The following is a 115,343-nucleotide window of genomic DNA, read 5'->3' on the forward strand; positions in this document are numbered from 1 at the left end:
CGCGCCGAGCGGTTCGGGATGACCTGCCGTAAGCTGCGTCATTCACCCTCCCGCATCAGCCAGATGGTGCCAAGCGGCGGCAGCGTCAGGCTCAGGGAGTTTGGCCGCCCGTGGCTTTCGATGGCATCGCTCTGCACCAGCCCGCCGTTACCGGCGTTGCTGCCGTGGTAGTGCATGGAATCGGTATTCAGAATTTCGCGCCATTTCCCCGGCTGGTTAATGCCAAAGCGGTAGTGTTCGCGCGGTACCGGCGTAAAGTTACTGGCGACGATGATTTCGTTGCCAGCTTTATCACGACGCACAAAGACAAATACCGAACGCTCATGGTCGTCCACTACCAGCCACTCGAAGCCGTAGGGGTCGAAATCCAGCTCGTGGAGGGCTTTGTGATGGCGATAGGTCAGATTCAGGTCACGCACCAGACGCTGCACGCCGTGGTGCCAGTTGTCGCCGCCTTCCAGCAAATGCCAGTCGAGACTGGAGTCGTGGTTCCACTCGCGCCCCTGGGCAAATTCATTGCCCATAAACAGCAGTTTTTTACCCGGGAAGGCAAACATCCAGCCGTAGTAGGCGCGCAGGTTGGCAAATTTCTGCCACGCATCGCCCGGCATACGGTCGAGAATGGATTTTTTGCCGTGCACCACTTCATCGTGCGACAGCGGCAGCATGAAGTTTTCGGTGTAGTTATAGAGCAGGCCGAAGGTGAGCTTATCGTGATGGTACTGACGGTACACCGGGTCGAGCTTCATGTAGTCGAGCGTGTCGTGCATCCAGCCCAGGTTCCACTTATACCAGAACCCCAGACCGCCTGATGACGGCGGTCGGGAGACGCCTGCAAAGTCCGTCGACTCCTCCGCCATGGTAACCGCACCCTCGACCTGCTCACCGATAATACGGTTAGTGCTGCGCAGGAATTCAATCGCTTCCAGGTTTTCGCGGCCGCCATACTCGTTCGGGATCCACTCGCCCTCTTTGCGGCTGTAGTCGCGGTAGATCATTGACGCCACCGCATCCACGCGCAGGGCATCAATGCCGAAGCGCTCAATCCAGTACAGGGCATTGCCGACCAGATAGTTCGCGACTTCACGGCGACCATAGTTGTAGATCAGCGTGTTCCAGTCCTGGTGATAGCCTTCACGCGGGTCGCTGTGCTCGTACAGTTTTGTGCCGTCAAACTCTGCCAGCGCAAAGTCATCAGAAGGGAAATGACCAGGCACCCAGTCGAGGATCACGTTCAGCCCGGCGGCGTGCGCGGCATTAATGAAATAGCGGAAGTCATCGCGCGTGCCGAAGCGGCGTGTTGGGGCATACAGCCCGGTTGGCTGGTAGCCCCAGCTGCCGTCGAACGGGTGCTCGTTAACCGGCAGCAGTTCGAGGTGGGTAAAGCCCATCCATTTAGCGTACGGCACCAGCTGGTCGGCGAGTTCCCGGTAGCTCAGCCAGAAGTTGTTATCGGTGTGGCGGCGCCAGGAGCCGAGATGCACTTCATAGACGGAGATCGGCGCATCAAAGCGGTTGGCCTGTTTACGCTCTTCCGTCTGGACCACCTTCTCCGGCAGGCCGCAAATCAGCGACGCCGTGTCCGGACGCATCTGCGCCTCGAAGGCATACGGGTCGGCTTTAATGCGCAACTTGCCGTGAGCATCGATCATTTCGAATTTGTAGAGCTGGCCGTTATGCGCCCCCGGGATAAACAGCTCCCAGATGCCCGTCTCCCGGCGCAGGCGCATCGGATGGCGACGACCGTCCCAGTAGTTGAACTGCCCGACAACGGAGACGCGCTGGGCGTTAGGCGCCCACACCGCAAAACGCGTGCCGGTGATGCCGTCCATGGTATCCGCATGAGCACCCAGCGTTTCATAAGGGCGCAGATGCGTACCTTCAGACAGCAGCCAGGCGTCCATCTCTTTTAAGAGCGGACCGAAGCTGTAAGGATCATCAATCAGGTTTTGCTGGCCGTGCCAGATAACGGCGAGTTGATAACGAAAGGGGTTTTTACGGCGGGGCATGATACCCGAGAAGAAGCCACGCGAGTCGAGGCATTCAAGATTGGCCACCTTGCGGCCGGTTTTGGGCTCGATGACCCACACTTCGGTCGCATCCGGTAACAACGCCCGAACTTCCAGCCCGGCCTCTGTACGGTGCATCCCCAGCACGGAAAAGGGGTCGGCAAAATGACCCGCAATAAGCGCATTAATCACGTCTCTATCCACACGATCGGACATGGTATTCATCCTGTTTTTTATGTCGTCCTTTTTTAGCGCCTGGGACGACTTTAATGTGACCTGACGGGCATCCACTCAGTCCCGTCCTAACCTCAGGTAAGAAATGACTCTTCCTTAAAGCATAGCCAACGCTCTACATGACTCCTGATAAAAAATAAGACATACGCGTGTTACTCCATGTAGTACGCAAAAAAAGGGGGTGAAAATCACCCCCGGTCATTAACAAATTATTACGCCAGCTGGCGTAGCATGCGGCGCAGCGGTTCGGCGGCGCCCCACAGGAGCTGGTCACCGACGGTGAACGCGGAGAGGTACTCCGGCCCCATGTTCAGCTTACGCAGACGGCCAACCGGCGTGGTCAGCGTGCCGGTGACGGCAGCCGGGGTCAGCTCACGCATGGTGATATCGCGATCGTTTGGTACCACTTTCGCCCACGGGTTGTGCGCGGCCAGCAGCTCTTCCACGGTCGGAATAGACACATCTTTTTTCAGTTTAATGGTGAAGGCCTGGCTGTGGCAGCGCAGTGCGCCGATACGCACGCACAGACCGTCAACCGGAATGGTGTTCGCGGTATTGAGGATTTTGTTGGTCTCAGCCTGACCTTTCCACTCTTCGCGGGTCTGGCCGTTATCCAGCTGTTTGTCGATCCACGGGATCAGGCCACCGGCCAGCGGTACGCCAAAGTTATCCACCGGCAGCGCGCCGCTGCGGGTCAGATCGGTGACTTTACGCTCGATATCGAGGATCGCGGATGCCGGGTTTGCCAGCTCGGTTGCGACACTGTGGTGCAGCTGGCCCATCTGGGTCAGCAGCTCGCGCATATGACGCGCGCCGCCGCCGGACGCGGCCTGGTAGGTCGCCACGGAAACCCATTCAACCAGATCCTGCGCAAACAGGCCGCCAAGGGACATCAGCATCAGGCTGACGGTGCAGTTACCACCGACAAAGGTTTTCACACCGTTGTTCAGGCCATCGGTGATCACGCCCTGGTTAACCGGGTCGAGAATAATGATGGCATCGTCTTTCATGCGCAGCGAAGAGGCCGCGTCAATCCAGTAGCCCTGCCAGCCGCTTTCACGCAGCTTTGGATAGATTTCGTTGGTATAATCGCCGCCCTGGCAGGTCACAATAATATCAAGTGCCTTCAGCGCTTCCAGATCGTAAGCATCCTGCAACGTGCCTGTGGTACCACCAAAGGACGGTGCAGCCTGGCCGAGCTGGGAAGTGGAGAAGAAGACCGGGCGGATAGCGTCGAAATCGCGCTCTTCAACCATGCGTTGCATGAGTACAGAGCCGACCATACCGCGCCAGCCGATGAAACCAACGTTTTTCATAGCATTTTTTTCCTGCTGAGGGTGTGTGCTGATTGTGCAAGCCAGTATTGAACTGGGATATGCTTCACATTACAAAATGCTGCCAAAGTCGCAAGCGAAATTAATCGATGATTGCCCGGCAATCAGAAATACAGCTAATTATCATAATAACCATAGAGATGTTCAGGGATAATTTACATGAGTGAAATCATTTCCGCAGCGGTTTTATTGATCCTGATAATGGATCCACTGGGCAACCTGCCTATCTTCATGTCGGTGCTGAAGCACACTGAGCCGAAGCGCCGCCGGGCGATCATGATCCGCGAGCTGCTCATCGCCCTGCTGGTGATGTTTATCTTCCTGTTTGCGGGAGAAAAGATCCTCGCCTTCCTGAACCTGCGCGCAGAAACGGTCTCCATTTCCGGCGGGATTATTCTGTTCCTGATTGCCATTAAGATGATTTTCCCGAGCGCCGAAGGGAGCAGCAGCGGCCTGCCCGCGGGGGAAGAGCCGTTTATCGTACCGCTGGCGATTCCCCTGGTCGCCGGGCCGACCATTCTGGCCACCCTGATGCTGCTGTCGCATCAGTATCCGAATCAAATGAGCCACCTGGTGATTGCCCTGCTTATCGCCTGGGGCGGGACATTTATCATCCTGCTGCAATCGTCGCTGTTCCTGCGCCTGCTGGGGGAGAAAGGGGTTAACGCGCTGGAGCGCCTGATGGGGCTGATTCTGGTGATGATGGCGACGCAGATGTTCCTGGACGGGATCCGCGCGTGGATGAAAGGCTAGGTAAAAGCAAAATGGCCACGCAGTGGCCATTTTTAGTGTTTGCCCCCTCTCCCCGTGGGAGAGGGCCGGGGTGAGGGCATCAGACCGCAGCGGCGGACCACCTACCCCTTACGAATCAAATACCGGTACGGCAGCGCTTCTGTCTGCTGCGCCACAAGCTCATGCTCCATAAAGGTACAAAACCCGGGAATATCGCGGGTCGTGGCCGGGTCGTCGGCAATAATCAGCAGCGTTTCACCGGGCTGCATGTTACGCACGGTCTTACGAACCATCATTACCGGCTCCGGGCAGCGAAGGCCCTGAGCATCAAGGGTATGGTCTGGGCTGGAAAACAGGTCGGTCATGGTCTTCTCGGTCTGGTAAAAACGGCTGTAGTTTACGCCCGGTGGCGGACAATGCAAACCAGGTTAACGATTGCGCAAAAATCAACCATTGCAATGTCCAGCCAAAGCAGTATCATGCTGCGGTTTTTATTGGGTTCCCTCACCCCAACGTATAAAAAGGTCACAATATGACGCAGTTCTCTGAATCACAGCGCGTTAAAGCGTTGTTCTGGCTTTCGCTTTTTCATTTACTGGTGATCACGTCCAGTAACTATCTGGTGCAGCTCCCCATCTCTATCTTTGGTTTTCATACCACCTGGGGCGCGTTCAGTTTTCCGTTTATTTTCCTCGCCACGGATTTGACCGTGCGTATTTTTGGCGCACCGCTGGCCCGCCGCATTATTTTTGCGGTCATGCTTCCGGCGCTGTTCATCTCATACGTGGTGTCGTCCCTGTTTTATATGGGAAGCTGGCAGGGCGTTGAGGCGCTGACGCACTTCAACCTGTTTGTCGCCCGTATCGCCGCGGCAAGCTTTATGGCCTACGCGCTGGGGCAGATCCTTGACGTGCACGTGTTTAACCGTCTGCGCCAGAACCATCGCTGGTGGATGGCGCCTACCGCCTCCACGCTATTCGGTAACGTGAGCGATACGCTGGCCTTCTTCTTCATCGCTTTCTGGCGCAGCCCGGATGCCTTTATGGCCGAGCACTGGATGGAAATTGCGCTGGTGGACTACTGCTTCAAGGTCCTCATCAGCATTGTCTTCTTCCTGCCAATGTACGGCGTGCTGCTGAATATGCTGCTGAAAAGGCTGGCAGATAAATCTGAAATTACGGCATTGCAGGCTGGTTAAGGGTTCGCTTTATCAGTTGTGATAAGATGGACGAATGAGCCGTTATGGCCGTTTATCGAAAGGAAGAAGTCAATGCGCAATCTGGTTAAATATGTCGGGATTGGCCTGCTGGTTGTGGGTCTTGCAGCCTGTGATAACAGCGACACGAAAACGCCTGCTCAGGGCGCATCCGCAGAGAGCAACGCGACCGGCCAGCCGGTGAATCTGATGGATGGCAAACTCAGTTTCTCTCTGCCAGCCGATATGACTGACCAGAGCGGCAAGCTGGGTACCCAGGCGAACAACATGCACGTTTACTCCGACGCAACCGGTCAGAAAGCGGTCATTGTGATTGTGGGCGACGACACCAGCGAAGACCTGGCCGTCCTGTCTAAACGTCTGGAAGATCAGCAGCGCGGCCGCGATCCGCAGCTGCAGGTGGTGACCAATAAATCCATCGAGCTGAAAGGCCACACGCTGCAACAGCTGGACAGCATCATCTCTGCCAAAGGCCAGACCGCTTACTCTTCTGTGGTGCTGGGCAAGGTGGATAACAAACTGCTGACCCTGCAGATCACCCTGCCAGCGGAAGATCAGCAGAAAGCGCAGACGGCGGCTGAAAACATCATTAACACCATCGTGATCCAGTAACCTTCACGATGATGACGTGGCCTCCGGTGCTTGCACCGGGGGCCATTTTTTTAGCCGCCACGTCAGTAACAAGGCAATTATCACCAGACCCGCTGCGGCAAGATAAATCACCGGTACCCCTGCCCAGGCCATCACCAGCCCCGCCAGCGGCCCGGTAATGCCTAACGACATATCCATAAATACCGTATAGGTCGCCAGCGCCGCTCCCTGGTTCTGCTGCGGCACCGCTTTCACCGCCACCACGCCCAGCGCCGGGAAGACCAGCGAGAAACCGGCTCCCGCAAGGAAGACGCCCATTTTCGCCATCCAGGGTGCACTGGCGATACCGGTCAACAGCAGCCCGACTATCTCGACCGCAAAGCAGATCATCGCCACATTCAGCCCACCCAGACGGTTGATGCCGTTCGGGAAAAGCAGGCGCGCGCCAACAAACGCCACGCTAAAGAGGGTTAACGCAAAGGCCGCGCCCTCCCAGCCTTTGGCGTCATAGAACAGGGTAATGAAGGTCGCAATGACGCCGAAGCCGGTCGTCGCCAGGGCCAGTGCCATACCGTACGGCCATACGCGGCCCAGCACAGCCCGAAACGGCAGTGGCTTGCCCTTGCTGGCCTTTACTTTCGGGCGCGGCAGGGCAAACAGAATCGCCAGAAGCGCGACCACCATAATGGTGATGGCGAGCCCATAGAGCCCGCCAAAGGCATAACAGGCCACGCCGAGCGGTGCACCGAGCGCCATCGCGCCGTAGGTAACAATTCCGTTCCAGGAGATCACCCGGCCAATGTGTGATGCGCCGACAACGCCCACGCCCCACAGCGTGGAGCCGGTTCCCGCCAGACTTTGCCCAATACCGAGGATGACGCGGCCCAGGCAGAGGAGCGTCAGACTGACCAGCGGCCAGGCGCTGGTTGTGGCCGCCAGCAGGTAGCTCAGGCCACTGAGGAAACAGCCGCACAACCCCACCACGACGATGCTTTTTGGTCCGAACATGTCCGCGTAGCGCCCGGCATGCGGCCGGCTTAACAGCGTGGCGAAATACTGCAGGCTAATCACCAGCCCCGCCCAGAATGCGCTAAACCCCATTACGTCATGGACATAGCCCGGCAAGACCGCCAGCGGCAGACCAATGGTCAGATAACTGGCAAAGTTGAAAATGACGACGGAAACAATACGCAGATTGAGGCGCAATCCGCTCAGCGCCGGTTCAGCGGCAGGTTCGGGCATGGAGTTAGACCTGAATTTTTTGCAACAGTGTTTCACTATTACCACGACGCCATCAGAAAATCAGCCCCGACTTTCAGATTATCGGTGCCAGACGAAGCGGAAGCCAGGCACTACACTTAATGCGTCATCTTACTAAGGAACGCGCATGATCTCCCCCCAGCCCGATAAAGCAGGACTCCACATCTTATTAAAACTCGCCTGTCTGGTGGTTATCCTCGCGGGTATTCATGCTGCCGCTGACATTATCGTCCAGCTTCTGCTGGCACTCTTTTTTGCCATTGTTCTCAATCCGCTGGTGACCTGGTTTTTACGCCGGGGCGTTAGCCGCCCGGTGGCCATCACTATTGTGGTGATTGTAATGCTGATTGGCCTGACGGCACTCTTCGGCGTACTGGCCGCATCGCTGAGCGAATTCTCCACCATGCTGCCGCAGTACAATAAAGAGCTGACGCGCAAAATCATCGCCCTGCAGGAGATGATGCCCTTTCTTAACCTGCATATCTCGCCAGAACGGATGCTGCGCAGGATGGATTCAGAGAAAGTCATGACCTACGCCACCACGCTGATGACCGGTCTTTCCGGCGCGATGGCCAGCATTTTGCTGCTGGTCATGACGGTGGTGTTCATGCTGTTCGAAGTCCGTCATGTGCCCTACAAGCTGCGTTTTGCATTAAATAACCCGCAAATCCATATTGCCGGTTTACACCGCGCGCTGAAGGGCGTGTCCAAATATCTGGCGCTGAAAACGCTGTTGAGCGTATGGACCGGGATCATTGTCTGGCTGGGACTGATGCTGATGGGCGTCCAGTTCGCCCTGATGTGGGGGGTGCTGGCATTTCTGCTGAACTACGTTCCCAACATTGGCGCCGTACTCTCCGCCGTGCCGCCGATGATTCAGGCGTTTCTGTTTAATGGATTTTATGAATGTATGCTGGTCGGCGCGCTGTTCCTCGTTGTGCATATGGTGCTGGGGAATATTCTCGAGCCGCGCATGATGGGGCACCGGCTGGGCATGTCGACGCTGGTGGTATTTTTATCCTTACTGATTTGGGGATGGCTGCTGGGCCCGGTTGGGATGCTGCTGTCGGTTCCGCTGACCAGCGTATGTAAAATCTGGATGGAGACCACCAAAGGGGGCAGCAAGCTGGCGATCCTGCTGGGGCCGGGACGACCCAAAAGCCGGTTGCCGGGCTAAGCCGCTGGTCGGGTTAGCCATTATCGGGGACAATAGATTATAGTAATGGTTTCGCCGCGCAACTTTGCGACTCTCTGTTTGACTGAAGGCCAGACGTTATATGTACCAGGTTTTTCTGGGAAAAATCTCCTCGCTGAGCACCAACCGCTGGGCTCAAGCGCTCTCCCGACACGCACCCGAAGGCGCCCATCGCGCGCGCTGGCTCGCTGGACGCGGGTTGCTTTCGCGTCTGTTGGCGCCGACGCCACTACCGGAGATTATCCACAACGAACAGGGGAAACCCCTTTTTGCCGGCGACTATCCGCTGTGGTTCAGCCTTAGCCACTCGGGAGATGAGATTGCGTTAATTATCAGTGACGAAGGTAACGTGGGCTGTTCCCTGGAACGTATTCGCCCGCAGGATAACTGGCGCACGCTCGCTAATGCCGTCTTCAGCGGCGCCGAGCATGAAGAGCTGGAAAAGGAAACGCCAGAGCGCCAGCTTACGGCATTCTGGCGTATCTGGACGCGAAAGGAAGCGATCGTTAAACAGTGCGGCGGTCACGCCTGGCAAATGGTTAGCATTGACAGTACCGCCAGCGCGTTTCATTCAGTCAGCCACTGCCGCATAGACTCGCTGAGTCTTGCGGTCTGTACCGCAACGCCCTTCGAACTCAACGCCGGCCTGATTCATTCTGCTGACGACGTGCTGGCCTAAAAATCGTTAGTACACCCAGCATAATAAACCCGACGCCCACCAGCCCGTGCCAGGAGAAGTGTTCCCCCCAGCCGGGCAGGACGATTGCCGCGGCCCACACCAGAATATAACTGAGGCTCAGCAAGGCATATGCTTTGCTGAGCGCCATTCGATGCAGCGCCAGATACCAGCAGCCCATAGAGGCCACATACCCCATCACCCCCAGCAGCAGCGCGCCCGTGCCGGATGAGAAGTGCCACAGCGCGGAAATAAGCGCCAGAACATCGCTGACCGGCGGCAGTGCCTGCATGGCATCGCGCAGCAACAGCTGTGCGGCGCTGACTAACAGCACGCTGCATAACGCCCAGAACGCGCCTTTCACAGGCTTCCTCCCAGCACGATAATCCCAATGATGATAAACCCGACCCCCAGCCAGTGGTGCGCAGCAACGTGTTCGCGCCAGAATACTTTTGCCGCCAGCGTTACCCAGACAAAGTTGAGGCTCAGCATAGGATAGGCGACGCCAACAGGCAGGCGTTGCAGCACCACCAGCCAGACCAGCATTCCGCTACCCAGCGCCAGCCCTGCCAGACCAAGCCACAACATAATGTGCGCGCCGCGCCGCCCGGCTTTCGCCGGACGGGTGGCCTGTTTCTGGCATAACTGCCCCGCGCAGCTGAGCAAGCTTGCCAGTACCAGCCAGGTCCAGGTCATCACTTCGGCAGATACTCCAGCAAGGCAAACCGTCCCTGGATATAGAGATTGTCCGGCTGCGGTAAATTCGCCCGTGAGATATCGTCACGTTTTGACAGCAGAACCACCAGCGACACACGCCCCTGCTGACGATGCGTCGCCAGCCACTGCGCGAAGTCATCTTTGTCGACGTAACGATCTTTCACATCGGGATAATCCAGCCCGTAACGCAGTTCGCCGCTCTGACCAAACAGCGTAATGTCATTACGCTTCAGCTCCCACGCCAGACCCGCGGCCACGCCAACGTTATTGGCCAGCACAAATCGGCTTTCCTGAAGCGGCTCGCGCACGGTATCGACCAGCGACTGCGGCTGTTTGGAATCCACCACCAGGTTAGGAATGGCAAAACCAATCAGCAACGCCAGGCCTGCAGGACACAAGGCTGCCAGCCACCAGCGCTGCTGACTCTGTCTGAACGTAAACCAGCCCACCGCGGCCCAGAGGAGGAACGCCACCACTGCACAGAACACTTTGTACAGTTCGACCGGCGTCCAGACCGGATGCTTAGCCAGCCCCCATGGCGAGACCACCAGCGCCGCAATCACGCCGATCACCCCAAACGCCAGGTTAATCCCACCGTTAATGCGCAACGCTCTCGCACCTTTTTCCGCCGCGAGGCAGGCATAGCGCGCCATCAGGATAGCCAGCGGGGCAAAACAGGGCAGGATGTAGGTCGGCAGTTTGCCTTTGGCGATGCTGAAGAACAGCAGCGGCATCACCACCCAGCCCAGCAGATAGAATCCTCCCCCCGCGCTTTGTCTGTCATTCCAGCCGAGACGAAACGCGCCCGGCAGCAGTGCCAGCCACGGCAGGCTGCCCGCGAGCAGGAACGGCAGGTAATACCAGAACGGGGCTTTATGCTGGGCGTCGCTCTGGGCAAAACGCTGAATATGTTCAACCCAGAAGAAGTAACGCCAGAAATCAGGCTCCCGATGTGCAATCGCCAGCGCCCACGGCAGGACAATCAGCACGCAGCTCAGGATCGCGAGCCAGCCAAAAATCAGCACCTCTTTCCAGCGCTTCTGGACGATCACCCACGGCAGCACGCCAATCACCGGAACGGCCAGCGCCAGGAAGCCTTTGGTCATCACCCCCATCCCGCAGGCCAGCCCAAGCAGCACATAGCCACCCGCTTTTCCGGCCACGGTTTGGGCCTGCGAGGCCAGCCAGAAGCTGCACATCGCCGCCACCAGCCACAGGGTGATGATAGGATCCAGCACCGCATACGTGCCGATACCGTACACCAGGAACAGGGTCAGGAAGATAAGGCCGGAGAAAATGGCTACTCGCTTATCCCGCCAGAGACGCCAGGCCATCCAGATCACCAGCAGCGCCGTTAACCCGGTGGAGAATATCGCCCCGGCGCGTACGGCAAAGTTGGTGTGCCCGAACAGCAACTGCCCGAGACTGTTGATCCAGTAGCCAGCAATCGGTTTTTCAAAGTAACGCAGCCCCAGAAAATGCGGGACGACCCAGTCACCCGATGCCAGCATTTCGCGGCTGATTTCCGCATAGCGCGTTTCGTCAGGCTGCCACAGCAGGCGGACATCGACAGGAATGAGGTAGTAAACGATAAACAGTGCGAGAAGCGCTAAGCCATAACGGGCTGTTTTCATGGGACCGGACTCACGGTGTGTTGATGGCCAAGCCAGCCTTCCCGGCCAGCCAGTTCATTACGGACAATTTTTCCCACAGGCAGGGTGCTGAAGTCGTCGGGCAGCAGCTCGCTCAACGGGCAGAATTCAATGCCCTCCTGAGCGGCCAGGGTCAGCAACGCATCGAAATCATGCTGATACGCAATCCCCTCTACTTCTGCATGGATGGTATACACCGGCGTCCCCGTATCGCGATGCATACGGTCCAGAATATAACGATTAAATTCTTCCGCCTTCACCTCGCGTCCGACCACTTCATCCCAGGTGGGAAGCGTGACCGGAATTTGCACCGTACCGTAGTGATTTTCGCCTAACAGCGGCAAAAACGGACCGGTTCCGCGGCAATCGCTGTTGTAGCGAAACGCAAAGGCTTCTTTGGCCTTTACGACCCGTTGATCCGCACGCCATCCTGCCACGGCGGAACAGCGCACGGGCTGACCGGTGATGGCCTCAAGCTCCAGCATTCCACGCTCAATTTCACGGGAGAGACGTGGGATATCCCAGACGCCTGCCCACGCCTGCCAGGCGTGGTGATCCCAGGCATGCAGGCCGACCTCATGCTGCTGCGCCGCCTCACGGATAACCGCTTCGTTACCCGCGCCGATGCGTCTACCGGGCCAGGCGGTGCCGGCCAGCAGAATATCCCAGCCGTAGAGAGATGCTGCGCGTGAGCGCAGCATTTTGAACAGAAATGCCGGTTTAATCAGACGCCATAAATGGCGTCCCATGTTGTCAGGCCCCACGCTGAAGAAGATGCTGGCACGCACACCGTGCTTGCTCAGCAGTTCCAGCAGCCTGGGGACGCCGTCACGCGTTCCCCTGAAGGTGTCGACATCAATGCGTAAACCGACTTTTTTCATGAGACCTGTTCCGACAGCTCCACGGTGCGCAGGAAGAAATCGAGCGTCTCGTCAATGGTTTGCTCCATCTTCACCGTCGGTGTCCAGTTCAGGCAGCGCTTCGCATTGCGAATGCTCGGCTTACGGTGCTCAACGTCCTGGTAGCCTTTACCGTAGTAGCTGCTGCTTTCCACTTCGCGGAAACCGGCAAACGGTGGGAATTTATCGCGCAGCGGATGGCGCTCAAAGCTGGCCAGCAGCATCTCAGCCAGTTCGCGAATGCTCGCTTCGTTGTCAGGGTTTCCGATGTTGATGATTTGACCGTTGCAGCGGTTATCTTTGTTTTCGATGATGCGGAACAGCGCTTCGATACCGTCGCTGATATCCGTGAAGCAGCGTTTCTGTTTGCCACCTTCGATAAGCTTAATCGGTGAGCCTTCTACCAGGTTCAGGATCAGCTGGGTGATCGCACGGGAGCTACCGATACGCGCCGCGTTCAGGTTATCCAGACGCGGGCCCATCCAGTTGAACGGACGGAACAGGGTAAAGCGCAGCCCCTCTTTCTCACCGTAGGCCCAAATCACGCGGTCCAGCAGCTGTTTGGAGACAGAGTAGATCCAGCGCTGTTTGTTGATCGGCCCGACCACCAGGTTAGAGGTGTCTTCGTCGAAGTTTTTGTCGGTACACATGCCGTACACTTCAGAGGTGGACGGGAAGATGATGCGCTTGTCGTATTTCACGCAGTCGCGAATGATCTTCAGGTTCTCCTCGAAGTCCAGCTCGAACACGCGCAGCGGGTTACGGGTGTACTCGATAGGCGTGGCGATGGCGACCAGCGGCAGTACCACGTCACATTTTTTAATGTGGTATTCAATCCACTCGGAATGGATGCTGATATCCCCTTCCACGAAGTGGAAGCGTGGGTTGTCGAGGAAACGACTGATCGCATCCGCGCCAATATCCAGGCCATAGATTTCGTAGTTATCGTCTTTGAGCAGGCGTTCAGTCAGATGGTTACCGATAAAGCCGTTTACGCCGAGGATCAGCACGCGGGTACGGCGTTTAACGGCAACCACCGGGGCGCTTGTGATCAGCGCCCCGGCGACCAGCCCCAGAGACTGGGCCAGCTGCGTGCCCTGCACGTAAAGACCGCTGTCGGTTTGCCCGGTAATAATCTCCAGCGCCTGCTCGCCGCAGCTCACAATCAGCGGGGAGACGGAGACAACGGTGCCCGGTTTTGCCGCCGGGATGTCGTCACGCACGCGGGATTTCCAGACGATAAATTTGCTCACGCCCGCAAAGCTGTATGCCCCCGGCCACGGGTCGGTCACGGCGCGCACCAGGTTGTGCAGCTGGCGGGCGGGTTGGTTCCAGTCCAGGCGGCCATCCTCCGGCGTGCGGCGACCAAAGGTACTTGCTTTGCTCTCATCCTGCGCGGTCTCGCTGAAGGTGCCGTTCAGGATAGCTGGCAGCGCGTCGCGCAGCAGGCTTTGTGCCACGGTGCAAAGTTTCTGGTGCAGCTTCAGCGCCGTTTCATCCGCATCGATTGCCACGCGGTGCTGGGCAATGATGGCCCCCGCATCCGCACGGTGGACCATCCGGTGCAGGGTCACGCCCGTTTCCGTTTCGCCGTTCACCAGCACCCAGTTCAGCGGCGCGCGCCCACGGTAGGCTGGCAGCAGTGAGCCGTGAAGGTTAAATGCTCCTTTTGCGGCCAGGCCGAGGATCTCGTCGCAGATCAGGTTGCGATAGTAAAACGAGAAGAGGACATCAGGGGCAAGCGCGCGGATGCGCTCCACCCACAGCGGATGGTTCACGTCGTCCGGGGCATAAACCGGAATCCCCCGCTCGGCGGCGATGCGCGCCACTGAGCTGAAAAAGTGATTTTCGCCCGCCGTGTCCGGATGGGTAAAGATTGCCGCTATGTCATAGCCCGCTTCCAGCAGGGCCAGCGTGCCCGTGCACCCCATATCGTGATAGGCAAATACAACAGCTTTCATGGGTGGATTTCCTCTTGAGATGCTTTGTGTTCCTGACGGACAACACGTTGAATAAAGTAGCGCGGACGTGCGCGGACATCGTTATAAATTCGGCCAATGTATTCACCGAGCAGGCCCATGCCGACAAACTGGGCACCGATGAACATAAACAGCACGGCAAAGAGCATGAAGACCCCTTCCGCCGCCCACTGCGGGCCAAAGACCAGCCGCAGCACCACCAGCAGGACGGAGAGCGCGAACCCCGCCAGCGCGATGATGCTGCCGAAAACGCTCAGCAGACGCAGCGGCGTGGTGGTCAGGCAGGTAATAAGGTCGTACATCAGGTTGATGAGACGCATAAAGCTGTACTTCGATTCCCCGTGCTCACGCTCGGCATGCAGGACCGGGATTTCCGTTGCCTTACGGGCGAACGTGTTAGCGAGGATCGGAATAAACGTGCTGCGCTCGTGGCAATGCAGCATGGCGTCGACAATATGACGGCGGTAGGCGCGCAGCATGCAGCCGTAATCGCCCATCGCTTTACCGGTCGTACGCTGGATAAGACGGTTGATAGTGCGTGAGGCCAGCTTGCGGAACAGGCTGTCCTGACGGTTCTGACGCACCGTGCCGACCACGTCATAGCCTTCATCGGCTTTCGCCACCAGGCGTGGGATCTCCTCCGGCGGGTTTTGCAGATCCGCGTCCAGGGTGATGATCAGATCGCCCGTAACGTGGCTAAATCCGGCCATGATCGCCGAGTGCTGGCCGTAGTTACGGTTCAGCAGCACGGCAACAATATGGCTGCCTTCAGCCTGGGCAGCATCGGTCAGCATCATTGCGGAGTCATCGCTACTGCCATCGTCCACCAGAAGAATTTCATACGCTTTGCCCAGCGTCTCGCAGGCGGCCGTCGTGCGGCGAATCAGTTCAGGCAGGCTCTCCTGTTCGTTATAAACAGGAATGACGACGGAAACTTTTTGTACGGGTGGTGCACTGAACATATCAATGTCCTGCAAGCTGATGGAGCGCGGTAATGACGCGGGTTGTGTCGTCATGAGTCATGTCCGGGAAAAGAGGGAGAGAACAAATACGCGCGCTATTCCATTCCGAATTCGGGAGCGATACATCAGGAAAACGCTCGCGGTAGTATTTTTGAGTGTGCGCCGCACGGAAGTGCAGGCCGGTACCGATGCCCTTCTCCTTCAGCGCCGCCATCAGGTTGTCGCGTGAAATACCGCAGCGGGCTTCATCAACGCGAATAATAAACAGGTGCCAGGCGTGAACGTGCGGCCATGCTGGAATGGTCAGCGGCTGGAACGGCGTATCGGCCAGCTCCCGCAGGTAGCGTTGCGCGATTTCCTCACGGCGTTTGTTGGCCTCTTTTAATTTGCCCAACTGCACCAGCGCCAGCGCGGCGTTAATATCCGCCAGGTTGTATTTATAGCCCGGCGAGATCACTTCAGCCTGCGGTGCACGACCGTGCGTCTGGCGGTCATAGGCATCCACCCCCAGGCCGTGGAATTTCAGACTGCGGATCCGCGCAGCAAGCTGAGCGTTATCCGTGACAACTAAACCGCCTTCTGCACAGGTCATATTTTTAATGGCGTGGAAGGAAAAAATCGCCGTCCCTTTCCAGCCCACATGGCGGTTCTTGTAATAGGTTCCGGCGGCATGGGCAGCATCTTCAATAACGGGAATACCGTGACGTTCGCCAATGGCATGAATCGCGTCGATGTCACACGGTGCGCCAGCATAATGGACGGGGATAATGGCTTTAGTACGCGAGGTTATCGCCGCTTCAACGGCGTCAGGCGTCACCATCAACGTGTCGTTGTCCACATCAATCATCACCGGTGTGGCACCCAGCAACACGATCATATTTAGCGTGGAAACCCAGGTCTGGGAGGGGGTGATCACTTCATCGCCGGGGCCAATATTCAGCGCCATCAGCGTGACATGCATGCCCGCGGTGGCAGAACAGACGGCAATCGCATGCTGATTGCCCGTCAGGTGACAAAATGCCTCTTCAAGCTCCTGATTTTTAGGCCCCGTGGTGATCCAGCCCGACATCAAAACGTCCTGAACCGCCGCCATTTCTTCGGCACCCATTGAGGGTCGCGAAAAGGGCAGAAAATCACTCATTATTAATTTCCTTGCAATAAAAATGGCACGTTTTTGATATTAACCAAATGCCGGTCCGTTTATTTCAACGAACCATAAACTCATATCAAAATAGCTTTCATTTCTTAGGGAAAAATTAAGACAACGTTTATAACGTTATAGAACTACTAGCAGACACTTTAAAAACAACAAGTTAAATTAATATTAAATATTTTTTATTGTGACCTTCACAACGTTTTGCCAGGAAATGATTTAAACCAAACATCAACAAACAAAAAAAATCCCGGCCATTTCAAAATAATATGAAATAGCCGGGAACTTTTCTTTTTAGTTAATTGTCGCGCTTATTTTAAGTTTTCTGGAAAGTTTTCAGGTAACTCGCTGGCCGCACAGGCAATCACGCTGTCATCATTTGGACCACAGTCGCGCACAAAGGTGATTGTCGCGAATTCATCAATCACTTCTGTGGGATATGCCGGACCGGCATCGCGATAGCTATTCATCAGCGGAATATGATCGTTCTGGAAACAGACGGTTTTTTCCGGATTGTTCATTACCCAGCGCGGGAAGAAGATGGTGCCGTGGAACAGGTTGTCGCCCAGGTTAACAATCAGGCTCACGTCAGTACCGGTTGGCTCTGTCCAGGAGATTTTATAGATGCTCTCCCCGACGCGAACGATATACGCCTGCTGATCTTTTACCCAACGGTTTCCGACCAGGCCGCTGTGAATACGGTAGTCGAGGGTGTTTTCATTTTTGACGTAAATCTCGTAGTTCCAGCCGTTATCGTAGGTATAAACCAGATGTTTGCCAACGAAGCCGCTTAAGTCATGTTTGTCGAAGTTGCTCATGATGTGTCTCCTTTGTTTTGATGAACGTATCGTACCCCTTCAAAAAATGAATGAATAACGCTATGTTTGAATCAAATTAATTCAAAAATTAGATATGTCATGCATAAAACAACTCTTGAACAGTGGTCACTCCTGGAAAAAGTGGTCGAGGCCGGGAGTTTTGCCAAAGCGGCAGAACAGACACACCGCAGCCAGTCTTCCGTCAGTTACAACCTCTCTTTACTCCAGGAGCGCCTGGGCATTGCGCTGCTGGTGGTGGAAGGGAGACGGGCAGTCCTCACGCCCGCAGGAGAATTATTGCTGAATCAGGTAAAACCGCTGCTGAAAGCGTTCTCTTATGTTGAGACGCGCGCCGCGACGCTGCATAGCGGCATGCGCACCCGAGTCGATCTGATCGTAGACAGTATTTTTCCCCGCCGCAGGCTGTTCGCGATTTTAAGACAATTCCAGCAACGGTATCCGCAAACCCAGGTGCGCCTTACCGAGGTGCTGGAAAATAGCCGCGCGGACACGATAAACGACGAAGCGGACGTAATGGTCCTGACCCGCCGCCAGGACATTACCGGGCTTGGCGAGTGGCTGATGAATATCGACTTTGTCGCCGTGGCGCATTACCAGCATCCGCTCTTTTGTCTTGATGCACCGCTTAATGATGAGATGCTGCGCCCGTGGCCGCTTATCCAGATTGCGGACAGCCAGAACGCCGCGCGGGCTGCCGGCGAGTCGTGGACGTTCTCCACCATTGATGCTGCCATAGAGGCAGTTGTCTCTCAGGTCGGCTACGGCTGGCTGCCAGAGGAACGCATCCAGCCCCTGCTGGAGCGAGGCTTACTGAAAATCCTTCCGCTGAACCACGGTGTCCGCCGGGCCACGCCGCTGCATTTGATCGTGAAACGTACCCTCGCCCCGCTGGATGAGCAGGTTGAAACCCTGCTGCGCCTTTTTAGCCAGGAGCCGTCATCACCACCTGCTACGCTTTAAGGTCCGAACGCTAAAACGATAAGGAGCAGAAGATGAAAATCGACTTTGCGGGGAAAGTGGCGCTGGTGACTGCCTCAACCGGCGGTATCGGGTTCGCCATTGCCAGAGGCCTGGCGGAAAGCGGCGCGGAAGTGATCGTGAATGGCCGCAGCATCGACTCGGTGAACAAGGGTATTCAGCAGTTACAGCAGGTTGTACCCGGCGTACAGGTGCGTGCCGCCATTGCCGATCTCAGTACGGCAGAAGGGGTGGAGTCGCTGCTGAAGGTCGCAAGTGATGTCGATATTCTGGTGAACAACGCCGGAATTTACGGCCCGCAGGACTTCTATAGCACCGACGATGAAACCTGGGAGCGTTACTGGCAGACCAACGTGATGTCCGGCGTGCGTCTTTCCCGCGCTCTGCTGCCAGGCATGGTGAAAAAAGGCTGGGGACGGGTGGTGTTTATCTCTTCCGAATCGGCATGCAATATTCCGGCGGATATGATCCACTACGGGGTGACCAAAACGGCACAGCTCTCGCTCGCGCGCGGGCTGGCGAAGTTCGTGGCGGGAAGCGGCGTGACGGTGAACAGCGTACTGCCGGGGCCCACCCTGTCGGACGGTTTCGCTGAAATGATGAAAGATGAAATCGAGAAAACCGGGAAATCGCTGGAGCAGCTGGCGAAAGAATTTGTCATGGCCAACCGCCCCAGCTCGGTTATCCAGCGTGCGGCCACGGTAGAAGAGGTGGCCAATATGGTGATTTATGTCTGTTCGCCTCAGGCCTCCGCCACCTCGGGCGCAGCGTTGCGCGTTGACGGTGGCGTGGTGGATGACATCATCTGATCCCGTTACGCCGCACTGCCCGTCACGCGGCGGGCCGTGATGTAATGTGCTTGCCAGTAGTCATCGGTCAGGGTTGACACCGTCACCCCCTGGCTGCTGGAGGCGTGAATAAACCGGTTGTCACCGATGTAGACACCGACATGCTTTCGGTTTGGCCCCGTCTGGAAGAAGACCAGGTCGCCGGCCTTAAGACGGTACTGCGCCACCTGCACGCCGCGATGGATTTGCTCGCTGGTCGTGCGCGGCAAATTAAGATTCGCCGCATCGCTGAACAGGTGCTGCATCAGTGCAGAGCAATCCACGCCGCGGTGGCTCGTGCCGCCCCACTGATACTGGGTTCCCTTCCACTTCTGGTATTGATCGAGAATGCGCGAGCGCAGCGGGCCCGTTTCCTGATGAAACAGCGCCGATTTCGCGGGTGATTCCGCAAACGCAGAATTCATCGAGATCATCGATGCAGGCAGTTGAAAACTCATTGCAGAAAACGAAGCAAAACTGAGTGTGAGGATTGAAATAAGCGATCTTAACGTCATATCAAAAATTGTGGCTTAGAGTGAATTTTTCCTTACGCGTGGGGGCCAAAGTTCCCCCGAAATATCTTTCGATGTGGCGATAATATAGACAGTTCATTTTTTCACCAACGACTATCGAGGCCAAAAATGGACTCACTTTTAGACCGCAAGATCGTGAAAAAAAGAGTGGTGATGTAAGGACTGTTCAGATAAAGCAGGTAAACTGATCCGCAGAATGTGTATTTCAGCTAAGACGTATTTATGACCAATATGATTGCCGACGAGACGGTGGCTAAATCCAGCGTGCTCTCTGTCTTTGATTTTGATGGGACACTAACGCACCACGATAGCTTTATCCCTTTCCTGCGTTTTGCCTTTGGGAAACGCTACTTCGCAGGCCGCCTGGTGCGCATGGCGTTACCTACGCTGCACTGCGTTCGCCGCAAGCTGACCCGGGATGAGCTCAAGGAAGTGCTGATCAAAACATTCCTGACGGGAGTGGATGAGCACTGGCTGCGCCAGCAGGCGGAAGCATTTTGCGAAAAATACTGGAACAAGCTGATGCGCCCCGAAGGGGTTCTGGCCGTGGCGGCGGAGGTGAATTCCGGTGCGGAGGTGACGATCTGTTCTGCCTCTCCGGCGCTGGTGCTTCAGCCCTGGGCGGATAAGCTCGGTATTAAGCTGATTGGCACCCAGCTGGAAGTGAAAGACGGCAAGCTGACAGGACGCATCACCGGCAATAACTGCCGCTGTGCCCAGAAAGTCGCAAGACTGGAAAAAGTGTATGGCGATCTGAAGGCCTATCACCTGCGCGCCTGGGGAGATACCCGCGGCGACCACGAGCTGCTGGCCGCGGCGCAGGATCCTCACTGGCGGCATTTCCACCACCCGCGCAAGCGCCGGAATTCGCCGATTAAGGGTTAGGTGCGGTCTGGTGCCCTCACCCCAGCCCTCTCCCACGGGGAGAGGGAGAAAGGCAAAGCATCAGGCCTCACGTTTCCCAGGGAACATCACGCTCGCAATAATCCCCAGCGCCAGCACGCCTAAGACCACAAACAGGCTCGCCGTCGCGCCAATGCTGTACCCGTGATGCCAGAAGTGATCGGTGGCATTTAACCCCAGCTTGAACGCCACGAAGAACAGCAGCAACACCACGGCTTTCTCAAGGTGGACCAGATACTGCTTCAACGCTTCCAGCACAAAGTAGAGGGTACGCAGGCCGAGAATGGCGAACATCATGGCGCTATAGATAATCAGCGGCTCGCGGCTCACGGCAATAATGGCCGGTACGGAGTCAAATGCGAACATCACGTCAGAAAGTTCCACCACTGCCACGCAAAGCAGCAGCGGCGTCGCGTAGCGTTTCGCCTTCTTCACGCGCCCGACCATGACGTCCTGGTTTTCCGGCTTTTCAAGCTCCGCATCCACCTCTTTCTGGGTCAGGATAAAGGCATTGCTGCTGATTTTCGGCCAGACCGGATAGAAGCGCTTCACCAGGCGGTACGCGAGATGGCCGGAGTAATCTTCCACTTCGTCACTCTCTTCATTGCGTTTGAGCATCATCACCGCCGTCCAGCCGACAACCAGCGCAAAAATGACCTCCACGTACGGCCCCAGGCTCAGCAGGCTGGTTCCGATCGCCACGAAAATACCGCGGAAAACAATCGCCCCCAGCACACCCCAGTAGAGCACGCGGTGACGGTACTTATCCGGCACGCCGAACCAGGCGAAAATCGCCATCATCACAAACAGGTTATCGACGGAAAGCACCTCTTCCAGCGCATAGCCGGTGAGGAACAGGCTCGCCATCTCTGCACCGTGGTGGACATACAGGAACCCGGCGAACGCCATCGCCATCATGACCCAGAAGATGGACCACATCGCCGCGCTTTTCAGCGAGACAGGTTTATCGTGACGGTGCATAAAGAGGTCGATAAACATCGCCCCAACGGCCATCACCACAAAGACAACAACGGTTTCCGTCGGGAAACCGAGATGAGCAGCTGACATACACAACCCTTTTTTGGATACAAAACACCATGCAGACAATAAAAAGCGCGAGCCCGTTAAGGGCACAGCACGCAAAAAAAATAAATATTAACTGTTCTTTTCGGCCAGCGCCTGCGCACACGCCCAGGCACTTGCCCACGCCCACTGGAAGTTATACCCGCCGAGCCAGCCGGTGACGTCCATCACTTCGCCGATAAAGTAGAGCCCCGGCACGTTGCGGGCTTCCATGGTGCGCGAGGAGAGTTCATTTGTATCAACGCCGCCCAGCGTCACTTCCGCCGTGCGGTACCCCTCGGTGCCGTTTGGCTGAACGCGCCAGTTTGTCAGCGTCTCCACCAGCGTCTCTTGCTCGCGGCTGTTCAATTGCTTAAGCGATACGTCCGGGATCTGCCCCAGCACCTGAAGGCACTCCACCAGACGTTTTGGCAGCTGCATCGCCAGCGTGTTTTTCAGGCTCTGATTCGGGTGCGCCTCGCGCTGCTCGTTGAGGAACGCGTCCAGGTCGCAGTCCGGCACCAGATTCACCGTGACAAATTCACCCGGCTGCCAGTAGCTGGAGATTTGCAGTACCGCCGGGCCAGAGAGCCCCCGATGGGTAAAGAGCAGGTTTTCACGGAATACCGTCCCGTCTTCGGCAGTCATGACGGAAGGAACGGAGACGCCAGAAAGCGTCTGAAGCTGTTCAAGAAGGGGTTTGTGCAGCGTGAACGGCACCAGACCCGCGCGCGTGGGCAGTACCTTAAGACCAAACTGCTCGGCAATCTTATAGCCGAACGGGGACGCGCCCAGACCCGGCATAGAGAGGCCACCGCTGGCGATGACCAGATTATCAGCACTGACGGTTTCACCGTTCAGCTGCAGCGTGTACCCCTGTTCGTCGCGGGCGACCTCCAGCACTTCCGTGCGCAGACGCATCACCACGCCGCCCTTCTCGCACTCGGCGACCAGCATATCGACAATCTGCTGCGCGGAGTCGTCGCAGAACAGCTGTCCCAGCGTCTTTTCATGCCACGCGATGCCGTGCTTGCCCACCAGGTCGATAAAGTCCCACTGGGTGTAACGCGCCAGTGCAGATTTGCAAAAATGACGGTTTTGGCTCAAATACGCCGCGGGTTCGACATAAAGATTGGTGAAGTTACAACGCCCGCCGCCCGACATCAGGATCTTGCGGCCAGGCTTTTTTCCGTTGTCCAGTAACAGCACACGACGACCCGCCTGTCCGGCCATCGCCGCACAAAACATACCCGCCGCACCGGCGCCAATTACCACGGCATCAAACCTTTCCACGTCAAAATCCTCTTCGTTAACTGCCGCGGATTGTAAAGTTTCCTCTGTGGTCACACCAGCGTAAAAAGTTCTTACAAAGCCATTCCATTGAAATTTAACGATTATCCCTTCAAGCACTTTTCTCAAATCAGGTGGTATGTCAAAAAAAGTCTATATTTCACTTTGCCCGTTGCGCATTTGTCCTGGATAATGCGCCGCGTTCATGTCCTCAAAATGGCGTAACGTCCTATGCTACATTTGTTTGCCGGCCTGGATTTACATACCGGGCTTTTATTATTGCTTGCTCTGGTTTTTGTACTGTTTTACGAAGCGATCAACGGCTTCCACGACACTGCAAACGCAGTAGCAACGGTTATCTACACTCGCGCAATGCGATCGCAACTTGCGGTTGTTATGGCGGCGGTATTTAACTTTTTTGGTGTCCTTCTGGGCGGACTGAGCGTGGCGTATGCGATCGTGCATATGTTGCCAACGGATCTGCTGCTTAACGTGAGTTCCGGTCATGGCCTTGCCATGGTGTTCTCAATGCTGCTTGCTGCCATTATCTGGAACCTCGGTACCTGGTATTTTGGCCTGCCTGCATCCAGCTCTCACACTCTCATCGGCGCGATTATCGGTATCGGGTTAACGAACGCCCTGATGACCGGGACATCCGTCGTTGATGCGCTGAACCTGCCTAAAGTACTGGGCATTTTCGGTTCTCTGATCATCTCTCCAATTGTGGGTCTGGTGGTTGCGGGTGGATTGATTTTCATCCTGCGTCGCTACTGGAGCAACACCAAGAAACGTGCGCGCATCCACCTGACGCCAGCAGAGCGTGAGAAGAAAGACGGTAAGAAAAAACCGCCATTCTGGACGCGTATCGCGCTGATCATTTCCGCTATCGGCGTGGCCTTCTCTCATGGCGCGAACGATGGGCAGAAAGGCATTGGTCTGGTGATGCTGGTACTGATCGGTGTCGCACCGGCAGGTTTCGTGGTTAACATGAACGCCTCTGGTTACGAAATCACCCGTACCCGTGATGCCGTCAACAACGTTGAGACCTATTTCCAGCAGCATCCCGATCTGCTGAAAAAAGCGACCGGCGTTGATCAGCTGATCCCATCTCCGGAAGCCGGTGCAACTACCGCGCCGGGCGAATTCCACTGCCATCCGGCAAACGCGATTAACGCGCTGGAACGCGCCAAAGGCATGCTGGGCGATATCGAAAGCTACGACAAACTGGCCGTTGAACAGCGTGGTCAGCTGCGTCGTATCATGCTCTGCATCTCTGACGTGACCGATAAAGTCGCGAAACTGCCAGAGGTGAATGCCGACGACAAACGTCTTCTGAAGAAACTGAAAAGCGATATGCTCAACACCATTGAGTACGCGCCAATCTGGATCATCATGGCCGTCGCGCTGGCACTGGGTATCGGTACAATGATTGGCTGGCGTCGTGTGGCAACCACCATCGGCGAGAAGATCGGTAAGAAAGGCATGACCTATGCGCAGGGGATGTCCGCGCAGATGACGGCGGCGGTTTCTATCGGCCTGGCGAGCTACACCGGGATGCCGGTATCCACCACCCACGTACTCTCCTCGTCCGTGGCAGGTACCATGATTGTTGACGGTGGCGGTCTGCAGCGCAAAACCGTGACCAACATCCTGATGGCCTGGGTGTTCACCCTTCCGGCGTCCATCCTGCTGTCTGGTGGTCTGTACTGGATTTCGCTGAAGCTGATCTAATCAGCTGAAGGCGACAAAAAGCGGGTCAGGAAACTGACCCGCTTTTTTTATGGCTATCGGTTTACTGAAAACCTTACAACCCTAAGAAAAACCTGAACATTTTTTGTACATCACCGCCCGTGGCGAGTCACTATCATTCCGGTCAGGATAAATTCTGCATATCGGAGAGTGTATGGCTTCTGTTCCAATTCCTGGCCCTGGATCAATCGTTATCGCAAACAACATGCGTGAAGCGCGTGAACATGGAATGTCCCGTAATATGGCCACACCATCAACCTATTACTGGTTTTATCAAAAAGTCCGAAACGGTGGTCCTTGGGATTACAAAAAATTCGATCCCTATTTCGCTGCGTTTGGTAATTTCAACTTTGGAGCCGCCGGGACTGCCGCGGGTATCCCTGCAAATATCCTATTGATGGGCGCAGGATGGGCTCAGGGAAGAGCAGGAACCTCAAAACCCGAATGGGGAAAATGGTATGAAAAACCACCTTACGGTGACGATCCGACAGACCAGCGCAATATCAGAGAAGGGATAAATTATGCCATTCAGAACGGTTATTAAATGGCTTCATCGGCTCACCACACTGGCGCTGCTCATTATGGTCATCGGCTTCGCGTGGCTAAACCATCAGCCCAACCCACGTGAAAGCGATAAACTTCTCCGGACTTACAAGATTTCGAATTCCGTCTGGCTCTATATGACCGCGAACGACCAGGGTGGCGCGACCGTACCTACGATTTACCGATATTATTTGTCGCATGCGTTAAAAGGTAAGGACGCTGACATTGTCCAGCAGCTTTCGACAAAATCGCCGGTTCTGGAGGGGACAGGCAGCATTTCTGAAGCACGGATAAACGAAAAGGGCGAAGTGGCCATTACCTACAGCGGTAAAGTATTCTCTCTGCATGAGAACGTTTCTGACCTTCGATTCACGATAAAACCGTAACCCCAGAAAAGGCGAGGGCAACCTCGCCTTTTCTGTGCTCAGTGCCAAATCATCAATGCAATCATACTGACCACAACCAGCCCGCACAGGGCGCTGGTCAGAATGAACTGCCGACGCAGACGCTCGCAGCGACGGATAAACTCTTCATCGTGATGATCGCGGTAACGCTGGTAGTAGATGTATCCCACCAGTCGCATCTGTTTGCTGGGCTGTCCATGCGAGGTGAAGAACCCTCCACCGTCCACATACTGATAAAGCAACGGATCGCAACCACGAAGTACCACTAACAGCGCACGTAACGATGAGAAGTAGCGCGCCATATTCACTATGCAAACTACGCATAACGCCCAAAACAATGCGACGGTGCTAATCATACATCCTCCCCGGCGTCCGCCCACGGAGCAAGGCTCCTGAGCTCCCGCACCCCAATGCCCTGACAGACAGTTCAGTGAAAGAATGACCAAAAGTCGATCCGGTTCGCGTTTTAATATCCGAACGGCTCATTAAATAGTGTAGGAGATCCGTTAATTTTTTTGCCACAAGGTTAATCGTTATCAACACCAAAGCTTGAAAAATATGTTTAACTGGGCCGTAATGAAAGTATCAGACGACGGCATTCTCATTTAGTCATCGATAACTTAAGGAAGGAGTAACACTATGGCTTACAAACACATTCTCATCGCGGTAGACCTCTCTCCGGAGAGCAAAGTGCTGGTTGATAAAGCGGTATCCATGGCACGCCCCTACAACGCGAAAGTTTCCCTGATTCACGTTGATGTGAATTACTCCGACCTCTATACCGGTCTGATCGACGTGAATCTCGGCGATATGCAGAAGCGCATCTCCGAAGAGACGCATCACGCCCTGAGCGAACTGTCCACCAACGCGGGCTACCCGATTACCGAGACCCTGAGCGGCAGCGGCGACCTGGGTCAGGTATTGGTTGATGCGATTAAGAAATATGACATGGACCTGGTCGTATGCGGTCACCACCAGGACTTCTGGAGCAAGCTGATGTCGTCCGCGCGCCAGCTGATCAACACCGTTCACGTGGATATGCTGATTGTTCCACTGCGTGACGAAGAAGACGAGTAAGTGCGTTAAATTCCCCTCACCCTAACCCTCTCCCAAAGGGAGAAGGAATAGATCGAGGATGTAGGCCGGGTAAGGCGAAGCCGCCACCCGGCTTTTTTTATTCCGGTGTACCTGAATAGATATCAAACCGGTGCCCTTTCGTGGTCACCGCGTTAGTCGTGGCCACGTCCGCCAGCGGCGGCGCGTAGTCAGGGCGCTTCACCACCACCCGCTTCGTCGCGAGCTGTCTGGCAGGCTCCAGCAGACCATCTGCATCTAAATCCGGCCCCACCAGCGACTGAAACACCCGCATCTCTTTCTTCACCAGCGCACTTTTCTGCTTATGCGGGAACATCGGGTCGAGATAGACCACCTGCGGGCGCGGGGTGATATCAGTGAGCGCCGTCAGGCTGGAGGCGTGGATCAACTGCAACCGCTCCTGCAGCCACGGGCCGATTTCCGGGTCCGCGTAGCCACGCGTCAGCCCGTCGTCGAGCAATGCGGCGACCACCGGGTTACGCTCCAGCATTCGCACACGACAGCCAACAGACGCCAGCACAAACGCATCGCGACCCAGCCCCGCCGTGGCATCGACCACGTCCGGAAGATAGTTCCCTTTAATGCCCACCGCTTTGGCCACCGCCTCGCCGCGACCGCCGCCGAACTTGCGCCGGTGCGCCATCGCACCGCCGACAAAATCGACAAAAATCCCGCCGAGTTTCGCTTCGTCGCGCTTACGTAATTCAAGATGCTTCGGTGTCATCACCAGCGCCATCAGGTTATCTTCATCGTGCTCCAGCCCCCAGCGGGCCGCCAGAACAGATAAGGCGCCGTCTCCGGCGCCTGTTTCATCCACTAAGCAGATTTTCACGAACTATCAGCCTTTGATCCCGTAATGCTCAAGCATCGCATCCAGCTGCGGCTCGCGGCCACGGAAGCGTTTGAACAGTACCATTGGCTCCTCAGAACCGCCGCGGGTCAGGATGTTATCGAGGAACGACTGGCCGGTTTCACGGTTGAAGATCCCCTCTTCTTCGAAGCGGGAGAAAGCATCCGCTGCCAGCACGTCGGCCCACAGGTAGCTGTAGTAACCTGCCGCATAGCCGCCTGCGAAGATGTGACTGAACGCATGCGGGAAGCGGCCCCAGGTTGGCCCAGGGATCACAGCAACCTGCTTTTTAATCTCGGCCAGCGTTTCGAGGATTTTCGCCCCTTGTTCCGGGCTAAACTCGGCGTGCAGACGGAAATCAAACAGGCCGAACTCCAGTTGACGCAGGATGAACATCGCTGCCTGGTAGTTCTTGGCCGCCAGCATTTTATCCAGCAGCTCTTTCGGCAGCGGTTCGCCGGTCTCATAGTGACCAGAGATAAACGCCAGCGCGTCCGGCTCCCAGCACCAGTTTTCCATAAACTGGCTTGGCAGCTCGACCGCATCCCACGGTACCCCGCTGATGCCAGCCACACCTGCGGTTTCGATGCGGGTCAGCATGTGATGCAGACCGTGACCGAACTCGTGGAACAGGGTGATCACTTCGTCGTGAGTGAACAGCGCAGGTTTGCCATTCACCGGGCGGTTAAAGTTACAGGTCAGGTAAGCGACAGGCTTTTGCAGGGAACCGTCGGCTTTACGCATCTGGCCGACGCAGTCATCCATCCACGCTCCGCCACGCTTATTCTCACGCGCGTAGAGATCAAGGTAGAAGCTGCCGCGCAGCTCATTCTTGTCGTCATACAATTCGAAGAAGCGCACGTCCGGATGCCAGACGTCGATATCGGTTCGCTCTTTGGCTGTGATGCCGTAGATGCGCTTCACCACTTCGAACAGGCCGTTAACGGCTTTGTTTTCAGGGAAGTACGGGCGCAGCTGCTCGTCGCTGATGCTGTAAAGATGCTGCTTCTGTTTTTCGCTGTAGTACGCAATATCCCACGGCTGCAGCTCGTCCACGCCGAACTCCGCTTTCGCAAAAGCACGCAGCTGAGCCAGCTCTTTCTCACCCTGAGGACGGGCGCGTTTTGCCAGATCGGTCAGGAAGTCGAGCACCTGCTGTGGGTTCTCCGCCATTTTGGTGGCGAGGGATTTGTCGGCGTAGTTTTCGAAGCCCAGCAGCTGTGCCAGCTCGTGACGCAGGGCGAGGATTTCCGCCATCACCGGGCTGTTGTCCCACTTACCGGCATTCGGCCCCTGATCGGAGGCGCGCGTGCTGTAGGCGCGGTACATCTCTTCACGCAGGGCCTGGTTGTCGCAGTAGGTCATTACCGGCAGGTAGCTTGGGATATCCAGCGTTAACAGATAGCCTTCCTGCTCTTTCGCTTCGGCCTGCGCTTTCGCTGCTGCCAGCGCGCTTTCCGGCATCCCGGCCAGCTCGGATTCATCGGTAATCAGCTTCGTCCAGCCCATGGTGGCGTCGAGGACGTTGTTGCTGTACTGGTTGCCCAGCTCGGACAGGCGCGCGGCGATTTCACCGTAGCGAACCTGCTTCTCTTTTGGCAGACCAATCCCGGACAGCTCGAAATCACGCAGGGCGTTATCGACCGTTTTTTTCTGCGCCGTGTTCAGCTCGGCGTAATGGTCGCCGTCACGCAGATCGCGATACGCTTTGTATAGTCCTTCGTGTTGGCCGACCCAGGTGCTGTACTCCGAGAGCAGCGGCAGGGTCTGTTCATAAGCCTCGCGCAGTTCCGGGCTGTTTTTCACCGAGTTCAGGTGGCTTACCGGGGAGAAGATACGCCCCAGCACGTCGTCCACTTCGGCCAGCGGCTGACACAGATTTTCCCAGGTGTACGGTGCGCCCTGCGCCACCACGCTTTCTACCGCCGCGCGGCAGTTGTCCAGCGATTGCGTAACGGCTGGAACCACATGCTCAGGGAGGATTTTAGAAAACGGCGGCAACGAAAAAGGCGTCAGTAATGGATTGGTCATAAGCGCTGTCCTGTTGAAATAGGTGAATGAAGCGCGCATCCGGCGCTGTGCATATCATTAATTAATGGGGTTAAGTGTAGAGGATTTCAATGCCGGACGTCGTGGAAAAGCGCCCGGTGGCGCTGCGCTTACCGGGCCTGCGGGTAATCTGTGCCGTTCTGCTGTAAACTGTGGCAAATCGTCAATTCAGCGGAAAATCATTACCCATGCTCAGTTATCGCCACAGCTTCCACGCTGGCAACCATGCCGACGTCCTCAAACACACCGTTCAGAGCCTGATCATTGAATCGCTCAAAGAGAAAGAGAAGCCGTTTCTCTATCTGGACACCCACGCGGGCGCGGGCCGTTATCAGCTGAGCGGCGAGCATGCCGAGCGTACCGGTGAATATCTGGAAGGGATCGCCCGCATCTGGCAGCAGGACGACCTGCCAGCCGAACTGGAACCGTACATCGGCGTGGTGAACCACTTCAACCGCAACGGCCAGCTGCGCTACTACCCAGGCTCACCGCTGATTGCCCGCCAGCTGCTGCGCGAGCAGGACAGCATTCAGCTGACCGAACTGCATCCGAGCGATTTCCCGCTGTTGCGCTCTGAATTTCAGAAAGATAATCGCGCCCGCGTGGAGAAAGCCGACGGCTACCAGCAGCTGAAAGCCAAACTGCCGCCCGTTTCCCGCCGCGGCCTGGTGCTGATCGATCCGCCGTACGAAATCAAAACCGACTATCAGGCGGTGGTGACCGGCATCCACGAAGGCTACAAACGTTTTGCCACCGGCACTTACGCCCTGTGGTACCCGGTGGTGCTGCGCGCGCAAATCAAATGCATGATCAAAGATCTGGAAGCGACCGGGATCCGCAAAATCCTCCAGATTGAGCTGGCCGTGCGCCCGGACAGCGACCAGCGCGGCATGACCGCCTCCGGCATGATTGTGATTAACCCGCCGTGGAAGCTCGAAGCGCAGATGAACAACGTACTGCCGTGGCTGCACAAAACGCTGGTGCCAGCGGGTACAGGCCACGCCACCGTCAGCTGGATCGTGCCGGAGTAATCGCAGCCATCGGTGGAAACTATTGATTTCAGGTATACAATCGCGGCAATTCACGATTAAGGATAAAAGCTATGACTAAGCATTATGACTACATCGCAATCGGCGGCGGCAGCGGTGGCATCGCCTCCATCAACCGCGCGGCCATGTATGGCCAGAAATGTGCGCTGATCGAAGCTAAAGCGCTGGGCGGCACCTGCGTGAACGTGGGTTGTGTACCGAAGAAGGTGATGTGGCACGCGGCGCAAATCCGCGAAGCTATCCATATGTACGGCCCGGATTACGGCTTTGAAACCACCCTCAATCACTTTGACTGGGACAAGCTGATCGCCAGCCGTACCGCCTACATCGACCGTATTCACACCTCCTACGACAACGTGCTGGGTAAGAACAACGTCGATGTGATCCACGGCTTTGCCCGCTTTGTGGATGCGAAAACGATCGAAGTGAACGGTGAGACGATCACCGCCGATCATATCCTGATCGCCACCGGCGGTCGTCCGAGCCACCCGGACATTCCGGGCGTGGAATACGGCATCGACTCAGACGGTTTCTTTGAACTGCCTGCGCTGCCTAAGCGCGTTGCCGTGGTTGGCGCGGGTTACATTGCGGTAGAGCTGGCGGGCGTGATCAACGGCCTTGGCGCGGAAGCGCACCTGTTTGTGCGTAAACACGCGCCGCTGCGCAGCTTTGACCCGCTGATTGTCGAGACGCTGGTTGAAGTCATGAACGCTGAAGGCCCAACACTCCACACCCACGCGGTGCCGAAAGCGGTAGTGAAAAATGCGGACGGCAGCCTGACGCTGGAGCTGGAAGATGGCCGCAGCCAGACCGTCGACTGCCTGATCTGGGCGATTGGTCGTGAACCAGCGAATGACAACTTTAACCTGGCCGTGACCGGCGTGAAAACCGACGAAAAAGGTTATATCGTCGTCGATAAGTTCCAGAACACCAGCGTACCGGGCATTTACGCAGTTGGCGATAACACCGGTGCCGTAGAGCTGACCCCGGTGGCCGTTGCGGCGGGACGTCGTCTCTCCGAACGTCTGTTTAACAACAAGCCTGACGAGCATCTCGATTACACCAACATCCCGACCGTGGTCTTCAGCCATCCGCCCATCGGCACCGTTGGCTTAACCGAGCCGCAGGCGCGCGAGCAGTATGGCGACGACCAGGTGAAAGTGTATAAATCCGCGTTCACCGCGATGTATACCGCCGTCACCTCTCACCGTCAGCCATGCCGCATGAAGCTGGTCTGCGTGGGCCCGGACGAGAAGATTGTGGGTATCCACGGCATTGGCTTCGGCATGGATGAGATCCTGCAGGGCTTCGCCGTGGCGCTGAAAATGGGCGCGACCAAGAAAGACTTCGACAACACCGTGGCAATCCATCCGACCGCCGCGGAAGAATTTGTTACCATGCGTTAAGGCAGAAGCCCCTCCCCGGAGGGGCTTTTTTTATTCACATTCATAAATCGTTGCAAAACGAATGCTCCGAAAATAGTGATCTACCGCACATTTCCCTCCCCATCTACCGAAGCGAATGTCTACGCTTATAAGACGCCCGGAAAAAAACTGTCTTTAAGTACACACAACCGGAGGTCCCTATCACCATGTTCAACCAGAAACTACAGGCTACCGAGAATATCGAATTCGAGATCGCAGAAGAGCTGCGCTACGAGACCGATCCCTGCGAGTTGAAACTGGATGAAATGATTGAGGCGGAGCCGGAACCCGAAATGATCGAGGGGCTACCCGCCTCCGATGCCCTGACGCCCGCCGATCGCTATCTGGAACTGTTCGAGCATGTTCAGTCCACACGCCTGTTCGCGGACAGCAAAACCTTCCCTGACTGCGCGCCGAAGATGGACCCGCTGGATATCCTGATCCGCTATCGTAAAGTGAAACGTCACCGGGATTTCGACCTGCGCCAGTTTGTAGAGAACCACTTCTGGCTACCGGCCACCTACGGCACGGAATATGTTTCTGACCCCGGTCTGTCGCTAAAAGAGCACATTGACAGTCTGTGGCCGGTGCTGACGCGCGAACCGCAGGACCATATCCCCTGGTCCTCTCTGCTGGTGTTACCGCAGGCCTATATTGTGCCCGGCGGGCGATTCAGTGAGACCTATTACTGGGACTCCTATTTCTCCATGCTGGGGCTGGCGGAGAGCGGACGTAACGACCTGCTGAAGTGTATGGCGGATAACTTCGCGTGGCTGATCGAACGCTACGGGCATATCCCAAACGGTAACCGTACCTATTACCTCAGCCGCTCTCAGCCGCCGGTCTTTGCCCTGATGGTCGAGTTGTTTGAAGAGGACGGGGTACGCGGCGCGAAGCGTTACCTTGAGCACCTCAAGATGGAGCACGCCTTCTGGATGGACGGTGCCGAGTCGCTGCTGCTTAATCAGGCCTATCGCAGCGCGGTACGTATGCCGGATGGATCATTGCTCAACCGCTACTGGGACGACCGCGACACGCCCCGGGACGAATCGTGGATTGAGGACGTAGAAACGGCCCGTCACTCCGGACGTCCGCCAAACGAAGTGTATCGTGACTTGCGCGCGGGTGCAGCCTCAGGCTGGGATTACTCCTCCCGCTGGCTGCGTGAGCCTGGCCGACTGGCCAGCATTCGCACCACGCAGTTTATCCCGATCGATTTGAATGCCTTCCTGTTCAAGCTGGAGAGTACTATCGCCAATATCTCGGCGTCGAAAGGGGATAAAGAGACCGCTGAACTGTTCCATCAGAAGGCCAGCGATCGCCGCGCCGCGATTAACCGCTACCTCTGGGATGAAGAAAGCGGCTGCTATCGCGACTATGACTGGCGCCGCGAAGTGATGGCGCTGTTCTCTGCCGCGAGCATTGTGCCGCTGTACGTCGGTATGGCCACGCATGAACAGGCCGATCGACTGTCGGATGCGGTGAAAACGCGACTGCTGACGCCGGGTGGGATTCTGGCAACCGAGTATGAAACCGGCGAGCAGTGGGATAAACCCAACGGCTGGGCCCCGCTGCAGTGGATGGCCATTCAGGGGTTCAAGCAGTATGGCAATGACTCACTGGGCGATGAGATCGCCTGGAGCTGGCTGCAGACGGTGAATCATTTTTATAAGACCCACCACAAGCTGATTGAGAAGTATCATATCGCCAGCAGTACGCCACGCGAGGGGGGCGGGGGTGAGTATCCCCTTCAGGACGGCTTCGGCTGGACCAACGGCGTAGTGCGACGGCTGATAGGGTTGTATGGGGAGCCTTGAGTGGGGTGCGGTCTGGTGCCCTCACCCCGGCCCTCTCCCACAATAGGGAGAGGATAAAGGAATCAGCGGATAACCTCATAAATGGCAGTCTGAATAGACTGCCATTTTTTCGTGGTGGCATCCGGTTGCGACTGCGCACGCCGCGTAGCCATATCCAGATCGTGCTGCTGGCGCTTCACCACGGCGGGCACGGTGCAGAACGCTTTGAGATACGCTTTACGCACTGAGGTCAGGGATTCACCGTTCGACATCGCGTGGCTGAGCGTGTTGATAAAGCGACGGCATGGCTTCTCTTCCGTCATGTTCCGTCGGTAGCGCAGCATGAGTTCCAGCACGTCGTCATGGCCTGCCGACATCGCCTCTTCGGTCCATGACAGCTTCCAGTCCATCCCGCCCTGCAAAAAGAGCTGCGCGACACGGGTATCGTTGCGATTAATCGCTGAACGGAAATTATTGTCGTCCCAGGTCACCCCCATGCGGGTCAGCGTCTCGCGCGCAGAAGGGGTTTCGCGCATATCTTTCGGCGGAGCCGCTTGCGCAGTGTGTTCGGCCGACGACTGCGGTTTGCTGCTGGTCACCAGCCAGAAGCCGCCCACCAGGATGGCGATTACCATCACGCCAACCGCGCCCCATAACGCACCGGAGATAAGCTGCTCACGCTGTTCGGGCGTGCGCGGCGCGCGCTGGGTCGGCTTTTCAATCGTGTCACGAACCTCAAACAGATCGCCCCCGGTAACCCGATCCATTTTCTGCGCCTTTTCCCAGAAAGTGTGCAGTTCACTGGCGTCCACCGCCATCAATCCGGCCGGGTTGACGCGCGTTCTCCCCTCTTCGAATGCACGTTGAACCGGTCGGGATATCTGCATGTAGTAGTTATCCAGCAGCTGAATTTGCGCCGAACTTAACGTTTTCTGAACCGTGATGTTGTTGCGAATTTGCCGAATATCATCAAGGAAGGTTTGCAGCGTTTTACGCGGTTCTACCAGGAGCGTCAGCATGGCAGGATCGTTAAACAGCGAGGCGTAATACCGGCTGAACTCTTTTTTATCCACCAGCATCTGCGCCAGTTCACTGAACATCATCCCACTCAGGATATCGTTGATCTCCCCGAGCTTCAGCCAGCGTCTTACCCGGTCGGCATTAAATAAGGTCTTGAGATGATTATTGAGCCGCACCTGATCGGGCCAGGCCTGCTGAATAAGTCCTTTAATCATCAGCTCAATGGCGCGAACCTGCTTGTGCGCCTGCTGTTGCTGCAGTTCGCTACCCGTTGCCAGCTCCGTGCTGTAAGTCAGCAACGGCTGCTGCAAACGAAGATGTTCCAGCGTGGTCACAAAGCGCATCGCCGCAATCAGCTGGTTTTCGCTGACATCCTGCCCGCTTTCATACTGTGGAACGCGCTGCTGCAGCAGGCGCAGCTGCAGCGTAAATTCCGACATCTCGGCATCATTCAGATTGAGCGTCTTCGCAACGGCTGCCCATCCCCCGAGCGCTAAACGTGCGCTATCCAGTTGTTCCAGGAGCCAGCGTGGATCTTTTCCCTCAGAAACATGTACATTCAGGAGAAGCAAAATTTCAACCGACGCCTGGCGAATGACCGCCAGACAGTGTTCAAACTGTTCGCGAATATGATGTGATGTGCTGAGAGTCATTGTTTTCCTTAAGCGACAACGAAGACATCAGGAATGGGCACTTATGGCCATTTTTCTTTTATTTATACATGCTTAACCATACCTGACTTTCTGTTGAAATAAAGTGACAACCCTAAAATCATTAAAAATGTTTCAGGAGAATCTTAATGCCGGTTTTAATGACTTCACGCCTGAACTGCTCGCCTCTGCAGGAGCATGACTGGCCCTTTTTTCTGGCGTTGCAGCAACATCCTGACGTGATGCGCTTTGTGGCGGAAGACCGTCCCGTTGCCGCGATTCGTGAGGCGTTTGATTCTCGTCTGCCCCTCTGGACGCCGGGCAGCACGCACTGGCTGTGTCTCGTCGTCCGTGATGCCACCTCTCAGGCACCGCTGGGCGTGACCGGGTATATTCATCGTGAGGACGATTGCGCTGAAGTGGGCTTTCTTTTTGCACCCGAGGCGCAGGGGAAAGGTTACGGTTTCGAATCCCTGAGGGCGCTTTGCGATTACGCCTTTCGTGAGGGCGGACTACGTCGGCTCACCGCCACCGTCACGGCGGGAAATATCGCCTCCAGACGTCTGCTGGAAAAAGCCCACTTTCGTCTGGAGGGGGAGCTTCGCGAGAGCTATTACCTTTCCGGACGCTGGCAAAATGACTGGTTATTGGGTCTTTTACGGCATGAATATCTGAACCATAACGCCTGATCAACAGCCATTTGGCGGATATTTTTCATTGTTCAATTCCTCTACAGTATCGCCATTACGAGGAAATGAATATGAAAGGTCATGCGCTGAATATCTCTTATGCCGCCATTGATTTAATAAAGAAGCATCAGGGGCTTTCACTGGAGAAATATCGTGATGAAAATGGTTTGTGGGTGATCGGCTATGGACATGCGATCCATGAGGAGGACAATTTTCACGGAGGCATTACTCCGCTCCAGGCAGAATGTTTGCTTCAGGAAGATATTCAGTTATGTGAGAGGCTGCTGCGGGAAAATATAACACGCCCATTAACCCAACAGCAGCATGATGCATTGGTAGTATTGATATTCAGTTTCGCCGAGACGCCTTTACGTCTGAACGCGCTGTATCAGGCTATCGCCCGGGTATAGTACATGGCCGCCTGGGTCCGGTTTTTCACCTCCAGCCGCCGAAAAAGTGCTTCCAGATGCGCTTTTACCGTGGCCGCGCTGATGTTGAGATTGCGGCCAATCTCTTTATTTGACTCCCCCGCTGCCAGCAGTTTGAGTACCTCGCGCTGACGCTCGCTTAAACAGAGTAACGGCTGTGCTGATGATTGCTGGCTAACCCACTCCCCGGGAAAGCAGACCATCCCTCTGGACACGGAATCCAGCACGGCGGCAAACCGTTCGGGGTTAGCGTTACGGGGGATAATGGCCATCACGTTTCGCTGCATGAGCTGCTCAACCCATCTGGCCTCTTTTCTTGCCAGAACCATAATCACCCGTATCGCCGGGAAGGAATCCATAAGCTCTTCCAGGAAAGCACTCTCCTCTTCCTGGATCAAATTGCCGTCAATCATCACGATAGCAGACGGTGAAGCAGATATTTGCCCCCATAAATCGTCCGCCTGACAAGCGCCCGTTATATTTATTTCAGGAATTAACTCCTGCAGACCGTGTATCGCTCCATGAATAAATATCGACTGCCTGTCAAACATGATTACTCGCATCGTTTTTCTCCCTCTGAGAATAGCGAAGGGGGATTCTACAGAGGCAGTATTTAAGAAAAAACTCAATGAATGGAGAGGTTACAAATCCGCGAGTGGTTTTTATATTTGCCCGTACTTTGACACATCAGTTTTAAGGATTTCCTTAAGGGGTTCCCTCCCCTTAACAGCAGGCCTCACAGGAACATACCGCCTGACACCTCAATACGTTGCGCATTCATCCAGCCCAGCTTATCGCTGAGCAGTGCCGCGATGGCATCGCCGATATCGTCCGGCAACCCCACCCGCCCCAGCGCCGTCTGTGATGCCAGCATCTGATTAAGCTGCGCGTTGTCGCGAACGCGTCCACCGCCAAAGTCGGTTTCTATCGCGCCCGGCGCGATAATATTGACGGAGATACCACGCGCACCCAGCTCCTTCGCCTGATAGCGGGTCAACACTTCCATCGCCCCTTTCATCGCTGCATAGGTACCGGAGCCTGGCTGGGTAAATCGGGCCAGCCCGCTGGAGACGTTGAGGATCCGGCCTCCGTCATTCAGCAGAGGCAGCAGGCGCTGTGTCAGGAAGAAAGGCCCTTTGAAATGAATATTCATCGCCTCATCAAACTGGGCTTCCGTTGTGTCGGTATAGGGTGCATATAAACCCGTCCCGGCATTGTTCAATAAATAATCAAAGGTGTCGCGTTGCCAGACGGTCTTAAGGATTTCCTGAAGCCGCTGAGCAAACTTATCGAAGCTGGCAATATCACCGACGTTGAGCTGTAATGCTGCAGCATTCACGCCTTTTTCCTGAATTTCGCGAACAACCTCCAGTGCGTCCTGCTGATTGCTGTGGTACGTCAGAACAATTCCCGTTCCGTCTGCCGCCAGCTTCAACGCCGCGTTTTTACCCAAACCACGGCTACCACCCGTCACTAATGCGATACGTTCAGTCATCATAAACCTCGTTTTGGCTGTTATGGAGATTGAGAAAGAGCTTATTAGGTGATAGAAGATCAATAAAGAGGGTTTAAAACGCTTCACTGTTTCAACAGCAACAACAATGAGCTTCATCTATGGATAAAATTCACGCAATGCAGCTGTTTGTGCGCGTCGCGGAACTGGAAAGTTTTTCCCGTGCTGCAGAAACCTTAACGCTGCCGAAAGGCAGCGTTTCGCGGCAAATTCAGGCCCTTGAAAACCGCCTTGGCACCCAGCTGTTGCACCGGACCACGCGTCGCGTCAGCCTGACGCAGGACGGCATGGTCTATTACGAACGGGCAAAAGATCTGCTGGCAAACCTTGATGAACTGGACGGACTGTTTCAGCACGATCCCTCCACCATAAGCGGAAGGCTGCGCGTGGATATGCCCGTCGGCGTTGCTCGAAATTTAGTCATCCCCAGACTGCCGACTTTTTTGCAGCAGTACCCGGGTATTGAACTGGAACTCAGCAGCAGCGATCGTCTGGTGGATGTGATTCGCGAAGGGTTTGATTGCGTGGTCCGCGTGGGCTCCCTGAAAGATTCAGGGTTAATTGCCCGGCCGCTGGGGAAACTGTCGGTAATTAACTGTGCCAGTCCGGATTATCTGGCGCGTTTTGGCTACCCTGAAACGCTGGATGATTTGGGCTCACACGCTGTGATTCACTACGCCGCCATGCTGGGTACCCGTCCGCAGGGCTTTGAATTTTATAACGGCAGTGCAACGCAGTGGATAAAGACGGGCGGCGTATTAACCGTCAACAGCACGGAGACCTACCAGGCGGCCTGCCTTGCCGGGCTGGGCATCATTCAGGTTCCACGTGTTGGGGTACGTGATTTACTGCGGGCGAAAAAACTGATTGAGATCCTCCCGCAATATCGCGCGGAACCGATGCCCGTGTCCCTGATTTATCCCCATCGCCGCAACCTCTCCCGTCGGGTACATCTGTTCATGGAGTGGCTGACCGAACTCACAAAAGCTTACGTGGATTAGTCGCAAGCTATAATTCAGTAACATCCAGCCTAACGAAAAGGAAAAGACGCGTGACGCCGGAAAATAACCCGCAACGACCCACCCAACATTTAGATTATGATCCCATCAAGAAGATGGAAACCGGGCCAGAAAAGGCTAAAACCCCAGGGGCGGCCAGCAAGACGCTGGGCACCGTCACCAGCCTGGCAGAAAGAATTCAGCAGTTTCCCATGGTTGCGCATTTGATACGTGCGACCGAGCGCTTTAATGACCGCATGGGGAACCAGTTTGGTGCTGCCATCACCTATTTCTCCTTCCTGTCGATGATCCCCATTCTGATGGTGTCGTTTGCAGCGGCCGGTTTTGTGCTCGCGTCGCACCCGACGCTGCTGCAGGATATTTTCAATAAAATCCTGAATAACGTCAGTGACCCGACCCTCGCCACCACGCTAAAAAGCACGATTAATACCGCTGTTCAGCAACGTACGACCGTTGGGATCGTTGGTTTGCTTATCGCCCTTTACTCCGGGGTAAACTGGATGGGCAACCTCCGCGAGGCCATTCGCGCCCAGTCGCGTGAGGTGTGGGAGCGTAAGCCGCAGGATCAGGAGAAAATATGGGTTAAGTATCTCCGCGACTTTGTTTCGCTGATTGGCCTGCTCATTGCGCTCATCGTTACGCTTTCAATTACCTCCGTGGCGGGCTCCGCACAGCAGATGATTATCTCTGCACTCTATCTGGATTACATCGAATGGCTGAAACCGGCCTGGCGCGGCATTGGGCTGGCGATTTCCATTTTCGCCAACTACCTGCTGTTCTTCTGGATTTTCTGGCGTTTGCCCCGTCATCGTCCGCGCAAGAAGGCCCTGCTCCGCGGAACGCTGATTGCGGCGATAGGCTTTGAAGTGATTAAAATCGTGATGACCTACACCCTGCCGTCGCTGGTGAAATCCCCGTCGGGCGCGGCGTTCGGCTCCGTGCTGGGGTTGATGGCCTTCTTCTACTTCTTCGCCCGCCTGACCCTGTTCTGCGCCGCGTGGATTGCCACCGCCGAGTACAAAGGCGACACACGCATGCCGGGAAAAACACACCGCTAACCCCTCTCTCGGGCTGAAATTTCAGCCCGACTCATCATTTCAGCATATAAATCCAGTCCGTAACTTTTATTTAACCAAAAACCAGTTTTATCCACCAATATTTAAAAACTGTGGAGCATTTCATGGAAGCATTTTCGCTGGCCTGAAAATTATCCGCTTTTTGTTGCTTTTATCACCAGAACGCGACTTTGTTACAGATTGAAATGTCGCTTTTGCTGTGCGTAATATGGCCTTTCGTTCGATAAAAAATAAGAAAATATTATGCAAGCAACAGCCACAACACTCGACTCTGGCGCGGAAAACGTCCCGGTCAACTCGCGCAATAAAGTTGTCGTCGCATCGCTGATTGGCACCGCCATTGAGTTCTTCGACTTTTACATTTATGCCACCGCTGCGGTCATCGTCTTCCCGCATATTTTCTTCCCGCAGGGAGACCCGACGGCGGCGACGCTGCAGTCTCTGGCAACCTTTGCTATCGCGTTTGTTGCACGTCCGATTGGCTCTGCGCTGTTTGGACACTTTGGCGACCGTATTGGTCGTAAGGTCACCCTGGTGGCCTCGCTGCTGACGATGGGGATCTCCACCGTGGCGATCGGCCTGCTGCCGACCTACGAAACCATTGGCATTCTGGCGCCGGTCCTGCTGGCGCTGGCGCGTTTTGGTCAGGGTCTGGGGTTGGGCGGTGAATGGGGTGGCGCGGCGCTGCTGGCGACAGAAAATGCCCCGCCGCGTAAACGCGCGCTGTACGGTTCATTCCCGCAGCTTGGCGCGCCGATTGGCTTCTTCTTTGCCAACGGGACCTTCCTGCTGCTTTCCTGGCTGCTGACAGATGAACAGTTCATGAGCTGGGGCTGGCGTATTCCGTTTGTCTTCTCTGCCGTGCTGGTATTGATTGGCCTGTATGTCCGCGTGTCCCTGCATGAGACGCCGGTGTTCGCGAAAGTGGCCGCGGCGAAAAAACAGGTGAAAGTCCCGCTGGGCACGCTGCTGACCAAACACGTCCGCGTCACCGTGTTGGGCACGTTCATCATGTTGGCAACCTATACGCTGTTCTACATCATGACGGTTTACTCCATGACCTACAGTACCGCCGCCGCGCCGGTTGGGCTGGGTCTGCCGCGTAACGAAGTACTGTGGATGTTGATGATGGCGGTCATCGGGTTTGGTGTGATGGTGCCGATTGCCGGCCTGCTGGCGGATAAATTCGGTCGTCGTGCGAGCATGATTACGATCACCACGCTGATCATTCTGTTTGCCCTGTTCGTCTTCCCGCCGCTGCTGGGTTCAGGTAGCCCGGCACTGGTGATGGCCTACCTGCTGATTGGCCTTAGCCTGATGGGGCTGACCTTCGGCCCAATGGGCGCGCTGCTGCCAGAGCTGTTCCCGACGGAAGTGCGTTATACCGGTGCGTCGTTCTCCTACAACGTCTCTTCCATTCTGGGGGCGTCCGTTGCGCCATACATCGCCACCTGGCTGCAGGCAAATTATGGTCTGTTCTACGTGGGCGTTTACCTGGCGGCCATGGCGGCGCTGACGCTGATTGCGCTGCTGCTGACGCATGAGACTAAGCATCAGGCACTGTAAGCTCATGCCGGGTGGCGGCTACGCCTTACCCGGCCTACGATTCAAAATGTTGGCCGGGTAAGCGCAGCGCCACCCGGCAAAAACATCCCGCACCTTACTTCTTCATCTGCGATAAAATTGTCCGACACTGATTCGCCTCACCTTCTGACGGCGAAATCAATGCCAGCAGCGCGGCGGCTGGGGTGACCAGCGTCGCGAGGGCTGCGGCCACCGCACCACGCGCGATCAGCGGCCCGGGCTTCACGCCTGCCTGCGGATTTTTAAAGGTGCCGCGGACATAAAGCGGCGAGCGCAGGGTAATAATACGGATCCCTTTACTTTCCGGGTCGATCGTCAAATCCAGCTGCTCTGAGGCCATGCTGGCGGTACCGGTCACGTTAATCACCGCGTTTTCCGTGTCGAAGGCAAAAATCTGCGGACGCGCCACGCCGTTTACCAGATCCAGATTGGCCGCGGCGCAGTTCACCCGCACCTCGTCATCCCCGAAAATTTGCCCGATGATAAAGTTGCCCACGTTCAGCCCCAGGATCTCCATCAGGTTGCGGCTGACCAGGCCGTCGTTCATCAGCAGTTTCAGGTTACCATTGCCGCTGCCCAGCAGCGCCGCCACGGAATTCCCTACCCCGCGAATGTCCGCGTCACCGTTCATTTCACCGAGGGTTTTCTGCATCAACTCCACGTTTGGCATCAACGCTTTCAGCTTCAGCCTGCGGGCCTGAATTTCGGCGCGCCCCTGCATCGGCTTTTTATCGCCCTCGAGGTGAATGTTCGAGGAAATCGTTCCGCCCGCCATACCAAACTTCAGCGGCTGCAGGCGCAGATCGGCGTTTTTAAGAATGACATGCGTCGAGAGATCGCTCAGCGGTAACGTGCTGCCGTGCTCAATTTTACGCCCTTTGAAGCGTACATCGGCATCCATCACGTCCCATTTGTCAGTTTCGAAGCGATCGTAAGGCAGCACTTTCCCCGCAGGCTGAACGTCCTTTTTGACCTCTTTCGACTTCGTGCCTTTGCCCGAATCCACGCCAATCAACGGGCCCAGATCGGCCAGACGTAGCTGGCGGGACTCCACATCCCCTTCCAGTTTCGGGCGCGGTTTTCCGGTGGTGTAGGTTAGCGAGCCGTGGATATCACTGTCACCGATGCGGCCGTTAAAATCCCGGTAGTCAAAGACAGACGATTTTTCGGTGTCGATTTTGGCAACCAGATGCCCGTCCGTTTCGAACGGCGGCGTATCGGGCAGCAACACACCGGTCAGCTCATACAGTTCCCCCAGCGAATCACCGGCAAATTTCAGCCGCAGATCCACGCCCCCCATGTTCATCGGGTCGTTGACCGTGCCCACGAATGCCACGCGCGTATTCCCTGAACGGAAATCCGCCTGCACCGGGAACGGCGTACCTTCGCTCCTGAGCGCCAGCATGCCGCCCATTTTTCCTTTCCCGCTCAGCGGCTGACCGTTGTAGCGCCCTTTGGCCGTCAGGCCGAACACATAATCTCCCGCTTTGGCGTTATCGCCTTTCGCCTGGTTGCCCGTCACTTCGCTAAACGGTAGCGGTTTACCCAACGGATCGACCAGGATCTCCACATCCGCCTTGCTGACCTTATCGTCGATGGCGATCCGCCCGCGATCGAAAAGAATATTGTCCAGACGGAATGACCATGAAGAGGGCCGGGCATTGGGATCTTTTTCGCCGTCGCTGGCAAGGTTAAACGTCCAGTTGTTGTTCTTTTCAGAAAGGCGGATCAGACGCGCATCGGGCTGCTGGAGTTTAATCCACGGCAGATAGACGGTTTTGGTCAGGAGCGCTAACGGCGCCAGCGTGGCTTCAACGCGTGGCAGATGGACCATGGTGACGTCCGGAATATCCGGCGGGTTGCCGAGAATAATGTCGTCGGCGTGGACGTGCGGCCAGGGGATCCAGCTTCGCCAGCCGGTCTCCTGTTTCTGACGTTCCCATACCACGCCCAAATCGCCGCGGATGGCGAAGGGACGGTTCAGCTCAGCTGAGACTTTCTGGTTGATGGTCGGCTTAAGGCGATTCCAGTCAAACGTCGCAATAATGACGACGATAACCACGATCAACAACAAGAAAATCCCTGTAGTCCAGGAGATAACCCTGGTTGTCTTTGTCATTTTTGTCCCCTTTCCTGATGGCCTGTCCTGTAAAACTATAGTCCAGACAAGGGGAAACGGGCGGATCAGAGGTTAGTTATGACGGTATCGAGGGTATCCATAGGAACCGGACGAGAGAGGAAATAACCCTGTGCGGCAGCAGCGGGTGAGTGTTGCACATCGCGCCACTCTTCCAGCGTTTCCACACCTTCGACAATCACCCCTTTGCAATAGCGGTTCATCAGCTGCAATAACAGCGTAAACAGGTTTCGCCCTTCTGGGGTCTGACGCAGCATAATAAACAGATCGCGGGCCACTTTGATGTAGTCATAACGCACTTCGCTCAGCGCAGAGAAGTTCGCCATGCCCGTACCAAAGTCATCCAGCCACAGCGGGCCAAATTCACACATCGAGGCAAACGAGGAGTCCTGCGGCAGCCGGACGTGCTCCACCAGTTCAAAACGCATCCACGGCAGAGTGGCGATCAGTTCCTGCAACTTTGCATTCTGACGCAGCGCCAGCAGTGTCGGGCCATCCACGTTAACCGAGGCGAGGATATTGTGCCGCTCGAAAAAGGCCTGTTTGGTCGCCAGCATACGAAGCTGCTCTTCCAGCACGTCAAGGCGCTGGCGAACGGCAACTTCGGCAAAATAGCGATCTGGCGCGATACGCTGTAAAGGGTTTGACGGGTGCGTAACAACGGTCAAAATTTCAATGGCCATCAGTCGACCGTCCGTTCGGTAGATCGGCTGATAGGTATACGCACGCTCACATTGCAGCCAGTAGCGATGCTCCTGCAAGTTCTCAATACTTGCCTCAGGCGTAGTGCTCAGCCGCTGGATAACCTGCTCTGACTTCATTTCAGATGTCCTGTTGTTGGATGGCCTTTCTGGACTCGTCACTGGGTTATCGGCGCGACAATTGAGAACTTTATGTTCAATTCACCGGGAAAATGAAATTAAGATGACAGAAATTTGCCGGAACACGTGCTGGCTCAAATTAAATAATGGAACGTCGTTTTAATATAGTTGACCATCTAATTCACTCAGCGCACACTGCTGATAAATTCTTCTGTTCAGGTTCACGACTATGTCCAAAAAAATTGCCGTGATTGGCGAATGCATGATTGAGCTGTCCCAAAAAGGCGCGGAAGTCAGCCGCGGATTTGGTGGCGACACGTTAAACACTTCCGTCTATATCGCCCGTCAGGTTGCGCCAGAAGCACTCTCCGTGGACTATGTTACCGCCCTCGGCACGGACAGCTTCAGCCAGCAGATGCTGGAAGCCTGGCAGAATGAACATGTGGGCACCGCGCTGATCCAGCGTATGGAAAACCGCCTTCCCGGGCTTTACTACATCGAAACCGACAGCACCGGCGAACGCACGTTTTATTACTGGCGTAACGAAGCCGCGGCGAAGTTCTGGCTGGAGAGCGATGCAGCCCCGGCCATTTGTGAAGCACTGGCAAGCTTTGACTATCTCTATCTGAGTGGGATCAGCCTGGCGATCCTCAGTCCAGTCAGCCGCGAAAAGCTGCTGTCGCTGCTGCATAAATGCCGCGCCAACGGCGGTAAGGTGATTTTTGATAACAATTACCGTCCACGCCTGTGGGCCAGCCGTGAAGAGACGCAGCAGGTTTATCAGCAGATGCTGCAGTGCACGGACATTGCGTTCCTGACGCTCGACGATGAAGACGCCCTGTGGGGTGAGAAGCCCGTAGATGACGTGATTGCACGCACGCAGGCGGCGGGCGTAAGCGAAGTCGTCATTAAGCGCGGGGCGGAATCATGTCTGGTCGCGATGGCGGGTGAAGCGGTGGTTGAAGTCCCGGCGGTGAAGCTGGCCAAAGAGAACGTGATTGATACGACAGCGGCAGGGGACTCCTTCAGCGCGGGTTACCTGGCGGTACGTCTGACCGGGGGAACGCCGGAAGCCGCGGCACAGCGCGGACACCTGACGGCCAGCACCGTGATTCAGTATCGCGGGGCGATTATTCCGCGTGAGGCGATGCCTGTTTAACCAAAGTACGGGCTGATGCCCTCACCCTGGCCCTCTCCCACAGGGAGAGGGCATGTCTACGCATTACTGTCCTTGCGGAATATCCGTCGCGTCCGGGTGTAAATCATCCGCTGCGGTCGCCGGCTGCGGCGCGGTAACCATAATAGAATCCCAGGTCTTCTGAAGTTCCTTCATGTCATATTCCGGCTCGCCTTTCGGCTGCATAAGGATCAATGCCATATCCTGCGACAACTGCTGACGTAAATCCTGATTTAACATATCCACGGTCAAACCGTTCAGGAAATCCTGACGAAGCTTCTGGTACTGTTCAGGCGCAATGTCGACAACCTGATTCTGCAGGGAGCGGATGCGCTGGCTGATCAGAATATCCGTATCGGCACGCGCGTAGGTCGCAAACAGCTTCTGCAGCTCCAGTTTTTTCTGGGCCACCAGCGCATTGAACTCCTCTTCAGAGAGGCCCTCTTTACGCACTTTTGCCAGCTCTTTGGCGACCACACCCAGATTCGCATTCAGCTTATCGCCCGGCGATTCAACGTTAATGGCACATTGCGCACGCTGGAAAAGCACGCGACAGTCAAAGCCAAGACCAATATTCTTCACGTTATTCTTACTGAGCGTCTGCTGGACGTGCCAGAACAACGCTTCACGCGCCAGGTCGGCACGCCAGTAGCGCAGCAGCGCGGCGGATTCGCGGATAGGCTGCCAGGCGTTATCCCACATCACGGAGAGTCGGTCCTGACGCACGGTGTCCGTCATAATGCTGACAGGCTCGGCGCGCAGCGGAGAGAGTGTCGGAACCGGGGCAGGCGTTTCACGCTTGCCTTTCAAATCGCCAAACGCTTTGTTGATCTGTTCAACCACCGCGCGGCTATCGACATTGCCAACCACAATCAGCGTCATGGCGTCCGGGGTGTACCATTTCTGGTAGAACGATTTCACCTGTTCGGCATCGACCGGCTGCTTCAGCGGCTCCGCCGGATCGTGACCCAGCAACGTTGAACCTTTCAGACGGTAGCGCCACCAGCCCTCTTTGGTATCCGCAGGCCAGGTCGCCACCATGTCGCTGTTGCTCAGCGCATAGTTAACGGTATCCGGCGTAATCGCCAGGTTGCCTGAGGCATCAGCGAGATAGGTCAGCGCTTCTTTGAGCAGATCGTTACGGTTATTTGGCAGGCTCAGGTTAAACATGGTGTAGTCATAGGAGACCACAGCCGGAGGCAGCGGGCGTTTTGGATCGATGGCCTGTTGCCACAGCGAACGCACCTGAACCGCTTGCAGGCTGCCGCTCTGAGTGAGCGCCAGACGGGGAATAAAATGGCTAAAACCGGTTTGCTGAGTACTTTCCGTAAGGGAGCCGGTATTAACGGACAGACGGATTTCAACACGATCGCTCGGACGTTGCGGGGTGGATAAAACCTGCCACTGGAAACCGTTCGCTAACGTGCCTTGTTGCCAGGCCGGGTCTGGCTGGAGCGCATCTGCCTGCACATAACTGGCTGCTGCCATCATCAGCAAACCGCCGGTTAAGAGTCGAATTTTTGTGCCCTGCATGTGAACCCCTGATCAACATTCCTGGTTAAAAAGAGTGTCTCGCGACGCGCTGCACTCTAAAAGATGACGATGAAAACACGTCGATTAGACCGCGCGTTCGGCAAAACGTCACGGTCCGAAGTGAAATATACCCAAAAAAAATCTTGTCGAATTATGACAGGTATGAAGGGTTATTATGCGCAGGAGCCCGCATCCCGACAAGGGAATGCGGGCATTTGTAACAAGATTAGGAGGTTAAACCAGGAGTTTTGCTATCAGACACGCGATTATTCAGCGTATCGTCGAGTTTTTTGTGATCCAGCTCTTTCACCCATTTCGCGACAACGACCGTCGCCACACCGTTACCTACCAGGTTGGTTAATGCGCGCGCCTCGGACATAAAGCGGTCAATACCGAGAATCAGCGCCAGGCCCGCCACCGGCAGATGCCCCACCGCAGAAATGGTGGCCGCCAGCACGATAAAGCCACTGCCCGTTACGCCTGCCGCGCCTTTCGAGGAGAGCAGGAGCACCACCAACAGGGTGATCTGATGGAAAATATCCATATGGCTGTTGGTCGCCTGAGCGATGAACACCGCCGCCATCGTCAGGTATATCGACGTACCATCAAGGTTGAAGGAGTAGCCCGTCGGGATCACCAGCCCGACCACCGACTTACGGCACCCGAGTTTTTCCATCTTGTCGAGCATACGCGGCAACGCCGATTCTGAAGAAGAGGTCCCCAGCACAATCAGCAGCTCTTCACGAATGTAACGGATAAATTTGAAGATGTTGAAACCTGTCGCACGGGCAATGGAACCCAGCACCACCACCACGAAAAGAATACAGGTGATATAGAAACAGATAATCAGCTGGCCCAGCTGCACCAGCGTACCTACGCCATATTTACCGATGGTGAAGGCCATCGCACCGAAGGCACCGATTGGCGCCAGGCGCATGATCATATTGATGATGCCAAAGATGACCTGTGAGAAGCTCTCAATCACATTAAAGATAAGTTGGCCTTTGCTGCCCAGACGGTGCAGGGCAAAGCCAAACATGACGGCAAACAGCAGTACCTGCAGAATGTTTCCGCTGGCAAATGCGCCAATGACGCTGCCGGGTATCACGTCCAGCAGGAAAGCCACCACGCCCTGATCCTTCGCCTGCTCGGCATAGACCGCGACCGCTTTGGCATCGAGCGTTGAGGGGTCAACGTTCATGCCCGCACCAGGCTGGACCACGTTAACGATAATCAGACCAATAATCAGCGCAAGGGTACTGACCACTTCGAAATAGAGCAGCGCCACAGCACCGGTACGGCCTACCGCTTTCATGCTTTCCATGCCAGCGATGCCCGTGACAACCGTACAGAAGATTACCGGGGCGATGACCATTTTGATGAGCTTCACGAACGCGTCGCCAAGCGGTTTCATTTGCGCGCCCAGCTCAGGGTAGTAATGCCCCAGCAAAATACCGATGGCGATGGCTGTCAGGACCTGGAAATAGAGACTTTTGAAGAGTGAGGTTTTCATAAGGTGTCCTTGGGAAGAAAAACCACAGGTTTTGTAAGGTTATGGTTAACCTGCGGCTCTAAAATAACACCCGTATAACAGGACAGAAATAAACTCAGTTCAAATTTGAAACACAAATGTTAAGAACTTTGAGCTGGCTCGCACAAGCCAGCAACAAAATTACACTTTTGCGTGATTGTCAGCACCGGGAAGGTAGCGTTGTTCAAAGACATCCGCAGGAACAGCAGCGGCAAAAAGGAAGCCCTGACCGCTCTCTACGCCCGCCTCTGCCAGCCAGATGCGCTGCGCGTCGGTTTCAATCCCCTCGGCAATCAGATGCAGATTGAGACTACGCGCCATCTGAATAATGGCCTGCACCATGCTGCTGTCCTCTGGCAGCCCTTCGACAAACGCTTTGTCGATTTTCAGCACATCCACCGGCAGGGTTTTCATATGCTGAAGCTGACGCAGCCCGGCGTAGCCCATACCAAAATCGTCCAGAGCGATGCGAATGCCGGCATTGCGCAGCGGCTTCAGAATGGCAACGGCTTCGTTAGGATCGTCAATGCGTCGGCTCTCCGTCACTTCCAGCGTCAGCGTATCAGGCTTGATCCGGTAGCGATTGATCAGCTCCAGCATTTCGGAAACCATCGTCGGATGCATGAGCTGCAACGCAGACAAATTAACCGACAGCGGCAGCGTCACGCCGCGCTCCTGCCAGGCGGCAAGCTGGCGGCAGGACTCCTCCAGCACCCAATAACCGACGGTGACCATCAGGCCACAGGATTCAATGCGTTCAATCAGCCCCTCCGGCAGCTCCCATGAGCCGTCCGGCTGCTGTACACGGAGCAGCGCCTCGGCGCTTTTTACTTCACCCGTCTGTAGATTCACCTGCGGCTGTAGCCAGAGAGCAAACTGACGGTTATCCAGCGCGGTCAGGATGTCGCTCTCTTCCGTCAGGCGCTGCTGCGCCTTTTCCATCTGTTCCGGGTCGAAGAACTGGATCTGATTTTTGCCTTTGCGCCGGGCGGTAAACGCCGCCGAGAACGCGCGGCGATACAGCTGCTCCGCCGTTAAATCACCGTAGTACATGGCGATACCGATACTGGCGCTTGGACGCAGCTGGATCCCCTGAACAGGCAGTCGCTCATTAATGACAGTGAGCACTTGCTGACCTAATGTGATGGCATGCCACGGCTCTTTCACGCCGTTGGCTATCACCACCAGGTCGTAACCGCTGACCTGCGTCAGCACCATGCGCGGGGCCAGGACAGATTTCACCTTTTCCACCAGCGTCAGCAGCAGCATTTCACGCTGGCTCTCCTTGAGCACGCCCGCCGTATCCTGCAGGGTTTCACAGGCGATCACCATCAGCGCCGTGGTTTGCTGGCGCGCAACCGTCTGCTCCAGCATCGCCATCAGAAACGCCTTATTAGGAAGTTCTGACACCGGGAATCGCGTGGCGCTGTTATTTAACTCATCCTGCTGACGCTGGATGCGCTGCTGGTTGAGGTTATAGCTGCGTACCAGCATCCCGATCTCATCGTCATGATGAAGGCGCGGCAGTTCAAGCTGGTGCCCCAGCTGATCCTGCGGCGCAAGCGCATTCAGCTCGCGGGCGATACGGCGCAACGGATGCACAATCAACCGGTTAATACACCAGGTTAACGCCACGCTGAGAATCAGGGTCATAAGTAAGCAAGTGGTCACTAACGTAACCACCCAACTCATGACGAACTTATACATGCGATACGAGTCTGCCTGCAGGACCAGGTAGGCCAGCGGCTGCGGATTGGCAGGACGTTCCAGCGAATAGAGAGGCAGAGAAATTTGCACCGGCAGTTCAAACAGGCGCATGACCATCATCGGGACGGGGCGTTCCGGGATAAAGCTCATCCGCAGCGCCTGGAACTGGTTGGGCAAGACGACATCCGCGCGGCTCACGATGCCAGCAGGCTGAATGCGTTTTAAAATGGTTTCCGCTTCGGGAATATCCCCTTTCAGGATCGAGGCGGAGAGTGGGCCGCGCACCGAGCGGGCGATACTTTCTAACTGCGAAGCCGTGTTATAGCGATTCTGCTGCACGGAATGAAACAGCAAAATGACGCAGAAAAGCAGGACAAACAGCATCGTGACGGCAGACACCATCGCCATCTGTTTGATCGTTAAGGAACGGCTGACACGCAAAATGACTCTCCACAAAACTCGAAGCGCAGGGCGCGCCAGGGTGTAAACCTGGCGCGCCTGAGTATACCCGATTGCTGTGCTATTAAGAGAGACTTACAAATGGATTAAGGAAAATCCGATTACCAGTCCGCGTAAGGAATGAGCGGCTGCGGCGGTAAGTCCATATCGCCCTGCCAGCCTGCGGCAGAGTAACGCACATAAATCAGCGCATGGCTTGGGGTATAGTCTTTCGCTTCCTGAATATCCACGCCCATGCCCACAAACCAGTTGGACGTGACCCGGCGTTCGATAATCGCCCGTGCGGTATAACCCGTGCCGGAGCTGCTGCTGCCGGTTTCCATCGCCCCCCGGTCAGTATAGCGGCCGGGTTCATCGGTCGGGATCAGACTCTGAATTGGGTAGCGCAGTTCATCTTTGGTTTTGGAGTGTGACCAGGAGACAGAGCCGCCCAGCTCCCAGGACCAATTTTCCGTGCGTTTACGCCAGGTCACCGGCAGTGCGAAGGAGACATACTCCTGCGGGCTGTAATAGCCGCCCTGACCCAGGGTATATCCGCTCAGGTCTTTGTCGTAATGCCAGAGCATATTGGAGACGCCGACCGTCAGGCGCTCGTTGTTTTTATTAATGAGCTTGTAGTAGTAACCCGTCATCCAGCGGACGCGCCAGTTATCTTCCACATTTTTACCCGTCAGCGTTTCTGCGTTCAGGCTTGACCAGACGCCGTTCGCCTCACCTTTGTCATAGCTGATGCTTACGCCCCCCCCGGTCGCACGTACGCCGCCCCAGGTGGTGCCGGTATTGGTATCTTTCTGCCCGGCGAAGGCCAGCAGTGAACTGGAGATTGGCCGACGATGGGCATTGACGGTATAACCGATGGGACCCAGATCGCTGCTGTAGCTCAGGCCGCCCACCACGTCGACGACGTCAAAGCCCATCGGGGTGGTACCAATATCCATCGACCAGGTTTTATTCTGCCAGCCGACGGCGACGCTGGCGCCACTGTCACTCTGATGGGTGTTGCCGCTACACGGCGTTTCGTAGCAGGTCCCCCATTTAGGATCGTAGGTCCCATTATTGTTATCAAATGAACCGGCGTCCATGTTGACCAGATCGCTTCTGAAGAACATGCGCCCGTCAGACAGCGGAGCATCCACCTGCAGCATGGTGGTGTGCGCTTTCAGGTCGGAATAGCCGCCCGTGCCGCTGGAGCCCCAGTAATCGTGCTGCAGCGTGACGTTAACATCCTGCTGACGGTACAAATCACCGGCGTCACTCCGTACGCCGCGCTTCAGCCAGTCATCTTTTTCATCGTTACGCGTCAGACGGGTGAAACTGTCGTTGTCCACCGGACGGGTCGTCGTGATGCCTGATGACACCATCGCGTCTTTATACGTCTCCAGCGCTTGCTGAGGCTGACCGTTCTGCGCCTGGAAGCGCGCGGCATCACGTAACACCAGCGCATTTTCCATTGAGGCAGGCTGCGATTTGGCCTGCGGAATGATGTTGTTGAAGGTCTGCTCTGCGGCGGCGGAATCGCCCAGCCCCGCCTGCGCCATCGCGATCCGGCGCTGCATATTGAGGGATAACGGTTCGCCATTTTGCGCGGCAGGCAGTTTCGCCAGCTCGGCACGCGCAGCGTCCTTGTTACCTTGCGCGCTATAAATCTCGGTCAGACCGAGGATCGCGTCCTCGTTCTGCGGCTCACGCTGCAGGACGGCGTTGTACGTCGTTTTCGCCGATTCCAAATCGCCACGCTGCTGCGCCCAGTCGGCCAGCGTTAAGTCGATACGGGTAGAGGTCGGCTGCTGACGCAGAAGGTTTTCCGCCTCCTGCTCTTTACCGCTGTCGCGCAGGCGGTTGGCGGTTTCCAGCACCTGGTTACTTTGCAGACGGTCGGCCAGTTCCTGAATGTTGCCATTCCACTGGCTACGCGGCAGCGTATCCAGATGCGCCAGCGCGGCCCGATCCTGATTGTTCCCGGAGAGATAGAGCCCGTTGGCATACACCTGATCCGGGTCAGACGGTTTCTGGCTGGCAAGCTGGCGCATCAGGGTGTCCGCCTGGCTGCGCTGGCCCGCGCTGTAGAGATCGCGCGAGAGACGATACGTTATCCAGACGTCGCCTGGCGAGAGCGCCAGACGGCGGCGCTGTATTTCTGCTGCCTGGGCGTATTTCCCCTGATTCTCCAGCTGTTCGGCCTGGGCAGACAGTTGCTCGTTAGTCAGGCTACGTTCAATATCATCAATGCTCCGGCGCTGGCTGGCAGAAAGCGACTGGATAAACTGCGAGGCTTTCTCCGGTGACTGTGCGCGGTAAATATTGGCCAGGCCGCGAACCGCATTGCTGTTACCGCTGTCCATACGCAACGCCTGACGATAATAACGCTCTGCCGCATCGTTATCTTTTCGTGCCGCCGCGGCATCACCCAGGCCCAGCACCGCGTAACTGTCGGTATTGTCGATGTTACGTGCCTGCTGATAGTAACGTTCCGCCTGTGACGGGTTATTCGCCTTGAGCGCCGCATCGCCCTGCTGGATCAGCAGCCAGTAGCGGTTGACCTTCAGCAAACTGTCCCATTTACCCCGGTTATCGCTCTGCGGGTCGAGGGCTATGGCCTTTTCGAACTGCGCCACCGCGCGGGCACGATCGCCTTTCTGGGAATAAGCCTGTCCCAGGGCACCCACCGCTTCACTGTCAGCATGGTTGGCGCTGACGGCTTTTTGCAGCTCCGCAACCGCCTTACTCCCCTGCCCGGCATCCACTGCCGCCAGACCTTCCGCTTTCGCCCGGAAGGCCGGGTCTGCGAGCTGTTTTTGCTGCGCTTCAAGCTGGGCACGCGCCGCCGCGACGCTATCGCCGTCGCTGAAAACGCTCAGGTATTTTTGCAACGCGCTAACGCTGGCGCTGCTGGCAGGCTGGTCTTTGATCTGCTCATACCACATGTCAGACGCCTGGCTGCGGCCGCCGGTCGATTTAGCCATCTCCCGCAGGACCGCAAAGCCCTCATCGCGGCGCCCGCTCTGGAACAGGAGCTGGGAAAGCGTCGTCTGCAGCTGCGTATTACCGGGGCTGCTGCTGTTAATTTTTTTCAGCTGGTTAATGGCCGCATTGCGGCGGGCAGGATCTTTCGCCACCACATTCCAGTATTCCGTCGCCACGTCGCCACCCGGCGGGTTGCCGTCAAAGAGCTTGTCATAGGCGGCAATCGCCTCCTGAGTGTGCCCTGTCGTGGCGAGCAAGCGCGCCTGCTGTAACTGCTGTCGGCCATCCGGGGTGGAAAGCAGCATCGTATTGCGTGAGGACTGATACGCGCTGGAGCCTGGAGCGATCCCTTTCAGGCGATCCAGCTCTTTTTGCGCACCGGCGGTATCGCCCTGGCGCAGCAGGTAACGAAAACGGGCGGCAATAACATCAGGGTTGTTCGGATCAATCAGTTCAAGACGATAGAGCGACTGACGAACCAAATCCTCACGCTGTGTCGACTCGCCCAGCCGAACCTGCTCCAGCAGCTGTTTCTGCTGCGGAGAGTTAACGGCCTGCGCCAGCGGCATCAGTGCCAGCCCAAGCGATAAAGTGAGTAAATTTACTGTGAACTTGCGCATTCCTGGCCCCAATCCGGTATTAAGTCACCTTTAGCGGTGAAGCGAAAACGATGCTGATCCCATCCCTGACCAAAGAGAGTCAGTACATAGCTGTAATAGGCGTTGTTATCGGGAAAATGGTCTGCAACGCGCTGGCGCTGAACCGCCTGAGCATCGTGCTGTTGTAAAAACGGCAGCATGGCGGCAGAGAACCCGACCGGACCATTGCCGGTGCGTTTACCCGTCGCCACGTCCACTTTTTCCGGCGGCACGCCCTGTTTCATTGTTTTTGCCGCCATCGGCTGGAAGCGCGTCAGCAACCGGGCTTTCTGAGGGTCTTTATCACTCATCATGCCCACCCAAAGATAGACACGAATGGCGTCATAGCCCCCTACCAGCGCTTTATCCTGCTTTAACTGCCAGCCTCTGTTTTTCTGATACTGCACCCAGTCCGGCGAGAACCCCTTTGGCGCGCTTTCCAGCAGCAGTCGCAGATTCGTTTCACGAAGCGTGGTCCACGGGGCACCAAAGCGGGTGAAATAGCTTGCTAACTGCGGAGGAAGATAGCTGGGGTTAAAGCGCCAGGCGTTTTCATCAGCAAAACCGACTTTACCCGGAAGCAGCATGGCGCCGAGCCCTGGTACTTTCACCACTTCCTCACCGGCAATGCGTTTCAACAGCGCCTTACCCGTGCGGGTGTAGTCCGGATGTTTCCATAACCGGCCCGCTTCAAGCAGTGACCAGGCGATCCAGACATCGGCATCTGAGGCGGAGTTGGTATCAATCACCGCCCAGTTTTCTTTGTCTTTCTGCCCCCAGAGCCAGGCAGGGAGATGGTCGTTGAGATTGCCGCCGGCAAGGTTATCGCGCGTCCATGTCAGTATTTGCTCAAACGCGCGGCGATCGTTGGCGGCCAGAGCAAAGAACAACGCATAGCTTTGCCCTTCCGACGTCGTAATTTTGCGCGTGTCACTGGGATCAATGACGCGCCCGCCCTCGCTGATGTAATCCTTTTTGAACTGCTCCCAGGCAGGCCAGGTACAGGCGGCGCGAAGAGGAAGCGCCGCCAGCATCAACGCTGCTACTGCACACCAGCGAAAGGCTTTCATCACATCTTACTCATCCGGGTTGAGGCGACGACGGCTGATGATACGCAGCAGACGCCACAGCACCCATGCCAGCAAGACCACGCTGACCGCGGCCAGGATGGCGAGCAGAACCGGATGGTTAGACAGCGCATACCACAGGCGTTCGAACCACGGCAGATGGCCGACGTAGTACACATCACCCACGCGCAGGCTGTTGACGCCAGACTCACGGATCACCGACACAGAGCCAAACATCGCGGCACGTTTACCACTGTCGTTCATCGCCGTATTCAGCAGTTCATAGCCACGCGGGCTGTCCGCCAGAAGCGCCACCACGCTACGCTGATCGTTATAAGGTGACTGGAAGCCCACTACCGCAGCCATCGCCCCCTGAGAGGTGACGGCCGTCTGCGCGCTGGCCTGGCGATCGTTCGCATCCGGCATGATGCTCGGGAAATCGGTCTGGCGCAGCGGGGTGTTAACCCAGGACTCCGTGGCTTTCACCAGCAGATCGATACGCTTATCATCCTTCAGCTTATCCGGAATCGTACCGATGACCATGATGTCAGCGTCTTTGTTCTGGATCTGGCTGCCATCGTCCGTCAACGTGACGTTAATTGCCGGCAATCCCGTCTGGGCCCCAACGGTTGCTATGGTATCAAGCAGGGTTGTCACCTGACCTTCGTTTGGCGCTTTTGGCATCACAACGATGGACTCAGAGAGATCGGCCATGCGGCTGAACGGGAAGCCTGCGTTAGCAAAGGCGCGCAGATCCGGCATCGCCAGGAAGTGATAGTACTTCGAGAAGTCGATGGTCGACTCATCGCCGATGACAACGTGGTTCTGAACCTGCTGGAAGGTGATGCAGTTATCCACCGAACCGCCAGGCATCGGGTTCATGTACTGGAAGTCAAAACGCAGCTGGTTGATTGCCCCAAGCTTCAGTGCCGGAATGGAGACATCCGTTTTACCGTCCAGCAGCCCCTGCAGCACCGGCAGGCGAAGCATCAGTCGGTTAGTGTCCTGGGTACTTTGCAGGCTGAACGATTGCAGGAACTGGTTGTTCAGGCTGATATCCATGCGCGAGCTGTCTTTCGTCGCCGGCGCGGTATAACGGTAGTTAAGATTGATATCGATGCCGTTGGTACGCAGCAGGTACAGATCCGGCGGCAGGTTCAGTGACAGGCTAATTGGCGAGGGTTCAAGCCCGGACGCCTGCAGCTGCTCTTCATAGGTTTTCAGCTCACCAAACGTCACGACACGGTCGGTACGCACCCAGTTTGGCGCATCATAAGGTTTACGCGCCAGCAGCGGCTTGACCTCGTCCACCACGACGCTGTTGCCGCGGAAAAGAACGTTGCCCTGGGCAATCGCTTTTGCCGCCTGGACCAGATCTTTATCGTCACGACCAAAGACCACCAGCAGCTTCACGTACGGGTTATCCGGGTGGCTGACCATCTCAATGGTTGGCGCTTTGACTTCAGGATGATCGCGCAGGAAGGCAGGACGTTTCGCGTTGGTGGCAAATACAATCGCGTTTCTGTCCGGCATTTTGTCATACATCACCGGGAAATTCTGACCGCGCCAGCCGGAACGCGAACCAAACCAGGAAGCCACAATGGTGGCCGCCAGCTGCTCGGTTACGTCCGGGGACGACGCAAACACCATCGGCAGCGTGAGCGGACGGTTATCACGAGGATCGAAGAACGGCACCGGGAAGGCGGAGAGATCGTTCTTCAGCGCCAGGGACTGATAGGTCATCTGCAGCGAGGAGTTACGCCCGATGTCCATCCACAGCGTGTTGCTGGCCGGGTTTTCACAGACATCGCGGTAGTGACCCACAAACTCCAGACGAATGCGGTTAAAGTCGGTAATGAACAGCGGGTTAATCGGCACCTGCGCCTGCGTTTTCTTACCCAGTTGTTCTTTGGTAACCGGCAGTACGTCCATCAGCTCATCGTTCAGGTAAACCTTCAACTGAGACTGGGTCGGCAGCAGGGACGGCGACGGGGTATATTCAAGGTTCAGCACGGCATTCGAGACGACTTCATCGCTGCGCATGCCAAATTCAATGCCGCCATTAGGATTGATGCCGCGCAACACCATGCTGCCCGGCGGCGGCGCGATTTGCGCGAAGGTCAGCTTGACGTCGCGTGACGGGGCATTTTCCGCGACAACGGGCGCATTCGCCCCCCGAACACCCGGCATCACCTGTCCGATAACCGGGTTCTCGGCGGGTAGAGTGTTCCCCTCCGTTGGCTGGTTCGGAATGACATTTTCTGTTTGACCGGGCGCGGCAGTAATAACCGGATCGGTTGCCTGCGCGACCACAGGCACTGTTGGCGCAGGCGTTGCCGCTGCGTTATCAGGCTCTGTGTTAGCCATTGTTGCGGGGAGCGCACTCATCCCCATTGCCACTGCACATAACCAGGAAAGTTTTGTTTTCATCGCGTTATCATCATTGTTGAGCCATAACCGGGTCCGCCTGCTTCGCCTCATCCCGCTCAGGACGACGAGGAATGAACGATACGACCCAGGAAACCAGCGAAGTAAGTGACCGGAAAATTAATTTCACCGACGACGGGGCAAATTCTGCAAGGTGACGATAGCCACGGAACCCCAGCTTCAGAATATCCAGCAGGCTTTCCAGAGGTTTATCTTCCGGGAAGCTGTCCTGCCAGAGAGCCCATGTATCCGCACGGGCAAACGTACACTGCACAAAATCAATGTGTTGCTTTTTGGTCAACGGCATCAGTTGCAGACCGACTTCATTGCCCGCCACACGCGCTACCTGCGTCGGGAAGACATACTCCTGCTGGCCGCGCTTAAGCAGCAAGTTAACTTTTTGCCCTTCCAGCACTTTCGCCTGGCCGTTGATTTTGATCCCCAGACCACCGTCAGAGAAGTCGTGCACGGTACAGGAGAAGAGGTGACCATCTTCACGGGCAATCGCCGCGGGCATGCAGATTTCAACGCGATGCGCGCGACGAACCTGTTTACTCTCCACCGACACCGCCACCGCGCCGCCAAGAATAATCAGGTTGTAGAAGACCCAGGCCATACTCACAAAGACGGTCAGGATTTCATTTTCAGGGCCGTAGAAGTAACGCCAGATACCGGCGATGACGCCAACGATGTTCAGCAACACCAGGAAGATATACGGACGGGAGATCACCCAGTCGACGTACTCCTCTTCCACCAGCCCCCCCTTCGCGGTGACGTTGAATTTCCCTTTATGCGGGTTGATCAGCGCCACCATCGTTGGCGGCGCAATGTACCAGGCCAGCACCGTTTCGTAGATTTCACTCCAGAAGGAATGGCGATATTTACCCTGAATCTTCGAGTTCGTCAGGCTCGCGTGGATCATGTGCGGCAGAACAAACAGCGCAATCATCAGCGCCGGGGCGTAGATGATATAGGCGTGAAGGAGCAGAAACGCCAGCGGTGCGGTCAGGAAGATCAGCCGCGGGATGCCGGATAAGAAGTGGAACATCGCGTTGACGTAGCAGAGACGCTGCGCCAGCTTGAGCCCTTTCCCTATCAGTGGATTATCGAGACGGAAAATCTGCACCATGCCGCGCGCCCAGCGAATACGCTGACCAATGTGCGCCGAGAGCGATTCCGTCGCCAGACCGGCGGCCTGAGGAATACGCATATAGGCCGAGGTATAACCCCGACGGTGCAGACGCAACGAGGTGTGCGCATCTTCAGTCACCGTTTCGACGGCAATACCGCCAATTTCATCCAGCGGTTTACGGCGGATAACCGCACAGGAGCCGCAGAAGAACGTGGCGTCCCACATGTCGTTACCATCCTGCACCAGACCATAGAACAGCGTGCCTTCGTTCGGGGTCTTACGGAAACGGCCAAGGTTGCGTTCAAACGGGTCCGGCGAGAAGAAGTGGTGCGGCGTCTGCATCATTGCCAGCTCTTTCTCTTTCAGGAACCAGCCCATGGTCATCTGCAGGAACGATCGCGTAGGTACGTGGTCGCAGTCAAAGATCGAGACAAACTCCCCGGTGGCATACTTCAGCGCGTTATTGATGTTACCGGCTTTAGCATGTTCGTGCGTCGGACGGGCGATGTATTCGACGCCGACCTCTTCCGCGAACTGGCGGAACGCTGGGCGGTTGCCGTCATCCAGGATCCAGACCTTGAGTTTATCTTTCGGCCAGTCGATGCCGAGCGCAGCATAAATGGTGTTTTTCACCACGCTCAGGTCTTCATTGTAGGTTGGGACGAAGAGATCGACAGTCGGCCACGTCGTGGTGTCCTTCGGCAGCGGCACGGGCTGGCGATTGAGCGGCCAGATGACCTGGAAATACCCCAACACCAGCACAATCCAGGCATAGGTTTCGGCAAACAGCAGAATCAGACCGCAGACCAGACTCACCGGGTCGTCCCAGTTCAGCGTTGAGGTATAACGCCACCAGATATAGCGGCAGGAAACGGTCAGCGACAGCACAATCAGCATCAGCGCCGAGAAGCGGCCCGGAATACGACGCACCAGCAACGCCACGCCCCACAGCAGGATCAGGAAGGTGAACTGCGCCAGGGGATTGAAGGGTTGCGTAATACAGACCAGCGCCAGAATCAGTGAGAACACGACAATCACGCCGAGGATAAAACGCCGCAGGCCCGGGTGGAGGTGCCCGAGCTCTTTTTGGTTATCCAGATGGCTGGTTTTGTCGGTCACGCTGTCAGGCAATTTATCCAGCCACTGGTGATAGCGCTCGCGCAGCTGTTGAACGCGGGAGAAACTGCGCCAGTGCGGCGTCTGGCGTTCTCGCTGTGACGAGGTGACGACCAGCCAGACGGCCTGAATGAGATAACGCGCCGGATCCAAAGGCCGCGGCCGGTCAGGGTTAATGTGTGGATATAATTCATTATGGTGCGCACGTATGCGCTGCCAGCGCGGATGTTCAAGCGGAATGAACATCCAGGCCATAATCATCCAGAAACAGCCAAGCGCGGCACTGAATGCCGACGCACCATGCCGACGAAAATGTCGGTAGCGTTCGCTCAGACGCGCATTAACCGGCGGGATAAGGAACCAACTGGCGAGTCGACTCATATCGAACTCCCTGCCGGCTCCGCCGCGTTGGCGAAGTTCAGCAGACACCAGTTAGCCAGCGTGAGGATCTCTTCTGCCGCCAGGGAATCGCTGCGGTACTCGCCGAGCGGCTGCTTGGAGGCCAGGGATTCTGCCATTCCTTCATCCCGGTGAATCACAATGGGTAGCAGGCGACGCTGACTCTGTAGCCAGACCTGGTAGAGATCGTCCTGGATCTGGCTCCCGATGCGTAAGTCATTAATCAGGAGGTGCGCATTTTGCGGCAGCCCTTGTTGATGCAGACGAATATGGCAATTTGCATCCACGTTGACGATGGAGAGAACATGATCGCACTGCGCGATAAGCTGCCGGGTTAACGTCCCGGCGCCGTGCGGCAGATCCACCAGGATCCACTGGTAGTGGCCTTTTTCTTTCAGACTTTGCAATGCAAGCGTGAACTGCGAAAACAACCGCTGATAAGCGGCTTCATTCTCACGTTCGGTGGTGGTGAGCTGACCAAAAGGCAGTAAATCAAGTTGAGAGGTATAGCGCAGCCCTGCATCCCGCCAGTCTTTATCATCAAGCAACGCGCGTGCCCAACCCGCTTCACGAGTGAAGTCGACGTTGAACGACATACGCAGCAAATTATCGGCGCAGGCGTCAATCACCAACACCGATTCACCTAAAAGCTGTAATGACCACGCCAGCGCCGCGGTAACGGATGTGGTACCCACACCGCCACGGACACCCTGTAATCCGAGTATGGCCATCAATGGCTCCCTTATTGTTGATGGGCGAATTCAGCTAATAATGGCCAGCGTTTAATAGCCGCGGCCAACTGTTCCCGCTGGGAAATATCTGTGTAATCTATTTCAGGTAAAGAAAAGGCCTGCGTCAGCGCCAGAAAATCGTTTTGGAATGTATAGCCCAGGGTCGAGTCGACTGGGGTTCCGGGTTCGTTATTATCCATTTTTCTGCCATCCCTTTGAGGAAAATCGCACGCTCAGAAGTTGCGGGGCGTCCTGCCCTGACAAATTTCATTTACATGCTAAATCTGATGTTCTTTAATTTCAATGTTAGGTTTATTTCTACGCTTTCGCTAGTAAACTGAGATACAGATAAATTAGACGAAAAGAGGGACACCGTGGACTCCATATTTTCTATTGGCATCCAGTCATTATGGGACGAATTGAGCCACATGCCAGTCGGTGGAGTCTGGTGGATTAATACCGACCGTAATGAAGATGCCATCAGTCTGGTAAACCAGACAATTGCCGCCCAGGATAAGGATTCCCGCGTGGCTGTCATTAGCATGGGCGAAGAGCCGAAGAAAATTATCACGCTGGAAAGTGACGGCGGACCGCAAACCGTGCGCTTATTTTCCATGTCAGCAGAAGTGGATAGTCTATACTTTTTGTCCCGCGACGTTCAGTGCTCCATTGATCCGGATCACTATTTAGTGATTCTTAAATGCGCAAATAACGTCCTGCAAAATATCCCTGCTGAAAAACTGCTGCCGTGGCTGGAAAAAATCAATAAATGGGCAAAATTTCAAAATTGCACGCTATTGGTCGTCAATCCCGGCAGTAATAATGACAAGTTGTTTTCACTTTTAATGGGTGAATATCGCTCCCTGTTCGGTCTGGCCAGTCTGCGTGACCAGGTAGGCAGCTATCTCTACGATATTGCTTTCTGGTGTAATGAAAAAGGCGTGAGCGCCAGGCAACAGCTGACCCTGAAACAGAGTGAGGGGAAATGGCACCTGGCACAGCAGGAAGAAACGGTTGTGCAGCCGCGCAGTGATGAAAAACGCATCCTGAGCCATATTGCGGTTTTAGAGGGCGCGCCCGCGCTGTCGGAAAACTGGTCGCTGTTTGAGTCTAACGAAGCGCTTTTTCATGAAGCTCGTACAACCCAGGCGGCAACCCTTGTTTTCTCGTTGATGCAAAATAACCAGATTGAGACGCTGGCGAGACAAATTCATACCTTACGTCGCCAGCGCGGCAGCGCATTAAAAATTGTGGTGCGGGAAAACAATACCAGCCTGCGCGCCACAGATGAGCGTCTGCTGCTTGGCTGCGGCGCAAATATGGTTGTTCCATGGAATGCGCCGCTGTCACGCTGCCTGACGCTAATCGAAAGCGTTCAGGGACAGCAGTTCAGCCGCCATGTGCCGGAAGACATTTCCACCTTGCTCTCCATGACGCAGCCGATGAAGCTGCGCGGATACCAGAAATGGGATAACTTCTGCGACGCCGTCGGCAATATGATGAGCAACACGCTACTTCCTGCGGACGGGAAAGGGGTGATGGTTGCCCTGCGTCCTGTTCCGGGTATCCGCGTTGAACAGGCTCTCACCTTATGTCGTCCGAATCGTACAGGGGACATCATGACCATTGGCGACAATCGCCTGGTGCTATTTTTGTCCTTCTGCCGGGTGAACGATCTTGATGCCGCGCTTAACCACATCTTTCCCCTGCCTACCGGGGATATTTTCTCAAACCGTATGATCTGGTTCGAAGATAATGCTATCAGCGCGGAGCTGGTGCAGATGCGCGCACTTCAGCCTGAACAATGGGTTAAACCGCTGGTGATCACCAGCGATGCAAAACCGATTCTCAATGCCAGACATGACGGCCATGTCTGGCGTCGGGTTCCGGAACCCCATCGCTTATTAACCGAGAATGGGGAGAACGTACCATCATGAATATCAGCGATATTATTCAACTGGTCGTATTCTGTGCGCTGATCTTTTTCCCGCTTGGCTACTATGCGCGCCATTCCATACGTCGTATCCGTGATACGGCCAGAGTGATGTTTATAAAACCTCGCTATGTAAAACCAGCCGGAACACTGACACGGGCATCACACGTCAAGGCAGACCGAAAACATGACTAATTCTACCTATACCGCTTCGTCACCCTCGCCGCTCTGGCAATACTGGCGCGGCCTTTCCGGCTGGAACTTTTACTTTCTGGTGAAGTTTGGTTTGCTCTGGGCAGGCTATCTGAATTTCCATCCCCTGCTTAACCTGGTCTTTATGGCCTTCCTGCTGATGCCGTTGCCGAATATCAGGCTGCATCGTTTACGTCACTGGGTAGCCATCCCCGTCGGCTTTGCGCTGTTCTGGCACGATACCTGGCTACCGGGTCCGGACAGCATAATGAGCCAGGGGTCACAGGTCGCGGGCTTCAGTGCAGACTACATGCTTGATCTGGTGGAGCGCTTTATTAACTGGCAGATGATTGGCGCCATCTTTGTCCTGTTGGTGACCTGGCTGTTCCTGTCGCAGTGGATCCGCGTCACGGTGTTTGTCGTCGCCATTATGATCTGGCTTAACGTGCTGACGCTGGCAGGGCCGGACTTCTCCCTGTGGCCTGCCGGTCAACCAACCACCACGGTGACCACCACGGGTGGAAGCGCAGCGGCTACTGTTACCACGGCAGGCGATACGCCTGTGGTAGGTGATATTCCAACCCAGACCGCACCGCCGACCTCCACCAACCTCAATGCGTGGCTTTCCAGCTTCTATACCGCAGAAGATAAGCGACAGACGAAATTCCCGGATGCACTGCCGGCAGATGCTCAACCGTTTGAGCTGCTGGTGATTAACATCTGCTTCCTCTCCTGGGCCGATGTGGATGCAGCCGGATTAATGTCTCACCCACTGTGGTCTCATTTCGATATCCAGTTTAAAGATTTCAACTCTGCCACCTCATACAGCGGCCCGGCAGCGATTCGCCTTCTGCGTGCAAGCTGCGGTCAGACATCGCATAAAAACCTGTACCAGCCGGCAGGGAATCAGTGTTATCTGTTCGATAACCTCGCGAAGTTGGGCTTTACGCAGCATCTGATGCTGGGACATAACGGCCAGTTCGGTAACTTCCTGAAAGAGGTGCGTGAACAGGGTGGCATGCAGGCGCCGCTGATGGATCAAACCGGGCTTCCCGTTACTCTGCTCGGCTTCGACGGTTCCCCTGTTTACGACGATACAGCCGTACTGCAGCGCTGGCTGCAAACCATCGAAAAAGACAGCAACCCGCGCAGTGCGACGTTCTTTAACACCCTGCCGCTTCACGACGGTAACCACTTCCCGGGCGTGAGCAAAACGGCAGATTATAAAGTGCGTGCGCAGAAATTCTTCGACGAGCTGGATGCGTTCTTCACTGAGCTGGAAAAATCAGGCCGTAAAGTGATGGTGGTTGTCGTGCCTGAACACGGCGGCGCGCTGAAAGGCGACAGAATGCAGGTGTCAGGTCTGCGTGATATTCCAAGCCCGTCCATTACCAACGTGCCTGCGGGCATTAAATTCTTTGGTATGAAGGCTCCGCACCAGGGCGCGCCGATTGAGATTACACAGCCAACCAGCTATCTGGCAATTTCAGAACTGGTTGCCCGTGCCGTGGACGGGAAGCTGTTTGTGGAAGATAGCGTGAACTGGAATCAGCTCACCAGCAACCTGCCGCAAACGGCAGAGGTCTCCGAAAACGCGAATGCTGTTGTGATTCAGTACCAGAACAAACCGTACGTTCGTCTGAACGGCGGAGATTGGGTACCGTATCCGCAATAAAGGATTTACCCCTCTCCCCTGTAGGGAGAGGGGATTGTCAGTGCGTTATTATTGCGCTGAAATCCATACCAGCATTTTCAGACTTGCCGAATAGTAGTCGTCTTTAGAGGTGATTTCCGGTTCGCCGGATGGCTGACCCATCGTTAAATCCCTGACCGCCAGCAGACCGCCTTCCATCATATAGGGCGCGTATTCATTGGTCGTGACGTTAACCCAGGCGGGTGTATGTTCCCGTGGGAACTGACCAAACCAGGCTTTCCAGGGCGTCAGCAGCGGGCTTTGTTTATCAGACCAGGCTATGTACAGCGGAATACGAATCGCATCGTAGCTCATTCGCGGTGGCCAGCCTTTGGCCGGCGTCAGCTTGCCCGCGGATGCCAGCGAAACCCAGTCTGTCGGTAGATTCGCTTTACCCGATCCCATTTTTCCCAGCAGACGTTTCCCGTCCTTTATCAATTCACGCCAGACCGGCAAATGACTGCGTCCGGCAAAGGCCTGCCAGGCCGGAAACACAAAATAGGAAGGATTAAGGACCACTTCATCCTCAAGCTTAAATCCCTGTACGCCGGGCAGCATCACGCGGTAACCCGCATAGCGGATTACGTTGTGGTCAATCAATGCTTTCGTAATCGCATCCGATGCGGCGCTGTAGCGTTTGTCATGCCAGCGCGCATCGGCTTTTAACAACGCCCATGCAATCAGGACATCACCATCTGTGGCGTTGTTTTTATCAGCGACCGGATTAGACTCAGCGGGGTTATAACGCCAGTAAAACAGACCATTTTCGTTGTTCTTTAGCGTCCTGTTGGTCCATTGCCAGAGCTTATCGAACGTGGCTTTATCGTCGTTAGCCACCGCCATTAACATGGCGAAACCCTGACCTTCCGTATGCGAAACGTCACCGTTGCCGGTATCAACAATGCGACCTTCCGGTTTGAAAAAGCGCGCCTTGTAACTCTCCCAGGCCTGACCCGCCTGCGAGAGAGGAGAGAACAGCAAGCTCATCATCACAGCCAGGGTCGCGCAAACGGGTTTTCGCATCATTCACCCCATTCGGTTATTCGGCACTTCGCAGTGAAATTTCACCGCCCATCCAGGGCTTGATCACGCCATCCTGTTCCAGGAGCAACGCGCCCTGAGCGTCAATCCCGCGGGAAATGCCGTAGATCTCTTTATCACCAATCAGTAATTTCACCGGGCGATTGATAAAGTTGTCCAGTTTTTCCCAACGAGACAGGAACGTTGCGAGTCCTTCCTGTTCAAAAAGCGTCAGTGAACTGCGCAACTCTTTAATCATACGCACGGCAAGGATGTTACGATCGATGACGATCCCCGCCTCCTGGAGATTCGTCCAGGCCTGGTTGACCACATCGTTTTGTACGTTACGCATCACCATATTGAGGCCCGCGCCAATCACGATTTGCGCCGCATCGCCCGTTTTTCCCGTCAGTTCGACCAGAATACCGGCAAGTTTACGATCGTTCAGGTAAAGATCGTTAGGCCATTTAACACGCACCCGATCGGCGCCCAGATCGTGTAGCACCTCTGCCATGACAATCCCGATGACCAGACTCAGGCCAATCGCTGCGGCAGGGCCCTGATCGAGTCGCCAGTACATGGACAGGTAAAGGTTGGCACCGAAGGGCGAGAACCATTTTCGCCCTCGGCGACCACGCCCGGCCTGCTGATACTCTGCAACGCAGGCATCGCCGGATTTCAGTTCAGGCAGACGATCCAGAAGATACTGGTTCGTTGAGTCAATCACCGGCAGCACCGCAACATTGCCGTGCCCAATCTGGCTACGAATCACGTCTTCATTCAGCAATTGAATGGGTTCCGGCAGGCTGTACCCTTTTCCAGGAACGGTAAAGACATCGACACCCCAGTCGCGGAGGGTCTGGATATGCTTATTAATGCCTGCACGGCTCATGCCCAGCTGCTCACCCAGCTGCTCGCCAGAATGAAACTCCCCATCCGCAAGGATGCTAATTAGGGTTAACGGGATGGTATTGTCTTTCACGCGATGGTCTCCACGGCATTCACTTCACCTGTGCGGCCAATGAAGCGGACTTCTGGCTCCAGCCAGACGTTAAACTTTTCACCCACACGTTCACGAACATAATGAGCCAGTTTGACCACGTCATCACTGCTCGCATCATGTTGATTGATCAGTACCAGAGCCTGCTGCTGATGAACGGCAGCGCCTCCGACTGAAGTGCCTTTAAGCTGGCATTGATCGATAAGCCATCCCGCAGCCAGCTTCACGCTGCCATCTGCCTGAGGGTAATGTGGTGCTGCGGGCCATCCTTCAAGGAAGACCTTTGCCTTTTCGCTGTCGATCACCGGGTTTTTGAAGAAACTTCCGGCATTTCCATTTACTTTCGGGTCGGGAAGCTTGGTCATGCGCATATGACAAACCGAGTCAAACACATCGCGGGGGGTGGCGGTAGCCGGATCGAGACGCGTTAAATCACCGTAGGTCAGTACGGGCTGCCAGTTCTTCGACAGGCGCAGGCCCACGGCGACAATCACGTAGCGATCCTGATATTCATGTTTGAAGATACTGTCACGGTAGCCAAAACGGCACTGTTCTGCGGTTAAACGCTTAGCCGTTCCAGTCGCCAGTTCGATGCAGTCGACGTATTCACAGACATGTTTCAGCTCGATGCCATAGGCACCGATGTTTTGAATCGGTGATGATCCCGCGCAGCCCGGAATAAGCGCAAGGTTTTCCAGGCCAGGCATCCCTTTTTCCAAGGTAAATTGCACCAGGTGATGCCAGTTTTCTCCGGCCCCCACGTGCAAGTGCCAGCTATCGGCGCGCTCTTCCACATCAATTCCCATGATGCGGTTAACGATCACTGTTCCCGCAAAATCGTCGAGAAACAGGACATTACTTCCTTCGCCCAGAATCAGTACGGGTTCGTTTTTTTCGGTTGCGCTTTGCCATGCATTCAGCAACTGCTGTGCAGTATCGGCACGGACAATGTGATTAGCATTGCGTTGAATACCAAAGGTATTCCAGGGCTTAAGGGAGTGGTTCATAAACGCTATCCTGATGCAAAAACGCAGGTAGTTTACCGTATAAGCAGGGCGTTGGGGGATTAGTTTGTATAGCGCTGAAACGCAAAAAGGCCATCCTTACGGATGGCCTTTTCACTTATTTGATGCCTGGCAGTTCCCTACTCTCACATGGGGAGACCCCACACTACCATCGGCGCTACGGCGTTTCACTTCTGAGTTCGGCATGGGGTCAGGTGGGACCACCGCGCTAAAGCCGCCAGGCAAATTCTGTTATCTGTATCAGGCTGAAAATCGTCTCTCACCGCCAAAACAGCTTCGGCGTTGTAAGGTTAAGCCTCACGGTTCATTAGTATCGGTTAGCTCAACGCATCGCTGCGCTTACACACCCGACCTATCAACGTCGTCGTCTTCAACGTTCCTTCAGGAGACTTAAAGTCTCAGGGAGAACTCATCTCGGGGCAAGTTTCGTGCTTAGATGCTTTCAGCACTTATCTCTTCCGCATTTAGCTACCGGGCAGTGCCATTGGCATGACAACCCGAACACCAGTGATGCGTCCACTCCGGTCCTCTCGTACTAGGAGCAGCCCCCCTCAATTCTCCAGCGCCCACGGCAGATAGGGACCGAACTGTCTCACGACGTTCTAAACCCAGCTCGCGTACCACTTTAAATGGCGAACAGCCATACCCTTGGGACCTACTTCAGCCCCAGGATGTGATGAGCCGACATCGAGGTGCCAAACACCGCCGTCGATATGAACTCTTGGGCGGTATCAGCCTGTTATCCCCGGAGTACCTTTTATCCGTTGAGCGATGGCCCTTCCATTCAGAACCACCGGATCACTATGACCTGCTTTCGCACCTGCTCGAGCCGTCACTCTCGCAGTCAAGCTAGCTTATGCCATTGCACTAACCTCCTGATGTCCGACCAGGATTAGCTAACCTTCGTGCTCCTCCGTTACTCTTTGGGAGGAGACCGCCCCAGTCAAACTACCCACCAGACACTGTCCGCAACCCGGATTACGGGTCTACGTTAGAACACCAGCCATTAAAGGGTGGTATTTCAAGGTCGGCTCCACGCAGACTGGCGTCCACGCTTCAAAGCCTCCCACCTATCCTACACATCAAGGACCAGTGTTCAGTGTCAAGCTATAGTAAAGGTTCACGGGGTCTTTCCGTCTTGCCGCGGGTACACTGCATCTTCACAGCGAGTTCAATTTCACTGAGTCTCGGGTGGAGACAGCCTGGCCATCATTACGCCATTCGTGCAGGTCGGAACTTACCCGACAAGGAATTTCGCTACCTTAGGACCGTTATAGTTACGGCCGCCGTTTACCGGGGCTTCGATCAAGAGCTTCGCGTTACCGCTAACCCCATCAATTAACCTTCCGGCACCGGGCAGGCGTCACACCGTATACGTCCACTTTCGTGTTTGCACAGTGCTGTGTTTTTAATAAACAGTTGCAGCCAGCTGGTATCTTCGACTGATTTCAGCTCCACCCGCAGGGGCTTCACCTACATATCAGCGTGCCTTCTCCCGAAGTTACGGCACCATTTTGCCTAGTTCCTTCACCCGAGTTCTCTCAAGCGCCTTGGTATTCTCTACCTGACCACCTGTGTCGGTTTGGGGTACGATTTCGTGTTACCTGATGCTTAGAGGCTTTTCCTGGAAGCAGGGCATTTGTTACTTCAGCACCGTAGTGCCTCGTCATCACACCTCAGCGTTAAAAGGTACCGGATTTACCTGGAACCTCCGCCTACATGCTTAAACCGGGACAACCGTCGCCCGGCTAACATAGCCTTCTCCGTCCCCCCTTCGCAGTAACACCAAGTACAGGAATATTAACCTGTTTCCCATCGACTACGCCTTTCGGCCTCGCCTTAGGGGTCGACTCACCCTGCCCCGATTAACGTTGGACAGGAACCCTTGGTCTTCCGGCGAGCGGGCTTTTCACCCGCTTTATCGTTACTTATGTCAGCATTCGCACTTCTGATACCTCCAGCAACCCTCACAGGCCACCTTCAACGGCTTACAGAACGCTCCCCTACCCAACAACACATAGTGTCGCTGCCGCAGCTTCGGTGCATGGTTTAGCCCCGTTACATCTTCCGCGCAGGCCGACTCGACCAGTGAGCTATTACGCTTTCTTTAAATGATGGCTGCTTCTAAGCCAACATCCTGGCTGTCTGTGCCTTCCCACATCGTTTCCCACTTAACCATGACTTTGGGACCTTAGCTGGCGGTCTGGGTTGTTTCCCTCTTCACGACGGACGTTAGCACCCGCCGTGTGTCTCCCGTGATAACATTCTTCGGTATTCGTAGTTTGCATCGGGTTGGTAAGCCGGGATGGCCCCCTAGCCGAAACAGTGCTCTACCCCCGAAGATGAGTTCACGAGGCGCTACCTAAATAGCTTTCGGGGAGAACCAGCTATCTCCCGGTTTGATTGGCCTTTCACCCCCAGCCACAGGTCATCCGCTAATTTTTCAACATTAGTCGGTTCGGTCCTCCAGTTAGTGTTACCCAACCTTCAACCTGCCCATGGCTAGATCACCGGGTTTCGGGTCTATACCCTGCAACTTAACGCCCAGTTAAGACTCGGTTTCCCTTCGGCTCCCCTATTCGGTTAACCTTGCTACAGAATATAAGTCGCTGACCCATTATACAAAAGGTACGCAGTCACCCCATAAAGAGGCTCCCACTGCTTGTACGTACACGGTTTCAGGTTCTTTTTCACTCCCCTCGCCGGGGTTCTTTTCGCCTTTCCCTCACGGTACTGGTTCACTATCGGTCAGTCAGGAGTATTTAGCCTTGGAGGATGGTCCCCCCATATTCAGACAGGATACCACGTGTCCCGCCCTACTCTTCGAGTTCACAACCTGTGCATTTTCGTGTACGGGACTATCACCCTGTACCGTCGGACTTTCCAGACCGTTCCACTAACACACAAGCTGATTCAGACTCCGGGCTGCTCCCCGTTCGCTCGCCGCTACTGGGGGAATCTCGGTTGATTTCTTTTCCTCGGGGTACTTAGATGTTTCAGTTCCCCCGGTTCGCCTCGTTAACCTATGTATTCAGTTAACGATAGTGTGTCGGAACACACTGGGTTTCCCCATTCGGACATCGCCGGGTCAAAGGTTCATATCACCTCGCCGGCGCTTTTCGCAGATTAGCACGTCCTTCATCGCCTCTGACTGCCAGGGCATCCACCGTGTACGCTTAGTCGCTTAACCTCACAACCCGAAGATGTTTCTTTCGATTCATCATCGGTTTGCGAAAATTTGAGAGACTCGAACACACATAACATGTGTGTCGTTTCAATTTTCAGCTTGATCCAGATTTTTAAAGAGCAAAACTTCGCAGTGCACCTTTTCAGGTTCACTCTGAAGTTTTCTTGTGTTCGCAGTAAAAGATGGTGGAGCTATGCGGGATCGAACCGCAGACCTCCTGCGTGCAAAGCAGGCGCTCTCCCAGCTGAGCTATAGCCCCATCGTTTGTAATCTCTGTACCGCTCATCCTTTAAAAGGAGTTTGGTAGGCCTGAGTGGACTTGAACCACCGACCTCACCCTTATCAGGGGTGCGCTCTAACCACCTGAGCTACAAGCCTGCAGAGATTTTTACTGCTGTTTTTTCATCAGACAATCTGTGTGAGCACTGCAAAGGCAGGTTCTTTAAGGTAAGGAGGTGATCCAACCGCAGGTTCCCCTACGGTTACCTTGTTACGACTTCACCCCAGTCATGAATCACAAAGTGGTAAGCGCCCTCCCGAAGGTTAAGCTACCTACTTCTTTTGCAACCCACTCCCATGGTGTGACGGGCGGTGTGTACAAGGCCCGGGAACGTATTCACCGTAGCATTCTGATCTACGATTACTAGCGATTCCGACTTCATGGAGTCGAGTTGCAGACTCCAATCCGGACTACGACGCACTTTATGAGGTCCGCTTGCTCTCGCGAGGTCGCTTCTCTTTGTATGCGCCATTGTAGCACGTGTGTAGCCCTACTCGTAAGGGCCATGATGACTTGACGTCATCCCCACCTTCCTCCAGTTTATCACTGGCAGTCTCCTTTGAGTTCCCGGCCTAACCGCTGGCAACAAAGGATAAGGGTTGCGCTCGTTGCGGGACTTAACCCAACATTTCACAACACGAGCTGACGACAGCCATGCAGCACCTGTCTCAGAGTTCCCGAAGGCACCAAAGCATCTCTGCTAAGTTCTCTGGATGTCAAGAGTAGGTAAGGTTCTTCGCGTTGCATCGAATTAAACCACATGCTCCACCGCTTGTGCGGGCCCCCGTCAATTCATTTGAGTTTTAACCTTGCGGCCGTACTCCCCAGGCGGTCGACTTAACGCGTTAGCTCCGGAAGCCACGCCTCAAGGGCACAACCTCCAAGTCGACATCGTTTACGGCGTGGACTACCAGGGTATCTAATCCTGTTTGCTCCCCACGCTTTCGCACCTGAGCGTCAGTCTTTGTCCAGGGGGCCGCCTTCGCCACCGGTATTCCTCCAGATCTCTACGCATTTCACCGCTACACCTGGAATTCTACCCCCCTCTACAAGACTCTAGCCTGCCAGTTTCGAATGCAGTTCCCAGGTTGAGCCCGGGGATTTCACATCCGACTTGACAGACCGCCTGCGTGCGCTTTACGCCCAGTAATTCCGATTAACGCTTGCACCCTCCGTATTACCGCGGCTGCTGGCACGGAGTTAGCCGGTGCTTCTTCTGCGGGTAACGTCAATTGCTGCGGTTATTAACCACAACACCTTCCTCCCCGCTGAAAGTACTTTACAACCCGAAGGCCTTCTTCATACACGCGGCATGGCTGCATCAGGCTTGCGCCCATTGTGCAATATTCCCCACTGCTGCCTCCCGTAGGAGTCTGGACCGTGTCTCAGTTCCAGTGTGGCTGGTCATCCTCTCAGACCAGCTAGGGATCGTCGCCTAGGTGAGCCGTTACCCCACCTACTAGCTAATCCCATCTGGGCACATCTGATGGCAAGAGGCCCGAAGGTCCCCCTCTTTGGTCTTGCGACGTTATGCGGTATTAGCTACCGTTTCCAGTAGTTATCCCCCTCCATCAGGCAGTTTCCCAGACATTACTCACCCGTCCGCCACTCGTCACCCGAGAGCAAGCTCTCTGTGCTACCGTTCGACTTGCATGTGTTAGGCCTGCCGCCAGCGTTCAATCTGAGCCATGATCAAACTCTTCAATTTAAGTTTGATGCTCGTGAATTAAACTTCGTAATGAATTACGTATGTTCACTCAGAGACTTGGTATTCATTTTTCGTCTTGCGACGTTAAGAATCCATGTCACTTTGAGTGCCCACACAGATTGTCTGATAAATTGTTAAAGAGCAGTGCCGCTTCGTTTTCGCTGCGGCGCGGGGTGTGCATATTACGCTTTCCCGCTTCAGAGTCAAGCGTTTATTTTGCTTTTCTCTGCTGACCCGGCGGCGTGTGTGCCGTTGTTCCGTGTCAGTGGAGGCGCATTATAGGGAGTTATTTCACAGTGACAAGCACAAAATACAAAAAACTTTTCGTTCGCTCACTTTTCAAACTTAACGCTTATTTAAGTCGCGAATCGTCCGTTAAATGTGCGATTTCCCGCGCAAAACTGGCCACCTGCGACCAGTCGGTATAAACCACTTCTTTACGGGTATCGGTTTCACCACCGGTCATTTTCATAATCAGGCGGATCATGAAACGGTCATACCAACGATATCGAGGGTAACGCAGCGCACCAGCAAAAACCGCGCACAGGTCTGGCTGCCACGGTGAGCTGAGTAAAAACTTGCGCGTATAGCTGTTGGTCTGCGGCGTACGCTTCTCGGCTTTACGCGCAACCAGATTGACCGAGTAAAACGCGCCGGGCAATTTGTTGAGCACCGCCGTGTGCTTTTTCACAAAACGATCCAGCGCTGGATGGAAATGCCCGTAACGAATAGAGGCGCCAATCACCACGCGATCGTACTCCTGCCATGTGATCTGCTCCGCGCGATTCAGGTTCACCACATCCGAGTAAATACCCAGTTCTTTTAATTCCGACGCCAGATACGCGGCAATCTCACGTGTTTGTCCGTCTCGCGTAGAGAAAAGAATCAGTGTTTTCATCAACGGCTCCTTATTCGCGCCAGAATGTTGGGGTGAAGAGCACCAGCAGCGTAAAGACCTCAAGACGACCAAACAGCATATTGGCAATGAGGATCCATTTCGCGACCGGGTTCATACTGGCAAAGTTATCCGCCACGACCCCCAGGCCTGGCCCGAGGTTATTCAATGTTGCGACGACGGACGCAAAGGCGGAGAAATCATCCACCCCCGTCGCGATGATCGCCAGCATACTGACGATAAAGACCAGCGCATACGCCGAGAAAAAGCCCCATACGGCTTCGAGAATACGTTCCGGCAGCGCGCGGTTCCCCAGTTTAATGCTGTAGACCGCGTTCGGGTGGACCAGTCGTTTCAGCTCACGGTTGCCCTGCTTGAACAGCAGCAGAATACGAATCACCTTCAGGCCACCGCCCGTCGACCCGGCGCAGCCACCAATAAACGCAGAGCACAGCAGGAGTACCGGCAGGAACAGCGGCCAGCGCGCAATACTGTCCGTGGTAAATCCGGCCGTCGTCGCCATTGATACCACCTGGAAGAACGCCTGGTTTAGGGTCGTCAGCGCGGAGTTGTAAACATCATGGAACCACAGCACCAGGGTACAGATGACGACCAGCGTAAGCTGGACACCAATAAACATGCGGAACTCAGGGTCGCGCCAGTACACCTTCAGGCTTCGCCCGCTCAGTAAAGAGAAGTGCAGGCCATAGTTACAGCCAGAAATCAGCAGGAAAATCGCAATGATGGTGTTGATCGTTGGGCTATCGAAGTAGCCTACGCTGGCATCGTGGGTGGAGAACCCGCCGATAGCGATTGTCGCAAAGCTGTGTCCGATGGCATCAAAAGCAGGCATCCCGGCAAACCAGAGCGCCAGCGCACAGGCCACCGTCAGCAGGACATAAATCAGCCACAGGGTTTTCGCCGTCTCGGCAATACGCGGGCGCATCTTGTTATCTTTCAGCGGCCCGGGCATTTCAGCCCTGTACAACTGCATCCCACCGACGCCCAGAATGGGCAGAATAGCTACCGCCAGGACGATGATCCCCATACCGCCGAACCACTGCAGCATCTGGCGATAAAAGAGGATGGCGTGGGGTAATGAATCCAGACCCACCAGCGTCGTCGCCCCGGTGGTCGTTAACCCCGAGAACGATTCAAAAAAGGCATCCGTGATGCTCAGGTTAGGTTGCTCGGAGAAGATAAAGGGCAGCGAACCCACGCTCCCCAGCACCGTCCAGAACAGCACCACGATCAGAAAGCCTTCGCGGGATTTCAGCTCACCTTTCTGACGACGATTCGGCCACCACAGCAGCGAGCCAATTGCCAGTGCGACAAAAAAGGTCTGGGTAAATGCCCGCCCCGCGCCGTCCCGGTAGATAAGCGCCACCAGTCCTGGGAGAATCATCGTCCCGGAAAAAAGTATGACCAGCAGTCCAACGATTCGGGTTATGGCACGAAAATGCATCTCTGCCGCTTCCTTTGGTATTCAAAAAAGTGAGGTGGGGATTATTCTTCAATCGGCAGTAATTGCAACGAACCGCGACTAAAATCTGCCAGTTTTGCTGAAAAAGCAGCCAGCTCCGCCTGAGGAAGCGCCACGCGTAATTGCACCATCGCCTGAAAGTCACTGTGCGCGATAACGCCATTAAACTGTTTCAGCAACGCTTCGATGCCGGATAATTGGGCGTAATCGCACAATAGAGTATATTCGGTGAGCGGCGTTTTGCGGGTGGTCGTCAATATATTCAGTGCCTGCTGAACGCCACCGCCATAGGCTTTCACCAGCCCGCCCGTGCCTAACAAGATGCCGCCGTAGTAACGCACCACCACGGCGGTAATTTCACCCACGCCGCTGCCCATCAGCTGCGAGAGCATGGGTTTACCGGCGGTTCCCGCGGGTTCACCGTCATCGGAAAAGCCAAGCTGTTGCGAATCATCCGGGGGCCCTGCCACCCACGCCACACAGTGGTGACGTGCGTCAGGATGCTCAGCCCGGACAGACTCGACAAATGCCTTTGCCGCTTCAACGCCGTCGGTGTGTGCCAGCAGCGTAATAAAGCGGCTTTTCTTGATTTCCTCAACAAAGGTGACCGGTTCAGCCGGTATCAGCCAGCTTTCCATCAGGCCAGCTTCAGGTCTCGCGTCATATTCTCGATACCGTTCTCGTGAATCACCACGTTATCTTCGATACGAATACCGCCAAACGGTTTCAGTGCGTCAATTTTTTCCCAGTTGAAGTGTTTGCTGAACTGACCTTCACGCCATGGCGCCAGCAGGGATTCAATAAAGTAGATCCCCGGTTCAATCGTCAACACCATACGCGGCTCAAGAATACGGGTGCAGCGCAGGTAAGGATATTTAGACGGTGCCGCAAGATGCGTACCGGTATCATCCTGCATAAAGCCAGCGACGTCATGAACCTGCAGGCCCAGCGGGTGACCAATACCGTGCGGCATGAATGGCCCGGTGAGATCGTTCTCGACCATTGCCTCTTCGCTCATGTCTTTCACAATCTGATGCTTACGCAGCAGCTTCGCGATGCGCTGATGGAACTGAACGTGATAATCCACGTAGCTGGTACCGGCTTTCATGGTACCAATAAGCGCCAGTTGCTCATCGTTCACGTCTTTAATCAGCTGCGCGAAATCGGTGTCAGCATTAGCCGCCCAGGTACGGGTCAGGTCAGCCGCATAACCGTTGTACTCAGCGCCGGCATCAAGCAGGAAGCTGCGCATTTCCGACGGAACCTGATGGTCCAGTTTGGTGTAGTGAAGAACAGAAGCATGCTCATTCAGCGCGACAATATTGCTGTATGGCACGTCGGTATCACGGTGGCCGGTCGCGGTCAGGTACGCCTGGTTGATATCGAATTCGCTCATGCCGGACTGGAACGCCTCGTGTGCGGCACGATGGCCATTCACCGCCGTTTTTTGCGCTTCACGCATGCAGTAAAGTTCGTAATCGGTTTTGTACGCACGGTAGTAATGCAGGAAGTCCAGCACCCCTTTCGGGTTGAGTTTGTCCGCGGGAATATCCAGACCCAATGCACGCTCCGGAACCGGGCCAATATAGGCGATATTGCCGCGTGCAGCAGGTAGCTGGCTGCCAATGCCGTCCGCTTTTGGCAGCGCAATCACATCAATTTCTTCCGTCCAGAAAGAGGTCGGCAGCGGTTCCACGCTGTGCCAGTAATCGACAGGCAGGTAGAACCACAGTTTCGGCTTGTTCACGCCATCCACCAGCAACCAGCAGTTAGGAACCTGAGTAACAGGCACCCAGGCTTTAAACTGCGGGTTAACCTTGAACGGATAGGCATGGTCATCAAGAAATGTGTTTATCAGCTCGCCGGAATGGATAAGCAGGGCATCCAGTTTGAAGCGGGCCAGTACATCGCGGGTACGTTCCTGTAGGGTAACGATATGATTTTTATAAAGCGAAGCCAGTGAGTCCATCATTCTTCCTTTCGTTTTTTTGACCTCAAGTCATCGCATCTTAGCACACCTCACTCCGGCTGCGTGATTTCCACCGACCGTGATCAATGCAGCAATTTCTTAATGAGTAATTTGCATTTTATTAACATAAATCCCACACTCCGTTTCATCTGGTATGACCAGATCCAATTGCTGGATTCAGGAGACTGACATGCTCTACAAAGGCGACACCCTGTACCTCAACTGGCTGGAAGATGGCATTGCCGAACTGGTGTTCGATGCTCCCGGCTCAGTGAACAAGCTTGATACCGCGACCGTGGCCAGTCTTGGCCAGGCGTTGGAAGTACTTGAAAAGCAAACTGAATTAAAAGGGCTGCTGCTGCGCTCAAACAAAGCAGCCTTTATTGTCGGTGCCGATATCACCGAATTCCTTTCCCTGTTCCAGGTGCCTGAAGAACAGTTGAGCCAGTGGCTGCACTTTGCTAACAGCGTCTTTAACCGTCTGGAAGACCTGCCTGTTCCGACTATTTCCGCCGTTAATGGTTACGCATTAGGCGGTGGCTGCGAATGCGTGCTGGCAACCGACTACCGTCTGGCCACGCCGGATCTGCGTATCGGCCTGCCGGAAACCAAACTGGGGATCATGCCGGGCTTTGGCGGATCCGTCCGTATGCCGCGCATGCTGGGTGCTGACAGCGCGCTGGAGATCATCGCCGCCGGTAAAGATGTCGGCGCGGAACAGGCGCAGAAAATCGGCCTGGTGGACGGCGTGGTTAAGCCAGAAAAACTGGTTGAAGGCGCTCTGGCTATTCTGCGTCAGGCCATTAATGGCGATCTCGACTGGAAAGCCAAACGCCAGCCGAAGCTTGAGCCGTTAAAACTCAGCAAGATAGAAGCCACCATGAGCTTCACCATCGCCAAAGGCATGGTGATGCAGACGGCGGGTAAACACTACCCGGCGCCGATCACGGCAGTGAAAACCATTGAAGCGGCCGCCCGTCTGGGCCGTGACGAAGCCCTGAAACTGGAAAATCAGAGCTTCGTCCCGCTGGCGCACACCAACGAAGCCCGCGCGCTGGTTGGCATCTTCCTGAACGATCAGTTCGTGAAAGGCAAAGCTAAACAGCTGACCAAAAACGTTGAGACCCCAAAACACGCGGCGGTACTCGGGGCGGGTATTATGGGTGGCGGCATCGCCTACCAGTCAGCCTGGAAAGGCGTGCCGGTAGTGATGAAAGACATTAACGAGAAATCCCTGACGCTGGGCATGACCGAAGCGGCCAAGCTGCTGAATAAACAGCTGGAGCGCGGCAAAATTGACGGGCTGAAGCTCGCGGGCGTGATCTCTACCATTCAGCCTGTGCTGGAATACAGCGGTTTTGATCGTGTGGACGTGGTCGTTGAGGCGGTCGTAGAGAACCCGAAAGTCAAAAAAGCGGTGCTGGCGGAAACGGAAGACAAAGTTCGTCCGGATACCGTACTGGCCTCTAATACCTCGACTATTCCGATTAGCGAACTGGCGAGCGTACTGAAGCGTCCGGAAAACTTCTGCGGAATGCACTTCTTCAACCCGGTACACCGTATGCCGCTGGTCGAAGTGATCCGAGGGGAAAAAACCTCTGACGAAACCATCGCCAAAGTGGTGGCGTGGGCAAGCAAGATGGGCAAAACGCCGATCGTTGTTAACGACTGCCCGGGCTTCTTCGTCAACCGCGTACTGTTCCCTTACTTCGCCGGTTTCAGCCAGCTGCTGCGCGATGGGGCAGACTTCCGCAAAATCGACAAAGTGATGGAAAAACAGTTCGGCTGGCCGATGGGCCCGGCGTATCTGCTGGACGTGGTCGGTATTGATACCGCCCATCACGCCCAGGCGGTGATGGCGGCAGGCTTCCCGCAGCGCATGCAGAAAGATTATAGCGACGCGATTGACGCCCTGTTCGACGCTAACCGCTTCGGTCAGAAAAACGGCCTGGGCTTCTGGCGCTATAAAGAAGACAGCAAAGGCAAACCGAAGAAAGAAGAGGATGCGGCGGTGGATGGCCTGCTGGCCGACGTATGCCAGTCAAAACGTGACTTCACCGACGATGAGATCATCGCCCGCATGATGATCCCGATGATCAACGAAGTGGTGCGTTGTCTGGAAGAAGGCATTATCGCCAGCCCGGCCGAAGCGGATATGGCGCTGGTATACGGCCTGGGCTTCCCTCCGTTCCACGGCGGCGCGTTCCGCTGGCTGGACACCATCGGCAGCGCCCGCTATCTCGATATGGCTCAGCAGTATCAGCACCTCGGCCCGCTCTATGAAGTGCCTGAAGGGCTGCGCAACAAAGCGCGCCATAACGAACCCTATTACCCAGCAGTTGAGCCAGCCCGTCCGGTTGGCGAGCTGAAAACGGCTTAAGGAGTCACAATGGAAAAGGTTGTCATTGTTGATGCGATTCGCACCCCGATGGGCCGTTCAAAAGGCGGCGCATTCCGTAACGTGCGCGCGGAAGACCTCTCCGCACACCTGATGCGTAGCCTGCTGGCGCGTAATCCGGCGTTGGACCCCGCCGCGCTCGACGATATCTACTGGGGCTGCGTGCAGCAGACCCTGGAGCAGGGCTTCAATATCGCGCGTAATGCGTCACTGCTGGCGGAGATCCCGCATTCGGTTCCGGCCGTCACTGTTAACCGTCTATGCGGTTCGTCCATGCAGGCGCTGCACGATGCGGCACGTATGATCATGACCGGCGATGCTCAGGCCTGCCTGGTGGGCGGTGTGGAGCATATGGGGCACGTCCCGATGAGCCACGGCGTCGATTTCCATCCGGGGATGAGCCGTAACGTGGCAAAAGCTGCGGGAATGATGGGTCTCACCGCGGAGATGCTCTCCCGCCTGCACGGCATTAGCCGTGAAATGCAGGATGCGTTTGCCGCACGTTCCCATGCCCGCGCCTGGGCTGCCACGCAGTCCGGCGCATTTAAAAACGAGATCATCCCTACCGGCGGTCACGATGCGGACGGCGTTCTGAAGCAGTTCAGCTACGACGAAGTGATCCGCCCGGAAACAACGGTGGAAGCACTTTCTACGTTGCGTCCGGCATTTGATCCGGTCACCGGTACGGTCACGGCAGGTACCTCGTCGGCGCTGTCCGACGGAGCAGCGGCGATGCTGGTGATGAGCGAAAGCCGCGCCCGTGAGCTGGGGTTAACCCCACGTGCTCGGGTACGTTCGATGGCTGTCGTGGGCTGCGATCCTTCAATCATGGGTTACGGCCCGGTTCCGGCCTCGAAGCTGGCGCTGAAAAAAGCGGGACTAACCGCCAGCGACATCGATCTGTTCGAGATGAACGAAGCCTTCGCCGCGCAGATCCTGCCGTGCATTAAAGATCTGGGGCTGATGGAACAGATCGACGAGAAAATTAACCTCAACGGCGGCGCGATCGCCCTCGGCCACCCACTCGGTTGCTCCGGGGCGCGTATCAGCACGACGCTGATTAATCTGATGGAGCGCAAAGATGCCCAGTTCGGACTGGCAACAATGTGCATCGGGTTGGGTCAGGGTATCGCGACGGTGTTTGAGAGAGTGTAAATCAGGAAAAGTATCTCAAAGCCAATGACGTCAGAACAAGACGGCAAGCGAGCGAATCCCGATGAGCTTACTCAAGTAAGTGATTCGGGTGAACGAGCGCAGCCAACGCAGTTATGGCGTCATTGGCGAAGAGAGAGAGTTTAGTTGCCGTTCTTCCCGCCTGTCAGGGGCGGGTTTTTTATTTAAATGAAGGCAAACGCATCGCCAAACAGGCGATCTTCACGCGCGTCACGTTCGTTACAGAACAGGTCCCGGGCGATTTTCGCCATCTCGAAACGACCTGCGATATAGATATCGTGTCCTGCCAGCGTGCCGTGATCCTGCAATACCGCCGTCAGCACGGTACCGCTACGCCCACGCCAGCCCTCTTCCGGCTGCTCAACCACCGGCTCAATGCGCAGGTTAGGATGGGTTACGCTCAGCGCTTCCAGCTCAGACAGGTCATACAGATGCTTCTCTTCGCGGCCACCCCAGTAAATGGTGATGTCACGGTCCGGGTTACGTGCCAGAGCGGTCAACAGAATAGAGCGCACATAAGAGAATCCCGTACCGCCAGCGATCAGGATCAGCGGACGATCTTCGTCATCGCGCAGCCACGCTTCGCCGTGAGGGATGTCGACCACAATCTCACGTTCTTTCAGGATGCGGTCCATAACGGTCATCGCGTACAGGTTAAGCTCAGACGCACCAATATGCAGCTCAATAAATTCTTTCTCTGCTGGCGTAGAGGCCATAGAGAAAGGACGCTTATCACGCTCATCCATCACTACCATTAAGTACTGACCAGCGCGGAAAGAGAATGCCGCTTCTGGCACTAAACGGACGCGATATACGGTGTCGGTGATGGCATCTACCGAGGTCACTTTACAGCTTAAGGTTGTCATTCGCTCTCTCTGTCGTGAAGTCTATAGGGCTTAACGGCCTGTTTCAGGTTTACCGTTATTCATTATGGCCAGTTCATCCCAGATCGCGTCAATACGCGCGGTCACGGCAGGATCTTTTTTGATCGGGCGACCCCATTCACGGTCGGTTTCGCCAGGCCATTTATTTGTGGCATCCAGTCCCATTTTTGAGCCAAGACCGGAAACCGGCGAGGCAAAGTCCAGGTAATCTATCGGCGTGTTCTCGACTAACACCGTATCGCGCGCCGGGTCCATTCGCGTGGTAATCGCCCAAATGACGTCATTCCAGTCGCGAGCGTTAACGTCATCATCGCAGACAATAACAAATTTGGTATACATAAACTGGCGCAGGAAAGACCAGACGCCCATCATCACGCGTTTCGCATGACCGGGATACTGCTTCTTCATCGTCACTACCGCCAGGCGATACGAGCACCCTTCAGGGGGCAGGTAAAAATCAACGATTTCCGGGAACTGCTTTTGCAGGATCGGCACAAACACTTCATTCAGCGCCACCCCCAGTACTGCGGGTTCATCCGGTGGACGACCGGTGTAGGTAGAGTGATAAATCGCATCTTCACGCTGCGTAATGTGCGTAACGGTAAACACCGGGAAGTTATCCACTTCGTTGTAATAACCGGTGTGGTCGCCGTAAGGGCCTTCCGGTGCCAGTTCGCCCTGCTCAAGGTAACCTTCCAGCACAATTTCCGCACTGGCCGGAACTTCGAGATCGTTCGAAATACACTTCACGACTTCGGTTTTTGTCCCGCGCAGCAGGCCGGCAAACGCATATTCAGAGAGCGTATCCGGCACGGGTGTGACGGCTCCCAGAATAGTGGCCGGGTCAGCGCCTAAGGCGACAGAGACCGGGAAACGTTCACCCGGATGCGCAGCGCACCACTCCTGGAAATCCAGCGCGCCGCCGCGATGCGACAGCCAGCGCATGATGAGCTTATTCTTACCAATCAACTGCTGGCGGTAAATACCCAGATTTTGCCGTTCTTTATGCGGACCGCGCGTGACGGTCAAACCCCAGGTGATCAGCGGCGCAGCATCTTCAGGCCAGCACTGCATAATGGGAATTTTGGTCAAATCAACCGCATCGCCTTCCAGCACTTTTTGCTGGCACGGCGCACCGCGCAGGCGTTTGGTTGGCATGTTCAGCACCTGCTTAAACTGCGGCAGCTTGTCGAACAGATCGCGGAAGCCTTTCGGTGGCTCTGGCTCTTTCAGAAATGCCAGCAGCTTACCCACTTCACGCAACGCGGTAACATCTTCCTGCCCCATCCCCAATGCGACACGACGCGGTGTACCAAACAGGTTGCACAGCACCGGCATGGAGTAACCTTTCGGATTTTCAAAGAGTAACGCGGGGCCACCGGCACGCAGGGTGCGGTCAGCAATTTCTGTCATTTCCAGATAAGGATCAACAGGAAGTGTAATGCGTTTGAGTTCGCCCTGCTTTTCCAGCAGCGTCAGGAAGTCGCGGAGATCGTGGTATTTCATGCAGTTAGTCATGGCCTCTCTGTAAGCGCTTCATTATACGGCGTAAGCCTGCTTGATGCTGTAATTTTGTTAAATTAGCGTGAACTTATGCGTTCTGTTCCAGGTTCACCCATTATAATCAACTTAGCGATCCCTCCAGGGTTTTGATATGCTTGCGCCCCGAACTAAGGGAAAGAGTGATTATGCAGGCCTGGTATTTACTGTATTGCAAACGCGGGCAACTTCAGCGCGCGCAGGAACATCTTGAACGTCAGTCTGTAAATTGTCTGACACCCGTGATCACGCTTGAAAAAATGCAGCGCGGGAAGCGCACAACCGTCAGTGAGCCGTTATTCCCGAACTACCTGTTCGTGGAGTTCGACCCTGAGGTGATCCACACCACCACCATCAGCGCAACGCGCGGCGTCAGCCACTTCGTTCGTTTTGGCGCCCACCCGGCCACCGTTCCGTCGACGGTCATTCATCAGCTTTCGGTGTATCAACAGCCCGAAGGGATCACCGACCCGGAAACCCCTTACGCGGGTGATAACGTCGTCATTACGGAAGGTGCATTCGAAGGCCTGCAGGCAATTTTCGCCGAGCCGGACGGTGAAGCACGCTCCATGTTGTTGCTCAACCTGCTGAACAAGCAGGTGTTGCAGAGCGTCAAAAATACCGACTTCCGTAAAGTTTAAAAACTGATCCTGAAGAGATGGCGCACGTTGTCATCCGTCTGCGCAGAAAGCCAGTGCGGATCGTCTCCACGCCATCGCGCCACGCGCCCAACAATGTGCCCCAGGTATGCAGGCTCATTTCGCCGCGATGACGGTTTGGGCGTCATATCTCTCGGCAGCAGATAAGGCGCATCGGTCTCAATAAGCAAACGGTCGGCCGGAATCAACGGTAACAGCTCGCGTAGCTCAAGCCCGCGGCGCTCATCACAAACCCAGCCGGTAATGCCGAGAAACAGCCCGCGCGCCAGGCACTCCTGCGCCTCCTGCCTTGAACCGGTGAAGCAGTGCAGCACCGCGCCGGGGAGTTTATCCAGCCAGGGATCCAGAAGCGCGAGAAAACGTTCGTGCGCGTCGCGGCAATGCATAAAGACGGGCATTTCAAGCTCTGCCGCCAGAGCAAGCTGGGCAGTGAATGCCTTTTCCTGTTCGTCAGGCGTGGAGAAGTTGCGGTTAAAATCGAGCCCACACTCGCCAATGGCCACCACCTCAGCGGTTTTCGCCAGCCTGTAAAGGATTTGTGCGCTCTCCTCGGTCCACTGGCTACTGTCATGAGGGTGGATGCCTGCGGTTGACCAGCAGTGTTCATAACGTTGCGCCAGAAGCTGCGCCTGCTCGCTCTCATGAAGGTTAGTTCCGGTCAGCAGGAGTCCTTTAACGCCGGCGTCAAAAGCACGCGCAACAACGTCATCGCGATCTTTTGCAAACTGCGAGCTGGTCAGGTTGAGTCCGATATCAAACATGCGAATCCCCATATAACAACCGCCCTGACGGGCGGCTGGTTTTACTCTTCAGTGGTCTTTTCAGACGCATCGTCTTCATCGTCCGATCGGCGTCCTTTACCCACGTAGAAACGCGAGAAGAATACGCCAACCTCAAAGAGGCAATACATCGGTATGGCCAGTAACGTCTGCGAGAAAACATCCGGCGGCGTGAGCAGCATGCCGACCACAAATGCACCTACCAGGATATACGGACGCTTTTTACGCAGGTCTTCAGGGGTCGTTACCCCAACCCAGCAAAGCAGCACAATGGCGACCGGCACTTCAAATGCCACGCCAAACGCCATAAACAGCGCCATGACGAAGCTGAGATAGCTGGCGATATCTGTCGACACCTGCACCCCTTCCGGCGCGGTGTGCGTCAGGAAGCCAAAGGCCAGCGGGAAGACAACGAAGTAGGCAAACGCCATACCGATATAGAACAGCAACGAGCTGGAGACCAGCAGCGGGATCACCAGTTTACGTTCATGTTTATACAGCGCTGGTGCCACAAACGCCCATACCTGATAAAGGATGACGGGTGCAGACGCAATCAACGACACCCAAAAGGTGAGCTTAATAGGGGTAAAGAACGGTGAGGCAACATCTGTTGCAATCATCGTTGCCCCCAGCGGCATCTGCTTAATCAGCGGTGCAGAGACCACCTGATAGATATCGTTGGCGAAATAGACCAGGCACAGGAATATCACCAGAACCGCAATAATGCAGTTTAACAGGCGCTTACGCAGCTCAATAAGGTGCGTAATAAGCGGTTGAGTATCATCTACTGCCATGGTTACGCTTTATCACTCGACGAGGGGGATGATTCGGAAACAGGCGCGACGGGTTTCGCTTCCGCCACTTTTATCGTGGGGTCTTCCGGCTGCGCCTGTTTTTTCACTTCGGTTTCCTGCGGCGTCTGTTCTGGCGCGGCGGCCTGGTGCTCAGCACTCGCTGGCGTCACGCCCTCACGTTGCGCTTCGCTGTCCTTCACCACCGGGTTATGAATGGTGTTCGCTTCATCGCTCGCTTTTTCAGGATCGTTAACGCTGTAAGAGCGCTTCATGGATTCCGCCGCTTCGCGCAGTTCATCCATTGAGGCTTTCAGTTCCGGCGTCAGGTTATCCATGCTCGCCTTCTCGACCTTTTTCAGGCTTTCCTGAAACTCCTGGAGCTTAAGTTCCTGTGCCAGTTCATTCTGAACGGTCGATGCCAGCGATCTCAGCGCACGCACCCAGCCCACAACGGTTTTCACCGCCACGGGCAGACGCTGCGGACCCAGCACGATCAGGCCAATCACAAAGACTAGCAGCAGCTCACTAAAACCAATGTCGAACACGACTTACACCTGCTCTTTATCGTGGCTTTTGGCGTCTTCTTTTTTGGCTTCTTCTTGCTTATCGGAGATGGATTTTGCAGTAAAATCAGCATCCTGGCTGGCTTTATCCTGCTTGTTCTCATCATCGCTCATTGCTTTCTTGAAGCCTTTGATAGACGCGCCCAGATCGGAACCGATAGAACCGAGCTTTTTAGTGCCAAACAGCAGCACGACGATGACGGCAATAATGACTAATTGCCAGATACTGATACCACCCATACAAATTCCTCAGGAATAGATGATTAATTGGTCAAGTCGCATTATACGTATGCGACCCGTCGATGGCGACGCAAACTCAGCGCGTTTTTCTCCATCCGGCTAGCCAGACAACAACCCCGCCAGCCATCAGCCAGGCGGGCATCATCTGCCAGTCCGGACGATTGATTAGCAGCAACGTACCGCTCAACAGCAGCGTTGCGCCAATCCCAAAGAGATAGCGTGATTGTCCCTGGCGCACGCGACTGGACTGAAGCTCGCGGGCGATTTTATCCATGCTGTGCTGAAGGTTCTTGCTCTGACGCAAACTGTCGTAAACCAGTTCAGGAATTTCGGGCATTTTTTCAATCCAGAACGGGCCTTTCTCTTTCAATGAGCGCACCAGCGCTGGAAAACCTACCTGATCCTTAATCCAGGATTCCAGGAACGGTTTAGCCGTCTTCCACAAGTCTAACTGAGGATAGAGTTGGCGACCTACACCCTCAACGTAAAGTAATGTTTTCTGAAGTAAAACTAATTGCGGCTGAACTTCCATATTAAAGCGGCGAGCCGTATTAAACAGGTTTAACAGCACGTGCCCGAAGGAGATTTCTGCCAGCGGCTTTTCAAAAATCGGCTCGCAGACGGTACGAATAGCAAACTCAAACTCTTCGACGTTGGTGTCCGGCGGAACCCAGCCGGAGTCAACGTGCAGCTCAGCCACCTTACGGTAGTCACGGTTGAAGAACGCGATAAAGTTCTCGGCCAGATAACGCTTATCTTCTTTATTCAGCGACCCCACAATCCCGCAGTCGATACCGATATACTTCGGATCCTCAGGATGCTCGTAGCTCACAAAAATATTGCCCGGGTGCATATCCGCATGGAAAAAGCTGTCGCGGAACACCTGAGTAAAGAAGACCTGAACGCCACGTTCGGCCAGCAGCTTCATGTTCGTTCCCTGCTTCTCCAGCGCCGCCACATCCGAAACCGGAATACCGTAGATGCGCTCCATGACCATCATGTTCTGACTGCAGTAGTCTGAATAGACCTCAGGCACATAAAGCATCGGGCTGTTTTCAAAATTACGACGCAGCTGAATGGCGTTTGCCGACTCGCGCAGCAGGTTAAGCTCATCAATCAGCGTTTTTTCGTATTCCCGCACCACTTCCATCGGGCGCAGACGACGGCCATCAGGTAACAAACGTGGTACCCAGCGCGCCAGACGATAAATCAGCTTCATGTCAGCTTTAATGACCGGCAGGATATCCGGGCGGATCACCTTGATCACCACCTCTTTGCCGTTCTCTTTCAGACGCGCGGTATGCACCTGAGCAATCGACGCCGACGCCAGCGGGGCTATTTCGAAATCGTCAAACCAGGTTTCAACGGGAAGATTACCCATTGCCTCTTCGATCTGTTTCTTCGCCCTCACTCCGTCAAACGGGGCAACACGGTCCTGCAGCATTGCCAGTTCATCGGCAATATGAGGCGGGAAGAGATCGCGGCGGGTTGAGAGCATCTGTCCGAACTTAATCCATACCGGGCCAAGCTCCTGCAGCGCCAGACGCAGACGTTCACCCAGCGGCTGACCTTTATGACGATTAGGCATCCAGAACAACATCCGCCGCCAGATTCTAAGCGGCAGCGTGATACGCATTTTGGGGATAAGCTCATCGAGCCCGTAACTCAAAAAGGTGTGGACGATAAAATAGAGGCGCCGAATTTCACCAGGCGTCATTTGCCCTCCAGTTTTTCCAGCCGTTTGGTTAATGCATCAACCGCACGTTCAACAGCAGCGGTTTCTTCCGCAAACCATGCCACTTCCAGCGGACCGGGGGCCATGCGCCACTCTTCAGTCAGGACTTCTGCGGCATAGCGCTGCTGCCGTTGCAGATTTTTGCGCAAGAACGCCGTGCCGCCATGAATAGCTTTCCCGATCCCTTCAGCGGCGATGTCACCAATAAAAGGCGCGAGCAGTTCTGCCGGGTCAAACTCCGCCAGATCGCTGAGCGCAACGAAGTTTTGTACGACCTGGATGTCGCCCTCCACTTCCAGCTCACCGCTGCGGATAAGCGCCGTCAATTGCTGGCGATCGCGCAGTTTTGGCAGCACGCTCATATGGGTAATGACCGAGCAATCCGCCTCGCCTTCCCACTCACCCAGAACATCGAGCTGGCGTTCGCTGAAGACCAGCACGAGCGGCGTTGAGAACTCTTTTAATACAATGCGCAGGACCTTCCCGTTAAGTCGCTGACGTGCAGCTTTTAGCGCCGGCGCGCGATACAGGAAGGCATTGAGCACATTCTCGATGCCTGCGGTGACTAAGGGTTTAAAGGGCACGGGACACCTCCACTCAGAATTTGTAACCGCGATGCAGCGCAACGACACCCGCCGTCATGTTGAAGTATTCAACGTTCTCAAATTCCGCATCCTGCATCATGGCTTTTAGGGTGTCCTGATCCGGGTGCATGCGAATGGACTCCGCCAGATAGCGGTAGCTCTCCGCGTCGTTCGCCACCAGTTCACCGATACGCGGCAGCACGTGGAAGGAATAGGCGTCGTAGGCTTTGCTCAGCGGCTCAATGATCGGTTTAGAGAACTCGAGCACCAACAGACGTCCACCCGGCTTCAGTACACGGTACATGGAGCGCAGCGCTTTTTCTTTGTCGGTGACGTTACGCAGGCCGAAGGAGATCGTGATGCAGTCAAAGGTATTATCCGGGAATGGCAGCGCTTCGGCGTTTGCCTGCACGTATTCCACATTGCCCACCACGCCGATGTTACGCAACTTTTCGCGTCCCATTTTCAGCATGGAGTCATTGATATCGGCCAGAACAACGCGGCCAGTTTCACCCACCAGACGGGAAAACTTCGCCGTCAGATCGCCTGTTCCACCGGCTAAATCCAGCACGGTTTGTCCACGTCGCACACCGCTGCAGTCAATGGTGAAGCGTTTCCACAAGCGATGAATGCCGAACGACATCAAGTCATTCATCACATCGTACTTCGCCGCCACGGAATGAAATACGTGGGCCACCATGTCAGCTTTCTGCGCTTTGGCGACAGTCTGAAAGCCAAAGTGCGTCGTGTCTTGTGAATCGTCAACCATCTCAGAGCCTGCTAATCAGTCAAATGTTCGTGAAGTGTAACAGATTGGGCGCGTTTGCCCTACGATTCAACCGCCGTGATAGAAACGTGTCGGCGGCTCGTCAGACGATAAATCCGTCGTTAACTCGTTGTCTTCACTGGGGGTCTTTTGCTCATCTGCGCCTTCACGCAGACGGAACTCTTCGTCTTGCGCCGTGGCCTGCTCCACCAGTTCCGGATTAATCTCGCGTTTGACCTCCACCCCCAGGCCGCGGAATGCTTCAGCCTGAGCAAGCAGGTTGCCCCGCCCGGAGGCGAGTTTTTTCATCGCCTGACGGTAGTTATCCTGCGCACGGTCCAGGCTTTGCCCGACTGAGGACATATCGTCCACGAAGAGGCGCATTTTGTCGTACAGCTTGCTGGCACGCTCGGCAATCTTCTGTGCATTGCGGCTCTGGTGCTCATAGCGCCACAGGTTAGCAATGGTACGTAATGCCACCAGCAGGGTGGTGGGGCTCACCAGCATAATATTATTTTTGAGCGCTTCGGTGATCAGTTCGGGCTGTCTGTCGAGGGCCAGCAGGAACGCCGGTTCGACCGGAATAAACATCAGCACATAGTCCAGCGAGCGCAGCCCCGGAAGCTGCTGATAATCTTTTCTGCCCAGCAGTCGGATATGGTTACGCACGGAGGCAATATGCTCCTGCAGCGCCGACTCGCGCGTGTAGTCGTCTTCCGCATTAAAGTAACGCTCATACGCCACCAGCGTCATTTTGGCGTCGATCACCACATCTTTCCCCTGCGGCAGACGCACAATGACGTCTGGCTGCATCCGCGAGCGCGCATCGTTTTCGATACTCACCTGCGTTTCGTATTCATACCCCTCGCGCAGGCCAGAGGCCTCCAGCACGCGGGTGAGCACCACTTCTCCCCAGTTACCCTGGGTTTTGTTATCCCCTTTTAGCGCCCGAGTGAGGTTGACCGCCTCCTGCGCCATTTGCGCATTCAACTGCTGAAGATTACGAATCTCGTGCGCCAGCGTGTGCCGCTCGCGGGCTTCCTGTCCAAAGCTGTCCTGCACCTGACGGCGAAAACCGTCCAGCTGTTCACGCAGCGGCGTCAGCAGGCTGTTCAGACTCTGGCGATTCTGTTCGTCAACGCGGCGGTTGCTGTGTTCGAAAATGCGGTTGGCGAGATTCTCAAACTGCTCGCTGAGGCGCTGCTCGCTGTTAATCATCTGACGGATTTTGTCTTCCGCATGCAGCTGCGTGGATTCGAGGCGGGTAGTCACTTCGCGGAGATCGGCCTCCAGCGACGTGTTGATATCACGCAGGTTGCGCAGTTCGTTATTGAGCAGCTCGCACTCGTCGCGCCAGTGGTCACTTAGCGCAAGCTGTTGCTTTACCGCGCTGAGCTCGGCGACGATCTCTTCGCGCTCCGCCAGCTGATCGGCCTTCTGCTGCGCATGTTGGTAGCTGGAAATCAGCCAGCCTATCGCAACGCCAGCCAGCGCAATCACCGCATAAATCAGGATTGAGATATCCACAATGCCCCCTGCATCAACGTATTACCCGCACAAAATAGAATTGTGCTGTATAAACGTCCAGTTTGAAAGGGTTTTCCTGCGAGGCGCTACGCAAAAAATAAAGGCCGAACGCGTCGGCCTTTGATTTGAGAAGAGAGGGCTAGATCAGGCGACGAGCCGCTTCCACCACAATTTTCACCGCATGACTTTCGGTCTGCTTCATGGTTTCGGCGTTCGGGATCTCCTGCTGAGTACGGTTGACGATAACGCCCGCCACCATACCGGCACGCAGACCCTGGCTTGCACACATGGTCAGCAGCGTCGCGGATTCCATTTCGTAGTTCATTACGCCCATGGACTGCCACTCTTCCATTGAGCCTTTGAAACGGCTCACAACGCGGCCAGAGAAGGTGTCGTAGCGCTCCTGGCCCGGGTAGAAGGTGTCGGAAGAAGCGGTTACGCCAACGTGGGTGGTCGCGCCCACGGACTTCGCGGCTTCAACCAGCGCCGTGGTGCATTCGAAGTCAGCCACTGCCGGGAATTCCATAGGCGCAAAGTGCAGGCTTGCCCCGTCCAGACGAACGGATGCCGTCGTCACCAGTACGTCGCCCACGTTGATGTGCGGCTGAATCGCGCCGGTCGTGCCGATACGCAGGAAAGTACGAATGCCCAGCTGCGCCAGCTCTTCAACAGCAATAGAGGTAGACGGACCGCCGATACCGGTGGAGCACACAATCACCGCTTTGCCATCCAGCTCTGCACGCCAGGTGGTGAATTCACGATGGGCAGCCAGCTTGACCGGCTTATCCATCAGCGCGGCGATCTTTTCCACACGCTCAGGGTCGCCAGGGACGATAGCGAGCGTAGCCCCTTGTAAATCATTTTTAGTGAGGCCGAGATGAAAAACATCAGACTTAGACATAGGTGACTCCTCTGTGGGTCGGTTAGTCAGAAGAAGTAAAACGGTACTTTACAGAAGCAGTAAGCATAATTTCGTGATGCATCTCACCATGAATGAAAATGATTGCAGTGAATTTCCATCAAAAAGTGATTTACATCACATTAACAAGTTATATCGTCAGGTGCTGCACAAAAGATAGACCGTTTAAGGCACTGTGAGTTGTTAACCTGGTGTCTATATTTACCTTTGCGCTAACTCATTGGTACGGAGAATGCCATGACTGAAAAAACCGGTTTTGCACCTGCTGCAGCCCCGCTTGCTTCAACCATCGTTTCAACCTCAGAAGAGGCCATTACGGCGGGAGAGACCTCCATTCCCTCTCAGGGGGAGAATATGCCTGCCTATCACGCACGACCAAAATCGGCAGACGGTCCGCTGCCCATCGTGATTGTGGTTCAGGAGATTTTTGGGGTTCACGAACATATTCGCGACCTCTGCCGTCGCCTGGCACTTGAAGGATATCTGGCCGTTGCGCCAGAACTCTACTTCCGTCAGGGCGATCCGAACGACTATAGCGATATTCCAACGCTGTTCAGCAATCTGGTCAGCAAAGTCCCGGACGCGCAGGTGCTGGCCGATCTCGACCACGTTGCCAGCTGGGCGGCGCGTAACGGCGGCGACCCGCACCGTCTGATGGTCACCGGCTTCTGCTGGGGCGGACGCATTAGCTGGCTGTATGCCGCACACAATCCGCAGCTCAAAGCGGCTGTCGCCTGGTATGGCAAACTGGTGGGCGAGAAAACGCTGAATTCGCCAAAACATCCGGTGGACATCGCCACTGAGCTCAATGCCCCGGTGCTGGGTCTGTATGGCGGCCAGGACACCGGTATTTCGCTTGATTCGGTAGAAACCATGCGCCATGCGCTACGGGCAGCCAATGCCAATGCGGAGATTGTGGTGTATCCGGATGCCGGACATGCGTTTAACGCAGATTACCGTCCGAGTTATCACGCGGAATCGGCGAAAGATGGCTGGCAGAGAATGCTGGCGTGGTTTAGCCAGTACGGCGGGAAGAAATAAACACTTCGCAGCCCCGGCGAAAGTCGGGGCTGCGTCAGGGCTTACTCCAGGCCCAGATGTTTCCACAGCTCGTTCATCGGCAGCGTGGCCAGGGCGATACGCTCATCCGCCGCACCATACCAGATATGCAACGTGTCATTACGCACCAGCGCCCCGCAGGTAAAGACGACGTTACCGAAAAAGCCTTCACGCTCATAGGGCGCGCTCGGCTCCAGCAGCGGTACGGAAGATTTGGCGATGAGGGTGAGCGGATCCTCAAGATCCAGAAGCAGAGCGCCCAGGCAATAACGCTGGCTAGCGTCAACGCCGTGATAAATCTCCAGCCAGCCGCGCGCGGTCTTGATCAGCGGCGCGCCGCCACCCGACTTCAGCGCATCCCATTCGTCTCCCGAGCGTCCCAGCAGATGCCGGTGGTTTCCCCAGTGCAGCATATCGGGCGATTCGCAGATCCAGATTTCCGGGTGGCCGAAATGGCAGGGCGCGGGCCGGGTAAGCGCCCGGAAGGATCCGCCAACCTTCTCCGGGAAGAAACAGACGTCGCGGTTATCAGGGCAGAAAATCAGCCCTTTCTTGTCGACGGAGATAAAATCAACGGTAGTCGCCAGCGCGGTGGAGATACCCAGCGATGACACGGCGGAGTAATTGATGTACCAGACATCGTCAATCAGGGTGATACGCGCATCTTCACAGCCAAATTCCTCATAGCGGCTGTCGGCGGTAATAAACGGCTGTTGATCGATGGTGAAATTTACACCGTCCTGGCTTCGCGCCAGGCGCAGGTGGGACATTGACGTCAGCCAGACCTGAGCCGGGTCGCTTTTCAGCACAATGGTACGCGGGTCGCTAAAATCATAGCGCGGGTCGTTGCGGTCGAACGTTTTTGTTGCCGCCTGCCAGCCGCCGGACTGCTGCACCAGAAGCGGAACGACGATCTTCTGTGGGTCATCATTTATCACGCTCTCGGCAACCCGAAGCAGCAGGATAATCTCCCCATGATACTCCGTTACACCGGCGTTAAAGACGCACTCCACTTTCCGTCCTGGCAGAGAAGGCACCACGTCGCTGGGGGTGATCAACGGATTCTTACCGTGTCTGTTCATATACACTCCTTTTTATCAGAATTTGATTTTTGTCCAGCTGCTGCGCGTTTTGGCCGTACAGGACATCCGCTTCAATGGCCCACAATGGGTTTTGTACCGGCAGGCCAAAATTCACGGCCACCCAGACCTGTTCCTGCGTCGTTGTTCGGGTAAACCAGACGCACGCCTTATGGCGTTTCAGCAGGCTGCACTCCCCATGCTGTAGCGCCCCGATGGCGGCCCGAAGCGCAATGAAGGTCTGGTACTGACGCCACAACGAGCCGGGCGTCGATATCTGATGTTCGGCATTGAGCAAGGGATAGTCCTGGCTGACGGGCATCCACGGCGTGGAGGTGGAAAAGCCCGCAAACGGGGCGTCGCACCAGAGGAAGGGGGCACGGGACCCATCCCGTGAATGTTCAATGGCCTGCGCCAGCGCGTCGGCGGCACTGCACCCCTGCCGCATGGCCGTGTCGTAGAAGGTTTTTCCCTGAATATCAAAAATCTGCCCGACCATCTGAGGCACATAGTCGGGCATCCCCAACTCGTCACCCTGAAAAATAAACGGTACGCCGCGCACGGTCAGCTGTAGCGCCAGAACGGCCAACGCCCGGGCGGCGTCATGCAGGCCTTCACCAAAGCGGCTAATCATGCGCGGCATATCGTGGCTGGAAAAGAATAGCGTCGGCAGGCCAGACTGCAGCGCCAGCGTGGCGTTAATCTCGTCGCACAGGCGTGCCGCATCGAAGGTTTTCTGGCTGCCAATATTGAAGTTAAAGACCACGTCCATCAGCGACGGGGCCTGATAACGGGCCAGGGTCTCCCTCTCCTCGCTGCCGATTTCGCCGATCAGGAAAACATCCCCTTGCTGCCTGGCATGTTGGCATACGCGCTGCAGCGTGCCGATGAGTCCCGGCTGGTTCACGTCATGCTCATGCTGCTGTACTCCCGCTTTCTCCGGATTGTCAGGCCCGATGCCGCGCGTGCTGAGGAAATTAATCACGTCGAAGCGGAAGCCATCCACGCCCTGTGCCTGCCAGAAATCAATGACCTGAAGCATTTCCTGCTCTACCGCGGGGTTCGCCCAGTTAAGATCGACCTGCTCAGGCGCGAATTTATGGTAGTAAAACTCGCCGGTGTCCGGCTCCGGGCTCCAGGCGCTGCCGGAAAAAAATGACTCCCAGTTGTTAGGGTGCGCGCTGAAAAGAAAATAGTCCCGATAGCGGCTTGCGGGATTATTCCAGGCATCCTGAAACCACGGATGCTGCGAAGAGACATGATTAAGCACCAGATCGATAATGACCCGGATCCCCTTTTCATGACAGCGATGAACGACGTCGCGAAAATCGGTCAGCGTGCCGAATCGTGGGTCGACGGCGCAGTAATCACTAATGTCATACCCGTTATCCACCAGAGGAGAGGGGTAAAACGGCGTGATCCAGATGGCACCGATGCCTAACGCGCTCAGGTAATCCACTTTTGAGAGCAGGCCGGGGAAATCACCCAGCCCGTCACCGTTACCATCGCAAAACGACGGCAGATAAATTTGGTAACAGGTACAGGCCTGCCACCAGGGTTGTTTGTTCACCGTACATTCCTTATTTCAGTGATAACGACATGCCCTGCAGGAAATATTTCCGGAACAGGATAAACAACACGATGACCGGCAGCATTTGCACCACGGCTCCCGCCATCACTGGCCCCAGATAAACGCCGTAGGATTTACTGAAGGTGGCCAGCAGCACCGAAAACGGCATTTTGTCGGCATCGCGCATGACAATCAGCGGCCAGAGGAAGTTGTCCCACGAGCTTGAGAAGGTAAATAGCGCCACGATCGCCAGAATGGACTTGTTCAGCGGCATCATGACGTGCCGCAGAATGGCCCACAGGCTGGCATGATCCAGACGCGCGGCGTACAGGTAATCGTTGGGCGTACCCTTGAAGCTCTGAGACACCATAAAGATCCCCCAGGCACTCATTGCATAAGGCAGGATCATGGCGCTGTAACGGTTGATCAGCCCGAGCTCACGCATCAGCACAAACTGTGGAATGATGAACATGAAAACCGGGAAAACCATCTGCACAATCAACAGATTACGGAAAGCGTTTTTGCCCCAGAATTCCGTTTTTGCCAGTGCATAGCCCACCAGCATGGAGGTGACGGTCACGCTCGCGGTCACGGTGACAGAGACGAAAAGCGAGTTAAACAGCGTGCGCAGAAACGGCTTATCGGCCCGGTTGCTGTTATCGAAAAGGAAAGTGTAATTTTCGAGCGTCAGCGTGCCCGAAAAGAGATCCGTGGTATAAATCTGTGCCGTAGGCTTCAGGGATGACACGACCATCCAGACAAACGGATAGAGCCAGCTTAACGCCAGAATAAACATCAGCGCATGAATTAGCAGGCTCAGGGGCGTGAGTTTTTTCATTCATACAATCTCAATGTGTTTTTCGAATAACCGACGAAATAGCCAGATCATCAGGAAACTGCAGGCAGCGACGATAATCGACATGGCAGCGGCCCAGGTAGGTTTCATATTTTGAAACGCGGCTTCGTACATGACCACCATGGGACTGGTGGTACTGTTTAGTGGCCCACCACCGGTAATTAAATAGGGCTCTGTAAAAATACTGAACGCCACCGTAATAGCCAGCACCATCACCATCACAATTTGCGGATTCATCATCGGCAGCGTTATTGCCCAGCCTTTCTGAAAACGCCCGGTTTTATCGAGAATAGCCGCACTATAAATATCCGATGGAATAGCCTGCATGCCGGAATAGAGAATTAATCCGTAATAACCGACAAATTTCCAGGTCACGATAAGCGCAATGGATAGCATGGCGCAGTCAGGGTTGGTAAACCACGGCACGGAAATCCCAAACCACGCAGACAATAAGCGGTTAACCGGGCCGTACTCATTAAAGAGACGGGAAAAGACAATTGAGTACGCCACCCCTGACGAGATATTTGCCAGTAAAAAACTCAGGGCGATAAACCCCCGGCCGTAGTTAATTCTGCGTAATCCGGCAGCAAAAAGCAGCGCGGTAATAAACACGATCGGGACATACCACATTAAAAAGCGGCAAATGTTCCACATGGATGTCCAGAATAACGCATCGTGCAGTACGCCAATAATGTTCTGCAAACCGGTAAATTGCGGTGCGCCGATAAACTGCCAGCGGGTCACGCTCAGCACCACCAGCCAGGCAAGCGGGTAGAACCAAAATAGCAGCGAATAGCCAATCCAGGTGGAGGCCAGCAGGCCTCCGGTTCGGGATTCATATCCAGCCATCATGCCCCCTACTGGCCCGTGAGGGCGCTGATTTCCTGCTGAGATTGTTTCAGCGCGTCGGCAGGCGTACTGGTTTTGAATATCACGCGCTCAAGCATCTGCGTCATGCTGCGCTGTACTTCTGTCGTCTGGTTTGTTGCTGCAGGAGGAAGCGCGACGTCCACCCACGAGGCGATTTGTTTCTCTAGCGGATTTTGTTTGAAGTAACTGACAAAGATCGGATTACTCATTAAATCCGCGCGGGCGGGCGGCATCCCTGTCAACTCAAGCCACAGCCGGTCATGTTCAGGGTTACTGAAGACCCACTGCATAAACTGCCAGGCCTGCGCCTTTCGCTTACTGGAACTGAAGATCACCAGACCTTTGCTGTCGCCGAACGTATAGGGGTGTTCAATGCCCGTCTCGGTCAGCATCGGACCGATCTGAATCGTTTTTAATATGTCCGGATACTGCTTGCGATAGCGGGCTAAATCCCACGGTCCGCGCGCTGAGGCGATAACCTGCCCCGTTGCGAGCGGATCCTCGGCAGAGGTGAAGTCGTAGCTGCTCCACTTATTGTTAAAAACGTTGCCCATGAAGGTCAGCACGGCCTCGCCAGCAGGCGTGGTCAGCGCAGGTTTTTTGTCGACCAGATACGGCTTGCCGTGGCTCTGGGCGTAGAACAGCGGAATGAAGTCGAACCAGCGTTCCCACCAGTTTTTACCTGCCGTAAGCTGTATCACATAGCCGTGATTATCCGCCGCCCGACGCTTCGCCAGCGCGTAAAGTTCATCGTAGCTAACCGGTACCCGATCAAAACCGTATTGCTTCAGTAAATCACCGCGCCACCACCAGACAATTGGGTTGATATATACCGGCAGTACCGTTTGTTTGCCGTTTAATTCCCAGGCTGACAGCAGAGAAGCCATTTGCCGTTTCTGAATCGTTTCCTGAAAACCCGGCATTCTGGAGAGATCTTCTATCTGCCCGACATCAACAAGCTGGCTGGCAAAACCAATAAATATATTGGTTGAAATATCCGGTTCAGTCCCTGATGCCAGCGCGTTCATTATCGCTTCTTCTGAACTGTTTGCGGCAGGAATAGCGGTAAATTCGACGGGCATATGGGCAGGGTCTTTATTCCATTCCGCCACTATTTTACTCCAGAAGGCTTCTTCATTGACGGTGGGTGTGACCCACATTTTGATTGTTTCACGCGCCCCGGATTGTGTCTCTTTTTTATCATCAGGCCCGCAACCGGTAAGAAAAAAGAGGAATATTACCGATGCTATTAATTTTGCTGCTTCTGCAACTCTCACGTTATATCTCCCTGATGTCGATAAGTGTTAATCGCTCACTGCTGCACTCTGTGAATGGTGCGTAAGCTAACACCCCTTTTTTATGTTTAACGTTAAACAAATCACAAAACTATTTATATTTAACGATAAACTCAGCCGCTATTATTTATTTAATTACGCCTCATAAATAATTTACGTGAATATAAAATGCCTAATTCATTTAGCAAAAGAAAGAATAAAAACGTGACGATTAAATCGCTGGCAGCAAAGATGGGTATTTCACATACCACGGTATCTAACGCGTGGAATAATCCCGAAAAGCTGTCTGCTGAATTACGTGAAAAGATACTTGGGTACGCCCGTCAGGTTGGATTTCAGGGGCCGGATAAACTCGCCCGGGCTTTACGCACCGGAAAATCCGGGGCCATAGGCGTCATTTTTAACGATGCCATGAGCTATGTTTTTATCGATCCGCATGACGTCAGCCTGATGCGCGGCGTCGCGACCCGCTGCGAAGACCGTAATATTAATCTGGTGCTGATACCGCTTCAAAAAGGGCCTTCATCGCTCACTACCCTGGTGGACGGGTATATTCTCAACGCCACGCATAACAGCGCCGCCATTATTCAACAAACCCTGGCCCGCAATCTGCCTGTGGTGACGCTCGATTTTCAGCTTCCGCAGTTCAGCAGCGTGTCGGTGGATAACACACGCGCCATGCGTGATATCACCCACTACCTGATACAAAAGGGTCATCGCCATTTCGGCATTATTGCCTTCCCGTCTCACCCGAACGCGCGCGGGATGCGGCCTCTGACGCACCGCGTGACGGGGGATAACCAACTCATGCTGACCCGCGTGAATGCCTGCCGCGACGCGTTTCAAGAGCACGGTATTAGGCTCAGTGACTGCTGGCTGTGTGAAACCCATCACGATGAGCCACACGGCGAACGGGCAGCGGAAGCATTGCTGACGGCACACCCTGAGATCACGGCGCTGATCTGCTTATCCGATCGTTTTGCCATCGGCGCGGTGAATTATTGCCAGCGACAGCGTCTTGCTATACCTGGCCGGGTCGCCATTACCGGATTCGACAATACCGCCCGGCAGTATAACGGGCCTGGACTTACCACCATCGCGCAGGATGCCGAACGTAAAGGTGAAATCGCGGTTGATCTGCTTCTGAACAATGGCCCCGTCACCCACGTTGCGCTGGAACACCGGCTTATCGAGCGTGATACGGCATGAGATTACCCTGCTTAAGATAAGAGTGAACTATGGATGAACTAACGTGCTTTAAAACCTATGACATTCGTGGCGAAGTTGACGTCAATCTCACCCCTGACATTGCGCGTCGCATCGGAAGGGCGTACGCCGTCTGGCTGCATCCCCGGCGCGTGGTAGTAGGCGCTGATGTCCGCCTCAGCTCGGAGGCGCTAAAAACGGCCCTGATCGACGGGCTTACCGCAGGCGGCGTCGATGTTATCGACCTGGGCATGACCGGTACGGAAGAGGTCTATTTCGCCACCCGGGAATTGCGGGCAGACGGAGGGATCCAGGTGACGGCGAGCCACAATCCCGCCCATTACAACGGCTTTAAGCTGGTTGGCCTTGAGGCGCGCCCGATCAGTAATGACAACGGTCTGCTGGAGATCAAAGCACTGGCAGAACAGAACCGCTTTCCACCCTGCGTGCGTCGTGGGGGCATTTTTCCCTTCGACAATCGCCCGGCCTGGGTGAACGCTCTGCTGCGATTTATCACTACGTCCCCAACGCGAACGTTACGCCTGGTGGTCAACGCCGGGCACGGCACCGCAGGTCCGGCGCTAGATGCGCTTGATGAGGGCTTAAAGCGTGCCGGTGTACCGGTCGAGTTTATCCGTATTCATCACCAGCCAGATGGCCGCTTTCCCGCTGGCGTACCTAACCCGATGCTGCCTGAAAACCGGCAAAGCACCCGACTGGCCGTCATCGAACATCACGCCGATGCTGGCATCGCCTGGGATGGCGATTTCGATCGTTGCTTTTTCTTCGACGAGCGCGGGGATTACGTTGAGAACTATTATCTCGTGGGGCTGTTTGCCGAACATTTTCTGCGACGCTATCCCGGCAGCCGTATCATTCTTGATCCCCGCTTAATCTGGAACACGCTCGACACGGTCGCCCGTTGCGGCGGTAGCGCAATCGTGAGTAAAACCGGGCATGCCTTCCTGAAAGCCCGGATGCGAAGGGAAAATGCCATTTACGGCGGCGAGATGAGTGGCCATCACTATTTTCGCGATTTTGGCTACTGCGATAGCGGCATGATCCCGCTGATCCTGATGCTCCAGATCCTGGGCGCAGACGCGCAGCCGCTCTCTCATCTTATGCGTCACGCACAGGCCCGCTATCCGGTGTCTGGCGAAATCAACCTGACGGTCAACGAGCCCGCTGCACTCCTCAATGACGTCGCCGCGCACTATGCCCCGGTCGCATGCGAACGCGACACCTGCGACGGCCTGAGCCTGTCCTTCGCAGACTGGCGTTTTAACCTCCGCGCCTCCAATACCGAGCCGCTGGTCCGCCTTAATGTTGAAGCGCGGGGAGATACCGCTCTGCTTGTCCATAAAACTCATGAAGTGCTGATGCTGATTTCTGCCCTGCAAGGGGCTCAGGAGACATTATGACCGCCCTTTCATTACGACATATTCATAAAAAGTACGATAAAAACGTCATCGTGGCGGATCTGTCACTGGAGATAGCATCAGGAGAATTTATCGTTCTTGTGGGCCCCTCCGGGTGCGGGAAATCGACGCTGCTGCGCATGATCGCGGGATTAGAGGCGCCAGACAGTGGCATGCTGATGATGGGCAATGAGGATGTCACCCACCTGGCGGCGGGCAAGCGGAGCTTGTCGATGGTTTTCCAGTCCTATGCACTTTATCCGCATATGACCGTACGGGAGAACCTCGCCTTTGGCTTACGCAATATCCGCACCCCGGAGGCCGACATTGCGCAGCGCATCACCCACGCCGCCAACATGCTCAGGCTGGACGAGCTGCTCGACAGGCTTCCGCAACACCTCTCCGGCGGCCAGCGCCAGCGCGTGGCGATAGGTCGTTCTATTGTCCAGCAGCCCGCGCTGTTCCTGTTTGACGAACCCCTTTCCAACCTTGACGCCGCTCTGCGGGTTGAAATGCGCCAGGAGATCCAGCAACTCCATAATACCCTGAAAAACACCATGATTTACGTCACGCACGATCAGGTCGAGGCGATGACGCTGGCCGACCGTATCGTGGTGATGTGTAAAGGCAATATTGAGCAAACGGGTACGCCGCTTGAACTGTACAACACCCCGGCGAACCGCTTCGTGGCCGAATTCATCGGTACGCCAAAAATCAATATGTTACCCGCCATCTGGCAGCAGGGGGCATTGCATATCGACCCTGATACCGTCTTCCCGCTTTCGCGTCAGCCCGCAGACATTCAGGAGGGGGAATCGGTATTTGTCGCGATCCGCCCTGAACACCTGGGTTATCAGCAGCCGGGGGATTTTAGCCTGAGCGGGAAAACGCAGTTATGCGAACTGCAGGGAGATTCAACCCTGGTGTGGCTGGACGTGGCAGGGCATGCCGTGTGCCTGAAATCCTTCCAGCAACTGAGTCTGCCTGCGCAGCAACGTATCACGCTGACCGTGCAGGAGGCTCATCTGCATCTCTTTGACGCGGCAGGCAAGCGGATTGCAATGACGGAAAATGCCGCCTGAATAGAGTATCAGGCGGCGGGAAATGCGCAGACTTACCCCTGACGCAAATTCTGCGCTGCCTTCACCATGTTGGCGAGCGCTGCGCGGGTTTCCGGCCAGCCGCGGGTTTTCAGGCCGCAGTCCGGGTTCACCCACAGGCGCTCTGCCGGAATACGCTGAGCGGCTTTTTTCAGCAGAGCTTCAATCCACTCCACGCTCGGCACGTTCGGGGAGTGAATGTCGTACACCCCCGGTCCGATTTCGTTTGGATAGTCGAACTCTTCAAACGACTCGAGCAGCTCCATATCTGAACGCGAGGTCTCGATGGTGATCACGTCGGCATCCAGCGCGGCAATGGAATCCATAATGTCGTTAAATTCGCAGTAACACATATGGGTGTGGATCTGCGTGTCGTCCTTCGCCACCGCCGCATTGATGCGGAAGGCTTCCACGCCCCACTTCAGATAGTCATCCCAGTCGCTGCGGCGCAGCGGCAAACCTTCTCGTAACGCCGGTTCGTCAATCTGGATAATGCCAATGCCAGCGGCTTCCAGATCCGCCACCTCATCACGCAGCGCCAGCGCGATTTGCTTCGCAATGGTTTCACGGGTCACGTCTTCACGCGGGAACGACCAGCACAGAATGGTCACCGGCCCGGTCAGCATGCCTTTTACCGGCTTGTCGGTCAGAGACTGAGCATACTTCGCCCACGCCACCGTAATCGCTTCCGGGCGGCTGACGTCACCGATCACCACCGGTGGCTTCACGCAGCGGGAACCGTAGCTCTGCACCCAGCCATTCTGGGTAAACACGAAGCCGTCCAGGTGTTCACCGAAGTATTCCACCATGTCGTTACGCTCGGCTTCACCGTGCACCAGCACGTCCAGACCTAAACGCTCCTGCTCGATGATCGCCTGCCTGATGTGCTCAGCAATGCCGGTACGGTAGTGATTCGCATCCAGATTGCCCTTTTTGAAGTCGAGACGCAGGCCGCGGATCTCGGTCGTTTGTGGGAATGAACCGATCGTCGTGGTTGGCCATGCGGGCAGGTTGAAGCGGGCGCGCTGGGCTTCGGCACGGACTTCATACGGACTCTGGCGCTGGCTGTCCTGAGCGGTGATGGCCGCCAGACGTTTTTCCACTGCCGGATTATGCACGCGTGCCGAATGACGGCGCGCCTGAATCGGGGCGCTCCATTCGGTAATCGCCGCCGTGTCACCGCTGTTCAGCGCGTCGCGCAGTAGCGCCAGTTCTTCACATTTTTGCAGGGCGAAGGCAAACCAGCTTTTCACTTCCGGGTCAAGACGGGTCTCCACGCTCAGATCGATCGGGCTGTGCAGCAGTGAACATGATGAGGCCACCCACAGCTCACGTTTACCGACAATGTCTTTAATTTGAGCATACTTTTCGGTGAGATCGGCACGCCAGACGTTACGACCGTTTACCAGCCCCGCTGAGAGCAGCCAGTCTGCGGGCAGACGTTTGTGCAGGTCCTTCACGTCATCTTTGCCGTGAACCAGGTCAACATGCAGGCCCTGAACCGGCAGCGCGGCAATCGTGCTCAGGTTAGGCGTCACGCCCTCGAAATAGGTGGTCAGCAACAGCTTCACCTGCCCGGTAAGCGCGTCATACGCCGGTTTGAAGGCATCGAGCCAAACCTGGGGCAGCTCAAGCACCAAAGCAGGTTCGTCGATTTGCACCCACTGAATCCCGCGTTTACCCAGCTCAATCAGTACCTGTTTGTAGACGGGCAGAATGTCCTTCAGCAGGCTGAGGCGGTCAAACGGCTCGCCTTTGACTTTGCCCAGCCACAGGTAGGTTACCGGTCCGAGCAGCACCGGTTTTACCTGGTGGCCCAGCACCAGCGCTTCGTCGACTTCGTCCAGAAGCTGTGTCCAGGTCAGTTTGAACTGCTGACCTTTTACGAACTCCGGCACCATATAGTGATAGTTGGTGTTAAACCACTTGGTCATTTCCGCCGCTGCCGCGGGTTCACCCGTTGGCGCACGACCACGGCCGATGCGAAACAGGGTATCGATATCTACCGATCCATCTTTGTTCTGATGACGAGCCGGCACGTTGCCCAGCAGCAGGCTGGTCGTCAGAACATGGTCGTACCAGGCGAAATCGCCCACCGGCAGCAGGTCAATGCCCGCCTGCTTTTGCTGATCCCAGTGACGGGCGCGCAGCTCGCGCCCCACGGTCAGTAGTTCTTCACGGGTAGCGTTACCCGCCCAGTAGCTTTCTTGCGCTTTTTTCAGCTCGCGACGCAGGCCAACGCGAGGGAAACCGAGAGTGTGATTGCGGATTGTCATGTTATGCCCCTTGTGAATTTCGCTATTTAGACGTCCAGATGTTTACACATCTATAATTGGCAGGTACTGTATATTCCTCAAGCGCAAAATGTTCATGGCGAAGTGAAGGACTTTCATGATCGAGATAAAACACCTGAAAACGCTGCAAGCGTTGCGGAACTGCGGATCGCTCGCGGCGGCTGCGGCCACGCTGCACCAGACCCAGTCTGCCCTTTCTCACCAGTTCAGCGATCTGGAACAACGCCTCGGATTTCGTCTTTTTGTGCGTAAGAGCCAACCTCTGCGCTTTACGCCGCAGGGTGAAATTCTTCTTCAACTGGCGAATCAGGTCCTGCCGCAGATCGCCAGCGCGCTACAGTCCTGTAACGAGCCGCAGCAGACAAAACTGCGCATCGCCATTGAGTGCCACAGCTGTATTCAATGGCTGACCCCTGCGCTTGAGAACTTCCGCCAGAAGTGGCCGCAGGTGGAGATGGATTTTAAATCCGGTGTGACGTTCGACCCGCAACCCTCGCTGCAGCAGGGTGAGTTGGATCTGGTGATGACCTCCGACATTCTGCCGCGCAGCGGCCTGCACTATTCGCCGATGTTTGATTTTGAAGTGCGCCTGGTGCTGGCACCTGATCATCCGCTGGCGGCTAAAACGCGCATCACGCCGGAAGACCTGGCAACAGAAACGCTGCTGATTTATCCGGTTCAGCGCAGTCGCCTGGATATCTGGCGTCATTTCCTGCAGCCGGCAGGCATTAGCCCGCAGCTGAAAAGCGTGGATAACACCCTGCTGTTGATTCAGATGGTTGCCGCCAATATGGGCATCGCGGCGCTGCCGCACTGGGTGGTGGAGAGTTTTGAACGCCAGGGCCTGGTGGTGACCAAAACCCTGGGTGAAGGACTGTGGAGCCGTCTGTACGCTGCCGTGCGCGATGGCGAGCAGCGTCAGCCGGTGACAGAAGCGTTTATTCGCTCAGCGCGGAACCACGCGTGCGACCATCTTCCGTTTGTGCGGAGCGCGGAGCGACCCAGCGGCGATGGACCCACAGTGAAGCCAGGATCACCGCTCCCCCAATAAGGAAGCTCGGCCAGTGCGGTTGCTGCTGCCAGATGGCGAGGTTAACCAGCAGCCCCGCCGGGACGTGCACGTTGTTCATGATCCCGAGCGTTCCGGCGTCGACCTGCGTCGCGCCGTAGTTCCACATGAAGTAACCCAGCCCTGACGCCACCACGCCCAGCCAGACCAGAACGCCCCACTGCACCGACGTGGTCGGCAGCTTTTGCGGGTTACCGAGCAGAAACCACGCCGACACCGCGACAATCGCCGCGCCCATATAGAACCACGCAAATGCATTGTGCTGAGGCATCGGGCGGGTTTCCATCAGGCGTTTGTAGCCCACCATGCCGATGGCGAAACTGATGTTGGCGAGCTGGACGAACATCAACCCGGTCCAGAAGTGATCGCTGACTTTGTCATAGCGAATAATTGCCGCGCCAATCACCGCCAGCGCCGCGCTTAGCAGGTATCCCCAGCGCAGACGACGCCTGCTGAGCAGGTCGTAAATCAACGTAATATAGAGCGGCGTCAACACGGTAAAGAGCAGGAATTCAGAGACGGACAAATAGACGTAAGCCCGGAAGCTGAACAGATACATGATGCCCAACTGCATCGCGCCCACCAGCATGTACAGCACAATCGTTTTCAGCGATTGACCACGCGTGCGCAGAAACGGCAGGAATACCAGCGCCGCCAGCCCCACGCGCATCAGCACCGAGAAGTAGCTGTCGACCGAACCGGCAAGGTACTCGCCAATCAGGCTAAAGGAGAAGGCCCACAGGATAGTGGTGATAATGAGTAGCGCCACAATGCTTGTCTCTCAGAAAGAAGGACAGGCATTGTAGCGGACTCTTCAGTTGACATCTGGTCAACAAACAACCAAATGAAGATTATTCAAGGAACAGCTTGCGCAGGTATTTCGGTACCGCGTTATCAGCGTTGGAACCAATCACTTCCAGTTCCGGGTGCAGATCTTTCAGACGCTGATGCGCGTTCTGCATGATGCAGCCCTTGCCTGCCATGGAGAGCATTTCAGCGTCGTTCATGCCATCACCAAAAGCGATGCAGTCTTTCAGCGCGAAACCCAGACGTTTCGCGACCGCTTCCAGCGCGTGACCTTTGGAGACGCCCCCCGCCATCACTTCCAGACAGGTCAGGGTTGAGAAGCTCACGTTGACGCGATCGCCCCAGCGGGCGTTGATCGCCTGTTCCAGTGGGAGCAGTTCTTCATGGCTATCGCAGGTGAAGAACACCTTACTGATACCTTCCGGCTCAAGAAGGCCCGGCTCGTACAGGGAGTAGTTAAATACCGCTTCCTTGAAGAAACGCATTTCATCCGGGCGGTGGCGGTTCATGAACCAGTCGTCGTTGCGGTACACGTTGGTGATGATAGCCGGGTTGTTATGCACCACGCCGAAGAGATCGGCGGCAATATCGCGATCCAGGTTATGGGTAAAAATCAGGTTACCGTCAGTATCATGCACGCGCGCACCGTTGGAGGTGATCATGTACGATTTGATCTCAAGATTATCGCGGATCTGCCCCACGTCTACGTGGTGGCGGCCGGTGGCAAACACAAAGTTCACGCCACGGGCAGTCAGAAGCTTTAAGGTCTCTTTCGCGTAAGGCGACAGGGTGTGGTCAGGGGAAAGCAGCGTGCCATCTAAATCAGATGCAACAACCTGGTACATAGGGATTTCAACCTCTGGTGGAAAACAATAATCAGTTATGCCTGTTGAAAAATTCAACAATGGCGTTGAGCGCGACTGAGCGCATAGCGTCCTTTTCGAAAAGGATCTCATGGTAAGCGCCGTTGATGACCAGCGGTTTTCCCCCTTCACAAGGGTGACCGGCGGCGGCGCGCAGTTCACAATAACGGTCATGCATGCGGTTATCGACCACACGCTCTTCTTCAGCCTGAATCAGGAGTGTTGGCGTGTCATCATCACCTACCCCCGCCAGCACCTGTTCACCGGCCAGAATCCCCTCCCGCACCCAGTGCCAGGTCGGGCCACCGACGCGTAAGCGCGGTTCATCGGCATAAAAGCGCAGGTTGCGGCGATAACGCTGCCGACTGTGGGTTAAGACGTTGATGGCGAACGGCAGCGCACGCCAGCGTCCGGTCCCGATGGCATAGCCTTCACGAATGCGCTGATGGCCCTCAGCCCAGTCGAGAAGATGACGCACCATCCAGTCGGGGAAACGTATGACAATACCGTACATCGGCGCGGTTAGCGCAATGGCATCACACTGGTGTTGATACCGCTGCAAAAACAGCGTCGAAATAGCGCCACCCATGGAGTGCGCAAGGATATAGCGCTTACGCCAGGGGCCGGGCTGCACTTCCTGCTGCCAGAACGCGGCAAAATCGTCGACGTAATCGCTGAAGCGATCGACATGTCCACGGTGCGTGTCCTGTAGCATGCGTCCGGACAGCCCCTGTCCACGATGGTCGATGATGAGCACATCGAACCCCATATGGACCAGATCGTAGGCCAGTTCGGCGTATTTAACGTAGCTTTCAATGCGCCCCGGGCAAACCACGATTACGCGGTCATTTTTCTCATCACGGAAACGAACGAAGCGTACCGGGATGCCCCCGACGCCCGTAAACTCATCTTCCTCACGCTGCCGCCAGAAATCGGTCAGCGGCCCCATAGAGAAAGCAGCAAATGCGTTTTCTCGTGTTTCCCAGTCCTTTTTCTGCTGAAACATTGGGTTTCCACTCACGTAATCCAGGGAATATCGTTTTTTTTCGTAACCGGTCACAAAATGACTCATCAATAGCGTATTGTGGCATAAAAACAGACGATTCGGGAGTTTCAAATGACCTTCGAGTGGTGGTTCGCCTACCTGCTGACATCCATCATCCTTAGCCTTTCACCGGGTTCAGGTGCGATTAACACCATGACTACCTCCATCAACCACGGCTATCGCGGGGCGGCGGCGTCGATTGCCGGTTTGCAAACCGGGCTGGGCATTCACATCGTCCTGGTCGGGATTGGGCTGGGAACGCTGTTCTCCCGCTCGGTGCTGGCGTTTGAAGTGCTGAAATGGGCCGGTGCGGCATATCTTATCTGGCTGGGTATTCAGCAGTGGCGCGCGGCTGGCGCCATTAACCTGAATACGCTCGCGCAGACGCAAAACCGTGGTCATCTGTTTAAGCGGGCAGTATTCGTCAACCTGACCAACCCGAAAAGCATTGTGTTCCTCGCCGCGCTGTTCCCACAGTTTATCGTGCCGCACCAGCCTCAGGTGATGCAGTACGTGGTGCTGGGTGCGACCACAATTATTGTCGATATTATTGTGATGATTGGTTACGCGACGCTGGCACAGCGGATTGCCGGATGGATAAAAGGGCCTAAGCAGATGAAGGCCCTGAACAAAGTGTTTGGCTCGCTGTTTATGCTGGTTGGCGCGCTGCTTGCGTCAGCGCGTCATGCTTAGCGAGAAATGATGAGATGAATGCCGAAGCCGGCGAACAGCGCGCCGGCGAAGCCATCGATCCACTTCGCGATACGCTGGTAGCCACGGCGCATCGCCGGTAAGGCAAACAGGCTTGCCACGATAGTGAACCACGCGAAGGTCTCCACGACGATAAGCAGGAAAATGCCCCAACGTGCGCCCGCGCCAACGCTGTCGCCCACAAACAGCGAGAACACCGAGCCGAAATAGATAATCGCTTTCGGATTCGCCAGGTTGGTCAGCAGCCCTTTTACAAAGCTCCGTCCACCCGTTGCCAGCTCCACCTTAGGCTCTTGCGGTTTTTTCTCTTCTTTTTTCAGCGCCCCGCGCAGCATCTGGTAGCCCATCCAGCACAGGTACAGGCCACCGCCAACCATAATAATGTTATGCAGCCAGGCCATCTTCGCCAGGATCAGGTTCAAACCGAGCAGCGCAACGGCCGCCCAGACCATGACGCCCATGGTAATACCGAGCACGCCCATCATCGCCTCTTTACGGGAACGACTGACCGCTGTTTGCGATACGAAGAAAAAGTCAGGGCCCGGGCTCATCAGCGCAACGATGTGCACTAACGCCACGGTGAGAAATAGCATTAACATAATTGGCTCGCAGGGAAATAATTCAGTGAGTCATCATAGTGGCACTTTTTTGGCCGGCTGACTACTCCTCATCATCTCCGTCAACGTGAGAACGGATAAGCGCCATAAACTCTTTACCGAAGCGCTCCAGCTTGCGCGTGCCTACGCCGTTGACGCTGAGCATTTCGCTGGCGCTGAGCGGCATCTGTTCCGCCATCTCAATCAGCGTCGCGTCGTTGAACACCACGTAAGGCGGGATGTTCTCTTCATCAGCTATGGCTTTACGCAGCTTACGCAGTTTGGCAAACAGCTTGCGGTCATAGTTACCGCCGTAGGATTTCTGCATCACGCGTGGTTTGAGGCCGACCACGCGCGGTACGGCGAGCTTCAGTTCAACGTCACCGCGCAACACCGGACGCGCGGCTTCGGTCAGCTGTAGCGCCGAGTGCTGAGCGATGTTCTGCGTGGCAAATCCGAGGTGAATCAGCTGACGAATAATGCTAACCCAGTGCTCGTGGCTCTGATCTTTACCGATCCCGTAGACCGGCAGTTTGTCGTGGCCCATGTCGCGGATACGCTGGTTATTGGCGCCGCGCAACACTTCCACCACGTAACCCATCCCGAAGCGTTGATTCACACGGTAAATGGTCGAAAGCGCCTTACGCGCGTCCATCAGGCCATCGTACTGCTTCGGCGGATCCAGGCAGATATCGCAGTTGCCGCACGGCTCCTGTCGCCCTTCACCAAAATAGTTGAGCAGCACCAGACGGCGGCAGGTTTGCGCTTCGGCAAACGCCCCCATCGCGTTGAGCTTATGGCGTTCGATATCCTGCAGCTGTCCCTGCGGTTTCTCTTCCAGACAGCGGCGCAGCCACGCCATATCGGCTGGATCGTAAAACAGCATCGCTTCCGCAGGCAGACCATCACGCCCGGCGCGGCCGGTTTCCTGATAGTAGGATTCGATATTACGCGGGATGTCGAAATGCACCACAAAACGCACGTTGGGCTTGTTAATCCCCATTCCGAACGCCACCGTCGCGACCACAATCTGCAGGTCGTCACGCTGGAATTTCTCCTGCACATCCGCGCGGATGTGGTTCTCCAGCCCGGCATGATACGCCGCGGCGCTAAAGCCGCGGTTTTGCAGACGCGCGGCGGTGTCTTCCACCTTCGCCCGACTGTTGCAGTAGATAATGCCCGACTTGCCGCGCTGTTCCTGGACATAGCGCAGGAGCTGATCCAGCGGCTTGAATTTTTCCATCAGCATGTAGCGGATGTTAGGGCGGTCGAAGCTGCTGACCTGAATATAGGGATCATTCAGCCCCAGCAGGCGAACGATATCCAGACGCGTCGTATCATCTGCCGTGGCGGTAAGCGCCATAAACGGCAGTTCCGGGAAGCGCTGACGGAGCTGGCCGAGGGCGGCATATTCCGGGCGGAAATCGTGCCCCCACTGCGAGATACAGTGCGCTTCATCCACCGCCAGCAGGACCGGGTTCCAGTGTGCGAGATGGTCGAGGAAGTTATCCAGCATCAGGCGTTCCGGTGCGATATACAGCAGACGAACCTGCCCGGTGCGACACCCGGCCATCACCTCTTGCTGCTGCTCCCGGGTTTGCGTGGAATTAAGACAGGCCGCCGCCACGCCGTTGGCGAGCAGTTGATCAACCTGGTCTTTCATCAGAGAAATAAGGGGCGATACCACGACCGTCAGGCCGTTAAGCACCAGCGCGGGCACCTGATAACAGAGTGATTTCCCGCCGCCGGTCGGCATAACGACCAGACAATCACGGCCTTCCAGCACGGTTTCAATGATGGTTTCCTGGCCAGGGCGGAACTGCTGGTAGCCAAAGGTTTCATGCAAAACCTGTTTAGCCAGCGACTCCTGATTCAATACTTCCGCCTGCGCCACGTTAACCCCATATGCCAGAAATGAAACAGGCGCTATTTTCAGCGCCTGAGAGAGAAACTTCAACGTTTAACGCAAAAACATTCGAGCAGCTTAGAGAATATCGTTCAGCATTACGCCCACACCCACGCGGGTCTGGTTGAAGTTATAGTCGATCAGCGACTCGCCGTAACCGCTGTACACCTGCGTATAGAGGCGCACATGCTTCGTTACCGGGTAGCTCAGGCCCACTTCCGCACCACCGTAGCCGGTATTCCAGTTGTACTGGCCTTTCGCGCTCAGCACGGCATCGCCTAACTGGTAGCCGACCTTGAGCTGGTAGTACCCCATATATTTGGTGATATCCGGGTTATCGTCGGTGCTCCCCACCACATACCACGGCTTCACTTCCACCATCCAGTTGCCGTTCTGCGCCATCAGGCGCGTATAGGCACGGTTCCAGCTACGAGACGTGGGGTCGGAACGGCCGTTAGAATCGTGATTAAAGCCGACTTCGACGTCACGCAACGTCCATCCGGCAAATTCATAATCCGTTGCAAAGCCAAGGAACAGCTGCGGCTCATAGTTGGTTTCACGGAACGGCGAAGATTCGCCGCTGTTGGAAAGCTGCCACCAGGATTTCTGCGTGTAAGAGGCACCGAGTACCGAGTTCGGCCCCAGAATACCGCGCCAGAACGGGAAGGCGAGGCTCAACTGGAACTTCACCTCATCTTTACGCGCATTATCAGACCAGTTATAGGAGCTTATCGCTTCTTTGTTCAGATCGCTGGTCTGGGTGTAAATCACGTAGTTGGTGTCATACGGGTAAAGCGTGAACGGATTGTCATGCTCCTGAAGCATGTTAGCAATGATGCTACCGTGTACGGATGGCGCATCGTGCACTTCTTTAACTGTCGCTTCCTGCGCATATGCTGTGAGGGGCAGCGCAACCGCCGCCAGTAACCAACCCAGATACGTCCGCATCGGTGGTGTTCTCCTGAAATAGTGACGTGTAATGAATAATTTTATCCGGGCATTCTACAGACTTCTGCGCCAACTTCCGCCTCCTCGTTTCTGAAAGTGGAAATCCGTATTGTTGAGGCATAAAATCAACATTTCATTAACAATAGGGATGTGATGCCTCATGTCAGCCATGCTTACCTCTGAAGAAGTGTTAAAGCTCGTGGGCGAGATTTTTGTTTACCATATGCCATTTAACCGTGCGCTGGGTCTGGAGCTGGAGCGTTACGAGAAAGAGTTTGCCCAGTTGAGCTTCAACAACCAGCCGATGATGGTGGGCAACTGGGCGCAAAGTATTTTGCACGGCGGGGTGATTGCTTCCGCGCTGGACGTGGCGGCTGGTCTGGTCTGCGTGGGCAGTACGCTGACGCGTCATGACACCATCAATGAAGACGAACTCCGCCAGCGTCTGGCACGCATGGGCACCATTGATTTACGCGTCGATTATCTTCGCCCCGGACGCGGCAATCGCTTTACCTGCACCAGCAGCCTGCTGCGTGCGGGGAATAAAGTGGCGGTGGCGCGCGTAGAATTACACAACGAAGAACAGGTTTATATCGCCAGCGCAACCGCCACTTATATGGTGGGTTGAAGCGGCAAAATCGGGTAAAATTAATTCACTTTTTTGTAACGGATTTTCCCGATGGATGCTAAACAGACGCGGCAGGGCGTTTTACTCGCCCTTGCCGCTTATTTTATTTGGGGTATTGCACCGGCGTACTTCAAGTTTATCGCTTATGTACCGGCCGACGAGATCCTCACTCACCGCGTCATCTGGTCCTTTTTCTTTATGATCGCGCTAATGAGCCTCAGCCGTCAGTGGTCCGGCGTCAAGACGCTGCTCAAAACGCCTAAGAAAGTTTTCCTGCTGGCACTCTCGGCGGTGCTCATTGGCGGAAACTGGCTGCTGTTTATCTGGGCGGTGAATAACCACCACATGCTCGAAGCCAGTCTTGGCTACTTTATTAACCCGCTGGTGAACATCGTACTGGGGATGCTTTTCCTCGGCGAACGTTTCCGCCGTATGCAGTGGCTGGCGGTGTTTCTGGCCTTCTGCGGCGTGCTGGTACAGCTCTGGACGTTCGGCTCGCTGCCGATTATTGCCCTCGGCCTGGCGTTCAGCTTTGCGTTCTACGGTCTGGTACGTAAGAAGATTGCGGTGGAAGCCCAAACGGGGATGCTGTTTGAAACCCTGTGGCTGCTGCCGGTGGCGGCGATCTACCTCTTCGGTATCGCCGACAGCGCCACCAGTCATATGGGCAGCAACCCGTGGTCGCTGAATCTGATGCTGATGGCGGCAGGCGTGGTGACCACTATTCCTCTGCTGTGCTTCACCGGTGCGGCAACGCGTCTGCGTCTCTCCACGCTGGGCTTCTTCCAGTACATCGGCCCGACGCTGATGTTTCTGCTGGCGGTGGTGTTTTACGGCGAAGTGCCGGGCGCAGATAAGATGGTGACGTTCGCCTTTATCTGGATAGCGCTGGCGATTTTTGTCGCCGATGCGATTTACACCCAGCGCAGAGTGCGCAAAGGGCTGTAGTGCCTTTTTGCCGGATGGCGGCTGCGCCTTATCCGGCCTACACGTTCTGTAGGCCCGGTAAGCGTAGCGCCACCGGGCGGATACTCAAAGCCAGTTACGACGCTTAAAGTACAGATACGGCGCCAGCCCGGCGAGGATCATAAAGATAATCGCCCCCGGGTAACCAAAGCTCCACTTCAGCTCCGGCATAAACTCGAAGTTCATCCCATAGCTGGAGGCCACCAGCGTCGGCGGCAGGAACACCACGGATACCACCGAGAAGATCTTGATGATGCGGTTCTGCTCGATGTTAATAAAGCCCATCGCCGCCTG

Annotated in this window: 99 protein-coding genes, 2 tRNA genes and 3 rRNA genes (2 of these 104 running past the window's edge); 35 read left to right on the forward strand and 69 right to left on the reverse strand. The window is 55.5% G+C overall.

The window, feature by feature from the left end; all coding sequences use genetic code 11:
* From glgX to asd, 3 genes are all read right to left on the reverse strand, one after another.
* A protein-coding gene (glgX, locus tag AAER43_RS21440; RefSeq protein WP_057057857.1) for a glycogen debranching protein GlgX crosses the window boundary here: on the reverse strand, nucleotides 1-42 show its 5' portion. 1,932 nt of this gene lie to the left of the window's left edge; the window shows 42 of its 1,974 coding nt (coding positions 1-42); the start codon lies at nucleotides 40-42; its stop codon lies off the left edge, out of view.
* Entirely contained in the window at nucleotides 39-2,225 is a 2,187-nt protein-coding gene (gene glgB / locus AAER43_RS21445; protein WP_014885558.1) for a 1,4-alpha-glucan branching enzyme, read from the reverse strand. Before glgB ends, glgX begins: the two co-directional genes overlap by 4 nt.
* 230 nt (nucleotides 2,226-2,455) lie before the next feature.
* Complete coding sequence (gene asd, locus AAER43_RS21450) at nucleotides 2,456-3,559, reverse strand: aspartate-semialdehyde dehydrogenase (RefSeq protein WP_023331502.1); 1,104 nt, start codon at nucleotides 3,557-3,559, stop codon at nucleotides 2,456-2,458.
* A gap of 177 nt (nucleotides 3,560-3,736) precedes the next feature.
* Between asd and yhgN the strand changes: the two genes are divergently transcribed.
* Nucleotides 3,737-4,330, forward strand: coding sequence for an NAAT family transporter YhgN (gene yhgN / locus AAER43_RS21455; RefSeq protein ID WP_003861574.1), 594 nt, complete (start codon nucleotides 3,737-3,739; stop codon nucleotides 4,328-4,330).
* Between the two features lie 101 nt (nucleotides 4,331-4,431).
* On the opposite strand, the gene tusA is transcribed toward yhgN, so the two are convergent.
* Entirely contained in the window at nucleotides 4,432-4,674 is a 243-nt protein-coding gene (gene tusA, locus AAER43_RS21460) for a sulfurtransferase TusA (RefSeq protein ID WP_014885560.1), read from the reverse strand.
* 167 nt (nucleotides 4,675-4,841) lie between these two features.
* On the opposite strand from tusA, the gene AAER43_RS21465 reads away from it, so the two are divergent.
* Together AAER43_RS21465 and AAER43_RS21470 are read left to right on the forward strand one after the other, a co-directional pair.
* Nucleotides 4,842-5,507: a 7-cyano-7-deazaguanine/7-aminomethyl-7-deazaguanine transporter gene (locus AAER43_RS21465; RefSeq protein WP_014885561.1), complete on the forward strand. Its 666-nt coding sequence runs from the start codon at nucleotides 4,842-4,844 to the stop codon at nucleotides 5,505-5,507.
* A gap of 72 nt (nucleotides 5,508-5,579) precedes the next feature.
* Nucleotides 5,580-6,137 carry a DcrB family lipoprotein gene (locus tag AAER43_RS21470; RefSeq protein ID WP_023309515.1) on the forward strand — a complete coding sequence of 186 codons (558 nt, stop codon included), beginning with the start codon at nucleotides 5,580-5,582 and terminating at the stop codon, nucleotides 6,135-6,137.
* A gap of 3 nt (nucleotides 6,138-6,140) precedes the next feature.
* Here AAER43_RS21470 and AAER43_RS21475 read toward each other — a convergent pair whose 3' ends face one another.
* Nucleotides 6,141-7,358 carry an MFS transporter gene (locus AAER43_RS21475; protein WP_045135451.1) on the reverse strand — a complete coding sequence of 406 codons (1,218 nt, stop codon included), beginning with the start codon at nucleotides 7,356-7,358 and terminating at the stop codon, nucleotides 6,141-6,143.
* Nucleotides 7,359-7,503: 145 nt separating this feature from the next.
* Here AAER43_RS21475 and AAER43_RS21480 point away from each other — a divergent pair, with 145 nt between their 5' ends.
* Both AAER43_RS21480 and acpT read left to right on the forward strand, forming a co-directional pair.
* The gene (locus AAER43_RS21480; protein ID WP_014885564.1) at nucleotides 7,504-8,553 is read left to right on the forward strand and encodes an AI-2E family transporter; all 1,050 of its coding nucleotides are present in this window, start codon (nucleotides 7,504-7,506) and stop codon (nucleotides 8,551-8,553) included.
* A 100-nt stretch (nucleotides 8,554-8,653) separates the two neighbouring features.
* Nucleotides 8,654-9,250 carry a 4'-phosphopantetheinyl transferase AcpT gene (gene acpT, locus AAER43_RS21485; RefSeq protein WP_050862870.1) on the forward strand — a complete coding sequence of 199 codons (597 nt, stop codon included), beginning with the start codon at nucleotides 8,654-8,656 and terminating at the stop codon, nucleotides 9,248-9,250.
* Here the strand turns inward: acpT and arnF are convergent.
* The 8 genes from arnF to AAER43_RS21525 form a co-directional block, all read right to left on the reverse strand.
* On the reverse strand, nucleotides 9,207-9,611 hold the full coding sequence (gene arnF / locus AAER43_RS21490) for a 4-amino-4-deoxy-L-arabinose-phosphoundecaprenol flippase subunit ArnF (RefSeq protein ID WP_050862869.1): 405 nt from the start codon (nucleotides 9,609-9,611) through the stop codon (nucleotides 9,207-9,209). The genes acpT and arnF overlap by 44 nt on opposite strands.
* Nucleotides 9,608-9,943, reverse strand: a complete 336-nt coding sequence (arnE, locus tag AAER43_RS21495; protein ID WP_014885567.1) for a 4-amino-4-deoxy-L-arabinose-phosphoundecaprenol flippase subunit ArnE — start codon at nucleotides 9,941-9,943, stop codon at nucleotides 9,608-9,610. Before arnE ends, arnF begins: the two co-directional genes overlap by 4 nt.
* Nucleotides 9,943-11,598 (reverse strand): lipid IV(A) 4-amino-4-deoxy-L-arabinosyltransferase, encoded by a 1,656-nt coding sequence (gene arnT / locus AAER43_RS21500; RefSeq protein ID WP_050862868.1) that lies wholly within the window; start codon nucleotides 11,596-11,598, stop codon nucleotides 9,943-9,945. Before arnT ends, arnE begins: the two co-directional genes overlap by 1 nt.
* Nucleotides 11,595-12,497: a 4-deoxy-4-formamido-L-arabinose-phosphoundecaprenol deformylase gene (gene arnD, locus AAER43_RS21505; RefSeq protein ID WP_050862867.1), complete on the reverse strand. Its 903-nt coding sequence runs from the start codon at nucleotides 12,495-12,497 to the stop codon at nucleotides 11,595-11,597. Before arnD ends, arnT begins: the two co-directional genes overlap by 4 nt.
* A complete protein-coding gene (gene arnA, locus AAER43_RS21510; protein ID WP_045268719.1) occupies nucleotides 12,494-14,476 on the reverse strand; it encodes a bifunctional UDP-4-amino-4-deoxy-L-arabinose formyltransferase/UDP-glucuronic acid oxidase ArnA in 1,983 nt (660 codons plus the stop codon). The genes arnD and arnA overlap by 4 nt, the downstream gene beginning before the upstream one ends.
* Nucleotides 14,473-15,456 carry an undecaprenyl-phosphate 4-deoxy-4-formamido-L-arabinose transferase gene (gene arnC, locus AAER43_RS21515; protein ID WP_045135446.1) on the reverse strand — a complete coding sequence of 328 codons (984 nt, stop codon included), beginning with the start codon at nucleotides 15,454-15,456 and terminating at the stop codon, nucleotides 14,473-14,475. The genes arnA and arnC overlap by 4 nt, the downstream gene beginning before the upstream one ends.
* A gap of 1 nt (nucleotide 15,457) precedes the next feature.
* The gene (arnB, locus tag AAER43_RS21520) at nucleotides 15,458-16,597 is read right to left on the reverse strand and encodes a UDP-4-amino-4-deoxy-L-arabinose aminotransferase (protein WP_023331508.1); all 1,140 of its coding nucleotides are present in this window, start codon (nucleotides 16,595-16,597) and stop codon (nucleotides 15,458-15,460) included.
* Between the two features lie 323 nt (nucleotides 16,598-16,920).
* A complete protein-coding gene (locus AAER43_RS21525; protein ID WP_014885573.1) occupies nucleotides 16,921-17,427 on the reverse strand; it encodes a phenolic acid decarboxylase in 507 nt (168 codons plus the stop codon).
* A gap of 99 nt (nucleotides 17,428-17,526) precedes the next feature.
* Here AAER43_RS21525 and AAER43_RS21530 point away from each other — a divergent pair, with 99 nt between their 5' ends.
* Both AAER43_RS21530 and AAER43_RS21535 read left to right on the forward strand, forming a co-directional pair.
* Nucleotides 17,527-18,408, forward strand: coding sequence for a LysR family transcriptional regulator (locus AAER43_RS21530; RefSeq protein WP_050861827.1), 882 nt, complete (start codon nucleotides 17,527-17,529; stop codon nucleotides 18,406-18,408).
* 32 nt (nucleotides 18,409-18,440) lie between these two features.
* Nucleotides 18,441-19,235, forward strand: a complete 795-nt coding sequence (locus AAER43_RS21535; RefSeq protein ID WP_047027090.1) for an SDR family NAD(P)-dependent oxidoreductase — start codon at nucleotides 18,441-18,443, stop codon at nucleotides 19,233-19,235.
* Nucleotides 19,236-19,240: 5 nt separating this feature from the next.
* On the opposite strand, the gene AAER43_RS21540 is transcribed toward AAER43_RS21535, so the two are convergent.
* A complete protein-coding gene (locus tag AAER43_RS21540) occupies nucleotides 19,241-19,768 on the reverse strand; it encodes an NlpC/P60 family protein (protein ID WP_032645325.1) in 528 nt (175 codons plus the stop codon).
* Between the two features lie 240 nt (nucleotides 19,769-20,008).
* On the opposite strand from AAER43_RS21540, the gene AAER43_RS21545 reads away from it, so the two are divergent.
* The gene (locus AAER43_RS21545) at nucleotides 20,009-20,671 is read left to right on the forward strand and encodes an HAD family hydrolase (RefSeq protein WP_072093626.1); all 663 of its coding nucleotides are present in this window, start codon (nucleotides 20,009-20,011) and stop codon (nucleotides 20,669-20,671) included.
* 60 nt (nucleotides 20,672-20,731) lie between these two features.
* Here the strand turns inward: AAER43_RS21545 and AAER43_RS21550 are convergent, their stop codons facing one another.
* Nucleotides 20,732-21,757, reverse strand: coding sequence for a TerC/Alx family metal homeostasis membrane protein (locus AAER43_RS21550; protein ID WP_014885578.1), 1,026 nt, complete (start codon nucleotides 21,755-21,757; stop codon nucleotides 20,732-20,734).
* 87 nt (nucleotides 21,758-21,844) lie between these two features.
* Nucleotides 21,845-23,044 carry an NAD(P)/FAD-dependent oxidoreductase gene (locus AAER43_RS21555; RefSeq protein ID WP_045135459.1) on the reverse strand — a complete coding sequence of 400 codons (1,200 nt, stop codon included), beginning with the start codon at nucleotides 23,042-23,044 and terminating at the stop codon, nucleotides 21,845-21,847.
* A 228-nt stretch (nucleotides 23,045-23,272) separates the two neighbouring features.
* Between AAER43_RS21555 and pitA the strand changes: the two genes are divergently transcribed.
* From pitA to AAER43_RS21570, 3 genes are all read left to right on the forward strand, one after another.
* Nucleotides 23,273-24,772: an inorganic phosphate transporter PitA gene (pitA, locus tag AAER43_RS21560; RefSeq protein WP_023337922.1), complete on the forward strand. Its 1,500-nt coding sequence runs from the start codon at nucleotides 23,273-23,275 to the stop codon at nucleotides 24,770-24,772.
* A gap of 172 nt (nucleotides 24,773-24,944) precedes the next feature.
* Entirely contained in the window at nucleotides 24,945-25,334 is a 390-nt protein-coding gene (locus AAER43_RS21565) for a polymorphic toxin type 44 domain-containing protein (protein ID WP_050861826.1), read from the forward strand.
* Nucleotides 25,312-25,719, forward strand: coding sequence for a hypothetical protein (locus tag AAER43_RS21570; RefSeq protein WP_050861825.1), 408 nt, complete (start codon nucleotides 25,312-25,314; stop codon nucleotides 25,717-25,719). The genes AAER43_RS21565 and AAER43_RS21570 overlap by 23 nt, the downstream gene beginning before the upstream one ends.
* A 38-nt stretch (nucleotides 25,720-25,757) precedes the next feature.
* Here AAER43_RS21570 and uspB read toward each other — a convergent pair whose 3' ends face one another.
* The gene (uspB, locus tag AAER43_RS21575) at nucleotides 25,758-26,093 is read right to left on the reverse strand and encodes a universal stress protein UspB (RefSeq protein WP_003861224.1); all 336 of its coding nucleotides are present in this window, start codon (nucleotides 26,091-26,093) and stop codon (nucleotides 25,758-25,760) included.
* Nucleotides 26,094-26,376: 283 nt separating this feature from the next.
* Between uspB and uspA the strand changes: the two genes are divergently transcribed.
* Nucleotides 26,377-26,814, forward strand: coding sequence for a universal stress protein UspA (gene uspA / locus AAER43_RS21580; protein WP_003861223.1), 438 nt, complete (start codon nucleotides 26,377-26,379; stop codon nucleotides 26,812-26,814).
* A 97-nt stretch (nucleotides 26,815-26,911) separates the two neighbouring features.
* Here uspA and rsmJ read toward each other — a convergent pair whose 3' ends face one another.
* Nucleotides 26,912-27,664: a 16S rRNA (guanine(1516)-N(2))-methyltransferase RsmJ gene (gene rsmJ / locus AAER43_RS21585; RefSeq protein ID WP_023331524.1), complete on the reverse strand. Its 753-nt coding sequence runs from the start codon at nucleotides 27,662-27,664 to the stop codon at nucleotides 26,912-26,914.
* 6 nt (nucleotides 27,665-27,670) lie between these two features.
* Nucleotides 27,671-29,713, reverse strand: coding sequence for an oligopeptidase A (prlC, locus tag AAER43_RS21590; RefSeq protein ID WP_050861824.1), 2,043 nt, complete (start codon nucleotides 29,711-29,713; stop codon nucleotides 27,671-27,673).
* 206 nt (nucleotides 29,714-29,919) lie between these two features.
* Between prlC and AAER43_RS21595 the strand changes: the two genes are divergently transcribed.
* The 3 genes from AAER43_RS21595 (at nucleotide 29,920) to AAER43_RS21605 (ending at nucleotide 34,021) form a co-directional block, all read left to right on the forward strand.
* Nucleotides 29,920-30,762: a 23S rRNA (adenine(2030)-N(6))-methyltransferase RlmJ gene (locus AAER43_RS21595; protein WP_057057853.1), complete on the forward strand. Its 843-nt coding sequence runs from the start codon at nucleotides 29,920-29,922 to the stop codon at nucleotides 30,760-30,762.
* Nucleotides 30,763-30,833: 71 nt separating this feature from the next.
* The gene (gene gorA, locus AAER43_RS21600) at nucleotides 30,834-32,186 is read left to right on the forward strand and encodes a glutathione-disulfide reductase (RefSeq protein WP_050861823.1); all 1,353 of its coding nucleotides are present in this window, start codon (nucleotides 30,834-30,836) and stop codon (nucleotides 32,184-32,186) included.
* A 185-nt stretch (nucleotides 32,187-32,371) separates the two neighbouring features.
* Nucleotides 32,372-34,021, forward strand: a complete 1,650-nt coding sequence (locus AAER43_RS21605) for an alpha,alpha-trehalase (RefSeq protein WP_014885585.1) — start codon at nucleotides 32,372-32,374, stop codon at nucleotides 34,019-34,021.
* A gap of 62 nt (nucleotides 34,022-34,083) precedes the next feature.
* On the opposite strand, the gene AAER43_RS21610 is transcribed toward AAER43_RS21605, so the two are convergent.
* Complete coding sequence (locus AAER43_RS21610) at nucleotides 34,084-35,673, reverse strand: STY4199 family HEPN domain-containing protein (RefSeq protein ID WP_014885586.1); 1,590 nt, start codon at nucleotides 35,671-35,673, stop codon at nucleotides 34,084-34,086.
* A gap of 146 nt (nucleotides 35,674-35,819) precedes the next feature.
* Between AAER43_RS21610 and AAER43_RS21615 the strand changes: the two genes are divergently transcribed.
* Entirely contained in the window at nucleotides 35,820-36,359 is a 540-nt protein-coding gene (locus AAER43_RS21615) for a GNAT family protein (protein ID WP_047027097.1), read from the forward strand.
* 71 nt (nucleotides 36,360-36,430) lie between these two features.
* Nucleotides 36,431-36,769: a lysozyme gene (locus AAER43_RS21620; RefSeq protein WP_050861822.1), complete on the forward strand. Its 339-nt coding sequence runs from the start codon at nucleotides 36,431-36,433 to the stop codon at nucleotides 36,767-36,769.
* Here the strand turns inward: AAER43_RS21620 and AAER43_RS21625 are convergent.
* Both AAER43_RS21625 and AAER43_RS21630 read right to left on the reverse strand, forming a co-directional pair.
* Nucleotides 36,748-37,350, reverse strand: coding sequence for a response regulator transcription factor (locus AAER43_RS21625; protein ID WP_014885589.1), 603 nt, complete (start codon nucleotides 37,348-37,350; stop codon nucleotides 36,748-36,750). The two genes, AAER43_RS21620 and AAER43_RS21625, sit on opposite strands and share 22 nt — an antisense overlap.
* Nucleotides 37,351-37,523: 173 nt before the next feature.
* Complete coding sequence (locus AAER43_RS21630) at nucleotides 37,524-38,282, reverse strand: SDR family oxidoreductase (protein WP_057057852.1); 759 nt, start codon at nucleotides 38,280-38,282, stop codon at nucleotides 37,524-37,526.
* A gap of 119 nt (nucleotides 38,283-38,401) precedes the next feature.
* Here AAER43_RS21630 and AAER43_RS21635 point away from each other — a divergent pair, with 119 nt between their 5' ends.
* The 3 genes from AAER43_RS21635 to AAER43_RS21645 all read left to right on the forward strand — a co-directional run bounded on the left by AAER43_RS21635 (nucleotide 38,402) and on the right by AAER43_RS21645 (nucleotide 41,961).
* A complete protein-coding gene (locus AAER43_RS21635) occupies nucleotides 38,402-39,301 on the forward strand; it encodes a LysR family transcriptional regulator (RefSeq protein ID WP_050861821.1) in 900 nt (299 codons plus the stop codon).
* Between the two features lie 50 nt (nucleotides 39,302-39,351).
* Entirely contained in the window at nucleotides 39,352-40,377 is a 1,026-nt protein-coding gene (gene yhjD, locus AAER43_RS21640) for an inner membrane protein YhjD (protein WP_014885592.1), read from the forward strand.
* A 261-nt stretch (nucleotides 40,378-40,638) separates the two neighbouring features.
* Nucleotides 40,639-41,961 (forward strand): MFS transporter, encoded by a 1,323-nt coding sequence (locus AAER43_RS21645; protein WP_050861820.1) that lies wholly within the window; start codon nucleotides 40,639-40,641, stop codon nucleotides 41,959-41,961.
* Nucleotides 41,962-42,055: 94 nt separating this feature from the next.
* Here AAER43_RS21645 and AAER43_RS21650 read toward each other — a convergent pair whose 3' ends face one another.
* A complete protein-coding gene (locus AAER43_RS21650) occupies nucleotides 42,056-44,098 on the reverse strand; it encodes an AsmA family protein (RefSeq protein ID WP_050861819.1) in 2,043 nt (680 codons plus the stop codon).
* 65 nt (nucleotides 44,099-44,163) lie between these two features.
* A complete protein-coding gene (gene pdeH / locus AAER43_RS21655) occupies nucleotides 44,164-44,937 on the reverse strand; it encodes a cyclic-guanylate-specific phosphodiesterase (protein WP_045269642.1) in 774 nt (257 codons plus the stop codon).
* 229 nt (nucleotides 44,938-45,166) lie between these two features.
* Between pdeH and AAER43_RS21660 the strand changes: the two genes are divergently transcribed.
* Nucleotides 45,167-46,096: a sugar kinase gene (locus AAER43_RS21660; protein WP_014885596.1), complete on the forward strand. Its 930-nt coding sequence runs from the start codon at nucleotides 45,167-45,169 to the stop codon at nucleotides 46,094-46,096.
* Between the two features lie 63 nt (nucleotides 46,097-46,159).
* Here the strand turns inward: AAER43_RS21660 and AAER43_RS21665 are convergent, their stop codons facing one another.
* The 9 genes from AAER43_RS21665 to bcsR all read right to left on the reverse strand — a co-directional run bounded on the left by AAER43_RS21665 (nucleotide 46,160) and on the right by bcsR (nucleotide 62,018).
* A complete protein-coding gene (locus tag AAER43_RS21665) occupies nucleotides 46,160-47,647 on the reverse strand; it encodes a pitrilysin family protein (RefSeq protein WP_014885597.1) in 1,488 nt (495 codons plus the stop codon).
* A gap of 226 nt (nucleotides 47,648-47,873) precedes the next feature.
* A complete protein-coding gene (locus AAER43_RS21670; protein ID WP_014885598.1) occupies nucleotides 47,874-49,160 on the reverse strand; it encodes a dicarboxylate/amino acid:cation symporter in 1,287 nt (428 codons plus the stop codon).
* Between the two features lie 159 nt (nucleotides 49,161-49,319).
* On the reverse strand, nucleotides 49,320-51,326 hold the full coding sequence (hmsP, locus tag AAER43_RS21675) for a biofilm formation regulator HmsP (protein ID WP_023331533.1): 2,007 nt from the start codon (nucleotides 51,324-51,326) through the stop codon (nucleotides 49,320-49,322).
* A gap of 119 nt (nucleotides 51,327-51,445) precedes the next feature.
* The gene (gene bcsC, locus AAER43_RS21680; protein ID WP_050861818.1) at nucleotides 51,446-54,928 is read right to left on the reverse strand and encodes a cellulose synthase complex outer membrane protein BcsC; all 3,483 of its coding nucleotides are present in this window, start codon (nucleotides 54,926-54,928) and stop codon (nucleotides 51,446-51,448) included.
* Nucleotides 54,910-56,016: a cellulose synthase complex periplasmic endoglucanase BcsZ gene (gene bcsZ / locus AAER43_RS21685; RefSeq protein WP_050861817.1), complete on the reverse strand. Its 1,107-nt coding sequence runs from the start codon at nucleotides 56,014-56,016 to the stop codon at nucleotides 54,910-54,912. The genes bcsC and bcsZ overlap by 19 nt, the downstream gene beginning before the upstream one ends.
* Before the next feature lie 6 nt (nucleotides 56,017-56,022).
* The gene (gene bcsB / locus AAER43_RS21690; RefSeq protein ID WP_050861816.1) at nucleotides 56,023-58,443 is read right to left on the reverse strand and encodes a cellulose biosynthesis cyclic di-GMP-binding regulatory protein BcsB; all 2,421 of its coding nucleotides are present in this window, start codon (nucleotides 58,441-58,443) and stop codon (nucleotides 56,023-56,025) included.
* A 10-nt stretch (nucleotides 58,444-58,453) separates the two neighbouring features.
* Entirely contained in the window at nucleotides 58,454-61,069 is a 2,616-nt protein-coding gene (gene bcsA, locus AAER43_RS21695) for a UDP-forming cellulose synthase catalytic subunit (RefSeq protein WP_014885602.1), read from the reverse strand.
* Complete coding sequence (bcsQ, locus tag AAER43_RS21700) at nucleotides 61,066-61,818, reverse strand: cellulose biosynthesis protein BcsQ (RefSeq protein WP_023337934.1); 753 nt, start codon at nucleotides 61,816-61,818, stop codon at nucleotides 61,066-61,068. The genes bcsA and bcsQ overlap by 4 nt, the downstream gene beginning before the upstream one ends.
* A gap of 11 nt (nucleotides 61,819-61,829) precedes the next feature.
* Complete coding sequence (gene bcsR, locus AAER43_RS21705) at nucleotides 61,830-62,018, reverse strand: cellulose biosynthesis protein BcsR (protein ID WP_008503237.1); 189 nt, start codon at nucleotides 62,016-62,018, stop codon at nucleotides 61,830-61,832.
* Nucleotides 62,019-62,192: 174 nt separating this feature from the next.
* Here bcsR and bcsE point away from each other — a divergent pair, with 174 nt between their 5' ends.
* Genes bcsE through bcsG form a run of 3 tightly spaced genes read left to right on the forward strand, consistent with a single transcriptional unit; the run spans nucleotide 62,193 to nucleotide 65,618 of the window.
* Nucleotides 62,193-63,755 (forward strand): cellulose biosynthesis c-di-GMP-binding protein BcsE, encoded by a 1,563-nt coding sequence (gene bcsE / locus AAER43_RS21710; RefSeq protein ID WP_050861815.1) that lies wholly within the window; start codon nucleotides 62,193-62,195, stop codon nucleotides 63,753-63,755.
* Nucleotides 63,752-63,946 (forward strand): cellulose biosynthesis protein BcsF, encoded by a 195-nt coding sequence (bcsF, locus tag AAER43_RS21715; RefSeq protein WP_014885605.1) that lies wholly within the window; start codon nucleotides 63,752-63,754, stop codon nucleotides 63,944-63,946. The genes bcsE and bcsF overlap by 4 nt, the downstream gene beginning before the upstream one ends.
* Nucleotides 63,939-65,618: a cellulose biosynthesis protein BcsG gene (gene bcsG / locus AAER43_RS21720; protein WP_057057851.1), complete on the forward strand. Its 1,680-nt coding sequence runs from the start codon at nucleotides 63,939-63,941 to the stop codon at nucleotides 65,616-65,618. Before bcsF ends, bcsG begins: the two co-directional genes overlap by 8 nt.
* Before the next feature lie 48 nt (nucleotides 65,619-65,666).
* On the opposite strand, the gene AAER43_RS21725 is transcribed toward bcsG, so the two are convergent.
* The 12 genes from AAER43_RS21725 to pepQ all read right to left on the reverse strand — a co-directional run bounded on the left by AAER43_RS21725 (nucleotide 65,667) and on the right by pepQ (nucleotide 78,203).
* Nucleotides 65,667-66,659 (reverse strand): glycosyl hydrolase family 8, encoded by a 993-nt coding sequence (locus AAER43_RS21725; protein WP_047343563.1) that lies wholly within the window; start codon nucleotides 66,657-66,659, stop codon nucleotides 65,667-65,669.
* Nucleotides 66,660-66,675: 16 nt separating this feature from the next.
* Nucleotides 66,676-67,638, reverse strand: a complete 963-nt coding sequence (birA, locus tag AAER43_RS21730) for a bifunctional biotin--[acetyl-CoA-carboxylase] ligase/biotin operon repressor BirA (protein ID WP_023331541.1) — start codon at nucleotides 67,636-67,638, stop codon at nucleotides 66,676-66,678.
* Nucleotides 67,635-68,663: a UDP-N-acetylmuramate dehydrogenase gene (gene murB, locus AAER43_RS21735; RefSeq protein WP_023331542.1), complete on the reverse strand. Its 1,029-nt coding sequence runs from the start codon at nucleotides 68,661-68,663 to the stop codon at nucleotides 67,635-67,637. The genes birA and murB overlap by 4 nt, the downstream gene beginning before the upstream one ends.
* A 124-nt stretch (nucleotides 68,664-68,787) precedes the next feature.
* Nucleotides 68,788-68,903: ribosomal RNA gene (rrf, locus tag AAER43_RS21740) — 5S ribosomal RNA — on the reverse strand.
* Nucleotides 68,904-68,967: 64 nt separating this feature from the next.
* Nucleotides 68,968-71,871: ribosomal RNA gene (locus AAER43_RS21745) — 23S ribosomal RNA — on the reverse strand.
* Nucleotides 71,872-72,051: 180 nt separating this feature from the next.
* Nucleotides 72,052-72,127 (reverse strand) — tRNA-Ala (locus AAER43_RS21750).
* Between the two features lie 42 nt (nucleotides 72,128-72,169).
* Nucleotides 72,170-72,246 (reverse strand) — tRNA-Ile (locus tag AAER43_RS21755).
* A 70-nt stretch (nucleotides 72,247-72,316) separates the two neighbouring features.
* Nucleotides 72,317-73,856 (reverse strand): 16S ribosomal RNA (locus AAER43_RS21760).
* The 16S, 23S and 5S rRNA genes sit together here with 2 tRNA genes alongside, the layout of an rRNA operon.
* 352 nt (nucleotides 73,857-74,208) lie before the next feature.
* A complete protein-coding gene (gene hemG / locus AAER43_RS21765) occupies nucleotides 74,209-74,754 on the reverse strand; it encodes a menaquinone-dependent protoporphyrinogen IX dehydrogenase (RefSeq protein ID WP_014885610.1) in 546 nt (181 codons plus the stop codon).
* A gap of 10 nt (nucleotides 74,755-74,764) precedes the next feature.
* Nucleotides 74,765-76,216 carry a Trk system potassium transporter TrkH gene (gene trkH, locus AAER43_RS21770; RefSeq protein WP_013099227.1) on the reverse strand — a complete coding sequence of 484 codons (1,452 nt, stop codon included), beginning with the start codon at nucleotides 76,214-76,216 and terminating at the stop codon, nucleotides 74,765-74,767.
* A 41-nt stretch (nucleotides 76,217-76,257) separates the two neighbouring features.
* The gene (locus tag AAER43_RS21775; RefSeq protein WP_014885611.1) at nucleotides 76,258-76,872 is read right to left on the reverse strand and encodes an IMPACT family protein; all 615 of its coding nucleotides are present in this window, start codon (nucleotides 76,870-76,872) and stop codon (nucleotides 76,258-76,260) included.
* Nucleotides 76,872-78,203, reverse strand: a complete 1,332-nt coding sequence (gene pepQ / locus AAER43_RS21780; RefSeq protein ID WP_050863005.1) for a Xaa-Pro dipeptidase — start codon at nucleotides 78,201-78,203, stop codon at nucleotides 76,872-76,874. The genes AAER43_RS21775 and pepQ overlap by 1 nt, the downstream gene beginning before the upstream one ends.
* A gap of 190 nt (nucleotides 78,204-78,393) precedes the next feature.
* Here pepQ and fadB point away from each other — a divergent pair, with 190 nt between their 5' ends.
* The gene (gene fadB, locus AAER43_RS21785; RefSeq protein ID WP_057057736.1) at nucleotides 78,394-80,583 is read left to right on the forward strand and encodes a fatty acid oxidation complex subunit alpha FadB; all 2,190 of its coding nucleotides are present in this window, start codon (nucleotides 78,394-78,396) and stop codon (nucleotides 80,581-80,583) included.
* Between the two features lie 9 nt (nucleotides 80,584-80,592).
* On the forward strand, nucleotides 80,593-81,756 hold the full coding sequence (gene fadA, locus AAER43_RS21790) for an acetyl-CoA C-acyltransferase FadA (RefSeq protein WP_008501515.1): 1,164 nt from the start codon (nucleotides 80,593-80,595) through the stop codon (nucleotides 81,754-81,756).
* Between the two features lie 182 nt (nucleotides 81,757-81,938).
* Here fadA and fre read toward each other — a convergent pair whose 3' ends face one another.
* Both fre and ubiD read right to left on the reverse strand, forming a co-directional pair.
* Nucleotides 81,939-82,640: an NAD(P)H-flavin reductase gene (gene fre, locus AAER43_RS21795; RefSeq protein ID WP_057057735.1), complete on the reverse strand. Its 702-nt coding sequence runs from the start codon at nucleotides 82,638-82,640 to the stop codon at nucleotides 81,939-81,941.
* Between the two features lie 30 nt (nucleotides 82,641-82,670).
* Nucleotides 82,671-84,176 carry a 4-hydroxy-3-polyprenylbenzoate decarboxylase gene (gene ubiD, locus AAER43_RS21800; RefSeq protein ID WP_023331547.1) on the reverse strand — a complete coding sequence of 502 codons (1,506 nt, stop codon included), beginning with the start codon at nucleotides 84,174-84,176 and terminating at the stop codon, nucleotides 82,671-82,673.
* A 170-nt stretch (nucleotides 84,177-84,346) separates the two neighbouring features.
* Here ubiD and rfaH point away from each other — a divergent pair, with 170 nt between their 5' ends.
* On the forward strand, nucleotides 84,347-84,838 hold the full coding sequence (rfaH, locus tag AAER43_RS21805) for a transcription/translation regulatory transformer protein RfaH (RefSeq protein WP_014885616.1): 492 nt from the start codon (nucleotides 84,347-84,349) through the stop codon (nucleotides 84,836-84,838).
* Here the strand turns inward: rfaH and tatD are convergent.
* The 9 genes from tatD to udp all read right to left on the reverse strand — a co-directional run bounded on the left by tatD (nucleotide 84,835) and on the right by udp (nucleotide 92,745).
* Nucleotides 84,835-85,617, reverse strand: a complete 783-nt coding sequence (gene tatD, locus AAER43_RS21810) for a 3'-5' ssDNA/RNA exonuclease TatD (RefSeq protein WP_050863003.1) — start codon at nucleotides 85,615-85,617, stop codon at nucleotides 84,835-84,837. The two genes, rfaH and tatD, sit on opposite strands and share 4 nt — an antisense overlap.
* A 41-nt stretch (nucleotides 85,618-85,658) precedes the next feature.
* Nucleotides 85,659-86,429 carry a Sec-independent protein translocase subunit TatC gene (gene tatC / locus AAER43_RS21815; protein ID WP_014885618.1) on the reverse strand — a complete coding sequence of 257 codons (771 nt, stop codon included), beginning with the start codon at nucleotides 86,427-86,429 and terminating at the stop codon, nucleotides 85,659-85,661.
* Nucleotides 86,430-86,431: 2 nt separating this feature from the next.
* Nucleotides 86,432-86,974 carry a Sec-independent protein translocase protein TatB gene (gene tatB, locus AAER43_RS21820; protein ID WP_023331551.1) on the reverse strand — a complete coding sequence of 181 codons (543 nt, stop codon included), beginning with the start codon at nucleotides 86,972-86,974 and terminating at the stop codon, nucleotides 86,432-86,434.
* 3 nt (nucleotides 86,975-86,977) lie between these two features.
* Nucleotides 86,978-87,232, reverse strand: a complete 255-nt coding sequence (gene tatA, locus AAER43_RS21825) for a Sec-independent protein translocase subunit TatA (protein WP_014885620.1) — start codon at nucleotides 87,230-87,232, stop codon at nucleotides 86,978-86,980.
* Between the two features lie 76 nt (nucleotides 87,233-87,308).
* Nucleotides 87,309-88,949: a ubiquinone biosynthesis regulatory protein kinase UbiB gene (gene ubiB, locus AAER43_RS21830; protein ID WP_014885621.1), complete on the reverse strand. Its 1,641-nt coding sequence runs from the start codon at nucleotides 88,947-88,949 to the stop codon at nucleotides 87,309-87,311.
* On the reverse strand, nucleotides 88,946-89,551 hold the full coding sequence (ubiJ, locus tag AAER43_RS21835; RefSeq protein WP_014885622.1) for a ubiquinone biosynthesis protein UbiJ: 606 nt from the start codon (nucleotides 89,549-89,551) through the stop codon (nucleotides 88,946-88,948). The genes ubiB and ubiJ overlap by 4 nt, the downstream gene beginning before the upstream one ends.
* Before the next feature lie 13 nt (nucleotides 89,552-89,564).
* Nucleotides 89,565-90,320, reverse strand: a complete 756-nt coding sequence (gene ubiE / locus AAER43_RS21840) for a bifunctional demethylmenaquinone methyltransferase/2-methoxy-6-polyprenyl-1,4-benzoquinol methylase UbiE (RefSeq protein ID WP_014885623.1) — start codon at nucleotides 90,318-90,320, stop codon at nucleotides 89,565-89,567.
* A gap of 66 nt (nucleotides 90,321-90,386) precedes the next feature.
* Entirely contained in the window at nucleotides 90,387-91,844 is a 1,458-nt protein-coding gene (gene rmuC, locus AAER43_RS21845; RefSeq protein WP_014885624.1) for a DNA recombination protein RmuC, read from the reverse strand.
* Nucleotides 91,845-91,983: 139 nt separating this feature from the next.
* Nucleotides 91,984-92,745 (reverse strand): uridine phosphorylase, encoded by a 762-nt coding sequence (gene udp / locus AAER43_RS21850; RefSeq protein ID WP_003860792.1) that lies wholly within the window; start codon nucleotides 92,743-92,745, stop codon nucleotides 91,984-91,986.
* A 255-nt stretch (nucleotides 92,746-93,000) separates the two neighbouring features.
* Between udp and AAER43_RS21855 the strand changes: the two genes are divergently transcribed.
* On the forward strand, nucleotides 93,001-93,804 hold the full coding sequence (locus AAER43_RS21855; protein WP_047626220.1) for a dienelactone hydrolase family protein: 804 nt from the start codon (nucleotides 93,001-93,003) through the stop codon (nucleotides 93,802-93,804).
* A gap of 41 nt (nucleotides 93,805-93,845) precedes the next feature.
* On the opposite strand, the gene AAER43_RS21860 is transcribed toward AAER43_RS21855, so the two are convergent.
* Genes AAER43_RS21860 through AAER43_RS21880 form a run of 5 tightly spaced genes read right to left on the reverse strand, consistent with a single transcriptional unit; the run spans nucleotide 93,846 to nucleotide 99,474 of the window.
* Nucleotides 93,846-94,904 carry a glycoside hydrolase family 130 protein gene (locus AAER43_RS21860; protein ID WP_050863002.1) on the reverse strand — a complete coding sequence of 353 codons (1,059 nt, stop codon included), beginning with the start codon at nucleotides 94,902-94,904 and terminating at the stop codon, nucleotides 93,846-93,848.
* Complete coding sequence (locus AAER43_RS21865; protein ID WP_050863001.1) at nucleotides 94,888-96,471, reverse strand: alpha-amylase family glycosyl hydrolase; 1,584 nt, start codon at nucleotides 96,469-96,471, stop codon at nucleotides 94,888-94,890. The genes AAER43_RS21860 and AAER43_RS21865 overlap by 17 nt, the downstream gene beginning before the upstream one ends.
* 10 nt (nucleotides 96,472-96,481) lie before the next feature.
* Entirely contained in the window at nucleotides 96,482-97,309 is an 828-nt protein-coding gene (locus tag AAER43_RS21870) for a carbohydrate ABC transporter permease (RefSeq protein ID WP_014885628.1), read from the reverse strand.
* A complete protein-coding gene (locus tag AAER43_RS21875; protein WP_080297796.1) occupies nucleotides 97,310-98,176 on the reverse strand; it encodes a sugar ABC transporter permease in 867 nt (288 codons plus the stop codon).
* Between the two features lie 8 nt (nucleotides 98,177-98,184).
* Nucleotides 98,185-99,474, reverse strand: a complete 1,290-nt coding sequence (locus tag AAER43_RS21880; protein ID WP_048996612.1) for an extracellular solute-binding protein — start codon at nucleotides 99,472-99,474, stop codon at nucleotides 98,185-98,187.
* 186 nt (nucleotides 99,475-99,660) lie between these two features.
* Between AAER43_RS21880 and AAER43_RS21885 the strand changes: the two genes are divergently transcribed.
* Genes AAER43_RS21885 through ugpC form a run of 3 tightly spaced genes read left to right on the forward strand, consistent with a single transcriptional unit; the run spans nucleotide 99,661 to nucleotide 103,198 of the window.
* Complete coding sequence (locus AAER43_RS21885) at nucleotides 99,661-100,701, forward strand: LacI family DNA-binding transcriptional regulator (protein WP_050863000.1); 1,041 nt, start codon at nucleotides 99,661-99,663, stop codon at nucleotides 100,699-100,701.
* A 29-nt stretch (nucleotides 100,702-100,730) separates the two neighbouring features.
* Entirely contained in the window at nucleotides 100,731-102,119 is a 1,389-nt protein-coding gene (locus tag AAER43_RS21890) for a phosphomannomutase/phosphoglucomutase (RefSeq protein ID WP_032635130.1), read from the forward strand.
* Nucleotides 102,116-103,198: a sn-glycerol-3-phosphate ABC transporter ATP-binding protein UgpC gene (gene ugpC / locus AAER43_RS21895; protein WP_045135427.1), complete on the forward strand. Its 1,083-nt coding sequence runs from the start codon at nucleotides 102,116-102,118 to the stop codon at nucleotides 103,196-103,198. The genes AAER43_RS21890 and ugpC overlap by 4 nt, the downstream gene beginning before the upstream one ends.
* A 32-nt stretch (nucleotides 103,199-103,230) precedes the next feature.
* On the opposite strand, the gene metE is transcribed toward ugpC, so the two are convergent.
* Nucleotides 103,231-105,492, reverse strand: a complete 2,262-nt coding sequence (gene metE, locus AAER43_RS21900; protein WP_045269175.1) for a 5-methyltetrahydropteroyltriglutamate--homocysteine S-methyltransferase — start codon at nucleotides 105,490-105,492, stop codon at nucleotides 103,231-103,233.
* A 115-nt stretch (nucleotides 105,493-105,607) separates the two neighbouring features.
* On the opposite strand from metE, the gene metR reads away from it, so the two are divergent.
* A complete protein-coding gene (metR, locus tag AAER43_RS21905) occupies nucleotides 105,608-106,561 on the forward strand; it encodes an HTH-type transcriptional regulator MetR (RefSeq protein ID WP_023331563.1) in 954 nt (317 codons plus the stop codon).
* On the opposite strand, the gene AAER43_RS21910 is transcribed toward metR, so the two are convergent.
* From AAER43_RS21910 to pldB, 3 genes are all read right to left on the reverse strand, one after another.
* Nucleotides 106,449-107,348, reverse strand: a complete 900-nt coding sequence (locus tag AAER43_RS21910; protein WP_014885636.1) for a carboxylate/amino acid/amine transporter — start codon at nucleotides 107,346-107,348, stop codon at nucleotides 106,449-106,451. The two genes, metR and AAER43_RS21910, sit on opposite strands and share 113 nt — an antisense overlap.
* Before the next feature lie 82 nt (nucleotides 107,349-107,430).
* Nucleotides 107,431-108,231, reverse strand: a complete 801-nt coding sequence (yigL, locus tag AAER43_RS21915) for a sugar/pyridoxal phosphate phosphatase YigL (RefSeq protein WP_023331564.1) — start codon at nucleotides 108,229-108,231, stop codon at nucleotides 107,431-107,433.
* Between the two features lie 31 nt (nucleotides 108,232-108,262).
* Nucleotides 108,263-109,255, reverse strand: a complete 993-nt coding sequence (gene pldB / locus AAER43_RS21920) for a lysophospholipase L2 (protein ID WP_032629594.1) — start codon at nucleotides 109,253-109,255, stop codon at nucleotides 108,263-108,265.
* A 111-nt stretch (nucleotides 109,256-109,366) separates the two neighbouring features.
* On the opposite strand from pldB, the gene rhtB reads away from it, so the two are divergent.
* Nucleotides 109,367-109,987 carry a homoserine/homoserine lactone efflux protein gene (rhtB, locus tag AAER43_RS21925; RefSeq protein ID WP_014885639.1) on the forward strand — a complete coding sequence of 207 codons (621 nt, stop codon included), beginning with the start codon at nucleotides 109,367-109,369 and terminating at the stop codon, nucleotides 109,985-109,987.
* Here rhtB and rhtC read toward each other — a convergent pair.
* From rhtC to pldA, 3 genes are all read right to left on the reverse strand, one after another.
* Entirely contained in the window at nucleotides 109,984-110,604 is a 621-nt protein-coding gene (gene rhtC / locus AAER43_RS21930; protein ID WP_025757538.1) for a threonine export protein RhtC, read from the reverse strand. The genes rhtB and rhtC overlap by 4 nt on opposite strands.
* A gap of 61 nt (nucleotides 110,605-110,665) precedes the next feature.
* Nucleotides 110,666-112,495: an ATP-dependent DNA helicase RecQ gene (gene recQ / locus AAER43_RS21935; protein WP_050862999.1), complete on the reverse strand. Its 1,830-nt coding sequence runs from the start codon at nucleotides 112,493-112,495 to the stop codon at nucleotides 110,666-110,668.
* A gap of 90 nt (nucleotides 112,496-112,585) precedes the next feature.
* Nucleotides 112,586-113,455: a phospholipase A gene (pldA, locus tag AAER43_RS21940; RefSeq protein ID WP_014885642.1), complete on the reverse strand. Its 870-nt coding sequence runs from the start codon at nucleotides 113,453-113,455 to the stop codon at nucleotides 112,586-112,588.
* A 160-nt stretch (nucleotides 113,456-113,615) separates the two neighbouring features.
* On the opposite strand from pldA, the gene yigI reads away from it, so the two are divergent.
* Together yigI and rarD are read left to right on the forward strand one after the other, a co-directional pair.
* On the forward strand, nucleotides 113,616-114,083 hold the full coding sequence (yigI, locus tag AAER43_RS21945) for an acyl-CoA thioesterase YigI (RefSeq protein WP_023331568.1): 468 nt from the start codon (nucleotides 113,616-113,618) through the stop codon (nucleotides 114,081-114,083).
* 51 nt (nucleotides 114,084-114,134) lie between these two features.
* A complete protein-coding gene (gene rarD / locus AAER43_RS21950) occupies nucleotides 114,135-115,031 on the forward strand; it encodes an EamA family transporter RarD (protein ID WP_023331569.1) in 897 nt (298 codons plus the stop codon).
* Between the two features lie 84 nt (nucleotides 115,032-115,115).
* Here rarD and corA read toward each other — a convergent pair whose 3' ends face one another.
* Nucleotides 115,116-115,343, reverse strand: partial view of a magnesium/cobalt transporter CorA gene (corA, locus tag AAER43_RS21955; protein WP_008501540.1) — the final stretch only. The gene runs 723 nt beyond the window's last position; only the last 228 of its 951 coding nucleotides appear in the window; the start codon falls outside the window, past its right edge — the gene reads right to left on this strand; the stop codon is at nucleotides 115,116-115,118.

Source organism: Enterobacter sp. FUJ80071, assembly GCF_038739915.1.
GTDB lineage: Bacteria > Pseudomonadota > Gammaproteobacteria > Enterobacterales > Enterobacteriaceae > Enterobacter > Enterobacter kobei.

What these genes read in the sequence shown, in the direction of transcription:
- glgB (WP_014885558.1), bottom strand. Translation starts at nt 2,225, where the DNA reads ATGTCCGATCGTGTGGATAGAGACGTGATTAATGCGCTTATTGCGGGT.
- asd (WP_023331502.1), bottom strand. Translation starts at nt 3,559, where the DNA reads ATGAAAAACGTTGGTTTCATCGGCTGGCGCGGTATGGTCGGCTCTGTA.
- yhgN (WP_003861574.1), top strand. Translation starts at nt 3,737, where the DNA reads ATGAGTGAAATCATTTCCGCAGCGGTTTTATTGATCCTGATAATGGAT.
- tusA (WP_014885560.1), bottom strand. Translation starts at nt 4,674, where the DNA reads ATGACCGACCTGTTTTCCAGCCCAGACCATACCCTTGATGCTCAGGGC.
- AAER43_RS21465 (WP_014885561.1), top strand. Translation starts at nt 4,842, where the DNA reads ATGACGCAGTTCTCTGAATCACAGCGCGTTAAAGCGTTGTTCTGGCTT.
- AAER43_RS21470 (WP_023309515.1), top strand. Translation starts at nt 5,580, where the DNA reads ATGCGCAATCTGGTTAAATATGTCGGGATTGGCCTGCTGGTTGTGGGT.
- AAER43_RS21475 (WP_045135451.1), bottom strand. Translation starts at nt 7,358, where the DNA reads ATGCCCGAACCTGCCGCTGAACCGGCGCTGAGCGGATTGCGCCTCAAT.
- AAER43_RS21480 (WP_014885564.1), top strand. Translation starts at nt 7,504, where the DNA reads ATGATCTCCCCCCAGCCCGATAAAGCAGGACTCCACATCTTATTAAAA.
- acpT (WP_050862870.1), top strand. Translation starts at nt 8,654, where the DNA reads ATGTACCAGGTTTTTCTGGGAAAAATCTCCTCGCTGAGCACCAACCGC.
- arnE (WP_014885567.1), bottom strand. Translation starts at nt 9,943, where the DNA reads ATGACCTGGACCTGGCTGGTACTGGCAAGCTTGCTCAGCTGCGCGGGG.
- arnT (WP_050862868.1), bottom strand. Translation starts at nt 11,598, where the DNA reads ATGAAAACAGCCCGTTATGGCTTAGCGCTTCTCGCACTGTTTATCGTT.
- arnD (WP_050862867.1), bottom strand. Translation starts at nt 12,497, where the DNA reads ATGAAAAAAGTCGGTTTACGCATTGATGTCGACACCTTCAGGGGAACG.
- arnA (WP_045268719.1), bottom strand. Translation starts at nt 14,476, where the DNA reads ATGAAAGCTGTTGTATTTGCCTATCACGATATGGGGTGCACGGGCACG.
- arnC (WP_045135446.1), bottom strand. Translation starts at nt 15,456, where the DNA reads ATGTTCAGTGCACCACCCGTACAAAAAGTTTCCGTCGTCATTCCTGTT.
- arnB (WP_023331508.1), bottom strand. Translation starts at nt 16,597, where the DNA reads ATGAGTGATTTTCTGCCCTTTTCGCGACCCTCAATGGGTGCCGAAGAA.
- AAER43_RS21525 (WP_014885573.1), bottom strand. Translation starts at nt 17,427, where the DNA reads ATGAGCAACTTCGACAAACATGACTTAAGCGGCTTCGTTGGCAAACAT.
- AAER43_RS21530 (WP_050861827.1), top strand. Translation starts at nt 17,527, where the DNA reads ATGCATAAAACAACTCTTGAACAGTGGTCACTCCTGGAAAAAGTGGTC.
- AAER43_RS21535 (WP_047027090.1), top strand. Translation starts at nt 18,441, where the DNA reads ATGAAAATCGACTTTGCGGGGAAAGTGGCGCTGGTGACTGCCTCAACC.
- AAER43_RS21540 (WP_032645325.1), bottom strand. Translation starts at nt 19,768, where the DNA reads ATGACGTTAAGATCGCTTATTTCAATCCTCACACTCAGTTTTGCTTCG.
- AAER43_RS21545 (WP_072093626.1), top strand. Translation starts at nt 20,009, where the DNA reads ATGACCAATATGATTGCCGACGAGACGGTGGCTAAATCCAGCGTGCTC.
- AAER43_RS21550 (WP_014885578.1), bottom strand. Translation starts at nt 21,757, where the DNA reads ATGTCAGCTGCTCATCTCGGTTTCCCGACGGAAACCGTTGTTGTCTTT.
- pitA (WP_023337922.1), top strand. Translation starts at nt 23,273, where the DNA reads ATGCTACATTTGTTTGCCGGCCTGGATTTACATACCGGGCTTTTATTA.
- AAER43_RS21565 (WP_050861826.1), top strand. Translation starts at nt 24,945, where the DNA reads ATGGCTTCTGTTCCAATTCCTGGCCCTGGATCAATCGTTATCGCAAAC.
- AAER43_RS21570 (WP_050861825.1), top strand. Translation starts at nt 25,312, where the DNA reads ATGCCATTCAGAACGGTTATTAAATGGCTTCATCGGCTCACCACACTG.
- uspB (WP_003861224.1), bottom strand. Translation starts at nt 26,093, where the DNA reads ATGATTAGCACCGTCGCATTGTTTTGGGCGTTATGCGTAGTTTGCATA.
- uspA (WP_003861223.1), top strand. Translation starts at nt 26,377, where the DNA reads ATGGCTTACAAACACATTCTCATCGCGGTAGACCTCTCTCCGGAGAGC.
- prlC (WP_050861824.1), bottom strand. Translation starts at nt 29,713, where the DNA reads ATGACCAATCCATTACTGACGCCTTTTTCGTTGCCGCCGTTTTCTAAA.
- AAER43_RS21595 (WP_057057853.1), top strand. Translation starts at nt 29,920, where the DNA reads ATGCTCAGTTATCGCCACAGCTTCCACGCTGGCAACCATGCCGACGTC.
- gorA (WP_050861823.1), top strand. Translation starts at nt 30,834, where the DNA reads ATGACTAAGCATTATGACTACATCGCAATCGGCGGCGGCAGCGGTGGC.
- AAER43_RS21605 (WP_014885585.1), top strand. Translation starts at nt 32,372, where the DNA reads ATGTTCAACCAGAAACTACAGGCTACCGAGAATATCGAATTCGAGATC.
- AAER43_RS21610 (WP_014885586.1), bottom strand. Translation starts at nt 35,673, where the DNA reads ATGACTCTCAGCACATCACATCATATTCGCGAACAGTTTGAACACTGT.
- AAER43_RS21615 (WP_047027097.1), top strand. Translation starts at nt 35,820, where the DNA reads ATGCCGGTTTTAATGACTTCACGCCTGAACTGCTCGCCTCTGCAGGAG.
- AAER43_RS21620 (WP_050861822.1), top strand. Translation starts at nt 36,431, where the DNA reads ATGAAAGGTCATGCGCTGAATATCTCTTATGCCGCCATTGATTTAATA.
- AAER43_RS21625 (WP_014885589.1), bottom strand. Translation starts at nt 37,350, where the DNA reads ATGCGAGTAATCATGTTTGACAGGCAGTCGATATTTATTCATGGAGCG.
- AAER43_RS21630 (WP_057057852.1), bottom strand. Translation starts at nt 38,282, where the DNA reads ATGACTGAACGTATCGCATTAGTGACGGGTGGTAGCCGTGGTTTGGGT.
- AAER43_RS21635 (WP_050861821.1), top strand. Translation starts at nt 38,402, where the DNA reads ATGGATAAAATTCACGCAATGCAGCTGTTTGTGCGCGTCGCGGAACTG.
- AAER43_RS21645 (WP_050861820.1), top strand. Translation starts at nt 40,639, where the DNA reads ATGCAAGCAACAGCCACAACACTCGACTCTGGCGCGGAAAACGTCCCG.
- AAER43_RS21650 (WP_050861819.1), bottom strand. Translation starts at nt 44,098, where the DNA reads ATGACAAAGACAACCAGGGTTATCTCCTGGACTACAGGGATTTTCTTG.
- pdeH (WP_045269642.1), bottom strand. Translation starts at nt 44,937, where the DNA reads ATGAAGTCAGAGCAGGTTATCCAGCGGCTGAGCACTACGCCTGAGGCA.
- AAER43_RS21660 (WP_014885596.1), top strand. Translation starts at nt 45,167, where the DNA reads ATGTCCAAAAAAATTGCCGTGATTGGCGAATGCATGATTGAGCTGTCC.
- AAER43_RS21665 (WP_014885597.1), bottom strand. Translation starts at nt 47,647, where the DNA reads ATGCAGGGCACAAAAATTCGACTCTTAACCGGCGGTTTGCTGATGATG.
- AAER43_RS21670 (WP_014885598.1), bottom strand. Translation starts at nt 49,160, where the DNA reads ATGAAAACCTCACTCTTCAAAAGTCTCTATTTCCAGGTCCTGACAGCC.
- bcsC (WP_050861818.1), bottom strand. Translation starts at nt 54,928, where the DNA reads ATGCGCAAGTTCACAGTAAATTTACTCACTTTATCGCTTGGGCTGGCA.
- bcsZ (WP_050861817.1), bottom strand. Translation starts at nt 56,016, where the DNA reads ATGAAAGCCTTTCGCTGGTGTGCAGTAGCAGCGTTGATGCTGGCGGCG.
- bcsB (WP_050861816.1), bottom strand. Translation starts at nt 58,443, where the DNA reads ATGAAAACAAAACTTTCCTGGTTATGTGCAGTGGCAATGGGGATGAGT.
- bcsA (WP_014885602.1), bottom strand. Translation starts at nt 61,069, where the DNA reads ATGAGTCGACTCGCCAGTTGGTTCCTTATCCCGCCGGTTAATGCGCGT.
- bcsQ (WP_023337934.1), bottom strand. Translation starts at nt 61,818, where the DNA reads ATGGCCATACTCGGATTACAGGGTGTCCGTGGCGGTGTGGGTACCACA.
- bcsR (WP_008503237.1), bottom strand. Translation starts at nt 62,018, where the DNA reads ATGGATAATAACGAACCCGGAACCCCAGTCGACTCGACCCTGGGCTAT.
- bcsF (WP_014885605.1), top strand. Translation starts at nt 63,752, where the DNA reads ATGAATATCAGCGATATTATTCAACTGGTCGTATTCTGTGCGCTGATC.
- bcsG (WP_057057851.1), top strand. Translation starts at nt 63,939, where the DNA reads ATGACTAATTCTACCTATACCGCTTCGTCACCCTCGCCGCTCTGGCAA.
- AAER43_RS21725 (WP_047343563.1), bottom strand. Translation starts at nt 66,659, where the DNA reads ATGCGAAAACCCGTTTGCGCGACCCTGGCTGTGATGATGAGCTTGCTG.
- murB (WP_023331542.1), bottom strand. Translation starts at nt 68,663, where the DNA reads ATGAACCACTCCCTTAAGCCCTGGAATACCTTTGGTATTCAACGCAAT.
- hemG (WP_014885610.1), bottom strand. Translation starts at nt 74,754, where the DNA reads ATGAAAACACTGATTCTTTTCTCTACGCGAGACGGACAAACACGTGAG.
- trkH (WP_013099227.1), bottom strand. Translation starts at nt 76,216, where the DNA reads ATGCATTTTCGTGCCATAACCCGAATCGTTGGACTGCTGGTCATACTT.
- AAER43_RS21775 (WP_014885611.1), bottom strand. Translation starts at nt 76,872, where the DNA reads ATGGAAAGCTGGCTGATACCGGCTGAACCGGTCACCTTTGTTGAGGAA.
- pepQ (WP_050863005.1), bottom strand. Translation starts at nt 78,203, where the DNA reads ATGGACTCACTGGCTTCGCTTTATAAAAATCATATCGTTACCCTACAG.
- fadB (WP_057057736.1), top strand. Translation starts at nt 78,394, where the DNA reads ATGCTCTACAAAGGCGACACCCTGTACCTCAACTGGCTGGAAGATGGC.
- fadA (WP_008501515.1), top strand. Translation starts at nt 80,593, where the DNA reads ATGGAAAAGGTTGTCATTGTTGATGCGATTCGCACCCCGATGGGCCGT.
- fre (WP_057057735.1), bottom strand. Translation starts at nt 82,640, where the DNA reads ATGACAACCTTAAGCTGTAAAGTGACCTCGGTAGATGCCATCACCGAC.
- ubiD (WP_023331547.1), bottom strand. Translation starts at nt 84,176, where the DNA reads ATGACTAACTGCATGAAATACCACGATCTCCGCGACTTCCTGACGCTG.
- rfaH (WP_014885616.1), top strand. Translation starts at nt 84,347, where the DNA reads ATGCAGGCCTGGTATTTACTGTATTGCAAACGCGGGCAACTTCAGCGC.
- tatD (WP_050863003.1), bottom strand. Translation starts at nt 85,617, where the DNA reads ATGTTTGATATCGGACTCAACCTGACCAGCTCGCAGTTTGCAAAAGAT.
- tatC (WP_014885618.1), bottom strand. Translation starts at nt 86,429, where the DNA reads ATGGCAGTAGATGATACTCAACCGCTTATTACGCACCTTATTGAGCTG.
- tatA (WP_014885620.1), bottom strand. Translation starts at nt 87,232, where the DNA reads ATGGGTGGTATCAGTATCTGGCAATTAGTCATTATTGCCGTCATCGTC.
- ubiB (WP_014885621.1), bottom strand. Translation starts at nt 88,949, where the DNA reads ATGACGCCTGGTGAAATTCGGCGCCTCTATTTTATCGTCCACACCTTT.
- ubiE (WP_014885623.1), bottom strand. Translation starts at nt 90,320, where the DNA reads ATGGTTGACGATTCACAAGACACGACGCACTTTGGCTTTCAGACTGTC.
- udp (WP_003860792.1), bottom strand. Translation starts at nt 92,745, where the DNA reads ATGTCTAAGTCTGATGTTTTTCATCTCGGCCTCACTAAAAATGATTTA.
- AAER43_RS21855 (WP_047626220.1), top strand. Translation starts at nt 93,001, where the DNA reads ATGACTGAAAAAACCGGTTTTGCACCTGCTGCAGCCCCGCTTGCTTCA.
- AAER43_RS21860 (WP_050863002.1), bottom strand. Translation starts at nt 94,904, where the DNA reads ATGAACAGACACGGTAAGAATCCGTTGATCACCCCCAGCGACGTGGTG.
- AAER43_RS21870 (WP_014885628.1), bottom strand. Translation starts at nt 97,309, where the DNA reads ATGAAAAAACTCACGCCCCTGAGCCTGCTAATTCATGCGCTGATGTTT.
- AAER43_RS21875 (WP_080297796.1), bottom strand. Translation starts at nt 98,176, where the DNA reads ATGGCTGGATATGAATCCCGAACCGGAGGCCTGCTGGCCTCCACCTGG.
- AAER43_RS21885 (WP_050863000.1), top strand. Translation starts at nt 99,661, where the DNA reads ATGCCTAATTCATTTAGCAAAAGAAAGAATAAAAACGTGACGATTAAA.
- AAER43_RS21890 (WP_032635130.1), top strand. Translation starts at nt 100,731, where the DNA reads ATGGATGAACTAACGTGCTTTAAAACCTATGACATTCGTGGCGAAGTT.
- ugpC (WP_045135427.1), top strand. Translation starts at nt 102,116, where the DNA reads ATGACCGCCCTTTCATTACGACATATTCATAAAAAGTACGATAAAAAC.
- metE (WP_045269175.1), bottom strand. Translation starts at nt 105,492, where the DNA reads ATGACAATCCGCAATCACACTCTCGGTTTCCCTCGCGTTGGCCTGCGT.
- metR (WP_023331563.1), top strand. Translation starts at nt 105,608, where the DNA reads ATGATCGAGATAAAACACCTGAAAACGCTGCAAGCGTTGCGGAACTGC.
- yigL (WP_023331564.1), bottom strand. Translation starts at nt 108,231, where the DNA reads ATGTACCAGGTTGTTGCATCTGATTTAGATGGCACGCTGCTTTCCCCT.
- pldB (WP_032629594.1), bottom strand. Translation starts at nt 109,255, where the DNA reads ATGTTTCAGCAGAAAAAGGACTGGGAAACACGAGAAAACGCATTTGCT.
- rhtB (WP_014885639.1), top strand. Translation starts at nt 109,367, where the DNA reads ATGACCTTCGAGTGGTGGTTCGCCTACCTGCTGACATCCATCATCCTT.
- rhtC (WP_025757538.1), bottom strand. Translation starts at nt 110,604, where the DNA reads ATGTTAATGCTATTTCTCACCGTGGCGTTAGTGCACATCGTTGCGCTG.
- pldA (WP_014885642.1), bottom strand. Translation starts at nt 113,455, where the DNA reads ATGCGGACGTATCTGGGTTGGTTACTGGCGGCGGTTGCGCTGCCCCTC.
- yigI (WP_023331568.1), top strand. Translation starts at nt 113,616, where the DNA reads ATGTCAGCCATGCTTACCTCTGAAGAAGTGTTAAAGCTCGTGGGCGAG.
- rarD (WP_023331569.1), top strand. Translation starts at nt 114,135, where the DNA reads ATGGATGCTAAACAGACGCGGCAGGGCGTTTTACTCGCCCTTGCCGCT.